The sequence below is a fragment of the uncultured Parabacteroides sp. genome (assembly GCF_902493135.1).
In the GTDB taxonomy this organism is placed as follows: domain Bacteria; phylum Bacteroidota; class Bacteroidia; order Bacteroidales; family Tannerellaceae; genus Parabacteroides.
In genome coordinates this window covers 55674-138654 of the sequence record NZ_CABUOD010000006.1, presented here as the reverse complement: position 1 = coordinate 138654, position 82981 = coordinate 55674, and the positions used below count along the sequence as shown (strand labels likewise).

76 protein-coding genes (1 of these 76 running past the window's edge) are annotated in these 82981 nt (G+C 43.2%); 12 read left to right on the top strand and 64 right to left on the bottom strand.

What is annotated here, in order from left to right:
• Positions 1-409 precede the first annotated feature (409 nt).
• Positions 410-1696 (top strand): phage integrase SAM-like domain-containing protein, encoded by a 1287-nt coding sequence (locus RDN79_RS04660; RefSeq protein WP_298552881.1) that lies wholly within the window; start codon positions 410-412, stop codon positions 1694-1696.
• Positions 1697-2007: 311 nt separating this feature from the next.
• Here RDN79_RS04660 and RDN79_RS04655 read toward each other — a convergent pair whose 3' ends face one another.
• The 5 genes from RDN79_RS04655 to RDN79_RS04635 all read right to left on the bottom strand — a co-directional run bounded on the left by RDN79_RS04655 (position 2008) and on the right by RDN79_RS04635 (position 6593).
• The gene (locus tag RDN79_RS04655) at positions 2008-2289 is read right to left on the bottom strand and encodes an HU family DNA-binding protein (protein WP_298552880.1); all 282 of its coding nucleotides are present in this window, start codon (positions 2287-2289) and stop codon (positions 2008-2010) included.
• 206 nt (positions 2290-2495) lie between these two features.
• Positions 2496-3245: an SLOG family protein gene (locus RDN79_RS04650; protein ID WP_298552879.1), complete on the bottom strand. Its 750-nt coding sequence runs from the start codon at positions 3243-3245 to the stop codon at positions 2496-2498.
• Positions 3246-3546: 301 nt separating this feature from the next.
• Complete coding sequence (locus tag RDN79_RS04645; RefSeq protein ID WP_298552878.1) at positions 3547-4566, bottom strand: hypothetical protein; 1020 nt, start codon at positions 4564-4566, stop codon at positions 3547-3549.
• A gap of 6 nt (positions 4567-4572) precedes the next feature.
• A complete protein-coding gene (locus RDN79_RS04640; RefSeq protein WP_298552876.1) occupies positions 4573-6159 on the bottom strand; it encodes a phage terminase large subunit in 1587 nt (528 codons plus the stop codon).
• On the bottom strand, positions 6159-6593 hold the full coding sequence (locus RDN79_RS04635; RefSeq protein WP_298552875.1) for a DUF5675 family protein: 435 nt from the start codon (positions 6591-6593) through the stop codon (positions 6159-6161). The genes RDN79_RS04640 and RDN79_RS04635 overlap by 1 nt, the downstream gene beginning before the upstream one ends.
• A gap of 213 nt (positions 6594-6806) precedes the next feature.
• Between RDN79_RS04635 and RDN79_RS04630 the strand changes: the two genes are divergently transcribed.
• Complete coding sequence (locus tag RDN79_RS04630; protein ID WP_298552874.1) at positions 6807-7958, top strand: GTPase; 1152 nt, start codon at positions 6807-6809, stop codon at positions 7956-7958.
• Positions 7959-8072: 114 nt separating this feature from the next.
• Here RDN79_RS04630 and RDN79_RS04625 read toward each other — a convergent pair whose 3' ends face one another.
• From RDN79_RS04625 to RDN79_RS04390, 48 genes are all read right to left on the bottom strand, one after another.
• Positions 8073-8945 (bottom strand): branched-chain amino acid ABC transporter permease, encoded by an 873-nt coding sequence (locus RDN79_RS04625; protein ID WP_298552873.1) that lies wholly within the window; start codon positions 8943-8945, stop codon positions 8073-8075.
• A gap of 2 nt (positions 8946-8947) precedes the next feature.
• The gene (locus RDN79_RS04620; RefSeq protein WP_298552872.1) at positions 8948-9820 is read right to left on the bottom strand and encodes a branched-chain amino acid ABC transporter permease; all 873 of its coding nucleotides are present in this window, start codon (positions 9818-9820) and stop codon (positions 8948-8950) included.
• A 395-nt stretch (positions 9821-10215) separates the two neighbouring features.
• Positions 10216-11490 (bottom strand): hypothetical protein, encoded by a 1275-nt coding sequence (locus RDN79_RS04615; protein ID WP_298552871.1) that lies wholly within the window; start codon positions 11488-11490, stop codon positions 10216-10218.
• Positions 11491-11498: 8 nt separating this feature from the next.
• A complete protein-coding gene (locus RDN79_RS04610; RefSeq protein WP_298552870.1) occupies positions 11499-13070 on the bottom strand; it encodes a radical SAM protein in 1572 nt (523 codons plus the stop codon).
• Positions 13071-13075: 5 nt separating this feature from the next.
• Positions 13076-13243, bottom strand: coding sequence for a hypothetical protein (locus RDN79_RS04605; RefSeq protein ID WP_298552869.1), 168 nt, complete (start codon positions 13241-13243; stop codon positions 13076-13078).
• Positions 13236-14333 carry an ABC transporter substrate-binding protein gene (locus RDN79_RS04600; RefSeq protein WP_298552868.1) on the bottom strand — a complete coding sequence of 366 codons (1098 nt, stop codon included), beginning with the start codon at positions 14331-14333 and terminating at the stop codon, positions 13236-13238. Before RDN79_RS04600 ends, RDN79_RS04605 begins: the two co-directional genes overlap by 8 nt.
• Entirely contained in the window at positions 14330-14998 is a 669-nt protein-coding gene (locus RDN79_RS04595) for an ATP-binding cassette domain-containing protein (protein WP_298552867.1), read from the bottom strand. Before RDN79_RS04595 ends, RDN79_RS04600 begins: the two co-directional genes overlap by 4 nt.
• Positions 14992-15642: an ABC transporter ATP-binding protein gene (locus RDN79_RS04590; RefSeq protein ID WP_298552866.1), complete on the bottom strand. Its 651-nt coding sequence runs from the start codon at positions 15640-15642 to the stop codon at positions 14992-14994. The genes RDN79_RS04595 and RDN79_RS04590 overlap by 7 nt, the downstream gene beginning before the upstream one ends.
• Before the next feature lie 171 nt (positions 15643-15813).
• Complete coding sequence (locus tag RDN79_RS04585; RefSeq protein ID WP_298552864.1) at positions 15814-16413, bottom strand: DUF6549 family protein; 600 nt, start codon at positions 16411-16413, stop codon at positions 15814-15816.
• The gene (locus RDN79_RS04580) at positions 16406-16612 is read right to left on the bottom strand and encodes a hypothetical protein (RefSeq protein WP_057256172.1); all 207 of its coding nucleotides are present in this window, start codon (positions 16610-16612) and stop codon (positions 16406-16408) included. Before RDN79_RS04580 ends, RDN79_RS04585 begins: the two co-directional genes overlap by 8 nt.
• Positions 16613-16624: 12 nt before the next feature.
• Entirely contained in the window at positions 16625-17077 is a 453-nt protein-coding gene (locus RDN79_RS04575) for a glycoside hydrolase family protein (protein ID WP_298552861.1), read from the bottom strand.
• Positions 17074-17361 (bottom strand): hypothetical protein, encoded by a 288-nt coding sequence (locus RDN79_RS04570; protein ID WP_298552859.1) that lies wholly within the window; start codon positions 17359-17361, stop codon positions 17074-17076. The genes RDN79_RS04575 and RDN79_RS04570 overlap by 4 nt, the downstream gene beginning before the upstream one ends.
• 6 nt (positions 17362-17367) lie before the next feature.
• Positions 17368-17517, bottom strand: a complete 150-nt coding sequence (locus RDN79_RS04565) for a hypothetical protein (RefSeq protein WP_298552857.1) — start codon at positions 17515-17517, stop codon at positions 17368-17370.
• Positions 17504-17992 (bottom strand): hypothetical protein, encoded by a 489-nt coding sequence (locus RDN79_RS04560; protein ID WP_298552855.1) that lies wholly within the window; start codon positions 17990-17992, stop codon positions 17504-17506. The genes RDN79_RS04565 and RDN79_RS04560 overlap by 14 nt, the downstream gene beginning before the upstream one ends.
• 61 nt (positions 17993-18053) lie before the next feature.
• Positions 18054-18332, bottom strand: coding sequence for a hypothetical protein (locus RDN79_RS04555; protein WP_298552853.1), 279 nt, complete (start codon positions 18330-18332; stop codon positions 18054-18056).
• Positions 18333-18420: 88 nt separating this feature from the next.
• On the bottom strand, positions 18421-19194 hold the full coding sequence (locus RDN79_RS04550; RefSeq protein WP_298552852.1) for a PolC-type DNA polymerase III: 774 nt from the start codon (positions 19192-19194) through the stop codon (positions 18421-18423).
• Positions 19176-19709 (bottom strand): hypothetical protein, encoded by a 534-nt coding sequence (locus RDN79_RS04545; protein WP_298552850.1) that lies wholly within the window; start codon positions 19707-19709, stop codon positions 19176-19178. Before RDN79_RS04545 ends, RDN79_RS04550 begins: the two co-directional genes overlap by 19 nt.
• Positions 19709-22723, bottom strand: coding sequence for an HNH endonuclease (locus RDN79_RS04540; RefSeq protein ID WP_298552848.1), 3015 nt, complete (start codon positions 22721-22723; stop codon positions 19709-19711). The genes RDN79_RS04545 and RDN79_RS04540 overlap by 1 nt, the downstream gene beginning before the upstream one ends.
• On the bottom strand, positions 22720-23475 hold the full coding sequence (locus RDN79_RS04535; RefSeq protein ID WP_250714237.1) for a site-specific DNA-methyltransferase: 756 nt from the start codon (positions 23473-23475) through the stop codon (positions 22720-22722). Before RDN79_RS04535 ends, RDN79_RS04540 begins: the two co-directional genes overlap by 4 nt.
• Positions 23447-25207, bottom strand: a complete 1761-nt coding sequence (locus tag RDN79_RS04530; protein WP_298552845.1) for a PHP domain-containing protein — start codon at positions 25205-25207, stop codon at positions 23447-23449. Before RDN79_RS04530 ends, RDN79_RS04535 begins: the two co-directional genes overlap by 29 nt.
• Entirely contained in the window at positions 25207-26241 is a 1035-nt protein-coding gene (locus RDN79_RS04525) for a toprim domain-containing protein (RefSeq protein ID WP_298552843.1), read from the bottom strand. The genes RDN79_RS04530 and RDN79_RS04525 overlap by 1 nt, the downstream gene beginning before the upstream one ends.
• Positions 26242-26245: 4 nt before the next feature.
• Positions 26246-27604 carry a DnaB-like helicase C-terminal domain-containing protein gene (locus RDN79_RS04520; RefSeq protein ID WP_298552841.1) on the bottom strand — a complete coding sequence of 453 codons (1359 nt, stop codon included), beginning with the start codon at positions 27602-27604 and terminating at the stop codon, positions 26246-26248.
• Positions 27597-28211: a hypothetical protein gene (locus RDN79_RS04515; RefSeq protein WP_298552839.1), complete on the bottom strand. Its 615-nt coding sequence runs from the start codon at positions 28209-28211 to the stop codon at positions 27597-27599. Before RDN79_RS04515 ends, RDN79_RS04520 begins: the two co-directional genes overlap by 8 nt.
• Entirely contained in the window at positions 28195-28803 is a 609-nt protein-coding gene (locus RDN79_RS04510; RefSeq protein WP_250714232.1) for an RNA polymerase sigma factor, read from the bottom strand. Before RDN79_RS04510 ends, RDN79_RS04515 begins: the two co-directional genes overlap by 17 nt.
• Before the next feature lie 149 nt (positions 28804-28952).
• Positions 28953-29441: a crossover junction endodeoxyribonuclease RuvC gene (locus RDN79_RS04505; RefSeq protein ID WP_298552837.1), complete on the bottom strand. Its 489-nt coding sequence runs from the start codon at positions 29439-29441 to the stop codon at positions 28953-28955.
• Positions 29416-31734 carry an SMC family ATPase gene (locus RDN79_RS04500; RefSeq protein ID WP_298552834.1) on the bottom strand — a complete coding sequence of 773 codons (2319 nt, stop codon included), beginning with the start codon at positions 31732-31734 and terminating at the stop codon, positions 29416-29418. The genes RDN79_RS04505 and RDN79_RS04500 overlap by 26 nt, the downstream gene beginning before the upstream one ends.
• A complete protein-coding gene (locus RDN79_RS04495; RefSeq protein WP_298552832.1) occupies positions 31722-32792 on the bottom strand; it encodes a phosphoesterase in 1071 nt (356 codons plus the stop codon). The genes RDN79_RS04500 and RDN79_RS04495 overlap by 13 nt, the downstream gene beginning before the upstream one ends.
• A gap of 86 nt (positions 32793-32878) precedes the next feature.
• A complete protein-coding gene (locus tag RDN79_RS04490; protein WP_298552830.1) occupies positions 32879-34150 on the bottom strand; it encodes a hypothetical protein in 1272 nt (423 codons plus the stop codon).
• Positions 34151-34447: 297 nt separating this feature from the next.
• The gene (locus RDN79_RS04485; protein ID WP_308572931.1) at positions 34448-34906 is read right to left on the bottom strand and encodes a hypothetical protein; all 459 of its coding nucleotides are present in this window, start codon (positions 34904-34906) and stop codon (positions 34448-34450) included.
• A 123-nt stretch (positions 34907-35029) separates the two neighbouring features.
• Positions 35030-37612, bottom strand: coding sequence for a hypothetical protein (locus RDN79_RS04480; protein ID WP_298552823.1), 2583 nt, complete (start codon positions 37610-37612; stop codon positions 35030-35032).
• Positions 37609-38178 (bottom strand): hypothetical protein, encoded by a 570-nt coding sequence (locus tag RDN79_RS04475; protein ID WP_298552821.1) that lies wholly within the window; start codon positions 38176-38178, stop codon positions 37609-37611. The genes RDN79_RS04480 and RDN79_RS04475 overlap by 4 nt, the downstream gene beginning before the upstream one ends.
• Positions 38165-39061, bottom strand: coding sequence for a hypothetical protein (locus RDN79_RS04470; protein ID WP_298552819.1), 897 nt, complete (start codon positions 39059-39061; stop codon positions 38165-38167). The genes RDN79_RS04475 and RDN79_RS04470 overlap by 14 nt, the downstream gene beginning before the upstream one ends.
• Positions 39033-39983, bottom strand: a complete 951-nt coding sequence (locus RDN79_RS04465; protein WP_298552816.1) for a hypothetical protein — start codon at positions 39981-39983, stop codon at positions 39033-39035. Before RDN79_RS04465 ends, RDN79_RS04470 begins: the two co-directional genes overlap by 29 nt.
• Entirely contained in the window at positions 39976-40656 is a 681-nt protein-coding gene (locus RDN79_RS04460; protein ID WP_298552814.1) for a hypothetical protein, read from the bottom strand. The genes RDN79_RS04465 and RDN79_RS04460 overlap by 8 nt, the downstream gene beginning before the upstream one ends.
• Before the next feature lie 93 nt (positions 40657-40749).
• Positions 40750-41070, bottom strand: coding sequence for an RNA-binding protein (locus RDN79_RS04455; RefSeq protein ID WP_298552812.1), 321 nt, complete (start codon positions 41068-41070; stop codon positions 40750-40752).
• Between the two features lie 38 nt (positions 41071-41108).
• Positions 41109-41417 carry a hypothetical protein gene (locus RDN79_RS04450; RefSeq protein WP_057256197.1) on the bottom strand — a complete coding sequence of 103 codons (309 nt, stop codon included), beginning with the start codon at positions 41415-41417 and terminating at the stop codon, positions 41109-41111.
• 52 nt (positions 41418-41469) lie between these two features.
• On the bottom strand, positions 41470-47607 hold the full coding sequence (locus RDN79_RS04445; protein ID WP_298552811.1) for an interleukin-like EMT inducer domain-containing protein: 6138 nt from the start codon (positions 47605-47607) through the stop codon (positions 41470-41472).
• A 3-nt stretch (positions 47608-47610) separates the two neighbouring features.
• A complete protein-coding gene (locus RDN79_RS04440) occupies positions 47611-48648 on the bottom strand; it encodes a hypothetical protein (protein ID WP_298552810.1) in 1038 nt (345 codons plus the stop codon).
• Positions 48649-48661: 13 nt separating this feature from the next.
• Positions 48662-51805, bottom strand: coding sequence for a hypothetical protein (locus RDN79_RS04435; protein WP_298552809.1), 3144 nt, complete (start codon positions 51803-51805; stop codon positions 48662-48664).
• A 2-nt stretch (positions 51806-51807) separates the two neighbouring features.
• Entirely contained in the window at positions 51808-53451 is a 1644-nt protein-coding gene (locus RDN79_RS04430) for a hypothetical protein (protein ID WP_298552807.1), read from the bottom strand.
• The gene (locus RDN79_RS04425; protein ID WP_298552804.1) at positions 53448-54320 is read right to left on the bottom strand and encodes a hypothetical protein; all 873 of its coding nucleotides are present in this window, start codon (positions 54318-54320) and stop codon (positions 53448-53450) included. The genes RDN79_RS04430 and RDN79_RS04425 overlap by 4 nt, the downstream gene beginning before the upstream one ends.
• Before the next feature lie 127 nt (positions 54321-54447).
• The gene (locus RDN79_RS04420) at positions 54448-55593 is read right to left on the bottom strand and encodes a YhcG family protein (protein WP_250714215.1); all 1146 of its coding nucleotides are present in this window, start codon (positions 55591-55593) and stop codon (positions 54448-54450) included.
• 156 nt (positions 55594-55749) lie between these two features.
• Positions 55750-56919: a hypothetical protein gene (locus RDN79_RS04415; protein WP_298552801.1), complete on the bottom strand. Its 1170-nt coding sequence runs from the start codon at positions 56917-56919 to the stop codon at positions 55750-55752.
• A 172-nt stretch (positions 56920-57091) separates the two neighbouring features.
• Entirely contained in the window at positions 57092-58420 is a 1329-nt protein-coding gene (locus tag RDN79_RS04410) for a hypothetical protein (protein ID WP_298552800.1), read from the bottom strand.
• Positions 58411-59388, bottom strand: a complete 978-nt coding sequence (locus RDN79_RS04405; RefSeq protein ID WP_298552799.1) for a DUF6046 domain-containing protein — start codon at positions 59386-59388, stop codon at positions 58411-58413. Before RDN79_RS04405 ends, RDN79_RS04410 begins: the two co-directional genes overlap by 10 nt.
• A 12-nt stretch (positions 59389-59400) precedes the next feature.
• Positions 59401-63237, bottom strand: coding sequence for a phage tail tape measure protein (locus RDN79_RS04400; RefSeq protein WP_298552798.1), 3837 nt, complete (start codon positions 63235-63237; stop codon positions 59401-59403).
• Between the two features lie 278 nt (positions 63238-63515).
• Positions 63516-63887 carry a hypothetical protein gene (locus RDN79_RS04395; RefSeq protein ID WP_298552797.1) on the bottom strand — a complete coding sequence of 124 codons (372 nt, stop codon included), beginning with the start codon at positions 63885-63887 and terminating at the stop codon, positions 63516-63518.
• Positions 63888-63941: 54 nt separating this feature from the next.
• Positions 63942-64424, bottom strand: coding sequence for a DNA N-6-adenine-methyltransferase (locus tag RDN79_RS04390; RefSeq protein WP_298552795.1), 483 nt, complete (start codon positions 64422-64424; stop codon positions 63942-63944).
• A gap of 233 nt (positions 64425-64657) precedes the next feature.
• On the opposite strand from RDN79_RS04390, the gene RDN79_RS04385 reads away from it, so the two are divergent.
• Entirely contained in the window at positions 64658-65665 is a 1008-nt protein-coding gene (locus tag RDN79_RS04385; protein ID WP_298552793.1) for a hypothetical protein, read from the top strand.
• A 77-nt stretch (positions 65666-65742) separates the two neighbouring features.
• Here the strand turns inward: RDN79_RS04385 and trxA are convergent, their stop codons facing one another.
• The 6 genes from trxA to RDN79_RS04355 all read right to left on the bottom strand — a co-directional run bounded on the left by trxA (position 65743) and on the right by RDN79_RS04355 (position 70793).
• Positions 65743-66054: a thioredoxin gene (trxA, locus tag RDN79_RS04380; protein WP_298552791.1), complete on the bottom strand. Its 312-nt coding sequence runs from the start codon at positions 66052-66054 to the stop codon at positions 65743-65745.
• A gap of 108 nt (positions 66055-66162) precedes the next feature.
• Positions 66163-66618 carry a hypothetical protein gene (locus RDN79_RS04375; RefSeq protein WP_298552789.1) on the bottom strand — a complete coding sequence of 152 codons (456 nt, stop codon included), beginning with the start codon at positions 66616-66618 and terminating at the stop codon, positions 66163-66165.
• Positions 66619-66627: 9 nt separating this feature from the next.
• On the bottom strand, positions 66628-67971 hold the full coding sequence (locus RDN79_RS04370) for a DUF2586 family protein (protein WP_298552787.1): 1344 nt from the start codon (positions 67969-67971) through the stop codon (positions 66628-66630).
• A 3-nt stretch (positions 67972-67974) separates the two neighbouring features.
• Positions 67975-68289, bottom strand: coding sequence for a hypothetical protein (locus RDN79_RS04365; RefSeq protein ID WP_298552785.1), 315 nt, complete (start codon positions 68287-68289; stop codon positions 67975-67977).
• Between the two features lie 75 nt (positions 68290-68364).
• Entirely contained in the window at positions 68365-69414 is a 1050-nt protein-coding gene (locus RDN79_RS04360) for a hypothetical protein (RefSeq protein ID WP_298552783.1), read from the bottom strand.
• A 116-nt stretch (positions 69415-69530) separates the two neighbouring features.
• Positions 69531-70793 (bottom strand): ATP-dependent Clp protease proteolytic subunit, encoded by a 1263-nt coding sequence (locus RDN79_RS04355; protein WP_298552781.1) that lies wholly within the window; start codon positions 70791-70793, stop codon positions 69531-69533.
• Positions 70794-71332: 539 nt separating this feature from the next.
• On the opposite strand from RDN79_RS04355, the gene RDN79_RS04350 reads away from it, so the two are divergent.
• Positions 71333-72538, top strand: a complete 1206-nt coding sequence (locus RDN79_RS04350; RefSeq protein WP_298552779.1) for an IS256 family transposase — start codon at positions 71333-71335, stop codon at positions 72536-72538.
• A 149-nt stretch (positions 72539-72687) separates the two neighbouring features.
• Here RDN79_RS04350 and RDN79_RS04345 read toward each other — a convergent pair whose 3' ends face one another.
• The 5 genes from RDN79_RS04345 to RDN79_RS04325 all read right to left on the bottom strand — a co-directional run bounded on the left by RDN79_RS04345 (position 72688) and on the right by RDN79_RS04325 (position 75319).
• On the bottom strand, positions 72688-72870 hold the full coding sequence (locus RDN79_RS04345; RefSeq protein ID WP_298552777.1) for a hypothetical protein: 183 nt from the start codon (positions 72868-72870) through the stop codon (positions 72688-72690).
• 81 nt (positions 72871-72951) lie between these two features.
• A complete protein-coding gene (locus RDN79_RS04340; RefSeq protein ID WP_298552775.1) occupies positions 72952-73398 on the bottom strand; it encodes a hypothetical protein in 447 nt (148 codons plus the stop codon).
• 1 nt (position 73399) lies between these two features.
• Positions 73400-74542 (bottom strand): KilA-N domain-containing protein, encoded by a 1143-nt coding sequence (locus tag RDN79_RS04335; RefSeq protein ID WP_298552772.1) that lies wholly within the window; start codon positions 74540-74542, stop codon positions 73400-73402.
• Positions 74529-74891: a hypothetical protein gene (locus tag RDN79_RS04330; RefSeq protein WP_057256218.1), complete on the bottom strand. Its 363-nt coding sequence runs from the start codon at positions 74889-74891 to the stop codon at positions 74529-74531. The genes RDN79_RS04335 and RDN79_RS04330 overlap by 14 nt, the downstream gene beginning before the upstream one ends.
• On the bottom strand, positions 74888-75319 hold the full coding sequence (locus RDN79_RS04325; protein WP_298552769.1) for a hypothetical protein: 432 nt from the start codon (positions 75317-75319) through the stop codon (positions 74888-74890). The genes RDN79_RS04330 and RDN79_RS04325 overlap by 4 nt, the downstream gene beginning before the upstream one ends.
• A 263-nt stretch (positions 75320-75582) precedes the next feature.
• Here RDN79_RS04325 and RDN79_RS04320 point away from each other — a divergent pair, with 263 nt between their 5' ends.
• The 8 genes from RDN79_RS04320 to RDN79_RS04285 all read left to right on the top strand — a co-directional run.
• Positions 75583-76908, top strand: a complete 1326-nt coding sequence (locus RDN79_RS04320; protein ID WP_298552767.1) for a DUF935 family protein — start codon at positions 75583-75585, stop codon at positions 76906-76908.
• A 4-nt stretch (positions 76909-76912) separates the two neighbouring features.
• A complete protein-coding gene (locus RDN79_RS04315) occupies positions 76913-77731 on the top strand; it encodes a phage minor head protein (protein ID WP_298552764.1) in 819 nt (272 codons plus the stop codon).
• A complete protein-coding gene (locus tag RDN79_RS04310; protein ID WP_298552762.1) occupies positions 77719-78288 on the top strand; it encodes a hypothetical protein in 570 nt (189 codons plus the stop codon). The genes RDN79_RS04315 and RDN79_RS04310 overlap by 13 nt, the downstream gene beginning before the upstream one ends.
• Positions 78285-79046, top strand: a complete 762-nt coding sequence (locus RDN79_RS04305; protein ID WP_298552760.1) for a hypothetical protein — start codon at positions 78285-78287, stop codon at positions 79044-79046. Before RDN79_RS04310 ends, RDN79_RS04305 begins: the two co-directional genes overlap by 4 nt.
• 201 nt (positions 79047-79247) lie before the next feature.
• A complete protein-coding gene (locus RDN79_RS04300; protein WP_298552758.1) occupies positions 79248-79820 on the top strand; it encodes a hypothetical protein in 573 nt (190 codons plus the stop codon).
• 1229 nt (positions 79821-81049) lie between these two features.
• Positions 81050-81685 (top strand): hypothetical protein, encoded by a 636-nt coding sequence (locus RDN79_RS04295; protein WP_298552756.1) that lies wholly within the window; start codon positions 81050-81052, stop codon positions 81683-81685.
• A gap of 211 nt (positions 81686-81896) precedes the next feature.
• The gene (locus RDN79_RS04290; RefSeq protein WP_298552754.1) at positions 81897-82355 is read left to right on the top strand and encodes a hypothetical protein; all 459 of its coding nucleotides are present in this window, start codon (positions 81897-81899) and stop codon (positions 82353-82355) included.
• 458 nt (positions 82356-82813) lie between these two features.
• Positions 82814-82981, top strand: partial view of a hypothetical protein gene (locus RDN79_RS04285; protein ID WP_298552752.1) — the 5' portion only. 66 nt of this gene lie beyond the right edge of the window; the window shows 168 of its 234 coding nt (coding positions 1-168); the start codon lies at positions 82814-82816; the stop codon falls past the right edge of the window.

The window sequence follows — 82981 nt, the reverse complement described above, 5'->3', positions numbered from 1 at the left end:
ACGGCAGATGACCGTCTGCTTCACGGCAGATGACCGTCTGCTTCACGGCAGATGATCGTCCACCGCCTGGCGGCAGATACCGGATAAATGATGCGGTTGATGAAAATAAAAGACAAAGAAGAAACTATTCATCGAAAAATGCATATCTTTGGACAAACGAAAACTCAACAACTGATACCCCTCTTTTTGACTATTTACGATGATATTATCGTAACTTACTGAACAATAACGCATTAATTAAATTGTGCAAGGCAGGGTTATAGCCCAAAAAGCTAATTAAAGGCAAAATAACCCTTTTTTGGTAGAAACTCCTACTCTACGATGTAGGCTTTCATGTAGTCCGATTAAGGTCAACTAAGGACAATTAAGGACAACTGATGCCAAATGGACACAATTAAATTAATGCGTTATGTTTTCATTAACAATCAAGGGTAAGGAGAACCCCAAATCTCCCCAGTTAGTCAAACTGGAAATGATTTTCTTCAAAACGGGTTATGCCAGGGTTCCGAAAGTATTAAGCATCACGGGACCATTCAGTGAGTGGGATAACGAAACCCAGTGCTTCACATCTAAGTCGTCCGAGGCGGTAGAGAAAAACAAACGACTGCTCGACCTCAAAACAAAATACCTGAAAGTGGCAGAAGACTGGGAAGTAGAAAACAAACCTTGGGCTCCTGTACAATGGTCGCATCACTTCGACGTTCAAGAACAGAAAAAACAGGAAGTAAAAGTAATTTCTGTAGCGAAAGCACTCGATCTTATCATTGAACAGATAAGTAAGAGGCAGCGTATCAAACACGGACAAGTGTTATCCAGTGTTGGTACGGCTCGTTCCTACAAAGACTTGCGCACGACCTTAAACCAGTTCACCATTGAGAAATACGAACGGGCGTTCTCTACTTACTACTTCAACGAAATCACCACCGAGTTCGTAAACGATTACGTATTCTTTATTCAGAAGCGGGCAGCAGAACGGCACAACGAGGGAAATCTATATGGCCGTATGCGTAAATTCTACGGTTTACTATTCTATGCAGACAAAATGCGCATTCCGGATATAGACCTCACTGTTTTTGAACAGTCAAAGCCAAAGGCCAAAGCAAAGCCTTTTGTCCCCAAAACTTTACCGGCTGATATAATCACTAAAATCGAAAACATCGACAGAAGTCTTTTTTCCCGGTTAGAACTATTCCACATCGACCTCTTTCTGTTTAGCTATTACACGGGCGGTATGGCTAATATCGACGTGGCATATCTGACTAAAGATTGCATCGACCAAGACGGCAGACTCAACTACGAGCGTATCAAATTCCCTAAAACGGCTCGTATGAAATTCACAGCGAAAGCTCAGGCTATTGTAGACCGCTACAAAGACAAGTGCTATGGAGATTATTTATTGCCGGTATTCTCCCACAAACATCAAACAGAGGCACAAAAAAGAGGCCGCCTGAAAAGATTATGTGATAAAGTAAACAAGACACTCAAAAAAGTGAAAGGGCTAATAAAGTACAAAGGCAAATTGACGTGGTATTCGGCTCGTGGTACGTTTATCTCAAAGATGATAGACAATAATATCCACCCCATAATTGTAGCTCAAATGGCTGGTAATAGTCCTAACACCATTTACAAGCATTACTTTAAAAATACGACAGAAGATGTAATAGACAAACAGGTAGAAAAGGCATACGGATATTAAAGAACCAGAAAGCGATAAAGGGCATCCAAATGATGTCCTTTATCATTTAATATATCTGCGGCAAAGCCACAAAAACGCCATGAAAATAAGAAACGAAACGGCACTAATCACAATTACCGACAGCCAAAGCGGAAATCCCAGACCAAAGCCCAGCGCAAACACAGCACCTTCCAGGAAGCCCAACGGATTAATGGAACTGAACTCAAACCCATCGGTTTTCGGAGCGCTTATATAAGTCAGCACACAAAACAGCAATATCAACCCGATGGCTGATATTGCAAAAGTTTTCAGATTATATTTCGCTATATTATTCACTTGCTTTCCTTAACCTTATCCACAAATTCTTTTGCCGGTTTGAAAGCCGGTACGTTGTGAGCCGGAATAACAATCGTAGTGTTTTTCGATATATTTCGTGCCACCTTCTCCGCACGATGCTTAATATGGAACGTCCCGAACCCTCTCAAATAAACATTTTCACCCGAAGCCATAGAGCCTTTCACATTTTCCATAAACGCTTCAACGATAGAAAAAACCTGAACTTTCTCCGCTCCGGTTGATTTAGCGATTTTATCAATAATATCTGCTTTAGTCATTTTTTAAAGTTTTTTAGTTAGATGCGCAAAGATAGCACTTTAAATGGAAAAATAATGTCCGATTACTCCTTAAAAAACAGCCCGCCAGAAGCCTTATTCGATTAATATATACATACTTATATACTGTTATCTTCTTATTGTTCAAGAGAATAAAAGTACTGTCTTCATTAAGGGTTTCAGAGACTAAAAAAATCAAAAATCACACCTCAGCAAAAGGGTCTGACATCAAAATCAGACGGTGGCAACCTGACATAACAGTCATCCGATAACAACGAAGCCATAATTACCATACCATCCCTCAGCGTGAAGCACAAACGATTATTTTTTCTCTCCACATGGGTAATATCAGAAAACGGCACAGGGAACGGCTGGTTATTTCCCCGGAAAATCAGTCCCTCACGACCGTATTTAAAACTGGAAACATCCGGATACTCTTGAAGAAATTGTTTCACCGGAGATTGAATGGAGAAATAGTCTTCTATGCCGTCATACATATTCCATATTTCCATGCCTTCCTTTTCGGCTCTTTCCAAAAGATGTTTTATTATTGGTTCCTGGCTGTTTCCATAAACAACGACTTCCGAAGCCAGAAAATCAGCCCTATGGGGAAATCCATCCAAAGTTACACGAACGGCTGCCTTCCCTAAAATTCGTTTATAACGTAACTGGTCTTTATAAGAATAATCTACCTGCTGCTTTTCGGATGAAATCACAACATACAGTTGGACTTTCGGATAGGATTGGGCATAGTCCAGAACAGCTTCTGCCGCCAGCATTTCAAAGCCACTCCTTGCTTCAGAAAGAAAAATAGTTTTCCCTTCATTATATAACTCCTCAATGACATAAAACAATTCTGTCCGGATTACATTTTCCAGATTCCGGTCTGGAACATTATCGGGGGTAATCAAGTCACCGTTGCCAACAAAGGCAACCGCTTTTTCCTTTATAATCTTCATCTTTGCCTGGTCTTTTAGGGTATTAGAACTGCGAGGAAAGTCATAAAAAAGCACGGAACCAACAAGACCTCCCCAGGTGCGACCAAGCAACCCACAAGACACAAGCCAGCTCCGTGCTATACCCTAACACGTGCTGTCTAATGCCTTGTTACTGTTTTTCTCTCATTTTCTTGGTCGCTTTGGGAGGTTAAACAGCAATTCGTATGTTTTTGTTTCGAAATCTATTCTATAAGCATCCGTTTTTTCAATTACAATGCAAAGGTAATCAATTCAGCTAAATTTAGGCAATTAATCCCGGATATTAAGTCAGCCACGGATTTTTATAAGGGTCGAAATCAGTCTGAAACGTCGTTAGCTGCCAGTCTGTTATCGGTTTTTTGTCTTCGGCCAATTTACGAGGTATCTGGGGATTAAGCCGTAGTTTGGAAGCGTCATTCAACCATTTCATTGAATCTTCATAATCCTTCATCCGAACGGCACTCACATTATTCGGGGCGATTAGCTTTGTCAGTTCGTACACAGCCAACCGTACCATGTGTTTTTTGATATTATAATTTCGGGGATCATTCAACGCGATATTATGCCCTACGATAGGAACATCGGCATTGACATCCATACCCGGATAAAATACCCGGCCTTCATAAACTACATACTCGTGCCTTTCCAGTTCATAATCGTTATAACTCGGATCATAATCAGCTACAGCCCCCCAACAATCCGACTCCATCGGGTTGATATTGTTGTCAAACCCTTCCAGTGTCAGCAACGCATAAAAAGCCCCCTCAAACGACACCACATCCCATACTTCATACGGAACCGGCAACCATTCGGCGGTTTCTTTCTCCTGCCACCCGACAACCATTGGAATGCGGATATTCCCGAACTGAAACCCGTTATCTTCCATACAACGGAAAACCACATCATTGTATTTCACAATATCCCCGGTATGATAAGTGGCAAACTGCGAATACCGGACCACTTCATCCACATTGAGATTAAAATCGTCGTGTTCTGCCCAGTATATCATTGTAGCCGGTGCTTTATAGCCGCTAATCGAGCGGATAACCTCGTAGATACGCCCTTCCTGATAAATATAGGCGCCTACTGGAAAGGTTATCCGTCGGTCGTATTCGGCGATGTATTTCCCCCGGTTCAATTCCTGTTCTATCTCGTAATTCTCGCTGAGATATTCGGTAATACTCATTTCTGCGGACTCCTCCGCCTGAATAAACCGCTCCGGATTATTGCGTGTCATTTGGGAAAGGGCTTCTGCCGTGATAATTCCCAGATAGTCTGAATCGTTTAAAAATCGTCTGTACATATTCGTTTAATAATTAAATCCTTCTTGAATTACGGCGGTAGTAACCACTGAACTGTTATTATCGCCGCTTTTATACTTATACCAGCTATCCCGGAGATAATAACATAGCAGATAATCCAGGCAGTCCGACAGATGACCGTATTTCTCGAACTTCATCCCGGTCTTCGCATCTGTTACCTTATGCTTCGCCTTAGTGCCGTCTTCATTTTTCTGTTGGTAAATCATATCCTCGGTCAGTTTCCGGCATTTCAGGTCTATTTCTACCGTCCATCCGTTATATCCTGTAAATACCTCATTGACAAATCCGCAACGAATCACTTGCGGGGGTTGCTTTTTAAGTAACTTTAGCTTCGGACGAAGAACGCCTTTACCCAAAGTATCGAGAATAACCGTGTAGTTATTAATACCGTCCTCTGTGGCCGTAGAACGTTGCAATCCCGAAGGATCACCTGTTACGTCCACTCCGCCGATATGTTTTTCCCGATATAGTTTTTGTTGCATCCGTCGGGCCAGTGCAGGAGTGTTATTTTCCTTATCCTGTGGTTTGCCCAATACCTCCTCCAGGATGTACACCTTCTTCTTTTCGTAATCGATTTGTGCAAGCAACACGGACATCTGCGGTGCTACATTGAAGTCCCATACGGTAATCAAAGGTTTGGTCGGATCGTACACACGTTCTTTTAAACCGGCAATCAAATGTTTAACGCCGTCAAACTTGTTGTAAACAGCCATATCGTTCGACTCCACGAAATCCCAGTTCCCATACAATAGTCTTTCTTTCGTCGCTTGGTCTGAAATCTTATTCAGGGCAGCCTCGTAGGTCTGTCGGAAAGCGATGTCCGGATTGTCGAACACACTGAAAGGCACATAAAACTCACCTTCCCGAAGAATCGCCTTATCCCCGTTGTCGTCCTGCACGAATCGGCTACGCACCCAGTTTGTCGTAGGATTGGTCGTCAGTAGTAATTTAGATACCATGAACGTTTCGTGTGTCCGCCAGCGTAAACGGGAAAACAAGACTTCCACGGCACGTTGCGAGATTTCACTCACCTCGTCGATAAATCCAATAGTGTATTCCGAAGAACCGAACCTTTCAAAATTGGGGTCACTGGGAATGTCAGCGAGTTCTTTCATTATAATCACTGAGTCATTCCAAAATGTCAGTGTCCCCTCAATGTTATTCACCCTGTAATGAACATCCTCCACCAGCCCCCATTTCTTGATAATCATCCGGATAGTATTCCACGTCGATTCCTTCAGCGATTTCAGCGTTTTACGACCAACCACGGCTCGAATATTTTCAAACCGGAGGCAACTACTCACAATCCAGACACTACCGATGTACGATTTACCACCGCCTGCGGCTCCGCCACCCAGCACAAGCTGAGGAACATTCATATTGTTACATTGGTAACAAAACGGCTTGTATTGCGGGTTATGGTTTATATCGTAACCAATCAGTTGTTGCCGGATAGTGCCCCCGCACAATGGACACTCCGGTTGCAACAGCTTCCAGAGTTCGTATTGCTTGGGGGACGGGCAAAAGTCAATGTGAAGCTGTTCAGGAGCCTTTAATTTCCGGCTTTTCCCCATTACTCAATAGTGATAGTAATTTCCTTCTCCCGGCTTAAAATCTCATTCAACTTGTCAGAAGTGGCACGGGATTCCAGGACTTTCCCCTTTACACTGTTCTTACCTACCAATATGCAACCCTCTGTATCTTCCGCATCGTTTCCCGGATGGATTAAAACACCCAAAAAGTGCGGTACATCGTGCAGGTAAGGTAATACCCGTTTAAAGCGTGGGCTACGTGTCATACTCACTTTATAACACCCAGCGGGAATAGCGGTGCGGGCATATTCCTTCTCTTTGCACCGGCATTTGATACCTTGCGCCGTATCAAAACAAAGCAGAGGTAAAATGCGGACGGTATCTTCCAGCGTATTGCAAAAGAACTTCCCGTCGATAAAAAGGTCGCCGATAGTATAATCCGGCCCCTTGAATTTTCGTTTCAGCAAAAGTTTCATCTTTGGATATATTTAGATTATATCCGCAGAATAGTTATCCGACTGTAAAAATGTTGATTGTTGTTTTTTTACCAATAATATTCAGTTAAATCCATTTATTTATAAAATAGAGTTACTATCTTTGCAAGGAAAGCCTAAATTGTTGAAAACCAACAAATAGAAAGATTTTCTTATAATAAAATAGTACTACTAACTAATAAATTGGATATACTTATGGAAAACATTGAACTTGATGAGAAGAAAATGGACGAGCTATGGAAAAATGTTAATAAATCAACTCCCAAGCTCAAAATTGTGATGGCAGGGAAAACAGGCGTTGGGAAAAGTTCTGTAATAAATGCAATTACCGATTATTATTTGTGCCCAGTAGCTGAAGATGCAAAACCTTGTACAAAAAAGAATGAAGAAATTATATTCGCTACAGAAATGGGTGATATGATTATAGTTGATGTACCTGGCTTTGGAGAAGCTAATTCTCCAAATATTGATAACATGGACTATATGGAAAATATTAATAAAATTGCTTCAGATGCTCATCTGCTCATTATGGTCTTAGCTTGTAATGATAAAGCCTTGGAGTTAGAAGAAAAATTTCTGAATAAATGGAACGCTGAAAAATTATTGTCTAACATTCCTGTATTAATTGTCATAAACAAAATTGATTGTGCAAAACCAAGTAAAGAACCTCTTCCTCCTAAATTAAATTTGGATAATCCATCATCAGCTAAAGAGGCATTTATAAAAAGCTATTTAGATTATTTATCTACAATTCCTGTATTTAGTCAATATAAATATGCGAAGCTAATTTTCCCTTTTTGTGCGGGAGAATTTCAAAGTGATCCGAAATATGGCGTCGATAATATTAAAAAAGCTATTAATGATAGACTTCCAGAAATTCTGTCTTTGATACTGGATCGAAATGCTATATCTTTGGAAGAGAAGGCTAAAGCTATAATAAAATATTATGCTGGTGCGGCCGCTGCTATCTGCCTTCAGCCTATTCCTCTAATTGATTCATTTCTTATCGCTCCTGTTCAAGTTGGTATGATAATTCATATAGGAAATATTCAGGGAGTTAAAATAACAAAATCTATTGCAGCCGGACTTTTAAGTACTATTGGATTGGGATTTGCAGGAAATACAGTATTCTTAAACCTTTCCTCGATCTTTCCTTTCGTCAAACAATTGCTTGGACCTGCTATAGCTTTTAGTTTTACTTATACGATAGGACTCATTTTTAATGAATTGATTAAGAATAAGAATTTGAATCCAACCAAAGAAGAAATTAAAGCTCTTGCGAAAAAATTTAAGGCGGAAACAAACAAAGCAAAAGCCCAATATAAAGAAGAGCAATCAAAAGATTAACAAATAAATAATATGTAGCATACGATATGCTATAAATATTATATAGTATGCTACATATTATTATTTTATTGCGTTAAATACATTCGCTACTCACTAAAGTTCACCAGTTCCAGTCTATTGATTTTGAGCATTTGCTCTATTCATTAAAAAACAATATCTATACATCATTCCAATTAGAGCAATACCATAGATAATTTGCTTTAAATTAGCGGCTATAGAATTAGGGAAGCCAATAAATCTTAATATTTCAGGCAAAATAATTAAAAACGCCGAAGCATAAATACATCCCTTAAAGTTCTTCATCCCTCCTAAAATGACAATTGACAAAATGAAAATGGATTCATTCACTGTGAAACTACTAGGATCAATATAAGAAATATAATAAGCATATAATACTCCTGGAATAGCAGCTAACATTCCACTAAGAGCAAAAGCTGTTAATTTTGTTAAATAAACATTTTTACCAAGCGATGATGTGAAAATTTCATCCTCACTTAAACTAAGCAATGTTTTTCCAAATGCTGAATGAGTTGCATATTTCAATAAAAAGTAAATCAAAATAGTAAAAAATAAAGTGAGTAATAAAAAGGTGATTTTATTAGCAAACGAAATTCCGAATACAGTTAATATTGGTATTCCTGGAATACCCAAAGGTCCATTAGTCACTGAAATCCAATTATTCATAATTGAAAAAACAACTACTTGGATTCCTAAAGTACAAATAATAAAATAATCTTCTACTGTTCTTAATGCTATAGAAGCAACTGCTACAGCTATTAATCCATTTAAAATTAAAGCTATAATTATTATAATGCCGAATGGAATTTGAAAAACTACAGATAAAATAGCAGCAGTATATGCACCAATTCCATAAAATCCAGCATGTGCCAAAGATACTAACCCCCCAAACCCCGCTGATAAACTTAGACTTTGGGATAACATAATGTAAATGGCAATTAAGATTAATAAATGTAATATATATTCCATAACTATATCTCAATCTTTTTTAAACGTTTACCACTAATACCTAATGGCTTACATAATAAGAATATAATCAAAATTATATATGCTATAGCATCCATCCATTGACTACCAATATAATATGAAGAAATATGTTGAGCTGCCGCTAATAAAAACGATCCTCCCACCAATCCCCATACACTTCCTATCCCTCCAATGATCATAGCAACCACTCCATATAGCAATAAATTAAATCCCATCGATGGAACCATATCTGTATCACATGCCACTAAAATACCTGCAATTGCTGCTAAAAACGAACCTATCCCAAATGCCCACAAAATAATAGCGTTTGAGTTTATACCCAAAATATCACTTAATTCTGAATTACTTGAAACTGCTCTAATATTTCTTCCTATTTTGCTATATTTATGAAAATACACACCACCACTAATTATTATTCCAACCAATAATACTGTAATTATTTGAATATTTGTAATACGGGCATCCCATAATTCGTGACCTGCTATAATTTTTTCCAATCTAAAGCTCTTTGTACTATCACCACAAATCAACGAAATAATATTCTGGAAGATAATATATAGTCCTAAAGAAACCATTAATAAAACCATTGAAGTAGCATTTTTCTCTCTCAAAGGTTTATATATAAATATATGGGATAATACCCCAAAGAAAGTTGAGAAAATTGCAGATAGAATCATAGCTAAATAAAGCGGTACAAATAAATTTTTCGAAAAATAATATGTAAAATATGCTGCCATTGTTATAGTTATAGCATGAGCAATATGAAAAAATTTAGTAGTTGCATATATTATAGAAAAAGAATATGCAATTAATAAATAAATCATCATTGTAAGAATTATATTAACAATTATCTGCATAACTAAACTATATTATTAAACACACCAAAATATAAATAATGATACAAAAATTGATATTAAATAAAATCTTATCTTGATTCTATCATGAGAAAGATGAGTTTTAAATGTTGAGTCATAATTATCAATATAGTTCTTTGAGATCCTGTCTTGAATATCTTTGTCTAAATCTAATAAATAATAATACAATAGAACAAAACTGATGATACAATATGCAGAGAGTATATACTTAAATATTTTAATATAATCCGCATTAAAATGGATATTGATATTCTCTCCCGCCAACTTGTTAGTGTATATTGAGATAAGAATGATTGATAAAAGATCCCATATTCTATAATACCTCTTATTAAATACTCGAGGATATATTCTTTCCTCTAATTTTGATACACTCCATTTCATAATTTATTCTCTATATTTTTTAGTTGTGATGCTACTAACTCATAAGAACCTTGTGAACCATTTACAATTTTAATTAATTCAGCACTATATTTCGGCTTTTCGATAAGTTTTAACACCGTTTCTACTACTCCACTTGCACCTGGAAGAGTCTTTTTCCAATCATTTAAAATTTTAATAGCTTGATTTCTATCTATATTTTCACTCTTTCTCTTGGGATGGGTATATTTATTTTTTATGGGCATTGATAAGCCGATAATTTTATGTATAGCTTCAGACATAACTTTAGCCTTTTCATCATCTTTAATTACTTGAAGTTTTACAATTCCTTGCTTAATATCCATATATGTATCTAGGATATATGAGGTGGATATTGGGTTACCATCTGTTTCCTTTGTTGTTATTTTTATATATGACAAATCTGGCGATATCGAAGGCAAATTTTCTTCCAAACAATATCCTTTTTTTCTAAGAGTCCCCCGTTCCATTGCAAGTTTATTACATACAACTATATATCTAGCATTTTCCTCTGTATCTTTACTATGCAATTGATTTATATAATAATCACCTACAGATAATCGCCCCTTCTTTTGTTTATTTGTTAAAAGATAAAGGTATTCATCTTGCCATCTTTGTTTAGAAGGATCTTCATTTTTTATATTTCCAATCAGCGTAGCTGTATCCATATCAAATAAATACTCCTCCAAACTCGTAAGTTTTTCTTGCTTCTCTGCAATTATTTCTTTCCACTTTCTTTTAATTGCTTTTTCCGGACAGTAATAATGAAAGTCTTTTTCAAATTCCTTATAAAGAAACAATCGACTTTCTCCTTTATATGTTTTTATTGAACTATCTTGTGCTAAAAATAAAATTCTTTTTATATTAACCGATATTTCTCCATTTTCTTGAATGCAATTATGAATTTGAGCTCTATAGTCGTCCAAAAAATCAACTGCAATGGAATGAATATCATTGTTATTTTTATACATTACAGGAAAATTCCAATAATGTCGAGGTAATAGTGTTGAAAAGAAAGTTATTTCTAAATTAATTTCCACTTTCTTCTCCTCCTTCATTTTCTTTAACACACGAACAAGAGTCTCTATCAATTTAGGATAAAAAGATATCTGTGTTATAAATTTGTGTGCTTTATCCATTTTAAAATCCTGCTCAATATAGCTAATGGCTAAAGCTTTCCAAAAGTCATGCTCATCAGATTTAATTCTCCAAAATTCAGTGAATTCATTGATATATTTTTGTATTGTTTCATCCATAAGTCATTCTAATTAAGATTGATAAAATAATTATTTGTATTTTTTTTGTCAAGATGACTTTTTAAAATTGCTTGCATTCTTTTTTTAGCATCCAAATTAAGCTGTTTATAAATCTGCAAACTATTTATGGGATAGCAAGTTTCTGTATAATATGAAATTGATATGGATTGTATATAAGATAAATGTGTGTTTATAAATTCTAATGTTTTATCAATATCTTGTATTTCTTCTCCATCATAACCAAACATAAAATAGCCATGCACACTTATGTTAGCATCATAAAGACTCTTTAATATGTTTTTATTATTTAAAATATTAAGCCCTTTTTCCATTTTATCAAGAATATTTTGAGAACCCGATTCAAATCCAATCATTGCTAATCTCATTCCTCCTTCGTACAGTACTTTAGCAAAAGAAGAATCAATATAAGCCTCTGGTCTAATCATACTAGACCAAGTAATAGGCAGTTTATTGATAATAATTTTCTTAGCTATTTCATATAGCAACTTAGGAGAAGGTGAAGCACTCACAAAGGAGAAGTGTTCAACTTTATATTTCTTAAATAAGTATTCTAATTCATTATATATATTATCAGCTTGTTTTGCTGTATATATTTGTCCTTTTAATTCACAAAACGAGCACTTGCCCCAATAACATCCCTTTGTCAATTCTATAGGCAATTTTCTTATAGGAGAAAAATATTTATCAAAAGGCAAGTCATCAAAATTAGGAATAGGAACTTTTTTTACAAAACGAAATTTTGTATAAAAGTTAGTAATTACTCTTCCATTTTGTTTATAAGATAACCCATTTACATTTTCTAATCCTTTATTTTGTTCCAGTAGGGATACTAATGAAACTATTGATTCCTCTGCATATCCACGTAAAATAAAGTCAATTAAATTATTAAAGTCATTAGAATTATTTAAGATTCTGTGCACACGTGAAACATAGCTACCTCCAAATACAATCTTTATATTGGGCATATTCTGTTTAAGAACAAAACTGAAAGATAAAGCAGGTATTAATTGTTCCGAAGTCGTTACACTAAAACCAATTAAATCAGGTTGAAAATTAATTATTGATTCTAATTGATACTTTTTTAAATAATAGCTAAAAATATTATTTTCGCTATATACATAGTGAAATATCTTTTCGATATTATAGCTATCAAATAGATATTTAACATCACCAATAGACAACTCTATATCACAAAAATTCAAAGAAAATATTTTTAATGCGAGTTCTATTTTTTCAAAAGAATCTTGTACAAATTCTCGATCTTCATAATTGGCATATTTTCGAACGTTCTCTTTTAATGAATTGATTTCATGGATAAAATAATCTTTTAGCTCCCATAATAACTGTTTTCTGAATTCACTATTTGACTTAGCGTCATTATACCAGTTTAATTGGCATTTCAATTCCTCAGGAGAAAGCATTTGATCAAAGAAATTCACATTCAAATCTATTTGATTCACTGCAACTCCATCATTCTTAAGTATCCCAGTTAAGAGAGGGATGCTTAAATATGGCTGAAATGGCAACCATGGTGGTATATTGGCTAATAATACTTTCATGCGTCCTATTTCTGACTAATTAATTTTGCATCTAAAAGGCTTTCTGGATTATTAATAAAAAAAGCACCTCTTTTAGCCATCTCGTCAATATTCCACTCTTTTTTTAGCTTCTCGATTAAAGCAGACAATTTTTTCTGCTCTTCCTTTGTCTTAGTTTTACAATCTTTATTCATATACAGTTGATTTAGTATCTTTTATTATCATAAGCTCTATTTCAGGAATTATATCTCCATTTTCATCAAATTTGATTTTTCCGGAAACTCCATCACAATTGGTTTTATATAATTGTTCTTTAATCATTTGCTGGTTAAAATCAACTTTTCTCATAGCCTCGCATAGTATATAATAAGTATCATATCCTAATGCAGTAAGAAGAGGAGGTGCAGAATTCCTTAGTTCGAAATACTTTTCCTTAAATATTTTTTCTTGCGAAGTTTTTTGGTCTGTGGTATATTTAGGTCTGGAATAAACTATATTATCTGCAGCATTACCTAATTTTTCTACCAATATAGGATTATCAAATGTTACAGGAGCTAATATTTGAGATTTAATATTGAGTTCTCTAATTTGTTTAATTATATTCAAATATTGCATATCTATCGCTATAACCAATAGGGCATCTGAATTTTTGTTTTTAATTTTTGTTAATTGGGTTTTGAAATCTATATCATTGGGCAAAAAGGTTTCTACTTGCTCTACTTTACCTCCACCATTAATATAATTAGTTATAAAATTATTTTTCAATCCTACTCCAAAATCATTATTTAAATATAAAATGGAGACAGTTTTAAGTTTTTTAATCTCGTTGGCAAAATTTGCTAAGATTTTACCATCATAAACATCGGAGGGATAAATTCTAAAAACATAGTCACCTGCTGTTGACAATAAAGGCGTAGATGCCGTAGAGGAAATCATTGGTATTTTATTCTTTTCACAAATAGGTGCTACTGCTAATGCCTCTGTAGATGAAGCTAATCCTATTATGGCTTTTACTTTATCAACTGTTATTAATTTATTAGCTGCAGAAATAGCCTGTTTCGCATCTAATTTGCTGTCCTCTATGATCAAGCTAAACTTTTTAGAAGAAATGCTATCATAATATTCTGAGGATATTATGATACCATCAAGAATATTGTTGCCAATTTCAGAAGCTGCACCTGTTAAAGGCAATATTACTCCTATTTTAATTGAATCATCTTCTTTACATGAAAAAAAGCATGTTAAAAAAGAGAATATCACTAATGTAAAAAGATTTTTTTTCATATTTTTTCGTGTTTAATTTCTCCTAATTCCAACTCTATTATCCGATAGTCTACAACTTCAAACAAAAACTTTTTATGTTCTATAATAAGAAAAGTTATACCTTCGTTATAAAGATGTCTAATGATAGCAAGTAATAATCTGGAATATTTTTCATCCACTCCCGCAAAAGGTTCGTCCAAAAGCATCAGCTTAGGCAAATGAAGCATAGCACATCCAAACGCCAGTAATTGTCTTTCTCCACCGCTCATTGAAAAAGGGGATCTTTTTCGCAATTCAGCAAGACGTGGTATATTTTGCATAACATGTTTAATCCTTTGCTTAGCATCCCCCTTGCTATAGATACTAGCCGCAGTTAGTAAATTTTCTTCTGCAGTGAAATCTTCAAACACATTTTTCTTTTGCGGCATATATGCAATCCCTAATTTCAGTAATTTGTAGGGATGTATGCTAGTTATATCATTATCCTCAAAGAGGATTTTACCTCTCAAACGACCTCCATTTTGCCAAGGAGATAAAAGACCGTAAATTGATTTTAATACAGTACTCTTCCCCGAACCATTTCCTCCTGTAAGCAAAGCTATTTCGCCTGCATTTATATGGAAAGACACATCCGTCAGTACTTGTTTCTTACCATAACCCGTAGTTAAATGCTGTACTGTTAACATACTATCTTCCCTTTCTCCATGTGTAAAATCACATCACTGGTTGCAGCTATATATTGGGGATGATGCTCAATTTGAATGATAGTTTTACCTATTTGCTTTGATTCCAATATAATGTCAACTATTTTTGTGAAATTATTTTTATCAATGCCTGCTACTGGCTCATCAATAAGTAATAATTCGGCATCATTAGCCAACAAACATGCAAGAGTTAACAATTTCTGTTGTCCATAAGATATTTCTCCTGCAAGTTCATTGGCTTTATCAGTCAAAGACATCTTCTCTAATATCTCATCTACTTTGGAAAGTTGTTTGGAAGACAGTCTTTCAAACATTCTTTTTTCCAGCGACAACATCACGTTTTCCTTAACTGTCATTTGCATAGCCAAACGTAAATCTTGAAAAGTACGCCCAATACCCATACGATTTATTTTATAAGGACTGAGACCGATAAGATTACACCCTTTAAAAGAGATGGAACCTTTTGTTGGTTTCACGAACCCTGAAATAATGTTCAAAAGTGTCGTTTTCCCAGACCCGTTTCCTCCAGTTAAAGTATAGACCTGTCCATTCTCTATCGATATATTCACACCAGATAATACAGACACATCACCAAAGCATTTTTCAATATCTTCAATAACAAGCATTTATGTTTAAATAGCGTATTAGAATGTTTAACACCAGATATTTTTTGCAAAGATAGTAACTTTTTAATATATAGGGAAATAGACGGCATTTTTTTATTTCCAAAAGATAATTTGGACTTAGTCTATATTTTGCTCTTTCAATATAGTAAGGTAAGTGTTCTTCTGTATAACCTATTTTTGAACATGAATAAATTCCGAATACTTCACTTCCACGTATGGGTTATCCGTTGTGATAACCTGATGCACCGCCTTCACCTTCTTCCAGAACAACCACCGTCGTTTATACTCAATCCACACGGCCTGCCTCAACGTTACCGGAAGGTGAACCGAACCGATCAGCGAATCCCGTTCAATAACCCCGTGCAACTGGATAAAAGGATTCATCATCGACACAGCTTGAACACGAACAACCACTGAATCACGTATAACCACCGAATCACGCACCGTAGCATGAATCGGGGCATCAATCTCAATCTGGTGTTTGGCAGCCGCTTCGAGGTTCTTAATCTTAACCCCCATCTGTTTGATTTTTACCAGGTCATCAGCCCGGTAACGCTCCAATTCATCCATGCTTAACCGGAGCGTCTTCACATCCGTTGCCATGGTTGCCGAATCCACCTGCCACCGTTTTAAATCCGAGAGCAGGGCATCGCTGTTTTGTTCGTGCCGGTCCCGTTCTTGTTTCAACCGGACAACCTTCCGTTGCTGCAACCACACCATACCGGCGAGCGCCGCTACGACTACCAATAATACACCTGTCCTTCTATTCATAAGCCGACTTTTGAGGAACAAACCAGACAAATTCATCTTTATACATTTCGGGGAACAAAACCATGTACCCCTTGCATTTCCTTACGCTATCTGTCAGGTCTTCCAGGACAATACCCGTTTCACCCAACAAACCATCCAGGTGGATTTCGGTCAATTCCGGTGAGGGAATAACAGTAATCTGACTACCTTCCACTATCATAACCATTCTTCTTTAATCATTAAACAATAGCTTAAACTCTTCTTTCCGCCTGCGTTCCAAAACCGCAGACACCTTTCCTTTTATCAGTCGGAAACTGACATACTCCCGGTAAACATCCCGGCATCCGCTACGGAGTTTCTTTACCAACCGGCTTTTCATCACGCGGGTTTCACCCACATTATAAGCCAATATGCCAAGAAGCAGTGAATCCCGTCCAAAACTGCGGAATACGGCACATCGGTGTAATAAATCCGCACGCAACAACGAATCCGCACATACCTCACTCATTTCAGCCGTAAACGTTTCATTTGCCACCAACTTGTGTCCGTAACCCACATAGGGATGATGCCGGGCTGTATGTAGTCCCTCGTACCGTTTGATACAATCCACCGACTGTTCAAACACCGACTGGGAAAACACCGGCAACGACACCAGCCAGAGAACAATACCGAACGCAGCCTTCATCGTTGTTTCAGCAATTCCTTTATATCGCCGCGCATTTCCCGAAGGTCGGCTTGAATGGACACGAACTGCGTCATCGTGGCCTCGAATACCGCCTTGTCGAGCTTGATTGCGTCTATCTTCTCGTACTGGTCTTCTATTTTAATTTCCAGTGTAGAACACCGGTCTGTCAGTTCGGCAATTCGGGAAGTGTTAGTGATATGCTGCACGTAAATCGTGATGATAAACGAGAATATCACGAACAGCGAGCGATAATTGTCTGCAAAAAAATCTTTGACTGTAGTCATAAGTAATTATTGTATTAAAATCGAAAAAGCATCTTTAACAGCCCGGATGAGCATTTCAGCCCCTGCGCTATCTTTGAATATCCCGAATATCACCAGGATAATAATTAGAGCGATATAAATAATCCGCTCCATATTCCGCCTGCTAATCTTCTTCATGGGGCGGTGGGGTTTGAGGAACAACGACATTAAAAATGATATTACCGCCGCCGTCGCCTTTCTTCTTATCCTCTTGCGAATGCTTGATAGGATAAAGTTCCATCAATGCTTTTGCGGCATTCACCGAAACCGCCCTAAGTGGCGCAGGTGAAAGGGCAACCCCGAACTTGTCGATATACTCGTTCTTGGCGGTTTCTGCCATCACCGATTTCAGCGTTTCAGCCACTTGCAGTTTTACGGCAATAGCTTCCGTTTCAATCTTCCGTTCTTCCAGCAATTCACTGATACAAGAAGCTATATGCGATTTGGCAAGCAAACGGCGTGCAGCCAGGGAAAGGTTTTTCTTATTTTCTCCAAACACCTCCCTGTAGCACGCCGTTGCTTGCCCGGCAAATTCTTTGTCCCCATTGACGAACAACTCGCAAAATTCCTTTTCGGCATCTGTCAGCTTTATATCTTTTTCTTGTTCTTCCATGATTATTCTTTCGTCGGAAACAGCCCCTTGTAAATAAGATAAGAGACTGTATGTTTCTTTATCACGGAATAGTCTTTTCTCCCCCGGAGGGTTTAACCAGATACGACTTTTCTTCAATCAATTGCTCCATCAGAACCTCATAAAACACATCGGCCAATGCGTTGGCGGCGGCCTCTGCATCAGCCAGTGAATTAATGGTACGCATGTTAAAGGCAATGTTCAGGTCATAACCCGAAATCACGGCCATCAGTTCCGTACCGTCATAATTCATCGCTCCGTAGGTCATCCGGTCGTCGGTCTTGAAGACAACCGTATCTTCCGTTTTCTGTTGTTCGTCCATTATGTAAGTATTATACAATCAGTTATACATTAAAAAAATAATATTCTCTGCTGAAAGAGAAGACAGAAATATAAAAAAGTCACAAGACTTAAATTTTAAAGTGAGCACGTGTCTTTTCCTTTTTCTGAATACAAATATCCCCGCCACCTTCCTGCCGTAACCGGGCAGAGCAGACCGCCGCCACATTTAAAGTAGCGGTCACATCGGCTCCGGCATCGTGCGCATCGTCCAACTCGATACCGAGCCGCTCGGAAAGTATCTCCAGCTTGTACGAGGTTACATCCGGCAGATGGGCAAAAGCGAACCTGCCGAGGTCTATCGTATCCACGTAGTGCGGTTGGAAATTCCCGTAGAAATCCACCTTTCCGGCAAACACCTTCTCAAATTCCGGCATCAGCCCGGCGTAGGCTATCAATTGTTGGAGAAACCCGATGTCAAACGTGATATTCTGACCTATCAGTATTGGTTTACATTGTTGTCCCTTCGACAGGGTATTACGTTTGCCGAACTCAATCACATCCTGCGCCACTTCCTTCAAATCAACCCCTTGGTTATAAAGCATATCCATCGTAATAGCCGAATAAGTCAATGCCACCGGTTCATACTTCATCGACATACCGGCCTCTTCCTGAACAAGAGCCTGACGGGTTTTAAGTACCTTGCGTTTCGGTGCGCCGCCTATATCCAGCTTCCGGTAAGGAGCGATATACTTCGCGTACCGTTCCAGCACCGTCCAGTTATCCAGCCGGACAGCCTGCATAGCAAGCTGCGTACAGGCACAGTCTACACAGTTCAGCCCGCCCGTCTCAAAGTCCAGGACAACGGCGGTATAAATTTTCGGTTCTACTTTTGGGGCTGCCATAAACGTATTTTTTGATACATGTCACGAATCGTTTCTTCATACTCCATCAAAGAACCGTCATTGTCAATCACGAAATCGTAAAAGGCTTCCGGCAGTTGCTTCCGGGTTCTGTCCCGGAAAATCCGATCCTCGTCGATGCCCCTGGCAACCAACGTTTCATAGTTACTGCGCACCAGTACCGTAACAATCCTGAAACGATGTCCGTGAAGTTTCTTCAACGCCTGCACACCACTTTCGTCCACAACGTATGTACAATACCCTTCGGGAGGAACCTGGTCGCGCAATGCAAAATATTCATACCCTCCAAACTTGGTATGTGTCAGCATATCGCAGAACGGGAAAATCTGGATATTCCGGATAAAATAATAATCCTTTCCATGCGTTTCGTCCGCCCGTTTGGGACGTGTCGTATGGCTGATAATACTAAAAACATTCAATTCATCTTGGAGCAGCTTCGACAGATAGGTCTTGCCCGAACCCGAAGCGCCCACAACGGCAATAATCGTAGGTTGCATTACATTACTTGAATTAAAGATGATTTATAAGTCGTCAAACTATTTGCGCCGGAGTAATCACTATACTTGATAACCACCGACACGATAATCACTTTATTTTTAAGGCTTCCGATAGGGGCCGGATAATTTTGCAGAAAATCAGACCAGCATACCAGTTCCATCATATCGTTATTTTGTTGAAGCGTGATTTTGGCAAACTTCTTTTGTTCGCCTGTCATCTTGTCTTTATAGGCTTTCTCTTCGGCCTCGCTGACCGTGGCGCAGACAACAATTCGTTTTCCCTCATTATCAGAATCAAAAGCCCGCCGCAATTCCATGTAAGAGGCTTTCCCCTTCACTTTCGCTTTCAGGTCAGAGCTATCGAATATCCTCCGGTAATCTATCGAACCGATACCCGAAACGGCAATCTGTTGCATCGACCAGAAATAATGCTTGCTGATTAACTCGTCCGGAAAATCCTTGTCTGCCAGTTCAAACCCCAATTCACGGGCAGCACGGCTGAGAATGTCGTACCGATCTGTCACGGACTTTACCTTTTCTATATTGTCAAAACATCCCGCAAGAACCATATTCTTGACATGCCTTGCATTCACGGGCACACGGGTAGATTCTTCGGCATTATCCGGATCATCCCAAAACTCATATTTCTTCAGCTTGTAGCGGAATATGCGGAAAATAAAATTCTCGATAGAGAGGAAAGTTCCGTTGCGCTCCCGCTCCTCGATAATACAGTCCACAGCCTTTTTGCCCAGCATCTTAATCCGTGTCAACGACCAGAATATTTCATCGGTGGTATAATTGGTAAAAAACTGTGCCTGCGATACATTCACATCCGGCGGTACAATCATAGCCGAACTGCATTGTTCCATTTCCGACATCAAAGCCGGAATCTCCTTATCATCAGCCCACTGCAAAGCCACCGTGTAAAAAGCCGTCGGGTAATTCGCTTTCAGCCAGGCGCCCGTATAAGAAGTAATGGCATAAGCCGTTGCATGGCTGTTACATGTCACCATACCACCAGCCGTTACAAAAGAGTGATTGGGGGCTGACATTTCTACATCATAAACCTCACCGTAACCGATATACGAGACTGATACCACCTTGCGCAATTCTGTGTAAAGCCCGTGTTCACCCATCTTCCGGCGCCCCATGCGATAATGCTCTTTCTTGTGACATGAAGCGCAAAGCGTAGTCAGATTATCGAAATTCTCTCCGCATTGTGAATGGTCTCCGTTGATATGATGCACTTCCAGCCGGCAGTTCCGTTTGCCGCATCGGGCACACGCTTCAAGCATCAGGTGCTTACGGTAATATTCCAGCCGTACATATTCACTTTCCGGCTTCTCTACAAAACCGGAATGCCCCGGTCGGGAATTCAGTTCATAATTACCTACACCGTAATTATCATGGTACATATCATCATTCAAACAACCTTTGTCCGTAAAGCGGTAATTGGTATCCTGCTGTATATACCCGATATTCACATACATATAATCCTCTCCGGCAACCAGGCAATCCGTTCGGACTTCTCCCCGCTGGGTAGGATGTTTATGGTTGGCCGTTACATCCAGCGTTCTGCCGTCTTCCAGTGTGATACGATAAAGTGGTCTTTCACCTACATACCGAATATCCTCAATCCGGTTCTTTACCAATCGCTCGTCTTCATTCAGTGAGAATCCTATTCCGTAGCCTTTCCGGTTATATTTCGAATACAAATCCGCATGTCCTGTCCAGCGGGCATATTGCCGGTCATGCCGGATACGGTACATCTCCCCGATAGTGGGTTTCCACCGTCCACCATGCGGACGATAAATCGTTTCCCCGCCACTGATACATTTATTAAAAAGATAAGAACCGCCCGATTCAATCATATCCCAGATTTGCACCGCATCCTCCTTCGGGCATCCCCGTTCTTTGGCCCCCTGCATGAATTTCTCTTTCATGGCATGTATCTTGTCGATGCGCTTTTTAGAAATCAGCTTCATCAAATTCACACCGTCCCCCATGCTAAAGTTACCCACTTCCCGAGCAATTTGGATTAGACTTTCTTGAAAAGTTAATTGGCCGCAACTGTCTTTCAGTGCATTATATGTACCCCACAAATACACAGGTGCTACATCACCACATTTACATAACAGGTATTTTTCTGCCGAACCTGATTCGAGAGTGGCAGGCCGGTAAAGCGCATTGGCCGCAATCAGGTCGTGAATATTCGTCGGTTTCATATCCATCAGGAACTTAGTCATCCCTTTTGATGAAAACTGAAATACATTCTGGGTAAACCCGTCTGAAAGCAGGCGATAAGTCTTCTCGTCGTCCAGTCCGCCTTTCACAATATCATCAAACCGTAATCCGGCATCATATACCCGGTTACATTCGTTTATAGTCGATTGGATTTTCGACAGCTCCTTAATTCCCAGACAGTCATTTTTCAGCAAACCCACTTCATCCAGCGAATAGCCGTCCAGTTCCGATACCAACACGTCGTCTACCTTTTTTAGGGGAGTGTAATCGAAACATTCCATTTCTTCACCATCCTTTTGCTCCGGCGTAATCAGGATAGCCGAGGCGTGGATAGAACCCGAACGGGGCTGCCCCATCAAAGGGCGGATGTCCTCAATCACTTGTGGATAGTCCGTAATAAACTTCTTCACCTTCTTATTGGTAAACGCCAGTTTAAACAAGTCCGTCCAGGTCATCTTGTCATCATCGAATATCGATGTGATATAATTCACAATATTCAGTGGGACCCGGTGTACACGTGCCACATCTTTGATGGCAGCTTTGATTTTCAAGGTAGTCAAAGTCCCGGCAGAAAATACCCGCTGTTTCCCGTTGATATTATAACGCCGTTCCAGATACTCCTTCACTTCCTGGCGGCGGTCGGATTGGAAGTCAATATCCACATCGGCGAGTGTACCGCCGGGACCCTGACGATAACCGTCACTTACCGAACAATCCAGCACCTGAACCGGATTCGTTTCTTGTTTTATACTTACATGCTTTATCTTCATAAGGTCAATCTTTCTTTAGCTATTTGAAAAATGGTCTCCTCCTTCTCGATACCGATAAACCGTCGGCCCGTGTTCCGGCAGGCAACTCCCGTCGAGCCGCTGCCCATCACAAAATCAATCACCAAATCACCTTCGTTGGTATAGGTGCGGATAAAATACTCCAGCAAAGCAACCGGCTTTTGGGTAGCGTGCAGGTAACAGGTCTGTTTGTCCGTGCTGTATTTCAATACCGACCGGGGATAGCGTTCCGTGCTGTCATAGTCCGTGTATAACCCGTGTTCCCGGTAGATGTCACCTTGGCTGCATTTCTGACGATGCACGGAAGCCACCACCTTCCGGCTGTGTCCCGCTGTTTTGATAGGATGATAAAGAGGTAACTTGTGATAAAAGACCAATATGTCCTCATGGCTTTTCAGGGGCATCCGGTTAGCATTTAAAAAACCAGTAGCCGTAGTCTTTTCCCAAACCCAGCTATACCGCAAACGTCGCAGGTTTGAATTTCCCAATGCGCTTGTGAAAGGTTGCTGACAAAAAAGAAGCACCGGAGTACGGTCACGGCATACGCCGCGTATGGCATTCCACATCAGCGGAAAATCAATCACTGAATCCCAACGGCAATGGGTTGTGCCGTAGGGGGGATCAGCGAGAATCAAATCGGCTTTCACTCCCCGGTCAGCCAGAAAAGGCAGAACTTCGAGGCAGTCGCCGTGATACAAAAAAGTATTATTGTCTATCTCGGTCGGATGGAACATGGTTTATATAGTTAATCGTCCACAAATAATCTTTATGGTCGAACACTACATCGTCACCATCTTTCAATTCATCGGCATATACTATCATCTCTTCTTCATCCCGCACGACAAGCAATTGCGCATCCCGGTCGAAACGCACGGTTTTACCGTTTTCCAGTTCAAACTCCACATATTCCTCCGACTGCAATTCTCCGGCGAGTAGTGTCGCTTGGGCAGGATAAAGCCCGGCACGTTCGGGAAGCAGGAAACGCTCAAAAAGCAAGTCATACTTGATAGGGTCTATCAGGGTTATCCCCATCAGGTAAAGAGCCAGGCATCCTCCCGCAGAACCACGCCCGCAGCCGACAAGGATGCCATTACTCCGGGCCCAGTTTACCGTGTCGTACTGGACCAGCATGTAATCCACATTATCGGTCGATTCCAAAATGTAAATCTCATGCTCCAACCGTTTCCGGTAAACGGCTTCTTCGCCTTTCGGGACTAACCGCTGAAAGCCTTCTTCCAATAAGGATAGAAACATGCTGTGCCGGTCGCCGTATTTCGTTTTTTCCTCGGCTGTCATATCATACCTCGGCATAAAATTCCGATCAGTCTCATATCCCGCATCAGCTCCTTCTGCAATCTCAACCGTATTCCGGCACATCCGTTCAAACAAGGCTTTTACATTCCATTTCTCACTATCGAACAACGGCTCAATCACTGAAAAATGTTCGTCTATATCCTTAAAGAACTGTTCGTCGCTCTGCTCATGCGCCGCACCGGTAGCTATTTTGTTCAGAACAATCTTATTTCGGGCATCATCCCCGTCCAGATAGTAATTGTCACATATTAGTATAGGTTCTATCTCGAATGAAAAGGTGAACGGATCAGCAAAATTTTCAAAATAACAAGCTACCGATTTTAATACTTCCACATCAATGCGTTCCGCCTTGTACTCCGTCAGGTCAACCTGGAAATAAAGTTTCCCACTGCAACCTTCCTCTTTCCCCATAGCTGTTTTCAGTTTCCGAACGACATCCGGATTCTTTCTCAGCCAGTCCCCCGAACATTTCCCGAACACCAGCACATTTCCCCCGGCATGGTCGGTAAGTTGTCGGAGCGTCAGCGTATGCTCTTCACTATCCACCATTATCGCTTTTTGAATCCGTAGCAAGTTACGAAGTCCTTCCTTGCTTTGACAATATAACTTCATATCAACCGTTTCATCCCCGTGGCGAAGCCGGAACGAATATCCGAAAATAGGTTTCAATCCGGCTGCGGAACACTCTTTCTGCAAATTCAACGTGGCGCCCATCGTGTTGTAATCGCAGATACCGATAGCCGTATGACCGAGATATTTCGCTTTACGTACCCAGTCTGCCAGTTCACCAGAACCGTTCAACAACTCGTAACCGGTATGCACCCCCAGATTGACATACGGTATGTTCAACCGGGTAGGCTGACGTTTACCTACATATTTCAGTAGGTTGAAACGAAACTCCTCCCGCAAATCGAAATAGTACCAGTTCTTGCCAAAAGCAAAGGCTGCATAAAAAATGTCTTCTTCCATCAGTACGTCCGGGTTCTCCATTAAATTAAAACGGATGTTCCCCTCGTCGCCCTTGAATATAGAACTCACTCCCGAAAGGTCTGCTAAAAACACCTTCCCGAAATCTTCTATCTCAACCACCTCGTCATCTATTTGCCGGTACGCTATTCGGTTAGCATCCAGCCATGCTGTTAATTTTTCCATTATTCTTGTAATTTGGATAATTTATATTCAATAGGTGTTTTCAACCTCTCCGCAAAAATCTCGAATATCTCTTCAAAAGAAAGGTCTTGCCAATCCTTCTCCGGGTTGGGAATATCAGCTACAAACACCTCAAAATAGGGCGCTAATTCCGTAGCGGTCTGTTTGATGGCCGCAACTGCATCCCCGTCATAGCCGATGACCACCGTGCGGACACCTTTCACTTGCAACTTATAAATTTGGGTAAGGGAAATCTTCTTTCCGAAAGTGGCAACCACGGCAATAGGGGAATTGTCATATAAATCCAGTTTACGCACCAGGGCAACCACATCGAAAATACCCTCCACGATAATCACCGTATCGGTTTCATTTTCAATAATCGAATCGTAGTTATAAAGCAACCGGACAAAATCATTCTCCGTGGAATTATTGAACCGCCGGATCGGGTACTCGCCCCGACGTTTAGCTTTCCGGTTATAAATATCGATTTCATCTTTCGGCCAGACATGGCGGGCAACATAACCCACAACATCGCCACTGTCAATAACCGGGAATATCACGTAATCAGTAAACCGGAAATTTAGTTTTCCCGTCGTACCGACTTCAAAATAATCGTAATCGTCATAACAGAACCCTCTCGATTTCAGATAAGGATGCGTGTACACCCGTGTATAAAAGTCCGGCAATTCCACAATCCCCAGTGTATCATCTACCTCTTCCTCCATATCGAGCGGAAACAACAGGTTCGTGTCGAGCGGAGTGGTCAGGTCTGCCGTCGGTGTCACCATCAAATCCGGACGCCCGATTTCTTCCAGCAACTTTTCGAGTGTCTGTGTCGAACGCCCGCAACTGAAACAGTGGCTCATAAAAGGCTTCTTGCGTAGTGTCTCTTTGCCGATATACACGCCGAACTTGCCTTCTTTCCCGCAATACGGACAGCGGGCTATCAGGTTTTTACCCGCACCGTCCCGTTTGGCTCCCAGATGGCGGCTTATCTCTTCAACCAGGAAATCGGTTTCTTGTCTCGATAGTGCCATGTCGTCAGCGGTTTAAGGTTAAACTACGCTGGGCATCGAAAAATACCTCATCGTCGTAATTCGTAGCAATCTTAATCGTATCTCCCTTTTTGAAAAAACGGGATTTGGCAATATGTAACCGCATCACATCCTCGTTCCGTTCTGCAGACGACTGGTTCAGACTAATCAAATGGGTGCAGGGACGGGACAAACCTTTGGCCTCGCTGCAATTGTATTCAGTCAGCACGTTTTTTTCGTCATTTAACCAGTCCCGGTTCTCAATAGTAGCTTGATAGGTCACAATCATCCATACTTTTTCGTCTGCCGCGAGGTCCTTCAAATCATTCGCAACGGCAATCCGTTTACTCCGTTCATATTCGGCATTCCAAACCCGGCGGCTGGCATCCGTCAGCAAATCCATGCTGTCAATAATCACCACGTCCGGAGAGTGCCCGGTCTTCTTCCGGTACTCCACAATACCGTTTTTTATATCCAGCGTTGAAACCCTGGCATTGAACCGGGGAAAGCAACGCACCGTTATGCTGCCGCTCAATGCCTCGACCATCTTTTCATAGCGCCGCATCTCGGTCTCTGAAATTTTTCCCCGCTCAAAGTAATAAGCATTTTTGGCTATCAGGCTTCCAGAATAGGCATTGAGCGCTTCCTCTTCCGAACCTTCGAGTTGGAAATGAAGTACATGCAATCCGTCATCCACATTAGCACGGGTGCCGATATACTTCACGATATGCGATTTTCCCACGCCCGTTGAAGCTAAGAAGCACGTAAGCTGTCCCCGCAAATTTCGTCCGGCATTCAGGGCATCCACGTAAGGGATATAAAACCGGGTAACTTGGGGCAAAGCCGATTGCTGTTCCTCCATCTCACGGGCCTGGTTCTGACGGAAACGGGCTACAAAAGTTTTACCCACATCCACAAATGCCGAGGATTTCAGCGTAAACCCCGACAACCATTCTGCATATTCCCTTAATAATGCCTCTGCCTTGTCCTGCTTGCTTTGGTTATACAACTTGCCTACCTCGTTGTACACCGATTGCAACCGGACACCTTTTATATAAGTTTCCAGCATGTCGAGCACCACTTCCGGGTTGGCATCCGCTTCATACTCCTGAAAAGTATTGATTAGCTCTATCGCATCGTAATCCTCATGGAAAGCCTGCGACAAAATCGCATAGGAGGGCGGCATATTGTAATTGCGGAAATGGTTCGCCAACACTTCTTGAATACGCTGGAAAGAACGGTCCGGCAGATACTCTTTCTCCATATATTGCACCAGCACGCCGCACACCGATTCATGCAACATGGCGGTTGAGTATAGCTCATACAGAAACTCAACGCTCAACGGATTACTTTTCGTCTTACTCATTCCCGTCCTCCTTTGCTTGATATTCGGCTGCCCGGATACGGTAAAGCTCCGGGTACAAATGCCGGGTTCTATTTTGGCAGGCATCCGAAAAACGGCACATCCGGCAGGCAACAGAAAAAGGCGTCCAAAGCAATGTCGAAGCGGCACAGATATAATAACCGGCTTCCGTCGATACGGCACGCCGTTTCGTATGCTCTTCCCAGGTAGGATTGATAAAGCGGTAATAAGGATGCACCTGCCGGTCTTCGATAAGTCCCAGCAAATACTCACGCGTAAGGCTGTGCTCTTTCAGCCATCGGTCTTCATAATACTTCTGTCCGGGCTTACGGGTGACAAAACGCACACACGCACGTTCCCCGAAAGAATGGCTCAACTTCCATTTCAACAAATAGTCCGGTGTAAACCTTGAAACAGCGTACACCTGGCAAATACAAAAATCTACAATGCGTTCCAGCCCCACCGTTCCAAACGTAAGCGATAGATACTCTAAACAAGCATCAACCCGTCGTTCCGCAACCTTACCGCCCGGAAAAACAAACCCCGGCAACACCGTGCGGCGCATCAACACCGTAAACAAACGGCTCATTAATTTACTGTTGCTTTGCATGACCGTCACGGGTTAGTAAACTCCTCATTTGCTTCTTCGCTAAGAAAATACGGCTCTTAATCGTATCCATATTCTTAGTCTTCAAATTCCCGTTCTGGAAAGAAATCTCCACGATTTCCTCCATCTTATATCCGGCCTGTTGCAGCAGCAAAGCCTCCTTATGAATAGGGGTCAATTGATCCAGTGCTTCCAGAATATCATCGTTGTAATACTGCTCATAATTATCCATGCCCATACAATTACAACTCACCTGGTCTCCCTCGTTCAAATCCGGCAAATCCGATACATCCACGTTATCGCTTGCCTTCAAACCCGTATTCCGCTTATTCAAATCATACACGTGGCGTTGAGCCACCGCGTAAATCCAGCTTTTCAATGGCCGCTCCGGATTATAAGTTTCGATGTACCGGTAAAAATTCACCAGCACCTCGCTGTAATTATCTTCTATGTCACACTCCTCAAAAGTAAACTTGATACAAATACTATATATTAATCGCTTATGCGGTAAAATATATCGGGTGAATAGTTCCGTCCGTCGTTTCACCGACTCCGGATCTAAATCACGTTCGGATGGTAAAGTCTGTTTTTTCACGCTCTTGCCAACATGAAATTGAACTTAAACTTCGTCTCAATCTGTCAGCTAATTAGCGTCAATTCATAATCTTAAAAATTCATTTTTATTTCAATATTGTATTATTTCATCCGTTTGTCAGGGTAAAACAATACAATATTGCATGTGTGTCATATCCGGTATTTATGACAGTAGTAGGTATAAATCCAGAAAGCGTCCGCCTCGTCGTCCGTCCGGGGACGGTAGCCATACTTAGCGACACAGGCGTTAATCATATCAACCTTCGTCGCCCGCCCGTTGCCCGTGGCAAACTTCTTCACCGTAGCCACGTTCACAAATGCCGGTTCAGGCAAATTTAGCTCGTCGCACACCTCCAGTAGAATCCCCCGAAACTCCGCCAACTTGCGCATATCCGTGAAATGATTGTTCACGTTAATATCTTCTGCAACCACCTGACGGATGCCATGCTGCCGGATAAACCCGATCAGCGTGTCACGGAACGCCTTATGCTGCTTATTGTCATTGCGAGCCTTTGATTCATAGAAATTCCAGGCGCCACATTCATGGGTGGAATAATAGCCGCACATCGTGGCTATATCCAACCCAAGCACCTCAGCGCGTGTCAAAGGCCCCTTACTGTACAATCCTTGATTCACCATGCTCTTTACGGATAACAAGTGTATGCGGATAGGCTTCGCTCACGTGCCCGTGCGACACGACCAGCGCTGTAATACCCAACCGGTTCAGCGATTCAAACATCTTCATATTCTCTTCTTCATCCACGGCGGCCAGTATCTCGTCCAGCACCAACAGGTCCAGTCCCTTGTCACCCTCGCAATTACTGTTCACCAGCTTCTGCATAGCCAGGATGGAGGACAAATTCACTCTTGCTTTTTCCCCCTCCGAGAACTTGCCGAAGCTGCCGCAATCCACCCCGTCACGGACTAACGTCACCGAAATTTTCTCCCGTAACTTGCCTGTCTTCAACACCGTGTAACCCGAAAACTGAATCCGTATATCGCTACCGATACTTGCCAGAAACTCATTCGTTATTTTTGAAAGAGCTTCTATTTTCGTATTCGCCAGATACGATTTAAACTGGTTGAAACGTTGTTCCTGCTCTTGCAATTGCTTCAACGTCTGTTCAATCTTATCTTTGGCGTTCAATATCTCTGCCGATTTCTTCCGGTAATTCTTTAATGATGCACGCAGCGACTCAATGATTTCGTCCGGAGAGGAATTGCTGATTTCAGAAAGGGTAGCACGCAGCGTCTCAATAGATGACTCGGCAGCCGTAACCTCGTCATTAATAGTCAATTTCTTTCGTTCATTGGTGCGGTAAGCCGCATCGATCAGTTCGAAGGCTTCATCGAAAATCTTACGGCGTACCCCCTCAATATCCTTTTGCAGGGAAATGATTGTTTCTCTGATTTGCTTTTCTTTACGGGACATTGTTTCCAATTCAAAAGTGGCGGTCTGCAAATCCTTCCCGGCTGTAGACAACTGTTGTTGCCATTCATCATTTTTTTGACGGATAGCCTGACGGTCGGCAGTTATAGTGCGTTGTTTCTTCTCCACTGTAATACAATGCTGTTCGGCCTCGGTTATTTCATTCCCAATCAGGACAAGCGAATGCTGCTTCTTTGACAATTCCTGTTGCCCGGCAATCACATCAAACTCCTTGTCAGCAACAAGAAATTGGTGTTTGCAAGCCGGACAGGTAATCGTCCCGGCCAGTTTGTTTTTCAATGATTCCACGGCCGACGACAAATTGCGGCGTTTAGTACGAAGTTCTTCACCGGTACGGCTTAAATTATGGAGCTTTATACCCAGGGATTTCAATTCTTCCTCAACAGCCTCATTACGGATTTGATACTGTTTTGTAAAAAGAGCGTATTCCGATTCGAGTGCTGTGTACGCATCTGTTAGGCGGGCTTGTTTGTCCGTCGCATTTTTTTGGTTTGTCTGGTGGTTCGCAAGGTTCTTTTCGACAGATGACAACTGTATTTTCTTGGATTCTATGACCTTATTCCAGTCTGTCAATGTACCGTAAGCCGATACCATGATTTTCACCTGCTCCAGAATATCATCCAACGGTTCGTCTGAATTTTCCAAACCCTGCATTTCAGTATCGGTCTGTAATATATCAGTTCTGGTATTGCTCAACGAAGTCAATTCCGACTTTTTCTCACGGATAAATGCCCGTTTCCCGGTAATAGTCTGTTCAATGGCTGCTATTCTTTCCGCTTTACTCCTGGCACATTCCTTCTTATTGTTCTCTTCTTTCTCTATCTGCTCGGTAAGCATTGCGATACGCCCGTCCACTCCTGAAAGTTCCAACTCTGCATCCCGCAATCTGGTCTCAATCGGTGCAATGTCTTCCGACACCTTTTCGATAGCCTCGTCCACCACAATGCCGTTACTGAAACGGTTGATTATTTCTTTCTTCTCCTTATCCGAACAAGACAGGAAATCCTCATACTTATGTTTCGAGAGCACGAAATTGTTAAAAAGCTCGTCACGGGTAATGCCCAGTTTTTCCAAAATATATTTTCCATAGGCATCCACCGAATGTTGTACAGCCTCGTCCGTATCTATCGGCTTACCGTCCCGCTCAATAGAACAATGTACCTGAGAAGCACCCTTGCGGTATATTTCCCGTTCCACGGTAAAAACTTCATTGCAACTGGTATTACTGAATTCCAGCATCACATAACATTCATCCGCTGTATCGTTGATGATTTCTTCGTTCTTGATTTTTCGCAGCGGGGAGCCGGTAACACCAATCGCTATACATTCCAGTAAGGCCGATTTGCCCGATCCGTTGCTGCGTTGGCTCTCATTGTCCCGGTTATCCCCGAAAATCAGGGTAGTAACCCCTTGGTGAAGGACGTAACTCAATTCCCGGAAGGCACAGAGATTACGGGCAGCTATTTTATTTAATTTCCACATACACTATCTATTTTAGATAAATAAGACAATCCGAGTTCTACCTCCGCTATTTCCTTTTCCCGGCAAAACTCCTCGTAGGTTTCCCTGATTTTATGGGTATCGAACTTTTCAAAAAGGCTGGAAGCCGATACGTCCGCCGCTTCCGTCTCTTCCGTGATGATTTCCACCTTAGAGGCTCCCGCATGGAGTAGCTTTTCTTTGGGGATGGAGGAAGCCCGGACGGAAGTCGTGTGAACCCGTACCTTGGTGCGGTAATGCCCGTCTGCTTTCATTTCGTCCAGTAAATCAGTCAGATGTATATCCACTTGGTCAGCATCCACATCAATTACCTTATACCGGAGATTGATTTTATTCTGGATAAATTCAGTGCTTCCGTCATTGTATAACACCGTATAACCTTTCATTTCATCTTCGCCGAAATTATGTTGGCGGCTACTGCCGATGTATTCTACGTTTGTCTCCGGGATAACACAACGGTTGTGGTAATGGGCGACAAAAACTTTGTCGAACCCTTCAAAGAGATTCGCGGGAAGTTCTTTTTCGCTGGGTTGTGACAAAGCCCCGTTTATCCCTTCATGCAAGTATAAAAAATTGAGTTTTGTGGAATCCAGCGCTTGTGTTTTCACCGTTTGAAGTTTCTCGGTAAAACTGCCGTCTTCCGGAAAATAAGGAATCAGGTGCAACAAAGCGTGTTGCCCGTCACCAATGGGCAAAGACACATAATCATTCGCCACCACGACATTTCGATGTTGGTCGAAGATATGGCAGTAACCCCGTTCCGATTCAGGGGCAACCTTGTCATGGTTTCCGTTGGCAATGGTAACTCGGATGCCTTTCTTGGCGGTTGCCAGCAAAACATCGTGAACGGCCAACAGTATATCAAGTGTCTGGGCGGCACGCGAAAGAAACAAATCACCTCCCAGGGCTATCTCTGTAATTCCTAACCGTTCACAGATACATAGTGCCTCGTTCCAGTTCGCGACAAATTCCGGTATATTCTCTTTCCCGACATGCAAATCATTGAATAACAAAAGACAAGGATAAATTTCTTTAGCCATAATAAGCGTGTAAAAAGGGAGGAAAAGGCAGATTGAAAGGCTGCCTTTTCCGTTCCTCGGATGAATAAATAATAGATGATTTCCGCTTATCGTCTGCGGCGACGTTCAGGGGCGGGAGCCTCTGCCGGTGCTTCCGGTTCCGGTTCGGGAGCCGGTGCCGGGGTGGGCGCCGGAGCCTCTTCATCGCCGGGGGCAGCGTCCAAAGCTGCTTCGATTAAGTCCAGCAACTCCTGATTGCTGGTCGAACGGGTAACACGTACCGGCAATTTTTCCTGCTCGATAAACGAACGGATCAATCCTCTCAACTCCTGGCCTTCTTCTGTTTTGTCCGAAAGCCCTTTTTCCTGCAATTCGTCATAGCGGGCGAAAAGGTCATCGATAAGGATACCACTACCGTTTGAACTGTTTTCCTTGGCATCCTTAGTTCGTTTGTCGAAAGAGAAACTGCTCGTGTCTTCTTTGGGAAGTTCCGAACCCAGTTGTTCAATAGCCTGCTTCATTTCTTCCTCGTCCATAATTGACATGCCGTACTTCTGGTCGCATTGTTTCAGGTATTCGATGGTCGCTTCGTACTGGTAACGGCTATAATGATAAATAATGCTCGGAATACGGTTGGTATTCATCAATTTAGTCAATTCTTCCGAAGTCAGTACGTCATTCTCCGCTTCATTATCAATCTCAATCAGATATTCGGTCTTTCCACCGTTTTTCTTCTTCTCGATTTCAATGGGATAAGCATTGTAAACAGAAGAAATCGGGCATGGGAATCCCGGTGACTTAGCCAGCTTTTTTTGCCATAATTTAAACTTGCGCTCGTCCAGTTCCTTAAATTGGGAGTGAGAAAGGGTAAGCAACTGAATGCCTTTGGCACGTTCGTTCAGGTCAAGGATGTACATCGCATGGCCGTAGTTGAATTTCAGACCACCGCCGAAACTACCACCGCCGATTTTTTCAGCGAGCTTGTCGTCCCCACGGTCTTGCGCTTCTGCCACGGCGAGTTTGCGGTAAGTGTCGATTAAGTCCAGGGAGTAACCGGCATCCGTTGTGCGGGGAACAGTCACATACATCGAAGTCGGCTTGGCATTCCCCGTAGTCGGTTTTTCAAGTTCCATCAACAACTGGCGCACCGGATATTCGTAACTGCGACGGTCACTTGTGCCGTCAGGATTCGGGGCAATAGGCAACACCCGTAGCCGGTAAATGCCCAGCTTGTCAAGTCTGTAATACTCCGTTTTCGTAAAGGTCTTGTTCTCTTCGAGCGCACGTTGCTGGGCCTCTTCATAAGATTCCTGAGCCGCAACAAACAACTCCTCGACCGACAATTGTTGAAGGTCTTTTTCCTCTTGCTTCTCTTGCATAATTGTAATACAATAAAATTAAACTGCCCGAATAGCAATCTAATTCAACAGCAGACAGGTTCGGTTTCACCGCCTGCATTCAACTAATAATATGGGAGGGAAAAGACGGGAGAACTCCCGTGTCCGCTCGGCATCAGGTGCCTCAATCAAAATGATGTCAGTTAGAGAAACTGATAGGCTGCAAAGATAGAGCCTTGTTATTAATTAGCCAAATTCCCTTTTAATTGTTTTTCAAAAACAATTAAAACCAATTGTTTTACAGTGAATTAAAATCAAATATTCGGCTAATAATCCAAATTATATAGGCAAACCTCTAATCCGCCGAAGCTCCTGCTGTATCGTTGCTTGGTTCTCCTTGATAAAACACTCCAGCTTCTTCTTCCGCAATCTTTCATAATACAAAGCTCGTTCAGGGGTAAGGCGTTTCGGTCGCCTGCAATAAATCCCCATATCACGGTACTCTTCCAGATAACGGAAAAACTTAGGCTTTCGCAAAGAAGGATCACCCGAAGCCCGGCAAACCTGCTCAATCAGTTCCACCTTCGGCTCAGGAAAAACACTCCTGGGCGTCAGGTTAAGAATGATGCTGAAGACGGCCGGTGCTTCATACTTCAACAAAAAGCCGAGACGGGTTTCCTCAAACCTATACTTTTTGTACGTCCCCGTTGGCCTTCCGTCCTCTTTTCGACGTGGGGACAGGCTCGGCTGGGGCGGTTGCGTGATTCTCGTCCCCCGGTACTTCTGTGGTCTTGCCATTTTGCTGCACGATTTCAGGGTTTACACTTCCGGTTACTTGCTCCGTTGGAAATACTTTGGGAGAGGCTGCCGCAATACGCTGGCGGCTCTCCACGTCTTGTTGAATGTTTACTCGTTTCATATTTACACAAAATAGGTGAAATTAATTTCTGTGGATACGTTATACCAACCACTTTCGTAAAGCTGGATACTGCGGGAGTTGGCCCGGATAATAAAGGACGAACCCCGGTTATATTTGTGGTCATCATTGTAATCGCATAAAGCGCAACGCAACCCGTATTTGGGAGGTTGTATCTGATTGGGAATCACGGCCACTACACCGCCCATGTTGCTGCCGTCCCTTTGTGCGGTGTTAATAATCCCCTGGATGCTGACGATATTTCCGATTTGCCGGATAAAGAGCTGCCGGGTGTCCGTGCCGCTACCGGAATTGTTCATCTGCAACCACCCCGTGTCGCTTATCTTGGTCTGGTAGTCATCGGCATAAGCCGCCCCCAGGCTACGGCACGCCAACTTCTTGGCATCAGCGTTTGGCAGGGATAAATCCGATAGCTTTCCGTCCTTGCGCAAATAACTGTCTGTTACTTCCTTCTTGGAAAATACATCGAATTTATCTCGGAGTGCTTGCTGCGCTTGGGCGGTAGTCTTTCCCGATTTCACAAGAAAAGTAATGTAGTCTTGGAACAACGTTTCAACCACTGCAAAACGACTGTCCGATACGCTTTTGGTATATAAACCCAAATTTGCGGCGATGGTATCTTTATCCGAAGAATTATACCCGTCCAGTAACCGATTGGCTTTTTTTGCCAACTCTTTGACAACTTGGGAGGTCGGCACATACCCCTCTACTTGGGCATAGCTGGCACCCGTGTTGTCTGTATAGGCAAAACTGCCTGTTTTAATTCCTTCCAGCTTCTTTTTCAGCGTTTCGGTAAATATCGCACCCGTATAAGCGCCGTCCGAACTTAGTTTGCCTTCCAGCATCTTATCAATTTCGGTAGTCGAATACACGCTGATATTTTTTCGGGCTTGTGCCTTATCCGGTAAATCCGACAAATTGGAGCTTTTGGATAACTTTAAATCTCCCGTCCCTCGTTTCTCCGCATCAAGGTTTACCCGAATCTCAGCTTGTTTCTCCGCTTTACGGGCAGCAGCCTGTTCGGGGCTCATGCCGTTGATCTCATCCGCTGAAAGATTGATAAGCTCCGTAAGTTTACCTTTAATAGTCAAATATTTACCGTCTGTCTCACTTTTGGAGTAGACAGATAAATTCATCCGGGCAACGCCTTTGTCAAACAAGTCATCCAGGTTACTACTGACATTCAACTTGTATTTCAGGGCATCGGCTACATCGTCGGCAGTCACATAACCCGTACCTCCATCACCGATAGAACCGTTCGAAATGGCATCCAGTTTCTTTTTATATGTAGTCGTAAAATCTTCTGTTGATAACTGTTTACCGCTGACCACCGACACTTTTTTTGCAAGCGCATCATCAAAATTCTTTTGGGTGACAAAAATCGAATAAATATCCGTCCCTTTCATCCGTACTTCCCCGGAAAGGTCTATAAATCCCTTCGGGAGAAAAACCAGATTCCCGAATAAGTTACTCACTGTAAAATCATTTGTACTGGTAGTGAGGTATCCCAGCGAGGCGATGGGCGTTTTGTCCCGGTCTTGCCATTCAATGATGGCGGTCAGCTCCGGATCGCCTTTGGCAAAGGAAGTATTACGCAAGACATAGCCACATCCATTGCCGCAAACCTGGAAAGAGCCGTTCACGGAAACTGTCTTTGTCTTTCCTTCTACCTGAAACAAGGGTATGGAACACTTTTTACCGTCGTACACGTTGAAGTTCCGAAAACGGCTGGTAGTCTGGTTATATCCGCAATGGTTAATATTGATAGAACCGTCATCGGTATCGTCACCAATATTAATCAGATGGTTTTGGTATAAATAGCCACTCCCGATTCGTCCCCGTTTCAGGTTCATCGCATCACAACAAAATCCGTTTTCATCCAGTCGGGCTAATTCCGTCGTTCCTTTCAGAAAAGAAAACGAACCGTCCGTATTCAACACGATTTCTGCCGTCAGCAATTCATTCAGGTAGGCTCCTAAAGAGCTTTCACCGTTTTCCTTTACCCGGCTGCGGAGACTGCGACCGCCACTTCCCTGGGTGCTGATTTCTTTGGTTGATTTCAACGTCTTTTCGACCGTTACTTCCCCGCTGAAAGTAACATCCTTTTTCACTTTCTGACGGGAAGCCGGGGAATCCAGCAACAAGGCGTATCGTCCGACAAACTTCTCGTTGAGCCGGGGAGCATACTCACGGCTAAGTTCCAGATATTGAGGCGGCAATCCCGTTACCGGATCGGTTACTTGCGGCACGGCGGTTCCTCCGGCACACAGATAGCAACAACGCCCGCGTTTATTGATTTCATTGGCATAGACAATTGATTCGTTCGTGTTGGTCTCATAAATGAAATATGGGAAACCTGCCGGATTCGCGCCCTCGAAATGGCGGATCTTGCCACCCAGCCACACGTAGCCGGGGGTAATCGTATTGCCTTCGGTTTGGCAGCCGGAAATGACAAAGGCCGGACATTCTGAAAAAAGGGCGGTCAAGCTCAACGCCAGTTCCTGCAAATTCAGCACATCGTCCGAATAGGTATATCTTCCGCCGGTTTCTGCTATATATTCTTTCATATTTTAGTGTTGTTATTAGGTGCAATTTCTTCTCCGTCAATCTTGATTAAATACGTTTTCCCGGCTACCTTATAGGTGTTTACCACATAAGAAAGCTGGTAGACAAACTCTTTCGTGGGTATTTTAATGGGGGGAACGTTTACCATAAAACTCACTTTATTGATGGCGCGTTCTTCCGCTATACGGTAAAACTCCCTGGGCTTTTCTTGTGGATTGGAAGCCAAGACAGCCTCACCTTCTTTCCAGACAGTGAACGGGCGGCCATGTACAGCGTTTTCATGGTATAAATCCACACCCAGCGACACGCTTTCCGACAGAAAAATACGGTCGGTGGAATCAGCGAGGTAACGCCCGAACTTATAATTGAGATACCACTCAAAGCAAATAATCTGCGAGGTCATCCGGGCTTCAATATGCTTATCTTTGGCAAAAGCCATAAAACGCTCGTTCAGCGTTTGCAAGGGGTAAGCCAGACTTTGCAGAAGTAGGATGTACCGGCGTCCGTTCAGGTAATAAGGCACAAGCCGGTTTACCAGTTTGTCGATAGGGAGTTTATACCTCTTCATTATGGTCTACAATTAGTTTGATAGCTTCCCGGAAATTGGGAATCCCTTTTTCTTCACCTTCTCCACCCGATTGTTTCAAGTAACCCGAAAAGGTATGGCTCATCCGTCCGATACGCCGGGCCGGTGTCAAATGACCGTCACTGTCATAAGGAGCGATAAAAACTCCTTGTTCCGGTTGCGCTGCTGCATCGATATAAACGTCTGTTACATGTTCGGCTTTACGGATGGCTGCAATAATATCCGACACATAAATGGTCGAGTCAAATTTGATACTCAGCATATAGGTATTAAGCTGTTCCTCAATCAAGTCGTAAATATCCGACTCCAAAACAGCACCGTCATAGTAAACCGACAAACGGGGAATCAGAATATCCCCTTCCTGGCTGGTTACTTCAATACGGGTTCCGGCAAACTTAATCCGGTTGATATACGACTGAATCAGTACCAGTTCCTCTGCCGGGATAGCGTGCAGGTTCCCTTTGTCACCCGTGGCAACCTTTAATATCAATTTATTATCCAGATTCACGTCATCATGGCTTTCCATATAGGAGGCTTGCGTAATAATCTGTTTCGTCGGGTCAGTCTGGTTATATCCGAATGCCAACCCGTCTTCACGCATCACCAGTTCGTCACCTTGCTGGTATTGCAGTAAGGCGTTGATATAATAGGTGGGCGTTCCGTTAATCCGGTTATTCAGAATATTCGATATGTCGATGGCAAAAACATCGAGCAGGCTTTCGAAACTGAATACCACCGCCGCAAAAGTCCACGTAATACCGTTCAGAATAGAAAGTTTTGAATCACTTGCGAATTCAGAAAGTTCAAGGCGCTTATTGCGTTCCCGTACCGCTTCATCATATATTTGCTGTATCGTTCTGCTCATACTTATAAATTAAACCGTTAATAATAAATTCCCAGGGTGAACCTTCGTTCCAGGCTTCTTCATGCGTCAGTACCCAAATGGCTTCCATGCCTGAGCCGATTACATACCGCCCGTTTACATCCTTTGCAGGTTCCCGGTACGTGCCCGAAGGCTGGCATTGAAGCGTTATTTGGCAACTGCGCCGGTTGTCGTGCCGGGTAACTAACCCCGTCAGGTAAGCGTCTATCGTGGGCTGGCGGTAAACCGTTCCGCACAGCGAAAGCCTCATCAGGTTTTTCAGTTCCAGTAGTGGAGTCAGGACATCCGTTTTCAACCCGTCCAGGCATACATCATACACTCCTGGGAACATGGGCAGGCTGACGATGGATAATACGGCGTTCCGCAGGGTAAACCGTTCCACGGAAAGAGGTTTTAATATATACAGTTCCGACGGGTGAAATCCCGTGAGGTCAAAGGATTGCAATGAACCTTCCATATACAGTGAAATTTTTCGTTTACCACCTACCGGACAATCAAAAAGATGGTTGGTTTGTACCGCCTTTCCCGTCAGCGGGATTATCTCGGCTGCGGAGTTGTCCCCCCAGTCAATTTCCAGTTTTCCCCGGCCCGATATGGAAAAACCGGCACTGATTTCCGTATTCGCCAGATAAAGCTCGATAGCCAAAGGAAGTGTGAAGACTTTGGGATAGACATGCAATTCTCCCGAAGCCGGAGTGATGCCATGCGTTTGATAATAGGCAACGACTTCCCGGTCTATTTGGTAATCATCCGTATAAACCAACTCGTCGCCGGATTGTAAATCGTCATCCAGCGAAAGGAATTCATTATTTACCAGCAAATCGGTAATTCCTTCAATGGCTCCGTAGGTGTGGATGGCCACATCGTAGAGGTTCTGTCCTGCAATAACGCTGTATCTACCCATTTTTCTCTTTTACTTCCAGTAATAATTCTCCTGTCGCTGAATCCATATAAGCATTGACAATAATCATATTGTCCGCCTCAAACTCACTTTGCAGCTTGGCTGCCAGTCCCGTATTTTCAAAGTTCCCATGCAGGTAATCAATCAGCCCGACACCCGTCAAGGGATGCTGGTAAAGAGTTCCCGCAGAGGCTTTCAACAAAAAGGTTTCGTTCTGCGGCAACGAGGCTTTAATCAGCAAGTCCGTCTCATGCCCGCTATACAACTCAAGCCGCCCTTTAGATAAAATCAGATTGTAATAGTTTTCGCTGTTCAATCGCCGGAACTCCGCCAACCGGATACTTTCACCACCGGGCAAAACAACCGGATACCAAAGCTGGTTGGTTGTCCGGTTTATCACATATTCCGGATTATCGTCTGTATCACCGATACGGAACCGGAGCATCAGTTCTTTATATTGCGGGGCATAAGGCAAATAGACGTGTGCCTGAAAGCCATCCTGTACCCGCTTCTCGCTTCCTTTTGGAAGAAAGACATCGCCATAAATATAATTATCGTTATCAGCGCCTTCCACATAATCCGGCAATACAAGGTCATAGAGCGTTTTACCGACAATATTGTCGGTCGTTTTCAATTCGCCGTATTGCGTGTCAATCTGTATATCTTGTCTTGCCATAGTTTGAAAAAAAAATCCCGGCTGCTTTGTCTGAGCGACCGGGAAAGTTCACTCTATCCGAAGAATAGAGTGAAAGGGCAGGAATGGTTTAATTTAGACAGTCAGACCATCGAAAATTTTCTCGACAGTAGCCCACATATCATCCGGCAAACTCTCGTCTGAAATTTTTTCACACACCTGTTTCAGATATTCGCCCTCGTCAGCAGAAAATTCAATAGAAAGCGGAGTCTCTTTCTCAACGTCCCATTCGATACGCTTGGTCTCAGCATTCTCTCTTAGATGAATCTCCCCACGTTCGGAATCTGAAATCTCGATTTTGCGTGCAATCTCCTTCTTCAGATTGAATTGCTTAAAGTTACCCTCTTTAGGTAATAGTGCCGGGATATACAGCCGGTCTTTTACTGTTAGTTCCATGCTTACTTTTTTAATGGTTTACTTAAAACGAATAGTGGCTATCTGTCGGAAATGTTTTCCGGCTGCTGCATTTCTCCGGCACTCTCTTTGATTTTCTCAACGAATTTCTCAAAATCGAGAAAATAGAGGGAGGGCTTGCCTTGCTCGGTCAGATTACAAAAGATATTCCCGTTCTCGTAAGTGATATATCCGACATCCAGCTTTTCTATTCCGTCGGGCTGAAAGGCTTGCACAGTGGCGTGGATACGGGTTAGCACTTCATTAATCAGTACATACTCAATGATGTAAGTCGCATTGGCGGTCGTCTCTTCCGCCGTTTTTGTTAAAACAGTATTTGTTATATTCATAATTAAAAATGATTTCATTCAGAATAGAGCATACTCACATAAAAAGTTTATCTTATGACCAGTCTGCCGTGCTAAAAACTTGAAAACAGAATGAACCTTCGTTTGCAGAGGAATCGTCTTGTGTTTGTACATAAAAATAAGAGCTGTAAATTCCCATAATGGTGGCATATATAGGAGTTCCCGTATAGTAACCGGTCATTTGAACGAAAAAGTTACTACTCAGGCTCCACGGCAGATATACAGTATAACGTCCGGTTCCGGTACGGCTGACGGACATTCTTGAGCCGTCGAAAGTCTTCTGTTTTAATGAAACGCTCGTCCCCGATAAAGTGACAATCCCCGAAGCCAGCACTTGAAGAAAACTGCCGTATTTTCCCGTACACATCATATCTCTGCGATTAATGACGATCCAGCCGAAAAAAGTGGCATTGTCACCGTAACCGAGCAACTCGACAAGTTCACGGGAGAAAGTGATGGATGTTTTCTGAATACCATCCTCAAAAAAATATTTTCCGCTGGGGGCAGTTATTGTCATATAGCCGACTGTGGTATTACTTCCCCATTTATAGTTTACCAGCGTCACCCTTCGTCCGCTTTGTTCCAATGACCACGGTAAGGCGATGCTCTCGTCCCAGGAGCCACGGATTGCCACGATATTATCGTAGTTGTTGAAATTCTCCTGGGTAGAGGTGTCGCCACCTATCCAGATAGAAGAATCGTTCAGTACAAACTTATTCCGCACGCTTCCCTGAATACGAACATTATTAAAAATGGCATTTTTGGCCTGTACATTTCCGGCTGCATCCCACGTAATATTCCCATTGGCCAGACGACCGGAACCGTCGGCGGCAAAAGATATTTTCCCGTAGCCGAAGGTAGCCGAACCGTCAGACTTTAATCCCCAGTAATCAATGCCCGTAGATGGGTTGTCATTGTACATATATCCGCTACTGCTAAATACCACCCGGTGCCCCGAACTCGGAGAAGAAGCTGCGATGGAACTTGAAGAGAGGTTCCACCCCCCGATACTTCCACGGACAAACGTACAAGTCAAACCATTTATATAGCTTGTGTTTATGATGTTTGCCTTAATACTGGCAGCATCCAACTTCGTTGAATTGATACTTCCCGCAGCAATACGGTCTGCACTAATCGTTCCGGCAGTGATTTGATTGGCATTCAGCGTGGAAGTGTAAATTCCGTTGGCATCAATGGTCGTCGTATATTTCTCTGTCGAAGTCACATCGAAAACCGTCGCGTAAGCCACGTACCAAGTCAATGTCGCCGAGCCTTCTATATAAAAAAAGTTAGTTGAAGAAAAGCTACTGGTTCCACAAGTCACTTTATACACATATTCTGCCCAATCACCCGTTCCTGCCCTGGAAGTCAGCCATTTCGACGAACCTCCGCTGCCAATAGCATTTGAAGCCCATTGGATATTTCTTCCCACAGGGATTTTGGCGATGATACGGGCGATAAAAACTTTCCGGTACGAACAACCGTTGCCAAAATAAAAACCACCGCAACCCGGAGAAGCACTGCCGGTATTGACAATCCTCAATACATATTTGCTGTCATTTGGGGCCGTACTGTCAGAAATACGGGCTATCGTAACCGTGCCGTTACCGCTGTTATTATACACGTTTATGCCATTCTGACCATTGTAAAATGTCGGATCACGGTATAACATCTTGCCAAATGCCATCGCCGAAGCCAGCTCTTTCGCTGCGTTGGCTTTATTAGTGGCGTCTGTGGCCGCACTGTTGATTGCTTCTGTCTTTTTGGTATCCGCATAGCTCTTTGCCTGATTCAGGGCATTCGTAGCGGCATTCGTCCAGTTTAATGTTACGGACGAGCCGAAGCTCACATTACCACTGGCATCCCAGACAATATTCCCGTTTGCCAAACGTCCGGACCCGTCGTTGTTCAAACGCCATTTTGTTCCATTATAAAGACTACCATCCGAGCCCAGATAAACACTGTTTTTCCAGATGCTTTGATTGTCAAAAGCCCATCCCGCAATGCGGTTATAGACTTCTTTACTCCCCGAACGGCTGTAATTGGCAGATAAACAGAAATATTCCAGATGATCCCAGGACATCATCTGAATACCGATAAAGCCGGTTTTTACAGTACTGCCCGAAGCGGCGACCTGTCCGAATACAATATGCCCCGCATTGTTGGATTGGTGCCAGGTCATTGTGATACCGAGAGGTTTGTAAGCACCCGTGTACCAGTAACCGCTACCTGCCGCAGCTTTCCGGATTTGGATAGGCGTAGCACCTACAACACCCAGATTGCCATTTGAAATATTATCACTGCCAATCGTCCAGCCACCGATACTTCCTTTGGTAAATGTGCAGCTTAATCCGTTAATATAGGAGGTGTTAATTATATTTGCCTTAATACTGGACGCATCCAGTTTGGACGAAGTAATGCTGCCTGCGGCTATCCGGTCAACACTGATAGTCCCGGCATTGATTTGATTAGCGGTCAGCGTTCCCGTATAAATTCCGGTACTGCCGATATATGTCAATGGATGAGCGGTCAACGTTGAATCGTTACCTTGTGCCAATACAATAAACCGGTGACGGCGAATTTCTTCCTCCACCGAAGCTGTTAATGTACGGGGAGCCGGTGCATAAGCCTTATAATCTCCCGACTGAAAAATCTGATCGGAAGCATAAGCTATTTGTGGAGCGGAAGGAATAGGCGAAGGACTATACGAACCGTTTTCAATGGTCTGGTCCGAGTAAATATGATAAACGGCTCCCGTCGTACCACCGCCTCTCAGAAAAATAGCGAACATGCAGCTATTTCCACAAATGGCGGCACCGGCAAACATACGGGAATAACACTCCGACAACTCATAAATGTCCCACGAGTACGAAGCACCGCCCCAACCACCGAAATTAGCCATGATGGACAAAATCAGGCCGCCCATGTGGGTAGCACTTTTACTGTCCCAGTCAGACGGGGCTTGCTCCGAATAAGCACGGCGAATAAGAATAGTTCGTTTGTGGCTTTGGTCTCCTCCTTTGAACACCACCGGATAATACTTTCCTGACTCACCGTTTATCACAATTTTTTTGTAATAACGATAACCATAATTGGCAGTCTTCGCAGCCTCAATATCATTCTTCCACTTCAAAGAAACAGAATCGCCGAAAGTAACATTCCCGGCAGCATCCCAAATAATGTTACCATTGGCAATCCGACCCGAACCGTCATTATTTAATCGCCATTTCATTCCATTATAGATGCTGCCGTCTGAACTTAGATAAACATTATTCTTGTAAATTTGTATCGTGTCGAATACCCAACCTGCAATCCGGTTGGTACTTCCTATCTGGGCAACAATCGTCCCGGCTGAATTAGTCGCATAAAGCCCGAAATCCGTGTTACTATTATAATACAACTGTACCCGGTGACCGCTGGTACTACTCGAAGAAGCACCGAAAACGGCAATACGCTTGTTAGCTTTATCCAGTACAATCTGTCCGCCAGACAAGGTGGTGCTACCAATCGTCCAACCGCCAATAGTACCTTTGGTCACATTTAGAGTCAAAGCCTGGATATTGGCGGCAGTAATCAGTGTAGCTTTCAATTCTGTGGTATTCAGGCGGGAAGTGTCAATCGTTCCGGCAGAGATTTGGTTGGCGTTCAGTGTACCCGTATAAATACCGCTACCGTTGATAAAAGTATTGCGTTGTCCGTTTACGGAGATGCCTTGGGGAATGCCATTCACCACCAGCGTCGATAACTCGGCATAAGGTTCTGTTGCTTCCAGGCCATACAGGGCAAACAACCCGTTATTTTTCCCGATACCCGGAATACCGATAAAAGCAAACGGGTTACGGGCATCGGTAATCAGGCGGTCACTACCACCACACCGTTGGATGGCAGTGTTTAGCGCGGCATTAATCCGGATAGCATCATAAGAGGTCAATATCACAATCTTATCTGCCCCCAGTGCATTTAAAGCAGTCGCCAATGTATTACAATTCGTATCACTACTGTAAACATCATAATTCGTTGTCGAATTGACTACCAGCGTATCACGGGCAATGACGGTCAAGGTTAATCCTCTTGCGCTCGATTCATTCACGACAGTGCCGTTTAACACCACCTTACGGGTAGCCGAATGATTCAGACCTGTGCCACGGACATAAAGTTTACCGCTATTGGCGGCGGTAACAGCAGCATTGCTCCACAACAACCTCACACCAGCAGAAAAAGTCACGTTCCCGGCTGCATCCCATACAATATTACTTCCGGCAATAGCCCCGGCGCCGGTTGATTCCAAACGCCATTTCATTCCACGGATACCCGTTGAACCAATGGTTATGCTTCCCGAAGCAGAAGTATAACCTCCCGAAGCATTGTTTTTTGTTCCCCTGAAAATCGAATCGGCATCTAACGACCAACCTCCGATTTTTCCTTTGGTGACATTCAGCGTGAGAGCCTCAATATTTCCAGCCGTGATTAGCGAAGCCTTCAACGCATTCACATCGATACGGGCGGCGGCGATTGTTCCCGCCGTAATTTGTGAAGCATTGATGCGGATGGTATTTACCGTATTGGCAGACAATGTGCCTGTAAAGATGCCGGTAGAGCCTATATAGGTCAATTTTGTAGCCCAGCCTTCCGTATTGGCTTTATTTGTTAGGGCATCGGCCACAGTACGGGCATCTGTTCCGGTTTTTTTAGCATCGGCTACATCTTTCTCTATGTCTGCCTGACAACGCCCCCATGAACCTTTCGTCCCTAATTGTAAGGAGATATTCTTTACATGGGCGATACCCTCCGCACCCGAATGTCCGTAAATATAGAAAGAAATAGGTTTCGTCAAATCAATCTCGGCATCCAGGGTAAAGGTATAGGATACCCGTTGCCATTGGTTTATTCGGGACGGACCAAGGGAGTAAGAACCACTGCTGAAAGCGGCAGCCGTCTTTCCGACCTTAGTGCTGTAAATCCCTCCGTGGATAATCATCCCCGCTGTATCAACCATCAAATCTGCCGAGAAAGTGTAACGGCAACCCGGCATCAGTTTCTCTTTCTGGTGAACAGCAGTTGAGATTCCCATCCAACGTTTTGTCTGATTATAAATAGAGTTTTTATTTATAAACTCCAATACGGAAAAACCAAATTTAGAAATATTCAGGTGCGCATGATAACCCGTTGTAGGGGCAGTGACCCCGCTATTATAACCCGAACCCCAATTCTGAATTACATAAGTTCCATTCAGTGCGTTATCCCAGCCAATATTATTATTGTTGGAATAATACCGCAGATCACCGTTCGGTAGCAGATTGTCGCTACCTACTTGGAGTTCACTGATTTTTGTATCTGTATTGGACGCAGCGGTTGAAATAGCGGCAGCTTTGGCTGCGTCCGCTTTAACTTGTGCAGTATTGGCGGCACTATTAATAGCCTCTGTTTTGGCCTGGCTAATAGCATTAACCCAATTCAGGCTCACGTTTGAACCGAATTCCACTTTTCCTGTCGATACATTATACTTAATGTACTCATTCCCATTGCCCAATTGTACATTCCCGCTGGCTTCGACTGCGAATGTTTTCTTTCCATCCGCAAATCCATAGATACCGTTTACCGTTTCTTTGGTTATCGTACCCGAAGCGTTACGGGTACTCAGGGCAAAACGCCCTATTGCCATTCCCGTCACGGTACCGTTACTGTTCTTCATCCCGGCAAAAATCTTTGGCGTAATAAGACTTTGACCGTCAATGACTGTTTTACCGCTGTTCCAATCAGCTACCCAATCCAGCAGGCTCGCATCCACACCCGGATTACCCGGTGCTCCGGACCTTACCTTATACCAGCCGAAAGAAATTGTAAAAGTCTGACCATTAACCACAACCGGAATGCTTATCGTTCCTGTATCTGCCAATGTGCTGTTTCCGCCGGATACCGTATAAGAAACGGTCTTTGTACTCTGATTGACGGTAATCGAGGTAAATCCGGTTGGGGTGGAGATAGCCCCGATATTGAATCCGCTTACCGGGGTTTCTCCTTGGCGTACTGATATAACCGAGTGGATAACAAGCGAACTCAATACCTTTCCCGTATGGTCACACGCAATAGCCGCCTTATCAATGGTCTGATAAACGGAATAAGTGTCAACTGCGACACGTATCGTAATTTGTCCCCTTGCTATCAGTGCCATACTTTACTTGCTGATTTCTACGGTGAATGTTGCGGCTACAGTCACTTCATCACGGGTGACGGTCAGGGTACGTCCTGTCTTAATACCCGATGTCCCCCAGGCAGTATCTTGTACACCCAGTTTGTTGAATTTCCGCCAAGTGCAGGTTGCTCCCGTAAAAAAAGAATCCGGAAGCAATTCTCCGTTTTGCCAGCAATTCACGGTCAGGATGGTAGAGGTTAGTCCCGAGGTAAGGGTAGTCCCTGCCGGAGCGGTGATTTCAACCTGGTAAGGGTCGCTCATATCCGCAAACGAGATAATATCGCTTACTGTGGTATTGTAAGTACCGCTGGCAGCATCCGTATCTTTGATTGTGCATTTGAAGCTGTCGAAATTCAATACCGCCGATTCGGGAATGGTGATTTCATTCGTTGTATATCCGGTAATGCCTCCGGCATTGGCAGAGGTGATTTCCGTCCAGTTTCCACTACCCAGCTTATACCACTTATAAGTGACATTTGTATTGTCGATAGTGGAACCTCGCCACATGTCACAATGAGCTTTCAAAGTCGCGGATGCACCGTTTTTGAATACAGTCCCTTCCGGGGCATAAGCTATCGCACAAATCAATTGACCGGCGTTTATGGTCTTTGTGTAAGTGATAGAGGTTTTTGCTTTTGTTTCGGCCCCCGTATCCGGATCGACATAAGTCACCTCACATTCCACTTGAAGCTGATTGACCGAGGTCATGTTGTTTTTGATAGTTAAAGCATAGGGGGAAACTGTTGCCGCTGTCGCTCCGAAAGTGGAAAGAGTGGTTGAACCGTTTATTTTCCATACGGGTGTTCCTTTCAGCCTCGATACCTGGTTTGTACCGACGCCCGTCACATAGATCTCTGGAGTAATCACCAGGAAAGGGGAAGCTGACCAGGAAGGAGTATAACTACTGTTTTCTTTGTTAAATATCTGAGTCGTAGCTACATTGCTGCCCAGATAAAGATTAATGGATTTACCATCGTTTAAATCCACAATCGTGATTTGTCCTCTTGAAATAACTGCCATAATTTATAATGATTTAATGAATGATTACTTCACACGTAAAAGTCGCCCGGCGGAACACATCTTCATCGGTTAAGGCTACGTTCCGGCCAATTCCGGCATGAAGCTCGTTCCAGACGGTATCTCCGTCGGGATTGTTGGAAATTCTAAACCAGTTGAATTGATTGTCGCTAAGGCTGTTCGTAATATCCTCTCCACCCTGATAGACATAAGCAATGAGTGTAGTCGTAATGTTCCCATTGATAAAATTAGTCCCGTTGTCCGTCAGGATTTGTACCGAGTAAGCATCCTCACCGTCAGATAACTCACTAAGGGAAGCCTGACCACGGGCGATTAGCCTTTGAGCGTCGTACACCTCGCACATCAGGGCACCCCGGACACTAATGTCATCTTTGGATACGGTGATTTGCTTGCCCTGATAACTTCGGACAACCTGCGTTCCCTCTGCGTTAAACAGCTTCCAGTTATAATGATATACCATGCCGTTTACATCCTTCTCATCTCCGGAACGGTACACAACGGCACGGGCCTCTATATCATTTCCATCGTTCTTGACGATAAATCCTTTTTTTCCTGTAATCTCCACGAAATAAGGGTCTGAAAGGTCTGTAAACGTAAGAATATCACACACAATTTGTCCGGCAAAACCATTTCCGGCACTCATGTCCGTATCTTTGATAGAGCACTTGAAGGTTTCAAAATTCCGTACCGCATCAGCGGAAAGCACAAGCTCGTTGGTGTTCCAACCCGATACGGTCCCACGGGGATTTTCTTCATTCAACAAAGCCCAACCGGGACCTAAAAGGGAATCATAGAAAGGGGTGGTTACAATGGCATTCACCACATAATCACGGATAAGTGGTGTAGTGAGAGTAACCGTTTTCGTCTGAACATCTACCGATTGTATCACATGGGCATGGTGGCCGATCAGGTATATCGTCCTTCCGGGTATCATATTAGCCACAGAACGCAGGGCTATCGTGTAAGAACCGGCTTTTGCCGACATGGAAAGTTGGGCATTGGCAAAAACGGATTCATCTTTCACTCCCCAACGGTAATCAACATTCGTATTGTCTATTTTAGCTCCACGCCACAAATCGCAATGCGCCCGCAACTGCCCGGCACCATCTCTGAATATATTCCCGTCAGGTGCATACGCCACCGCCACCACGGTAGAACCGGGATTAACCAATTGGGTAAATTGTAAATCTGCATTTATCGGATATTCACTGCCGCTGCCATCCAGCCAGATTGCTTGAAAAGCATAGCGGATTTGGGGGGCATGTGGACCGATATGGTTAGCCTTAATGCGGAGAACATACTTGCCCATTGAGCCTTCAACCGTACAGCTATCCTGTCCACTCACTATTTTCACCCCGTTTTTATACCAGCAGGTCGAACCGGGCTTAATTCCCGGTTTGCCGGAACTCAAATCGGCAACTTCCGTTATCAGGTCAGTTTCCCCATAACGGTCAATGTACAGGGAAGGGGTAAGCAAAAGAGGTGTATTCCCCCAACTGGGTTGCCATACATTTGTTTCACGGTTATAAATCTGAGTGGTAGGAAGATTTGAAGATACAAAAGCCCGGATGTTGGATGGTTTGACCTGAGACAATATCTGATCCTTTGCCACCTCATCCAATTCTCCCCAACGAATAGTCATATCCGTCAATTCAATATCATCTTTCGTCCATTTGAATTTGCCTCCGGCAAAATGCCCCGTTCCGTCCGCATGGATGACAAAAGAACCGTCACGGGAACAAATCGAACCATCCTCGTTCAGACGAAGCAAAGGGTTTTGGATCGTTCCACCGATACCGCCCTTGCAAAACCATGCCCCGTAATCTTCGGTGTACGACAATTGCGCATCCGTGGGCTGGTATTGGGTAATAGTTTCGCCACTTTCCATTTGTGGTGCGGTGAGCAATATCCCGTTCAGCCCGCTTTTCATCCCAACAGTAAAAACAGGACGCTCGGATGCTGATACGATAAACGAGACTTTATGCCGTCGCCATTCTCCGGAAACGGTAATTTCTATCTCCCGGATGAAATGCTCGTCCTGATAAAAAGAAATCTTCCCCGCATCCGATTTTATCCAGATGGAGAAACTATACCGTTGTCCTACATGGTCACGCCGCCAGGCTACGGATTGTACGGTAAGTTCCGTATCTCTATCCACACGGATAGCATGGCCGATACCAACCGGGCTGTTTTCTTCAACAACCACGCCGCCGGAAAAAAGACAACCCACAGAGTCGGGAATAACATTCTTATGAATTTTTCCCACATAAAAAGTTGAAGCGTAGCCGTTAGCATCTCCTGCTGTCAGTGTTCCGGCGATATTCACATTACGGGTAGCGTAAAGGTTTTGAAAATAAGCGCCATACCCGTTGAGTATTCCGAAAACCGGATCAATGATACCCGTAATTTTTCCGATGCGGGTTTTAGTCGAATCTGAAAAAGTGGCAATATCCGACAAACGGACAATGTTCAGGTCTGAAATCTCACACCAATCCTCACCGGATAGAACCGGGGCTATCGTAAGTTTACGGTCGTACTGGGGAGGATAGTCGACCGTAATCAAGGTTAGCTTATATTGCCACTCGGTCGATATATCTACGGCATCCGTGCCGTCTGTCTCGCTTCCGTCCGAATAACCAAAAGAAAGAGCAACATTCGCCAGAGGTTTGGAAGCCCGGATATGGTAAGAAATCACCATCCGTTCAGGGTAAGCAACCCGGTCCGTAATCGGAAACTCAAATATTTCACCGGCATGGATACAACGGCTTTTATCCATCAGGTAAAGCGAACGTTCCGTTGCCAGGCCGTCAATAACATCCAGGTAGGGAGAATTGGAGTCGGAAGCTGTCAGGTATAATGCACCGCTCCGCTGCTCGTCAAACAGATTGGTAACCCGTACAAAATCCAGCAGTTCCCCGTTTTGGGGAACATCACCTTCTACCAGTGCCCCGATAAAGTAGTGGGATTCTTTACTACTAATAATATCGGTTCCGGTTTCCAGAACAATCATCAGCGAATAAATCAATAGGTTCGCATCCCGGTATTGCCGTCGGACAACATCACCAACTTGCAATCCCTGTGTCTTATGCGAGTCAGGGGCAATAATGATCTTATATGTTGCATAATTGTATTTTGACATCCTTAACTGATTCTTTCCACGTTATCACCACTGCATGAATCACTGACCCAAAGCGAACCGTTGGTAGCCGTATTTTTTTGTACCTCCAATTCGTAAATCCGCATTTTCTTGCGGATGGTCAACTCGTCAAAAGTGGCCGCGATATTTCCTGTTATACCATTTTTCAGTATCGCCCAACCATAACCGGCAAAGCCGGAAGAGAAACGCTCCGAACTGAGGCTGTTCAGGAAATAGGCATTCCCAAAATGCTTAATTCCGTCACTGGTGGATAACAGGTAGTTTTCGCTGGTGAAGAATAGGTGTTTGTCTGTCAATCGGGTGAATGATCCGTCAATTCCAACCGATTTTTTTGCTTCTATCGCCTGGTCGAAAGTGATAAAATCACAACCGGTCTGGAGATAGAAAGAACGTGAGCCGCTTTCCGGTAACTGGAAAACAGAAGTTGAGGCCCGGAATCCGAAAGCCGCTTGGTCTGATAAGCCGGATAACAAAACTTTCTCCCCATCCCCGGATAGAAACATACCGCTCTTGCTGCCGAACCGCATTCTCTTGTGGACGACAAGACCTTCGTTGTCATCGTTTTCCCGGTAGGTGGAAAGTAAATCTGCCCCATAGTTATGGGCTACCCGCAAGGAGTCCGGGAAATAAGCCGCTCCGTATTTACTGATTAATATATTATCCCCGTCTATATCGGTCAGCCCGGCAAAAAGCCGTAGCTGCTGGGTATTCTCACTTCCCAATAGCAAATGCCCGTAATCACACGAAAGTTGAATGTCACTTTCGTTTACACGGAATAGCACCGGCGTATCACCAATCTTTACACCGTACCCACTGTTAATCGTGAGAAAGCCATTTAGCAGTGCCTCTTCTTGACGGATATGCAGGACTGTTTTACCGTCAAAGCCTAATTTTACTCCATACAAAGCCGAGAGTTCACTCAAGAGGGTGACATTGCCCGAAACTTGAAGGGTTCCAGTCACCGTAGCATTTTGCATCGACCAATTGACTGTAGCAAGATTGGCGTTCCCGGCATGGTACACTTCCTTACCTTTGATATAGATCGTATCCGGTGAAAGTGCCACCCCTTTGGCTTTACTCTCTCCAAAGACCATCTCGCCACGGCTGAAAAGGCTGGAACTACCGAATGAAAGCACGGGATTCTCAAGGATCGCTATTCCATCCCCGGCACTGTAACGGATAAATTGCCGGCCACCAAGATACAGGTTGCTACCGCCGATATGAATATCCCCGGATACCTGCAAGCCGTAAACAGGGGTTACACCGTCTTCTGCGATTTCTTCATAGGCCCATAATAACCGGGTGTTTCCCATACCGGCTTCAAAGCCATAATTCGCCCGGAGTGCCCCCGTCATATTTCCGCCCGTCTTTTTCAGGTAATCCAGCAAAATACCGCCACCGCCTTCTCCGCCTTCTCCGGCAACCGCTCCCGCTATGGCAGAAGCAAAGTTATAAGCGGTATTACGTAAACGGATCGATGTATCGTCGCCTTCCTCGATGCCGTAAGGGTTATCCTCGCTTTTCTTATCCTGGGCATTAAAGAAATTGTGGTACAACTCGGAATAGATGGAATAACAAAGGCTGTTCGGGTCTAATTCCTCAATATCGGGTAATAGGATGACACTCATTTCGTATAGGCGGTTTGGGATAGGAACTTCTGAATCTTAGAGGCCAGCGAGGGGAAATTGGGCGCGTTAATGGCAGGCATGGTGCCCATCAGAGTGGGTGTCATTATTTTGCTGCACTCTGTGATGAAATCCAGCATTAGTTGGGCAAGGGCGTTCCCCAACACCAACGGTTCGCTTGCGTCTTCACCGCCAATGGTGACTTTCTTATCCGCTACCACGACCGTTGTCCCGTTTACATTCTGTTCAATCTTATCCGTAGTCTGGTTAAGCTGGGATTTATCGACCTTTTGGGCGATGCTTTCCGGCGTAACGGTAATCTCGGCTTGCTTGTCGTCTTTATTTTTGACGGTAGTCTGAATGTTTTCGGCTGTATATCGGGTAGAACTTTCATTGCCGGTCTTCTCCAACTGGTCATAATCGGGCGAGTCATTGCTCTCCGCATCCAGTTCTTCGGTCTCTGCCACCCCGATCACGCTCTCTTTGTGAGCGAGTATCTGTATAAAGTCCGCATGGGAGAAATTGACAACATAGGCGCATCTGGTCGCCGCATCCGTGACGATTGTAACGTCTGAAAACAAGGTGGGAATAATCAGGAACCCACCGGAATTATCCTGTAAGCCTGACAATAGCACGCCTTTATGAATGATAGGCTCCGAACTGGCGGTCTCGTCGGGAAATTCACCCACGTCAATAGTGCCGAGATATTCATCGTCATCACTATTCACCTTTGCAACATACCCATGAATCAGTCGGGCTGTTCCTACGCCGCCCGTACCGCAATGCGACATATCCACCCGGTCAATGCTACGCCCCAAAGCTATCTTTCGGATAGCTTCACTAATCATCCGTTGGCTGTTCTTCGTTTCCATTCTTCTTCTTTTAGTCGAAGAATAGTTCAATTACAGCCCGGAGGTTGAATCAGGGAAATCTATCGGGCAAAAAAAATACCGCAATGTGGAAACACTGCGGTAGGAATAATGACTTATTTTTTTACACTTACTTTCGATTTTCCAGATAACTGCAAAATTCATCTAACGAACGCTGCAATACATCTTTCGGAATCAACTGTCGTTTATATTCGGCAATCATTGTCGGACTTAGACTACGGCTGAGAGCATATTCAACAACCTGCCTTTTCGCACTCTCACACAATAAAATGCCGATACTCGGATTCTCATTGCTTCGTTTTACGTCCCTATCCAAAGCCTCCAGATAAAATTCCAATTGCCCCATGTAAGAGGGCTTGAATGGAGTCGATTTTAGCTCCACACAGGTGAGGCATTGTAAACCTCTGTGAAAAAAGAGCAAATCAATTTTATAAATTTCTCCGTCCACCTCCAAAGGGTATTGGCTACCCATATAAATAAAGTCCTTTCCACCTAATTCCAGAATAAACTCCTTCATGTGTTCCAGAATACCCTTTTGTAGTTGCTTCTCCGTATGCTTGGCCGGTAATCCTAAAAAATCCAGAATGGCCCGGTCTTTAAAATCATAACCGTTATTCGGATAAATCTGCTTAAATCCCACAGACTGACTCCGGGGACTTGAAAGGACTATGGAATAAGCATCTTTAGCTATAGCATTACCGAGTTCTTTCACGTTCAACCGTTCTTTATTTGCATAAAGCATATAAAAAATCCGTTCCGGAAACGTGCGGCAGGAAGCCATAATTTCTACATGGCTCGTCCAGTTTACCAACAGTAAAATACGGGGAAAACTTACGTTCGGCTCTAATTGTGTCATTTGAAATGACACAATTTCATCGTTCTGGTTATCAGGTATTTGTAATTGTGTCGTTTCTGATGACACAATTGACTTTACAAATGGAAGAGCTGCAATTTGCTCCGCAAACTCAGCACTGGAATAGGTCTCATAAAAAGAAACCATCCGGTAGAGGTTTTTCCGGCTGAATCCTCTGAGTGACGGGTCATTACGACGTAGAAATTCAGATAACTGTGTGACAACCTTACTGCCCCATTCTGAACTTTTTAACTTGGAAGAAACATAACTTCCTACTTCCCAACTCAAACGTAAGTTCTCTTCATTGACATTCTGTAACGCACGGGTACGATGATAAAGGATGATTTTCTGTACATCCCCGAACTGTCCTTCCAGGCTTTCCTGTATATTATCATTAGCCATATACTACTTATATCTTATTGTCCTTAAATTAATTAGGCGAATTAGCGCATAAACGCAAGTGTATATAGCACTAATCCATTCTGTCACAAATACTTTGCTAAGGTACAAATAAGATTTAATAAAATAGGTATTCTTGAACAAATCTCTTAAATCCATCTATTGTGTTTTTCGTTTAGCATCTTCTGCTTCTATTAATGGTTTATGCCACTGCCATAGCTCGTCCAAAGTTTTAATGTCTTGAGGAATAGGATTAGGCTTTCGGAAAGCCTCTGATGGCGTCATAGGCTGATACGCAGAAAAATAGGCTTCACTGGTTCTGCGTGGATTCCATGCCAAAGAAGAATCAAAATAACTTCTCGCAATATCATAATGTGTACCACAAATAAACCTATCCCATTTGTTTCTCAACTCATCTTCTGGTGAAATATCAATAATCTCAAATTGCTCCATAACTCTTTCGTCACCAGTTCCCCAAGCATCATTCAATAGTGTTACGGCTTCTACGTCCGTTGCAGGCGCACCAAATCCGAATATAGTAGCTCTGACGGCTTTGTACTCAGGGGAAAGATGATCTTGTAGATATTTCCATTGAGTCTTTATAAACTCATCTTGTTGATAATTCTTTTGAGTTATCGGATATAATAACCTTGAAGCAATAAACTCTTGCATATTTTCTGGGTTATACATCCCCGTTGGTCCAAATCTTTTTCCTGTCGAATCCCAGCCAATAGAAACATTCCCATGTAGGAAGAATATAGGAGGCAAATCATCAGTATATTGTCTGCATCTGCACCATGCTTGATATAGAAAAGGGTCCCAATTGAAGGTAGCAATAGCATCTTTAGCCCTTAGAGATAAGACTAAATAATCATAAATGGTAGGTTCGTCAGGCAATTTCATTGAACTAAAATAATCAAAGACTCTTTTTTCTATTTCTTTAATAAATTCAGAGTTGGGATTATCATTATGAAGATTACTATACAGTTTCTCGAAATTTGTGGCTTTTAGATTATCCGGGACTCTGGCTACAATATCTTGTAATCCCACAATCTCTATGAAGTTATTCATTGATGGTAACTTCTTGCCGTTTTTTTCAGGATTGCGTAATGAAGAAGCAATACTGGCTCCAGCTCCTAATATTACCACATGTCCTCCTCCATTATATACTTGCTTAATGCCTTCCTCTTTTGTCATTCCTACCATACTATTATTATTTACAATTATTTTTTTCACTGGTGTCAAAGGAATATTTTTCTTTTTTCTATTTCTATTCCTTCTTAGTTTTTTCTTGCGTTTAACAAATCTCTGAATTTCACTCTGTTTCATAATGCTTTTTTGCAAAAATACGATATTACACTGAAAACAATATTATGTTAGAAAAGAAATTCTAAAAAACAAATTGAAAATTTGAACAGAAATATATAAAAATAAAATTAGGAAATAAATAACTGGGATTGTGAATGTTCGAGCTATTAGTTAAGATAATCTCTTTCATCTCTTAATCCACCGACTTAATCTTATACGGTATTGTAATCTTCTGACGATACCCATTCACCCCGAAGGTGGTAGTTACCTCTTCCGTGATGTAAACTCCGTTTTTTGAAGGATTCCTCTCGTCAATCAATTCAACTTGCACCGCCGTATTGAGTGCCAGGTCTCCGAACAAGGTCAGACTGCCGGTTATCCCGTTCAAATTGTAATTTCTGAAATACTCGATGGTTTCTTCAACCAGTTTATCCGAATCGATTTTCATATTGGGCGACATATACGGCACAATAGTGTAAGTGCTCAAATCAACCTTAGTCTTGGTTTTCGCCCCCTCTGCCGTCGTATTCCCCGTTACCTTGTGCGTCTTCTTGCTGATTTGGGTGGCGTTTACTGTTTGAAACTCTTTGCTGCCTGCCACCGTAGGGTCGTAATCAGGATTCATGCGAATAGTCACCTCAAAAAACTTTTCATCCGAACCCAATGCTTTTCCCGTCACCGCTAAAAACTTCGGGTTGGTTTTCACCACTTTCAAACCGTCTTCCGCTACATGGTAATTGAAATAAATGGAGAAAGGCTTTGCCTCGCTGTCCTTCGGAAAAACGGGCTGGCTCTTGGAGGACGAATAAGGACGACCGATAGCGATGGTTGGCATATCGTCCGGTGAATTTTCATCGTATTTGAGAAAACAGTAAACTTTGTACTTGCTCCATTCCGACAATACATCCGCTACGGTAAAATTATCCGTAATCTTCACTTTTCCAATCTGAATATCAAACCGTTTGGTTTCGGAATGGATGGCGAACCCCGTATCTTTCAGTAACCCGTACTTGTCACCCAATACATCGTTCACGCTGACCGACGATTGAGTCTCGAATTTCGGAGCCTGTTTTAGTTTTAATTTGTAGGCCATGTTTTCACACTGAATCTCGAATTTGGATGCGGAATTATAGGCTGAAATATACCCGTCGAACATATTTTTCAATATTCCGTTGTAGCCGAGTTTAATGTTTACCCGTTGCCCGACTTTAAAGCTCACATCATTCATGGCCTGTTGGGAACTTCGCTTCTCAATGACTACACCGTCCTGCATGATTTCCGTACTTATCCGGCTGGCATCTTTGCCTTCGATAGTGGCATTCCCGATAACCGTACTTTGGTAAACTGTGCCTTTAGGAAAAGTAATCTTTGCCGTACCAATCAACTTTTTATAAGTCTCGACAATCTCCACCTCTTCCACTTCGGTCAGCACAATGGGGTCCTTAATCACCAGCGGGTTACTGGAATCTGCATCCCCGATAGTGATTTTGCAGCATAACACATCTATCATATCTATAGCCATAGTTTCGACACTTTTAAGAGGGAAGCCGGATCGATAGCCTCAGCTCCCAGTTTTGCGTATTTAATCCATTTGTTAGAGTGCTTGATAGCAACATCCACCTTTTCCTCGGCTGCCAGTTTCAGTTGTATGCTTTCCGAAGGTTCAACAGCCACGCACGAAAGGCTGTAAGGCTGCACATTCCGGCAATCCGTGGCGGAAAGCGAATAATTCAGCACAATCAGCTTGTCGATATTGAATTGCCGGAGTACCGTGTTCTCGCAATCAATCACCCCCTTAAACTGCATCAGCTTTAAAAACTTCGAGACTTCCGCCTCCGGATAAACATCGGCGTACTTGCTCGTGATTTTTCCGCTAATGGAAATTTCCAGGTCGCCGCCGCTGATATATTCTTTGCGGCTGCAATCACGGCCTTGTACCTGTGTCATCACAACGTTATTCTTGCTGCTCACCTGTACCATGGGCTGTAAATCCACGAAAGTGAACAGCCCGTATTTGCTGTTTTTCTCCACTTTGCCGGTAGCGGTATCGAAGTAATTCCCTTCTTCTGAAATAACAAGCTCCAGGTAATCCTGCACCACACGACCGACTATTGAATCCGTGTAATTTTTCTTTTTCGCTACGGCCTGTTGCTCACTGATTAATTGGTAGTATTGCCCGGTCTTATTTGCAATACTCGTCTGGGATTTGCTTTGCAGATACTGGTCACGTTCCTTTTGTTCCCAGTATTGCAGGAATCGGGGATACGAGCGCAATGCGCCGTATGCCAACTGCGAGGCCGTTTGAATAAGAGCTCTTTTCAATATCTCTTTATCCTTTGAAAAATAATGTACGGCACCGTCTTGGAACTCTGCAAGCCCCATACCCAAACCACGGCGGGCGGCATCGCTGATATAGCCGCCCAGTGATCCGTTGCTGATAATTCCCCCGCTTAGGAGAACCGACTTTCCTATATTAAATAATCTACTCATTGTCTTTACTTTTTAACCGTTCCAACTGCTGTCGAAATCATGGACGACATCGATTAACGCCTGGGCAAGCTGTTCTTTCAGATTCTGTACTTCCTCACCTTGTCCTTCCTTGCTTTTCAATAGATTGATAGCTTCCACACTTAGCAAATTGGTGATATTCACGATAACTTGCTTCGGCGCTGCCGAGGAGAGTTTTCCCGTACCGGAATAATTTCCACCGGCCAGCCCGTCGTCTGCTCCGGAATGATAACTGAACCCGTTCGCATTGAAAGGTTGGGGATCGGCTTCATCCGGCTCATTGGAAGTAAGCGAAGTCGTGAACCCCGCTTTTTGCATGATATTTTCCGCTATCTCTGCCGAACCGCCCCAGGTCTGACGCAGGGAAGAGGTGAAATTCACAACCGCATTATGGACTTCCTGATACCCGGCGAGTGCATTTTCCCGCTCTTTGTCCGTAGCTTTCTTTCCCAAAGCCTTTTGTACCCAACGGCCTTCCTTATCCTGATAGAAACCATTTTTGGTAAGCAGGTCAAAATCAAAGCCGTTGGCTCGTAAAGTAGCTTCAGCATTAGCCGGTGACGACATGATTCTCCGGTATTCCTCGGCTATCCTTGAAATCTCCGGCACTACCTTCGTATTCATGTACACCGCATAATCATACAGTTTGTAGGCATCCGCTTCCTTCATCTCACCGACACCTTTCTTGTAGATGATTTTGCCGTTCCGGTCTTTCGTCCAAAGGGTATTATCCAGGTTCTTTTCATCCTGACCGAACTTATTTCGGATGTTTTGGATAAACGCACCGATTTCTATATCCGTCCGGGCTTTTCCTAATTCAGCATAAGCCGAATTGACACGACCTTGGCTGTCTTTCTTGGCAAGTGTCCGGATAGCTTCACGGGTATCGTCCTGCCTGGCGTCGGAAAAGTTGTAAAAATCGTCGTATTGCGGACCGCCGTACTGTCCGGAATGGGCAGCACCGAAAGAAGAAAGAAAAGCCGTCCACCAGTTCCCGGTAAATGCACCGATCTTCTGACCGGATGCCTCTTCAATCGACTTCCCGGCTGTCAGTTCCTCAACTGCCTTTTTCGCATTCATGGCCTGCTTGTAGGTTTCCGTCAAAGATTTATTCAGTGCATCGATGGAAGGATAACGGTACTTCCGGTTCGCATCAATCTCTTCCAATACAGCATCTTTCGCCTCTTTCACTTTCCACGTCTTGTAGGCTACCCAACCCAGAGCGCCTACTAAGGCTGCTATCCCGGCTGTGGCAGCTACGGCAGTGGTTCCTAACGCACCGATGGAAGCACCGGCTCCGACCAGCCCGTTACCGGTAGCTACCTGCGTGGAGAACAAGCCCAAAGCTCCCCGCGACACCATACCACCCATGCCGGTGGATAGCAATGCCTGTCGCATGGCTCCTTTGCCTGTAACCCCGGCTGCGCTCAATGCCGAAACAATAGCGCGTTTACTTGCAAATGACATTCCTCTACCACCTCCCATCAGACCGCCCACCATTTGAATCACAGAACCTGCCGCCGACTGTTTACCGATAAAGCCTAAAGCAATTCCGATGTTGGTAAGTGCTCCGGCCAGTTTGAATAACTTTGTCGCTACAAATCCGGAAAATAGGAGTGGCTCAATCCAATGAAAATTGCGGGTGAACCAGCTTGCCACACTTCCCAAAAGGGAAAGTATATTCAGGATAGACTGACCGATAGATGTCAGTCCACGGGCAAATTCTGGGGCGCTGAATTTTGCAAGGAAGTCACGTAATGTCGATTTGATAATCGGCTCCAGGACTTCGTACCCTTGCATGAAACTTTCGGTAAGCTGTGAAGTGACCTGAGCCCACAGACCTTTTGTATTGTCTTGCTTCACTTTAGCCAGTTCGCTCGAAATTCCATGTGAGCCCCGGTTCTGTACGGTAAGTGTACGCAACTGGTCGTAATTACGCACAAACATCATGGCGGCGTTACCTCCGATTTTGCCGAAAATGGCCTGCATGTCACCGACGGTCGCGCCTTTCTTGTTCAGGTCTTCGAAAATGTCGGCAAGGGGACGGAGTTTCTCTACTTGCTTCCCGTAAATATCCCGGTATTCCGTGAATTTTATGCCCAACCGGTCTAATACCTTTTGTGATTCACGGGTGGGTTTGGCAAAACGGGTCGCCATGGCACGAAGCGAGGTTCCCGCCATGGTTCCTTTTACACCCATGTTTCCTAATATACCGATAGCTGCCGCACTCTCTGTAAATTCCACTCCGGCCATACGCATATATCCGGCGGCCATTTTGTACGACTCTGCCATTTCCATGACATTCACGTTCGACCGGGAAACAGTGGAAGCCAAAATATCAGCCACCGAGCCCATGCTCGTATTCTTAATATCATAGCCTGTTTGAATATTGGTCGCCAGGTCTGCAATCTGGGAAACATCGTTGTCGCCAATCAATGCCAGATTGACAATCGGACGGATAGAAGCATTGATAGCGTCTATTCCCATGCCCGCCATACTCAAATATTTTACCGCACCGGCAACCTCAACCGCCGTGAATTTGGTTTCCACTCCGATTTTACGGACATACAAAGCCATTTTCGTGAAGCGGTTCTCGAAAGTGGTTAAATCATTATCCGCTACCCGGAGGATACTCTGGGCGGAGGTCATTATGTTGGTGTACTCGACAGCCTTCGTCAGTTCCGATTTCAGGAAACCGTACATGGCATAGCCGTTGAGCATATACATCATCGGCAGGTTACGGATCGAAGGGGTACGCACGTATTGCAGGCGGTTGATAGCTGCCCGCTGCTTATTAGTCTGCCCAGTGACGACAGCCCGCTGTTGGCGTTGCGCTGCCGTCACTGCACGGGCGGCGCCTTGTTGTTCCAAACGGGTTTTCTCGCGTATGGCCCGTGCCGCATCGCTGGCGGCTTTTCGTTGTGCAGCTTCGTTCGCCTTGACCTGCCGCTGGCGATCCCATTCTTTCCCCTTCGCTTCAATCACGGCTTTTTGAGTCGTGAGCCGGACGGCTTCGTCCGCCCGGCGTTGCTCCGCTTTTTGCTTGGCTAATTCCCGGTTTGTTGCCAGCTTTTCCTGCAATTTCTCCGAAGCCTTCGGCGATAATACGTAAGGCTTTTCCGGATTATATAGTAAAGGAGGATGAAAAAGGGTATTGGCTGTCTGCGGAGCTACAAGGACATTCCCCTTTCCGGATGAAGGTGAGCCCATTTGCACACCCATGGTCATTTTGGAAGCACCTTTAAGCTGGCGCATCAGCCCCAGTAACTCTTTCAACCGCTCTTTCGCTACATCCGTTTTAATATTGACTTCACGGCCTTTTTCCAATGTTACCAGGGCAGCATTGATTTTTCCGACCGCTTTAGTAATGCGTTTTTGCGTCTCCATCATTGTTTTGACAGATGCAGCCGCACTTTTTTCAATTTCTGCTTTCCGGCTTTCAGATAACTTTTTATCTAAAAGAGTCTTGGCATTCGACTTTATTTTCTTGGTATCCAATGGGGCTTGTCCGGCATTAATAACCAGACTGATTCCTTTGGAAAGTTCCCCGATTTCTGTGAGTAAAGTCTTCACACGTCCCAGTTTTTCTTCCGTTCCCGACGTGTTAATATCCATTTTATAAGTATAATCCCGCTTCTTTCCGCCTTTTGTTCGGAAAATCTTATCAACTTCATTCACCATCTTCTGAATGTTTTTGATCGCGGGAGTCAAATCATTTTTAGCCAGAATCAGACTTTTCACCGAATCGGCAAACGCCTGCACCTTTTTAGTACCTTCGGTGGCCTCTACATTAATGGTATAGTTTACCTGATAGTTTTGCTCTTGGGACATACTTCTTTATTTCGGGTAGAATAGCCCATTACAGCAAATTCCGATTAAAAAGAAATCCCCTGCCTGCTAAAAAAAGCTGACAGGGGATTGGCAAGAAATAAATTAAGGAGCTGTTGTTGTAAGAGCGTTTGTCATCCGGCTTACGGTCATCTGTTGATGGAGCCATAGAGCCTCTTCGGAAAGCATCGCAAACTCTTCATCCGAGATGGTATTCAAATTGACGCCGGGAAAGTAGTGACGGATATAAATCGCCCGCTGGCGTATCCGTTGTTCATCCTTTACTTCCCAGCTTTGGATAAATTTACCAGCGTGGATTGGCGGGTAGTGATGATTTCCGATAACTGTCCCATTAAACCGAACAGGAACAGCGATTCATTATCTACCAGTTCCTTATCCCCGTCGAGAAAACAATCTCTGGCAAGGCTGCGCATGGCAGTCACCTCATCCTTTTTGGAAGCGGCCATAAATTTTGAGAACTGGGGAAAGGTCGGTTCGGCGAGATAAGCGACATACACTTCTTTCTCTTCACAATCCGGATCGCCCCAGACCACCATCGGATAGACTTTTCTGAGTTTCTTCTCCGCTTTGATTTCCAAAGCCTTTTTTCTGATTTGCTCTTCCTGAGCGAGCGTGAGTGTTTTTTCTTCCATTGTTTCTAAAATTATGATTCAGCCTCAGACTACCTGCTTTCCGGAAAAAAAGTTTTATAGCAAAACAAATTTTCCTTGAATACCGCAATTCTTTAGTACTTCACTATTCTTTATATCAAATGAAATCAAACACGACGGTGCTCCGGCAGTTCCGCCACGTTCACCGCTTACATGATGAAAAGATAATCTGCCTTTAATGAATAAAATTGAATGTGCCTTTTTGAATATCAATTCCTGAAACAACCTCGTTTCTGTCCGGGCAAAGGTCAGTGCTATCACATTCCGGTGTTCGGCACAACGTTCTATAAACTGTGCAATCAAAGCCGTATCATAGGGTGGATTGCAAAACACCCGTCCAAACCACGGTTGTCTCAATCCATCATCTTTAATCGTGTAGTGATTTGCTGCCGTCGGCCACGGTCGGTTGATAGGGGAACAAGGGTCCAAGTCAAAATCTCCCAGCTTTGCCAATAATTCCGGCGGTGTCAGCCATTCATTTTTGCCGGTACTCGAATTTCCTTCAAAAGTTACGTCCATTTATCTGTTTTCCGTTTATTCTTTGGCACAGAATAGAGGAATACCCTTTCAATAGTTTATTCAATCCTTTTCGACCACCCTTCAACATCCATTCGGAAAGAAAATCCCATCATTGGGAAATCCTTTTTCCCTCTTTCCTTTTAATTCTCTACCTTTCCCACCGTAAGTTCACACAACAAACGGCGTCCTCCGAAAAGCCGACGATAGAGTAGGAAAACTTAAAATTTGAAATTATGCCAACTGTACCTGATTGTTTAGGGATGGAATTCGAACTATCTACGCCTACAGTAACATTAAATTTAGGAACTGGTCCAGTAGAAGAGGGGGTTATTAAGGGAGTTTCTTTGGGAAAAATATTAGACGAAAAAGTAGATGTAACATTGGACCCTCGGACTGGATTTAGCGGACGGGGCAACGAACTTGTGGTAGTAGAATTGGTTTTAAACCATAAATTCTTTCCAGTTAAAGGATTAAAGAACTTTGGAGCAGAATTAGCAAGTGAAATTGACAGAATTGATATAAATAATTTTTTGTCATCTCTCCCGTATAAAACCAAAGAAGAAATTACGGCTACCACCTCCAGTAAAAAAACAAAAGTGGAACTAATGGTACATGTTACATGTAGCTGTCCGTTGGAATTTATATACGAAACGGATTATATGACTATGGAGGGAAGTATAGTAGAGGGGGCATACCATGTGTTAAACTCAAAAGGCATAAATGGAATCCAATATAAACAAATAATGTGTTTTGTCTTGTTATTCCAAAAAATGACTGAGGGGTGTGGACCAGTTCCAGCTAAGAGTGACCCAAAACAAAAGATGTATGTAATGAATAGAACTTCTTTTGGTGCTATATTTGCAAAATTTGATAAAAAACTTCAACCTATCATTATAGAGGCGTTGTCCGGATTATCTTACTATTCAGCCAAACAAATAAGCGAACATGCTGGTACTATAGGAGAGCTTTATCAATATTTAATTAAATTAAATGAGGGAACAAAAGAAGTATCCGATGATCCTACGTACTTGGCTAATGCAATGGGTGAAAAACTTAGTATTTCTGCATTAGGGGACACTTTTTCAGAAAACGGAGATTGGCCTATTTTTGAATTTAGAGGTTGCGGAACGGTCGCAAAAAGCGAATTAGTTCCTTATATAGATTTTGTACTAAAGGAGCTTGAGCGTCGAATAAAATGTTGTGTGACTTTTAGTACTTCTCCAAGAATGTGGGGAAAATAAATCTCCCACTTTTGCATTGTAATTATTGAGGCTGTCTCATCCTATCAGAGACAGCCTGGCTTGTATGATGTTTGTATCTAACTCATATTTCTTGCTTTCTTTCCAATCTCTTCCCGGCTCACCGCCCCAACAACCTTATCCACCACCTCACCGTTCCGGATAAACAATATCGTCGGCACACTCCGTATCTTAAACTGTACCGCCAAATCATTATTCTCCTCCACATCACACTTACCAATAATCACCCGCCCGTCATATTCACGGGCAAATTCTTCCATCATAGGAGCAAGAGCCTTGCAAGGACCACACCACTCAGCCCAAAAGTCAATGACCAAGGGCAATTCCGAACCGATTAACTTCGGAAAATTTTCTTCAGTAATTTCTACCATATATAAATGTATAATTTGCTAATTTTCAAAAGACTGCAAAAGTAGCCTTTTTACTCCATAAACAAAAGAAGCGTTACCGTAAAAAAGTAACGCTTCCCAGTTTTAACTTTAAATCGTGTCCCCATCACCGATTACAATGTCAAACGGGTTCAAATCGAACTCCTTCGTAATATTGGTATCGTCCTGCTGCGACTCTAAACCGTCTTCCGAGAAAATACAACCTTTCAACGTGACCGTCGTTGTCGTCCAATCGTCACTCGCCATCGGATTGGCAAAACTGACTATCAAATCGAATTCGCCTATATCCATCAAACTGCCGTAAGTGCTGCGTAGCATTTGCTGGGTAGCATAGTCCATAGTGATTGATGCAGAGTAACTTATGTTTCCAAACCCGCGACTCACTGGCTTTCCGCCCATGCCGTAATTGCTCTCGATTTTTCTCTTTTTATTCCATTTGATACCGGAAACCCCTTCAAGCGTACTACTTCCTTCCTCGATACCGAGGGCTGTCGATGCAAGGGTAATCATCGACCAGCTATACGCAACGTTATTAATTATAGCCATATTCTGCGATTATTTAGCGGTTAGTGATAAGCCTTCCTCGACATAGATTTTCACGGCGACACCGACCGGCACGATGACATAGCTGATGCGCAGCGTATCGTCAACCAGCACATTCTGATTAGCGTCGATATTCACGGCATAACCAGAAATTTCTTGTGCCGCTTGCATCTTTGCCAGTATGTCACCGATTAAAGTCTTGAAAGAGGAGATTTTAGAGGGAGCCAGAAATCCGGTAGCCGGATTAACCATAAGTGGACTGTTCACGTAAGGCAACAAAGCGGCACGAACAGCCCGGCGGCTTTTGTTGATAGTACGGTTACGGGCAATTGTGCGATAATCCCCCACGGAACAGGTCTGGTCTTTACTGATATAAATACCGTTTTCTCTCCCTGAATATTTTATCGGGAAAATATACCCCTTTTCGTCCAGGTCATCCAGTAACACGGGCGAAAGCGATTCGTACATGTTCAAGCTCGTGAAATCTTCATCGGCGGTCAGATTAATATCTCCGAAACCAAGCTCGATATTCTGGAAATTATCGTCGAACAGATTGAACGTGCGTACCCAGGCTACCGATTCGTGAACATTGGCACGGGCGATTGCTCCCATCATAGCCCCAAGGAACCCTACCGGAGTATTATTCACGTTTCGCTTTTGCATCATGGAAACCGGAGCGCAACGGGCCTGACCGAATATCACGCTGATGCGGCTCGCTTCACATATTGCGGTCGGTATTTTATTCAGGTCGATTTGCTTGCCGTCGCTGGTGTCACTGCCGGTATTAGACGGATTGGCACACAACACAATCGAAAGAGGCTGGTGCAGGTCGGCCATTGCTACAGCCTTGTCGTTTAGCGTCTTGACAATATTCAGATTGTACTTCTCTTCCGCACCGTTCAATTTCCAGAGCGGTTGCTCGGTCCATACACCCAACTGGTTAATCAGCCCACCGGCAACTCGTTGCATAACATCGATGGCATCCCACGAAGCGGAACAGTCGGCAAACATGACGTACAGCTTCCCGTTGCCATCGACATTACCGCTCATGCGGAAGAACTCACGGATGTGATATGCCGGAATACCATGGAAAAAGTTTACATTATTCTCGTCTTCTTCCGTTGTTTCAACACGTTCGATAATACCGAAATCCTGAATGGCCGATTTGAAGTTCGTGATGTAAAGTACATCATTGAGTTTCAACTTCCCTTCGTTATTCTTGCCGTACCCTTCCCTGAAAAGGTCGGGTTGCATAGACACGTCGAAGAGCAACCCGGTCACTTTTTCCTGACCGGATGCACCGCTGTAAGGGATATTCCCGTCGGTGTCTTTTATAATTACGTTTCCTATTGCCATAAATTACTGATTTTTAGATTTGAAGAATGGATTTTTGTACAGTACGGCATCCCCTCGGATAGCGGCGGGAGTGTCGGGAGTATAGGCTCCTCCGTGACGGTCCACGTACAATGCCTCGTGAGCCGGGAATGATTGAAGTACGCCAAGAACGAAGCTATCCGGTTCCGGCTCACCTGGTTTCTCTTTCCCTTTTTCAGCGGGTGGAACAACTTGCGGTTGCGGTTCGGACGGCTGAATTGATGTATCGGTGTCAATTGGTTGAAAGGATTCAGCCCCCTCCGGGAGCTGTGTTTCTATGGGATTTTTTTGTTTAGCCATGATAAATGATGAATTAAAAAAGGGAGATGGAGATTGCTCCACCTCCCTGTGATTAAAGAATTTGATAAAATGGTTTTAGACTGTTTTCTTGTAAGCCGTATGAATGACAATCTCTCCCGGACGCACGATATTTACGTCCATTTTCATCCTAAGCTGGAAAAAGAATAATTCGGAATTGGATTGCAGACGGTCTACTTTCAAGACTTCAGTGTCGTTGGCAAAATCTACACCCATCCAGAGGTTCGACTCCATGCCGGTGTTGAACTCTCCCAACGTAATCGTATGTTCGGGGATACCTACAATCGGTATGATTCTCTTGCCTTTGAAGCGGTAACGGTTCACTTCGGTATTTTCAGAATATTTCACCTGCTTGTCGGAAATGTACTGGTCGTAGGCATCCCAAGCGTCCCAGCCAATTACAAATGCAAGGCTTGTCTTTTTGCGGATCTGTTTAGGGCACTTTTTCCACATGGCGTAAAGGGCCTTCTCAACAGCCGCACCGTCGGTCAGTTCCGTATTGCCGGACACGATACACTGTCCCCCCGCGATAGTTGCAGCATCCGTGGCATTGACATTATCAATGATTCGTTTAATGATGCCGTCGAAATATTTTTCTTTACCTCTGCCGATTTGAATAGAATCTGCCGGAGCAGTGATACCGGCATTTGCCGCTCCACCTTTAGCCGCCGTCCAGATAGCATTTCCGATGTACTCGTTCTTCTTATCCATTAGCAAACGGAGCATCGTAGCCTGAATCTTGGGGTCTAATTCCCTGAAAACCAGATTTCCGTCGGGCTGGGCGAACTTCCAGTATTTTTCGTAGTCTCTGGGATTAAATTCGAGATAAATCATAAAATCGGAGGGCTCCAGATAACGCTCTGTAAAGGTGTATTCGTTCTCTCCGTTTTCACCTTTCTTCCCGTGGTTACTGGTAGGGGTCGGAACATTATCCTGGATAATGTCGCCTAACTTGATGGCAGGCAGCGTGTATTTGTGCTGGATGCCCGATTTGATATGGATAAGACCTTCTCTGAAAGTGTCGTTACCCTGCGCGGTATAGGAGATTAAATCTTCTAAGACTTCGCCATTATACCCGTTTTGCAAAAAAGTTGTTGTATCAGCCATTGTTATGGTAGTTTTTTGATTATTCGTTGATCTTCAGCTTAATCTGCACTACCGTATGCGCCAATACGTGTGTTGTGTCTGCCAGCGGGCAACACGTCATATAATAAAGGTAGAAGTTACTGTATCTTCTTGAACTCGAAGTTTTCACCCACGACCTGCGTCACCTTTTCAGCTATCTTGTCCTCGGCGGTTTTCAATGCGCCTGCCGCTGCCTGGATATTCGCCGGATCATTGGCAATCTCTTTCGAAATCTGTTCCCGGTTCGGAATGGAAGCCAGTGTCCTTTCCACCAGTTCCGGATTGCTCTCGGCCATAGCCAGCCAACCCTCTTTCGATTCAAGGGTAATCTTACCGGCTTCGATAGCCGCCTCGATAACAGACTCGTTTTTCGCTTTCTTTTCGGCTGCCTCTTTTTGCTGGTAAGCCGAAAGCGATGCCGTGGCGGTGGTGAGGTCTTTCTGTAAATTGGTGATAGTGGCATCTTTTCCGGCTATCACGGTCTGGGCATCCGTGAGGGACTTTTCCGTCTCTTTCAACTTCGCTTCAACCGATACCAGAGTATTCAGACGGGCCATTACATCCTTCACTTCATAATTGTCTTTTAACCCAAGCGTAGCTGCAACGGCAGCGTATTCCAGTGAATTTGTCTTTTCTGTACTCATGTTCTTATTAATTTCGTGTAGATTAGTGGTTTCTTCATCAAAAAGTTTATTGCCCTCTTCCGCCGGAAGGGAAGCACTGATTGCAGTCATCAAAGTTTGAATGCGGGTAACATCTTCAACCCCCGATAACTCGTTTTTTACACGTTCGCAAATCTGCTTGGAGGTGTGCAACACACTCTCTGCCGGGATAATTCCCGCCCGGACAGCTCCGGCTGCATCGAAAAAAGTTCCGTCTTTCTCTGCCGCCCCGTCCATGATTGCCCTGACAAGCTCGGCCTTCAAACCGAAGCGCTTGCGATAAATGGTTTCAATTTGCTTGGTAAAAGCCTTCACCAGTTCCGAAGGCTCTTTTTCTTCTTCGCCATCGGGCTGGAAAGGGTTGTGAATCATTAGAATGGAATAATCTCGCATCAAAGACTTATTTCCGGCTGCCCAGATAATCGAACCCATAGAGGCGGCCATACCCTCGATGATACACTCCGTGGGAACCGTCGAGTTCTGAATGGTAGAGTATGTACCCATGCCGTACAGCACAGAACCGCCCTCGGAATTGATAAGTACCCGGATTAGGGAAGGACGGACTACATTCTCCAGATAATCAAATTCATAATTAAACTGGGTGGTAGAGTCTTCTGTTACTTTGCCAAAAAAACGGATCGTCGCGATTCCCCCGTTTTTAGCTTCACCGACTATGTTTTTAAATTTTTCCGTATCCATAAATTTACTTTGCGGCAGAATAGGCATTTCAAAACAAAAAAGTTTTTTCGGGAAGCTGAGGAGCGTGGGTACGTGGACGCGGGCACGTCAGGAACGGAAAGGAATAAGAAAAAGACTTTTTTAAGAACCTGGGAAAATAGCTGGTTTGAGTAATAACCTTAGCAGTCTTCTGCTTGAAGTGTGATACTGGAAGTGGCTTGAAGCTCGTAATAACAAGAATACTTCAAAAGGAGTCCTTCATAGTTCCCACAAGTGGAAACTATGAAGAAAGAGAAGAGAGAAAGGGGTATAAAAGTAATAATCTTCACTTCGTTCAGATTATACTTTTATACCCCTAATGACAACCAAATATCCCTTGCGGTCTATTTGGTTGTATTGATTTTATAAGTTCCTTTTATAAAGATAATATTATAATATATATATAATACATGGTAGTTGCCGGAATTAGGGACTATCCATCTGATTGTGTAAATAGAAAACTACGGGATTTTTCTCGTGGTTTTTTTATTTATGTATTAACTTTATAAAAAGCAGATTTTATGGACATTCCCAAAGAATTTTTAAGTAAAGAGTTTCTGTCCCAATTTAAGACAGGTGAAGATGTAACCGCTTTCATGAAAGAGCTTCATACTCGTGTATATGAGCAAATGTTGGAAGCAGAGATGGATAATCATTTAGGTTATGAGAAACACTCCAATAAAGGAGATCATAGTGGCAATTCCCGCAATGGTAGTTATAAGAAGCAGATTCAAACAGAGATGGGTGAATCTGTTATTCAGGTTCCCCGTGATAGGGAAGGCGACTTTGAGCCTGTTGTAGTTCCTAAGCACCAATCCCGCGGTTTATCTATCGAACGTCTTGTCATCTCTCTTTATGCCAAAGGCATGAGCGTCGCTGACATTGAGTCGGAAATGCAGGAAATATACGGTATAAATCTCTCCACTTCTGCCATCTCTATTATTACTAATAAGGTTAGCCAGGCTGCTTCAGAGTGGCAGAATCGTCCTCTGGAGAGCTTATACATGATTGTCTGGATGGATGGCATCGTATTCAAGGTTAGGGAAAATGGCAAGGTTATCAACAAGACTGTTTATCTCTGTATAGGCCTGAATAAGGATGGTTTAAAAGAGGTACTGGGTATGTGGGTTGGTAAAAACGAGAGTGCTGCTTTCTGGATGGGAGTTTTAACGGATCTAAAAGCCCGTGGCGTAGAAGATATTCTAATTACTGTTACTGATAACCTGAATGGGTTTACAGAAACCATCAAGAGTGTGTTTCCTGCCTCTACCACCCAAATATGCGTGGTACATCAAATCAGAAATTCCTGTCGCTATGTGGTTTGGAAAGAAAAAAAGGAGTTCACTTCTGATCTAAAGAACATTTATAATGCACCCACTAAAGAAGCTGCAAAGATGGAGTTAGATAACTTGGAGCAAAAATGGGGCAGTAAATATCCCTATGCAATACGCTCATGGAGAAATAATTGGGAAGAACTAACCGTATTCTTTGACTTTCCAGTTGAGATTAGAAAGATTATCTATACCACTAATCTCATTGAAAACCTAAATGGAAAAATTAGAAAGTACACTAAAAATAAGCTATCATTCCCAAATGATGAGGCCTTAAAAAAATCTGTGTATCTGGCTATTACAGAAATCGAAAAGAAATGGTATCAACCTATTTGGAATTGGGCGTTGATTTTTAACCAATTTATAACTATATTTGAAAACAGGATCCAAGTATAAAACCTGAATCCTGAAGTTTTCTATTTACACAAAATAGTGGACAGGGCCCGGAATTAAGGTAATCGGAATATAATACCATCAACCAGTATGTTACAAAAAAGAGATGTAGCCTTGCCGTACATCTCCTTTCCTTTTGAAATCGCCTTCCCTTATTCCTGCAAATTTGGATTCACATAACAGAAATGCCGCTGCCGGTCCACCATCCATTTGTAAACCTGAAACCCTTTCATACGGGCATACTTCCCGACGTTCACCCGGTTGATGTGCTTAAAGGAATGTTGAGCCATGTGTGCGGCCATTTCCTCATACGTCATTGTTCGCTTTAGTTTCATACCATTGAATTTAATTAGTGTAAACTAAGGCAAGATTAGTTCAACTGGGAGCAATTAGTTTAATCCGGAACTTTTTTATTGCTACCCATCCTCGAAATAACTGAATACCTCTTCAATCACAGGTAAATTTTCTTCTGCCAGCCATTCTTTCGCCACATTATAAGCCAAACTTTTACTGAAACTATAATTTTCCTTTGTGATTGAGTGGTGAGATAAGCGTCCTTCCGTAGGTTTCAGGCCCTTATTATGAAGTTCGCACAATCCATCGTGATAAAAAACACACCAGCCTTCCTCTGTCGTGACAATCTGCACCATGACAATAGGGTGTCTCATCCGTCCCAAAAGCATACCCACACACCAGAAACTTACAGCAAGTTTATCCCGGTAATCGGCTTTTATCAACCGTAATATATCCTCCGGTGTACCTAAACAAGGAGTACGGCATTGGTTACGGCAAGCCTCACATTTACAGGCACTGGGTTTGCGTCCCGTCTTACGGATTATTTTATGAATGATACTTTCCCCCATATTAATATTCTTCCGGATGTTTGGAGCGCCATAACTCAAGAATATACTCACGACCGGCAGGAGTCCACCGTTTAACGCTACCGGTAGGATAAACCTTACCATTCTTTTTCTCCCACATATACGGCACGTCACATTGCAAAGCCTGATAAGGAGTGAAAACCACCCATTGCTTCTTTTCAAACTTCACGATATTATTTTCTGCCAGAAAACGATGCAACTGGACAGTTGTAATTTGTAGCTCCTCGGCAATTCGCCCGCTCTTAAAACAATCCCGATCTTCCACGTACTCCTTATAAAAAGCAACTTTAGGTTCGTCTTCACGAATCTTTTTCGCTTGGTCCGCAGCCAACATCAAAGCCTCTTCAAAATTCTGTGGAACGGGGAAATTACTCACGGCCTCACTGAAACTGGAACAACGGTTGCGATGAACCGGCATCGATGCGTAACCCTTGGTTACTAATTCTTCGATACGACTGTTACACCAGGCAGAAAAATCCGGGGACAACCAACGGGCAAACTCCATGGCAAGCGATTCCTCAATCCAGGTCGCCCCGGTGTTTCCACGGGTAGTCATAATCTGACTTCCCAAAGAAATTGAATCTCCTCGACGTACAAGTGCCTCTCTGAACTCCTGTGTCGCTGCGAGACGTAACCACTCCGCTGGTAACTTACCGAAACTACGGGCCATCTGCGTGGCATTAATCATCGTTTTTCCGCCATCCGTCTTAAAAGTAATTGGAAACTTGTCTTGATAGTTGAAAATGATTGCTTCCCTCGTTTGGGATTGAATGGATGGTCTGACTGATATATTCGATTCCATACCTACAGGCAATCCATTAATCCATTCCTGCATACGATCACATACTTTTGCAATCTTACCGTTTTCCGTTCGGATAACCTGAAGCAGGTTATGCACGTCGTAGGGTTTCACTCCCCAGCGGTTACGCCCCCCTTCTTTGAAAGCTATTCGGAAAGAGGTTCTACAAATCCGCATCGCCTGACCGCTATCCATCATACATACACGGTCTAATGCTTTCAACAGGTCATTCAGGCAAAGCCAAACAACGGTTTCGTCTTCATGGAGTATCGCGCGAATGGATGACTCCTCAAAAATCAAGCTCTTTAAAATATCATTTGTCATCATGGTCGTTATTTTCAATATGGTTGTTTTTACATTTCTGGTCATTTATCTTTTTACGTCTTGCCATCTCCCGGACGGAATGATAGCGTCTTTCAACATGACACATCTGGTCATAATCCTGCAATTTCAACGTATCCAAATCCGTAATTTCAATCTCAATGTCCGGATGAATATGTCTGAAATAAAAACTGCCTGCCGAAATATATCTTCCTGTACAGGCAAACGATATCGCCTGCGCGTTAGTCTTGGATATTTCTGAGGCGCTTCGAATAGATCGGGTTATACCGACTAAGATGTAAGCCCCGTTAAATATCAGAACGGGCTTAGGTTGATGAAATGGACTTCTCTTCATTCGTCTATCAATTTAAGTAATTCGTCTTTCGTTAATCTGTTTCTGATTGCCTGTACAATACGAGTGTCCGAAAGAGTAACACCATCCAGAAATAGTTCTGACATCCTCTCTGTCATATAAACCCCGAAAGCTGGATCTATATAGCCGACGAAAAGCAAGGCCAAAGACTGATCAATTAATACGTGCCCCGTTGCCTCATCCGTTACCATAATCTCGTAGTCCGGTATCTCGTAAATATCCTTTACACTCTCGAACCAAAAAGAAAACTTTCGGGCGAAATCAATTGCCGAATGCTTCTTACTGTCACCTTTTTCAGCGATGTAAGTCGTTGCGTCAAAATAGATTAACCCTTTTTCGGATGTTCCGAAAAGCAATTCCGGGAACTCCATGTACTTTACAGTAAATGGAGCTTTTGTTCTAACTTTCATTCATAACTTCCACTTTGTTTTAAATTTACTGCTGCAAATATAGATAAAAACACGTAATAAATTTAAGTTTTTAGCTCTTTAAATATTTGTGTTTCAGCTAATTATAGCACAATAACGCACACAATGATACTATTTCAATGTACATACAAAATGAAAATTTCCCACCCTGTCTCCGACTGGAATACAACCAATCCGATGTGTAAGTAAATAATGCCATCAACATTTTTTTTCGGATAAAGGTATTCTGTACGAAATAACAATAAATGCAAGTAGTTACATCCGAAAACTCATTCAATGGAGAACTGTTGGAAAGCATCTTTCGCACTTCCAAAAAAACTATCGTCGAATACGTTCGCGAAATCGAAAGGAACAATCGTTATAAGTCAGTTCGACAAGACATTACGTTAGGAACGATACTGGACGACCGTTCCCGGTTAATAGACCTCTACGAAGCCTGCCTCGAACAGGACGCACATATACGCTCCGTCGTAGAGACGTTGGAATCCCAAATCTTAGGAGACCGGTACATGCTGGCCCGGATCAATGAAAAAGGAAAATACATCAAAGACGTAAAATACACACAGAAAATTCAAGGCACACAATTCGATAAAATTGTCAGAGGAATCGTTGAATCCAAACTCTACGGCTACACGCTGATAGAGATAATGCCTTATATCGATCCCAAGACCGGAAAATTGGCAGAAGTCAATCTGATTGAACGGAGAAACGTACTGCCCGACCAGTACACCGTGGTCAAACGGCAAGGCATTTGGTTGCCCAACTGGAATATAGCCTCGCCTGCATATAATCAAAACTACATTTTGATAAATTCCGGCACAATCGGCTTATTTTCAGCAACAACACCTCTTATCTTGGCGAAAAAATTTACCGTCGCAAATTATGTCAACTTTGGGAGCACGTATGGGCAACCGATTATCCATGGGAAGACCATCTCAGAAAGTAACAGCGACCGTAAACGCCTGGCGAACGATATAGCCAACGCCGCACAAAACAAAGTGGTAATCACGGGGATAGACGACGAGATAGACATCAAGACCTTCACAATGAGCAACAGCGAGAAAATTTATACCTCGCTGATTGAATTTGCCAATAAAGAAGTTGCCAATTTGATATTGGGTTCTGAATCAATGGCAGGTGGTATGCAAAGTTACGTTGGAAGTACGAAAGCCCATCAGGACATTTTCAGAGACAGGATCGAGGTATATCGCAGGTTTATCGAAAATGTGATGAACGAAGAAATTATACCTCGTCTGGTCGCAATGGACTATATTCCTGATGGATTGGAATTTAAGTATTCCAACAGGATTGAAATGAATAACGAAGATAGAATCAAGCTCTATCAGTTAATCACAGATAAATACGAAGTCAGTGCCGACGAAATTGAAAAAGAGTTCGGTATCAACGTGGGAAAACAACTCAACGTCGTCCCCACAATGGGGGCAGCAGGAACCGGAACACCTGTTCCCTCTGGAGGAACCCATGACAGAGGCATTATGTCGGACGAAGAGTATTTTAGGCGCTACGGTCATTCCAGAGGCAGCCGGATAGCCAACTTTCTTAAAGAGTAATTACATGGCAGAAAGAGTAGAAATAAAACAGGAAGACAAAAGCCGGGAAGAGTATTTGCTGATTCTCGATGCGTTCCGCCGCATGGTCTATAACTTCGAGAACAGTGCCGAACGCTGGGAGGTATTCGATGACATCGTTACCTTCCGGGCATCTTTCCTGATTGACCGGGCACTTTCCGGTTTACGGATAGATTTTGACCGGGCTTTGGAAATACTGAAAGGGGGCAACAACCATATAACGGCAAGGGAAGAATCCGAACGGGACACCCTGATAGCCGCTATCGACAATCTGGTCGATTTCGCCACAGCCGAGGAAACAGCTATGATGCGGGAGTTGCCCGACGAACTTGATTTGAATGATATGGAAACTTACGAAGAAGTTTGTCGGAAATATAACGAAACCTATGCGGAAACAGAGAACAGTCAGGTTCTTCATGCGGCCACTATCGCCGCATGGTGGATGGGAACCTCTGCCGAAACCATTATTACATTCAATACGCAGTCTGACGAACGGGTCAGGCCCTGGCATCTGTCGCATGAAGGAGTATCCTATCCTAAAAGTGAATTTCCGCCCGAACTCATTCCACCGATAGAATGGGGTTGCCGGTGCTTCTTGACAGCAAATGGTTTCGGTTCTGTTTATGGTGCTCTGGTAAAGCCCGATTTTAAGGGAAAGGTAAACCCGATATTCGCTGAAAGTCTGGCAACGGGTGGACGGATATTCTCACCGGCTCACCCGTATTTCTCACATACACTGCCGGTAGAAGCTCTGAAAATCAAACAACGCATTAAAAACAAATTCGGAATAGTATGCCTGCAATAACACTGGATGAATTTTGTAACCAATGGGCCCGTGGCAAAGATGTTCGTCCATTCCATAGCCTGCTGGCAAAGAATGCCGAGGATTTTGTCACCCTGGCCGGAGAATATGCCCTGAGTCGTTTTCGTACCTCTTTTGCCGAAGGTGGTTTTTACGGCAGCGGAACAAAATGGGCACCCCGTACTTCCAAGTGGGGAAAGAAATTCACGCATCCGGTATTGATTGACAGTGGAGAATTGAAAAGTAAAATCAAAGGACAAAAAAGCGAACTCGGTGCATACAGCACGTTCGGAAAACGGGACTACCGCCGACGCTACCATTACGACATCTGGACGGAAGAAGAAAGTCAGACCATGGATGGGCATCGTGGAAAGAAAAAAGGAAAATACAAGAACTACGCAGCCGTACACAACACCGATCCGAAGTTCGGATTATATACAGTGCGTAAAAACTCGCTCAAACGTCCGGTGCATAGACAATTTATAGGGCACAGCCCCAAACTGCTTGATGCTATAAACAAATTATTCGTGCCAAAAATATTTGATGGATTTCCCAAATGATTAAAGATAAGAAACAACCCGAAAAGCCAGTCGAATCGCCGGAACAGCCGACTATCCAGACTCCCGAAACAGTGCAAAAGAATCCTTTTGCAGAAATGTACTATGCCGTTAAACGAGCGATACTCACTATCCGGGAAGATCCGGAAAACCCGCTATCGCCCCCGTTCTTCAAAACCATTGCCATAGACAACGGACAATACCTTCGTATCATCCGGGACACCAACATGGGAATGGAAGTAGCGTTCCCCGCTATCTTCGTCCATTTCGTCAATGTCCGCTACCTCGTCCAGCAGCAGCGCATCGGCGAAGGACGGGCAACCATGCGGGTACGTTTCATCCTCAACAACCTCAATAACTCCGACCCGGAACAGGAATGTATTCCGTTCGATGTTTTTCAGAGAGTGAATGTTGCTATTCAGGATGCTAAAAACCACGAACCCGCACTTAACGAGCGTTGTAATTTAACCTACTTCGACATGCCGCAAACCACTAACATGCTCCAGGCGTACTGGGTGGATTATGAAGTCTGGTTCCGGGAAACCTCAGCCTGGAAATACAAAGACTGGATTGAACGTTACCTCGTCATGCCCCCCTTCACCAACCACTCCGACGCCCCGGAACACAACGAATCCGCCCACGGCAACCACCCCGAACCAACCTACAAGCAAGCCACCGGTTACGTCCCCTCCGTCGAAGTCGATGAACCCGAACCACCCGACGACATCGACAAAGCTGATGCTACCAGTGCTATTTCCTAAACACCCCCACTCATTTCTTCCATCCAGAATCCGGCACACCAACCGGATTCTCTCTTTTTTCCATTCGGAAGACCATTCGGTCATTCGGAAAATTCATTTCCCATTCTCCCTCTAATTCCTTACCTTCCCCCTTGCAAACTCACAGGGCGGTCTCCGAAAAGCCTAATAATAAACAGAGTAGGAACAATTACAATTAATATTATGCCACAAGATCATGATTGGGCTTTAAGAGCACCTAATTTTCATTTTAAACCGCAAGATTATGTAAATTCATGTTTCTCCGCATGTTTACAAATGGCAATGGCTAATTTTGGTATTATTGCTCCTGTAGGCAGACCAATTGAGGACCAATTTAATAACTATATGACAAATGATTTGCAGCTAAATAATCTTGATGTTGCAGCTCCAACCCCGGCCCAAGTCCAAAACTTTATATTGAATACTAATTTTCTTGGAAAAGACTACCTTACCTTATTAAATTGTGTAGATAATATAGATGAAAATGCTTTCGAGTATATAAAACAATTATTCCAACTTCGACGTAATATTGCGCTGATTGGTGCTATTAGAGTCGGAGGAGGACATGCAACTGCAATTATAAAATGTAAGGGATTCTTTGTCGCAATAAACCCTGCTGAATTTGAAGGAAATTGTGTACCTACAGCGTTTAATAATATAGTCTCAATAGATGTAAATGATAATATAGTTGGAATTGATTGTAACAGTACATGGTGGTCGAACATGGATTATTGTTATATCATTAGTAATCGTTAATTAGACAAATAGAAATTCTAAAAAACTGCCTATAATGAGGTTGTGGAAATAATAATTATGGATTTCCGCAACCTCAATAGAGTGAAAACAATATTTTATATTAATCATTATTGATTTTCGTACTAAACTAAGCAAATAAGTATAATCCAAACAACGTCTAACAAGTTTCAGTATTCTTCATATATAATATAGCTACTCCTATTTACAATATAGTATATACATTCCCTCGAGACAAAATATTCCCGACATCAACACTTTACCTTATATAACCCATACATATATTCCTATCTCTGTCACCATGTATAAGGTACTTTTCCCTTTTAGAACCATTTTTTCAAGTCGTTTCTTCTTAATTTCCTCACTGAAAAAAAGTAAGTTTCTCAGTACATAATCGCTCAGTTTCCAAAACGAGACTTGAAAATTCGGGCTTTGGAAGCGTATGCCATCCGCACCGGCAAGCATACCCTCCCTCGTCTTTTTTTTCTTCTTTCAATCCGAAACATATACTGATTATCAGTTAATTATAAGGTTTACTTTTGTACAAAGTAAACCTTTTTACTCTTTAATCACCTTCACAACTTTCAATTTGTAACCAAAAAAAATATTTTCTTTCTGTTTACCCTATTACATTAGTTGTAACTAATTGATTTTAAATTAATTGCTATCAGTTTTACTTAATTACACTTGATTATTCGGATAAAAACGATTAAAAAAAAATTTAAGGGGAATAATATTTCTTTTAAGTAATTGATATTCAATGACTTATAAATATCCCTTCGCGTGCGCGTGTGTTCTCATTCATTTTAGAAAGGATTTTGACCGTCCCTAAAAAAAATATTTTGGAAAAAGTTTGGAAATAGAAAAATCAATATTATCATTAAACAAGTCCAACGGGAAACAACTACCCAAAACAAACGGACTTAAAACAGTATCAAAAAAGCGAATAAAAAAGCTGATACGAAAAACGCTCTTTGACAAACAGTAAATTAATCACCCGTAACAAGGTGAACACACACAAAACACCGTTATAAGGTTTATAATCTTATACGAGTTGTATCTGATACGCTCTGTTTTGTCCCTATGTTTTTACGATTGACAAAATTTCTTTTTAGCAAAGTTGAAAAATTTTGCTAATCCAAAAAAAACGTATAAAAACGTCAAAGGGGAAAATACACCCTTTTGCGAAGAAATAAAAAAAGTAGTTATTAACAATCTAAAATTTTAAGAAAATGAAACAATTAGTTATCAATGTATCTAAAGACGTTACAATTAACGATTTAGTATGTAGCCCGAATGTTATTTTGTTGGCAAAACAGAGTACAACAACCAACGCAAAAACGGGTGAAACGACTACAAATGTACGCTATATAGAGGTGTGCAAAGTCGAAAAAACGGATGCTTTGACTATCATTCAAAGTCTGTTAAAATACTGTATTGCAGAGTATTTTGTTTGTAGAGATTTAGAAAAGGACTTTGCAGATACCAATATCAAGCAAAGAAAGTTGTTCAACCAATTTTTAAGCGGTAACACAATTTACCGTACCAATTCGGAAGGCAAAGTTTCAAATGCGCTTGTTTCGGAAGTACCTTTCAGCCAAACAGCACTAAAAGTAAAAGATTATCACACTATTACAATGTGCAAAAAAGAAAACTTGAAAGCTGCCATCTATCAGCATTCAAAAGCGATTTTGTCGCAATGTGAGTATCTGCGCATGATTGTTAAAAAAGCCGAAACTTTGGATGCAACGCAAAGCGAAACAACCGAAAAACAGCCTACAAAAGTGACGACAAAGCGCAAAGAAACGACAACCGGAGCGACTTTTGTCCCTACCGCCACCGCAATGGTAGCCGCACCCGCTGTTTAAAAACAAGCCGTTTGCCTCATGCAGACCGTACCCAAAAAGGTGCGGTCTGCTTTTTTATACCTACTCATCTCACCTGTGTTTGCTTTTTTTGTGTACATACTGCATTAAAATGTTACGCAAAAATTTTTCCCCGGCGGAATTACGGGAGAAGTACGCCCTAACATGAAGTGGTTTCGGATGTAAATTTTCACAATCAAAAAACTGTAAAGCAATGAAAGCTAAAGATATTCTCGACAATTATTGTCGGTTGTATAGGGTAACTATGCCCGAAATTAACCCTGCGGAAACGCAATATTTCGTAACAATTTCCCCGGACGGTGCGGATGTGTTATACCTGCGTAAAGCGTCAAAACTTCTGGGGCAAATCATCGGGGCTGCCATGAAGCGGGGCACTGTTTTACACGTTCGCAACGGGGCAGTATCTCCGCTGACATGGGAGAATTGGAAACAGACATGGAACAAATTGTTTGCGCCAAAGGTGCGCGACCGCAAACCTGCCCCGATACCCAATTATTCACGTCCTTATAAATCGAAGATGTTTGAGGAAGGGCAACAAAGGAGCGCACATAAAAAGCCGCAAAAGCATGGGTTTGAATGTACTTTCGTGGCAAACAAGTCCATGAATTTACTCACACCCGCCAGAGTTCCCAGCATCCAGATAGGGGGATAATTGCGACTAAAAAAAAGCGACCAGGCAACCGCAAGTCACTGTAACCGTAGCACCACTGCACGGAAGCGGTCAGACAAGCTGGTCAGTATGCAGGTAGTGGGCTGGAATATGCCTGCTATCTGCTACTTTTTTATATGCCATTCTTATGTGGCAACGTGTAATATATGTCATTTTCCGGTGGTTTCTCACGGGCTTTAATATACACTTTGTCAGGATTGTACCCTGAATAGTCCACACTTCAAATAAACTTCAACTTTACTTCTTTGCGTCGTGATGACGCTCGTCCTACCTCTAAAATAACACGGTTAACACAGTGCAGCAGGGCTGCTTCCAAATCACACTTAACTGGGTGAGCTGTGTTCCGCTGTTATCCTGACAGGACAAGAATAGATGAAGTAAAAGGAATACACGGTAGTTTCAAAATCGCCTAAAAAATAAATTCTATAAAAATATTTGCAATGAGAAAAGAAATGAAAGAAGTACTGTTTATGTACGAAATGGGCTTTGAAAGCCTACAAGGTTGTGGTTATAGGGTTGTTGAAATTGTAGCAAATCATTCATACAAAAGAATGGTTCCCATCGAACGTATGGATCGAATACTTAGACTGTGCGGCATAAAACGCATT

Bases quoted from the DNA above. Each gene is read 5' to 3' on its own strand.
- RDN79_RS04370 (WP_298552787.1), bottom strand. From the start codon at position 67,971: ATGGCAATAGGAAACGTAATTATAAAAGACACCGACGGGAATATCCCT.
- RDN79_RS04490 (WP_298552830.1), bottom strand. From the start codon at position 34,150: ATGCAAGAGAAGCAAGAGGAAAAAGACCTTCAACAATTGTCGGTCGAG.
- RDN79_RS04505 (WP_298552837.1), bottom strand. From the start codon at position 29,441: ATGGTGAATCAAGGATTGTACAGTAAGGGGCCTTTGACACGCGCTGAG.
- RDN79_RS04565 (WP_298552857.1), bottom strand. From the start codon at position 17,517: ATGAAGAAGATTAGCAGGCGGAATATGGAGCGGATTATTTATATCGCT.
- RDN79_RS04445 (WP_298552811.1), bottom strand. From the start codon at position 47,607: ATGGCACTGATAGCAAGGGGACAAATTACGATACGTGTCGCAGTTGAC.
- RDN79_RS04335 (WP_298552772.1), bottom strand. From the start codon at position 74,542: ATGATGACAAATGATATTTTAAAGAGCTTGATTTTTGAGGAGTCATCC.
- RDN79_RS04620 (WP_298552872.1), bottom strand. From the start codon at position 9,820: ATGCAGATAATTGTTAATATAATTCTTACAATGATGATTTATTTATTA.
- RDN79_RS04660 (WP_298552881.1), top strand. From the start codon at position 410: ATGTTTTCATTAACAATCAAGGGTAAGGAGAACCCCAAATCTCCCCAG.
- RDN79_RS04600 (WP_298552868.1), bottom strand. From the start codon at position 14,333: ATGAAAAAAAATCTTTTTACATTAGTGATATTCTCTTTTTTAACATGC.
- RDN79_RS04615 (WP_298552871.1), bottom strand. From the start codon at position 11,490: ATGGATGAAACAATACAAAAATATATCAATGAATTCACTGAATTTTGG.
- RDN79_RS04530 (WP_298552845.1), bottom strand. From the start codon at position 25,207: ATGGAAAAATTAACAGCATGGCTGGATGCTAACCGAATAGCGTACCGG.
- RDN79_RS04645 (WP_298552878.1), bottom strand. From the start codon at position 4,566: ATGTACAGACGATTTTTAAACGATTCAGACTATCTGGGAATTATCACG.
- RDN79_RS04605 (WP_298552869.1), bottom strand. From the start codon at position 13,243: ATGAATAAAGATTGTAAAACTAAGACAAAGGAAGAGCAGAAAAAATTG.
- RDN79_RS04595 (WP_298552867.1), bottom strand. From the start codon at position 14,998: ATGTTAACAGTACAGCATTTAACTACGGGTTATGGTAAGAAACAAGTA.
- RDN79_RS04350 (WP_298552779.1), top strand. From the start codon at position 71,333: ATGGACATTCCCAAAGAATTTTTAAGTAAAGAGTTTCTGTCCCAATTT.
- RDN79_RS04320 (WP_298552767.1), top strand. From the start codon at position 75,583: ATGCAAGTAGTTACATCCGAAAACTCATTCAATGGAGAACTGTTGGAA.
- RDN79_RS04560 (WP_298552855.1), bottom strand. From the start codon at position 17,992: ATGGAAGAACAAGAAAAAGATATAAAGCTGACAGATGCCGAAAAGGAA.
- RDN79_RS04485 (WP_308572931.1), bottom strand. From the start codon at position 34,906: ATGGCAAGACCACAGAAGTACCGGGGGACGAGAATCACGCAACCGCCC.
- RDN79_RS04310 (WP_298552762.1), top strand. From the start codon at position 77,719: ATGCCTGCAATAACACTGGATGAATTTTGTAACCAATGGGCCCGTGGC.
- RDN79_RS04325 (WP_298552769.1), bottom strand. From the start codon at position 75,319: ATGAAAGTTAGAACAAAAGCTCCATTTACTGTAAAGTACATGGAGTTC.
- RDN79_RS04415 (WP_298552801.1), bottom strand. From the start codon at position 56,919: ATGAAACAGAGTGAAATTCAGAGATTTGTTAAACGCAAGAAAAAACTA.
- RDN79_RS04535 (WP_250714237.1), bottom strand. From the start codon at position 23,475: ATGTTCCATCCGACCGAGATAGACAATAATACTTTTTTGTATCACGGC.
- RDN79_RS04430 (WP_298552807.1), bottom strand. From the start codon at position 53,451: ATGAGTGTCATCCTATTACCCGATATTGAGGAATTAGACCCGAACAGC.
- RDN79_RS04340 (WP_298552775.1), bottom strand. From the start codon at position 73,398: ATGGGGGAAAGTATCATTCATAAAATAATCCGTAAGACGGGACGCAAA.
- RDN79_RS04650 (WP_298552879.1), bottom strand. From the start codon at position 3,245: ATGAAGATTATAAAGGAAAAAGCGGTTGCCTTTGTTGGCAACGGTGAC.
- RDN79_RS04315 (WP_298552764.1), top strand. From the start codon at position 76,913: ATGGCAGAAAGAGTAGAAATAAAACAGGAAGACAAAAGCCGGGAAGAG.
- RDN79_RS04385 (WP_298552793.1), top strand. From the start codon at position 64,658: ATGCCAACTGTACCTGATTGTTTAGGGATGGAATTCGAACTATCTACG.
- RDN79_RS04470 (WP_298552819.1), bottom strand. From the start codon at position 39,061: ATGAGCAGAACGATACAGCAAATATATGATGAAGCGGTACGGGAACGC.
- RDN79_RS04550 (WP_298552852.1), bottom strand. From the start codon at position 19,194: ATGGCAGCCCCAAAAGTAGAACCGAAAATTTATACCGCCGTTGTCCTG.
- RDN79_RS04580 (WP_057256172.1), bottom strand. From the start codon at position 16,612: ATGATAGTGGAAGGTAGTCAGATTACTGTTATTCCCTCACCGGAATTG.
- RDN79_RS04635 (WP_298552875.1), bottom strand. From the start codon at position 6,593: ATGAAACTTTTGCTGAAACGAAAATTCAAGGGGCCGGATTATACTATC.
- RDN79_RS04500 (WP_298552834.1), bottom strand. From the start codon at position 31,734: ATGTGGAAATTAAATAAAATAGCTGCCCGTAATCTCTGTGCCTTCCGG.
- RDN79_RS04570 (WP_298552859.1), bottom strand. From the start codon at position 17,361: ATGACTACAGTCAAAGATTTTTTTGCAGACAATTATCGCTCGCTGTTC.
- trxA (WP_298552791.1), bottom strand. From the start codon at position 66,054: ATGGTAGAAATTACTGAAGAAAATTTTCCGAAGTTAATCGGTTCGGAA.
- RDN79_RS04575 (WP_298552861.1), bottom strand. From the start codon at position 17,077: ATGAAGGCTGCGTTCGGTATTGTTCTCTGGCTGGTGTCGTTGCCGGTG.
- RDN79_RS04585 (WP_298552864.1), bottom strand. From the start codon at position 16,413: ATGAATAGAAGGACAGGTGTATTATTGGTAGTCGTAGCGGCGCTCGCC.
- RDN79_RS04305 (WP_298552760.1), top strand. From the start codon at position 78,285: ATGATTAAAGATAAGAAACAACCCGAAAAGCCAGTCGAATCGCCGGAA.
- RDN79_RS04300 (WP_298552758.1), top strand. From the start codon at position 79,248: ATGCCACAAGATCATGATTGGGCTTTAAGAGCACCTAATTTTCATTTT.
- RDN79_RS04540 (WP_298552848.1), bottom strand. From the start codon at position 22,723: ATGAAGATAAAGCATGTAAGTATAAAACAAGAAACGAATCCGGTTCAG.
- RDN79_RS04420 (WP_250714215.1), bottom strand. From the start codon at position 55,593: ATGGCTAATGATAATATACAGGAAAGCCTGGAAGGACAGTTCGGGGAT.
- RDN79_RS04495 (WP_298552832.1), bottom strand. From the start codon at position 32,792: ATGGCTAAAGAAATTTATCCTTGTCTTTTGTTATTCAATGATTTGCAT.
- RDN79_RS04400 (WP_298552798.1), bottom strand. From the start codon at position 63,237: ATGTCCCAAGAGCAAAACTATCAGGTAAACTATACCATTAATGTAGAG.
- RDN79_RS04460 (WP_298552814.1), bottom strand. From the start codon at position 40,656: ATGGCAAGACAAGATATACAGATTGACACGCAATACGGCGAATTGAAA.
- RDN79_RS04410 (WP_298552800.1), bottom strand. From the start codon at position 58,420: ATGGCTATAGATATGATAGATGTGTTATGCTGCAAAATCACTATCGGG.
- RDN79_RS04625 (WP_298552873.1), bottom strand. From the start codon at position 8,945: ATGGAATATATATTACATTTATTAATCTTAATTGCCATTTACATTATG.
- RDN79_RS04375 (WP_298552789.1), bottom strand. From the start codon at position 66,618: ATGGCTATAATTAATAACGTTGCGTATAGCTGGTCGATGATTACCCTT.
- RDN79_RS04475 (WP_298552821.1), bottom strand. From the start codon at position 38,178: ATGAAGAGGTATAAACTCCCTATCGACAAACTGGTAAACCGGCTTGTG.
- RDN79_RS04360 (WP_298552783.1), bottom strand. From the start codon at position 69,414: ATGGCTGATACAACAACTTTTTTGCAAAACGGGTATAATGGCGAAGTC.
- RDN79_RS04450 (WP_057256197.1), bottom strand. From the start codon at position 41,417: ATGAATATAACAAATACTGTTTTAACAAAAACGGCGGAAGAGACGACC.
- RDN79_RS04655 (WP_298552880.1), bottom strand. From the start codon at position 2,289: ATGACTAAAGCAGATATTATTGATAAAATCGCTAAATCAACCGGAGCG.
- RDN79_RS04355 (WP_298552781.1), bottom strand. From the start codon at position 70,793: ATGGATACGGAAAAATTTAAAAACATAGTCGGTGAAGCTAAAAACGGG.
- RDN79_RS04395 (WP_298552797.1), bottom strand. From the start codon at position 63,887: ATGGAAGAAAAAACACTCACGCTCGCTCAGGAAGAGCAAATCAGAAAA.
- RDN79_RS04330 (WP_057256218.1), bottom strand. From the start codon at position 74,891: ATGAAGAGAAGTCCATTTCATCAACCTAAGCCCGTTCTGATATTTAAC.
- RDN79_RS04425 (WP_298552804.1), bottom strand. From the start codon at position 54,320: ATGGAAACGAAGAACAGCCAACGGATGATTAGTGAAGCTATCCGAAAG.
- RDN79_RS04520 (WP_298552841.1), bottom strand. From the start codon at position 27,604: ATGAGTAAGACGAAAAGTAATCCGTTGAGCGTTGAGTTTCTGTATGAG.
- RDN79_RS04630 (WP_298552874.1), top strand. From the start codon at position 6,807: ATGGAAAACATTGAACTTGATGAGAAGAAAATGGACGAGCTATGGAAA.
- RDN79_RS04480 (WP_298552823.1), bottom strand. From the start codon at position 37,612: ATGAAAGAATATATAGCAGAAACCGGCGGAAGATATACCTATTCGGAC.
- RDN79_RS04435 (WP_298552809.1), bottom strand. From the start codon at position 51,805: ATGTCAAAATACAATTATGCAACATATAAGATCATTATTGCCCCTGAC.
- RDN79_RS04610 (WP_298552870.1), bottom strand. From the start codon at position 13,070: ATGAAAGTATTATTAGCCAATATACCACCATGGTTGCCATTTCAGCCA.
- RDN79_RS04590 (WP_298552866.1), bottom strand. From the start codon at position 15,642: ATGCTTGTTATTGAAGATATTGAAAAATGCTTTGGTGATGTGTCTGTA.
- RDN79_RS04465 (WP_298552816.1), bottom strand. From the start codon at position 39,983: ATGGGTAGATACAGCGTTATTGCAGGACAGAACCTCTACGATGTGGCC.
- RDN79_RS04640 (WP_298552876.1), bottom strand. From the start codon at position 6,159: ATGGGGAAAAGCCGGAAATTAAAGGCTCCTGAACAGCTTCACATTGAC.
- RDN79_RS04455 (WP_298552812.1), bottom strand. From the start codon at position 41,070: ATGGAACTAACAGTAAAAGACCGGCTGTATATCCCGGCACTATTACCT.
- RDN79_RS04440 (WP_298552810.1), bottom strand. From the start codon at position 48,648: ATGGCAGTTATTTCAAGAGGACAAATCACGATTGTGGATTTAAACGAT.
- RDN79_RS04290 (WP_298552754.1), top strand. From the start codon at position 81,897: ATGAAAGCTAAAGATATTCTCGACAATTATTGTCGGTTGTATAGGGTA.
- RDN79_RS04405 (WP_298552799.1), bottom strand. From the start codon at position 59,388: ATGAGTAGATTATTTAATATAGGAAAGTCGGTTCTCCTAAGCGGGGGA.
- RDN79_RS04345 (WP_298552777.1), bottom strand. From the start codon at position 72,870: ATGAAACTAAAGCGAACAATGACGTATGAGGAAATGGCCGCACACATG.
- RDN79_RS04365 (WP_298552785.1), bottom strand. From the start codon at position 68,289: ATGGCTAAACAAAAAAATCCCATAGAAACACAGCTCCCGGAGGGGGCT.
- RDN79_RS04545 (WP_298552850.1), bottom strand. From the start codon at position 19,709: ATGCAACCTACGATTATTGCCGTTGTGGGCGCTTCGGGTTCGGGCAAG.
- RDN79_RS04525 (WP_298552843.1), bottom strand. From the start codon at position 26,241: ATGGCACTATCGAGACAAGAAACCGATTTCCTGGTTGAAGAGATAAGC.
- RDN79_RS04390 (WP_298552795.1), bottom strand. From the start codon at position 64,424: ATGGACGTAACTTTTGAAGGAAATTCGAGTACCGGCAAAAATGAATGG.
- RDN79_RS04555 (WP_298552853.1), bottom strand. From the start codon at position 18,332: ATGGACGAACAACAGAAAACGGAAGATACGGTTGTCTTCAAGACCGAC.
- RDN79_RS04295 (WP_298552756.1), top strand. From the start codon at position 81,050: ATGAAACAATTAGTTATCAATGTATCTAAAGACGTTACAATTAACGAT.
- RDN79_RS04515 (WP_298552839.1), bottom strand. From the start codon at position 28,211: ATGCAAAGCAACAGTAAATTAATGAGCCGTTTGTTTACGGTGTTGATG.